Source organism: Leptospira licerasiae serovar Varillal str. VAR 010 (assembly GCF_000244755.1).
GTDB lineage: Bacteria > Spirochaetota > Leptospiria > Leptospirales > Leptospiraceae > Leptospira_B > Leptospira_B licerasiae.
Map to the genome: position 1 here is coordinate 113,995 of NZ_AHOO02000009.1, position 115,343 is coordinate 229,337.

At 41.2% G+C, this 115,343-nt stretch carries 103 protein-coding genes and 1 pseudogene (2 of these 104 only partly in view); 33 read left to right on the forward strand and 71 right to left on the reverse strand.

The window, feature by feature from the left end:
* A protein-coding gene (locus tag LEP1GSC185_RS11520) for a TraB/GumN family protein (RefSeq protein ID WP_008588903.1) crosses the window boundary here: on the reverse strand, nucleotides 1-867 show its 5' portion. It extends 330 nt beyond the left edge of the window; only the first 867 of its 1,197 coding nucleotides appear in the window; the start codon lies at nucleotides 865-867; the stop codon falls past the left edge of the window.
* Nucleotides 868-1,078: 211 nt separating this feature from the next.
* Between LEP1GSC185_RS11520 and LEP1GSC185_RS11525 the strand changes: the two genes are divergently transcribed.
* The 4 genes from LEP1GSC185_RS11525 (at nucleotide 1,079) to LEP1GSC185_RS11540 (ending at nucleotide 4,165) form a co-directional block, all read left to right on the forward strand.
* Nucleotides 1,079-1,585, forward strand: a complete 507-nt coding sequence (locus tag LEP1GSC185_RS11525) for a chemotaxis protein CheD (protein WP_008588852.1) — start codon at nucleotides 1,079-1,081, stop codon at nucleotides 1,583-1,585.
* A gap of 4 nt (nucleotides 1,586-1,589) precedes the next feature.
* Nucleotides 1,590-2,441, forward strand: a complete 852-nt coding sequence (locus tag LEP1GSC185_RS11530; RefSeq protein ID WP_008588758.1) for an HDOD domain-containing protein — start codon at nucleotides 1,590-1,592, stop codon at nucleotides 2,439-2,441.
* A complete protein-coding gene (locus tag LEP1GSC185_RS11535; RefSeq protein WP_008589224.1) occupies nucleotides 2,438-2,977 on the forward strand; it encodes a shikimate kinase in 540 nt (179 codons plus the stop codon). Before LEP1GSC185_RS11530 ends, LEP1GSC185_RS11535 begins: the two co-directional genes overlap by 4 nt.
* 294 nt (nucleotides 2,978-3,271) lie before the next feature.
* On the forward strand, nucleotides 3,272-4,165 hold the full coding sequence (locus LEP1GSC185_RS11540) for a tyrosine-type recombinase/integrase (protein WP_008588811.1): 894 nt from the start codon (nucleotides 3,272-3,274) through the stop codon (nucleotides 4,163-4,165).
* A 4-nt stretch (nucleotides 4,166-4,169) separates the two neighbouring features.
* On the opposite strand, the gene LEP1GSC185_RS11545 is transcribed toward LEP1GSC185_RS11540, so the two are convergent.
* The 7 genes from LEP1GSC185_RS11545 to LEP1GSC185_RS11575 form a co-directional block, all read right to left on the reverse strand.
* A complete protein-coding gene (locus tag LEP1GSC185_RS11545; protein ID WP_008596782.1) occupies nucleotides 4,170-5,582 on the reverse strand; it encodes an MFS transporter in 1,413 nt (470 codons plus the stop codon).
* 32 nt (nucleotides 5,583-5,614) lie between these two features.
* Nucleotides 5,615-6,904, reverse strand: a complete 1,290-nt coding sequence (locus LEP1GSC185_RS11550; RefSeq protein WP_008588762.1) for an alanine racemase — start codon at nucleotides 6,902-6,904, stop codon at nucleotides 5,615-5,617.
* A 47-nt stretch (nucleotides 6,905-6,951) separates the two neighbouring features.
* A complete protein-coding gene (locus tag LEP1GSC185_RS11555; protein ID WP_008588900.1) occupies nucleotides 6,952-7,572 on the reverse strand; it encodes a trimeric intracellular cation channel family protein in 621 nt (206 codons plus the stop codon).
* Nucleotide 7,573: 1 nt separating this feature from the next.
* A complete protein-coding gene (locus LEP1GSC185_RS11560) occupies nucleotides 7,574-8,380 on the reverse strand; it encodes an SDR family oxidoreductase (protein WP_008588887.1) in 807 nt (268 codons plus the stop codon).
* Between the two features lie 9 nt (nucleotides 8,381-8,389).
* Nucleotides 8,390-9,496, reverse strand: coding sequence for an MBL fold metallo-hydrolase (locus LEP1GSC185_RS11565; RefSeq protein ID WP_008589052.1), 1,107 nt, complete (start codon nucleotides 9,494-9,496; stop codon nucleotides 8,390-8,392).
* Nucleotides 9,497-9,580: 84 nt separating this feature from the next.
* Nucleotides 9,581-9,949 carry a hypothetical protein gene (locus LEP1GSC185_RS11570; RefSeq protein ID WP_008588797.1) on the reverse strand — a complete coding sequence of 123 codons (369 nt, stop codon included), beginning with the start codon at nucleotides 9,947-9,949 and terminating at the stop codon, nucleotides 9,581-9,583.
* A gap of 52 nt (nucleotides 9,950-10,001) precedes the next feature.
* Entirely contained in the window at nucleotides 10,002-12,266 is a 2,265-nt protein-coding gene (locus tag LEP1GSC185_RS11575; RefSeq protein WP_008588922.1) for an adenylate/guanylate cyclase domain-containing protein, read from the reverse strand.
* 128 nt (nucleotides 12,267-12,394) lie between these two features.
* Between LEP1GSC185_RS11575 and LEP1GSC185_RS11580 the strand changes: the two genes are divergently transcribed.
* Nucleotides 12,395-12,874: a peroxiredoxin gene (locus LEP1GSC185_RS11580; protein ID WP_008588936.1), complete on the forward strand. Its 480-nt coding sequence runs from the start codon at nucleotides 12,395-12,397 to the stop codon at nucleotides 12,872-12,874.
* 3 nt (nucleotides 12,875-12,877) lie between these two features.
* Nucleotides 12,878-14,644 (forward strand): M61 family metallopeptidase, encoded by a 1,767-nt coding sequence (locus LEP1GSC185_RS11585; protein WP_008596772.1) that lies wholly within the window; start codon nucleotides 12,878-12,880, stop codon nucleotides 14,642-14,644.
* On the opposite strand, the gene LEP1GSC185_RS11590 is transcribed toward LEP1GSC185_RS11585, so the two are convergent.
* Nucleotides 14,631-15,347 (reverse strand): SDR family NAD(P)-dependent oxidoreductase, encoded by a 717-nt coding sequence (locus LEP1GSC185_RS11590; protein WP_008596803.1) that lies wholly within the window; start codon nucleotides 15,345-15,347, stop codon nucleotides 14,631-14,633. The two genes, LEP1GSC185_RS11585 and LEP1GSC185_RS11590, sit on opposite strands and share 14 nt — an antisense overlap.
* Before the next feature lie 43 nt (nucleotides 15,348-15,390).
* On the opposite strand from LEP1GSC185_RS11590, the gene argB reads away from it, so the two are divergent.
* Nucleotides 15,391-16,263, forward strand: a complete 873-nt coding sequence (gene argB / locus LEP1GSC185_RS11595) for an acetylglutamate kinase (RefSeq protein WP_010514502.1) — start codon at nucleotides 15,391-15,393, stop codon at nucleotides 16,261-16,263.
* Between the two features lie 99 nt (nucleotides 16,264-16,362).
* On the forward strand, nucleotides 16,363-18,111 hold the full coding sequence (locus LEP1GSC185_RS11600) for a GAF domain-containing SpoIIE family protein phosphatase (protein WP_024864040.1): 1,749 nt from the start codon (nucleotides 16,363-16,365) through the stop codon (nucleotides 18,109-18,111).
* Nucleotides 18,112-18,146: 35 nt separating this feature from the next.
* On the opposite strand, the gene LEP1GSC185_RS11605 is transcribed toward LEP1GSC185_RS11600, so the two are convergent.
* Nucleotides 18,147-19,442, reverse strand: coding sequence for an ATP-dependent 6-phosphofructokinase (locus tag LEP1GSC185_RS11605; RefSeq protein WP_008588741.1), 1,296 nt, complete (start codon nucleotides 19,440-19,442; stop codon nucleotides 18,147-18,149).
* A 119-nt stretch (nucleotides 19,443-19,561) separates the two neighbouring features.
* Between LEP1GSC185_RS11605 and LEP1GSC185_RS11610 the strand changes: the two genes are divergently transcribed.
* Entirely contained in the window at nucleotides 19,562-20,593 is a 1,032-nt protein-coding gene (locus LEP1GSC185_RS11610) for an LIC_20087 family outer membrane protein (protein WP_008589267.1), read from the forward strand.
* Nucleotides 20,594-20,660: 67 nt separating this feature from the next.
* Complete coding sequence (locus LEP1GSC185_RS11615; protein ID WP_008589021.1) at nucleotides 20,661-21,284, forward strand: DUF3157 family protein; 624 nt, start codon at nucleotides 20,661-20,663, stop codon at nucleotides 21,282-21,284.
* Between the two features lie 54 nt (nucleotides 21,285-21,338).
* Here LEP1GSC185_RS11615 and LEP1GSC185_RS11620 read toward each other — a convergent pair whose 3' ends face one another.
* The 11 genes from LEP1GSC185_RS11620 to LEP1GSC185_RS11670 all read right to left on the reverse strand — a co-directional run bounded on the left by LEP1GSC185_RS11620 (nucleotide 21,339) and on the right by LEP1GSC185_RS11670 (nucleotide 32,992).
* The gene (locus tag LEP1GSC185_RS11620) at nucleotides 21,339-21,653 is read right to left on the reverse strand and encodes a hypothetical protein (RefSeq protein WP_010514506.1); all 315 of its coding nucleotides are present in this window, start codon (nucleotides 21,651-21,653) and stop codon (nucleotides 21,339-21,341) included.
* Between the two features lie 6 nt (nucleotides 21,654-21,659).
* Nucleotides 21,660-25,397 (reverse strand): methionine synthase, encoded by a 3,738-nt coding sequence (gene metH / locus LEP1GSC185_RS11625; protein WP_008596744.1) that lies wholly within the window; start codon nucleotides 25,395-25,397, stop codon nucleotides 21,660-21,662.
* Nucleotides 25,394-25,693: a DUF362 domain-containing protein gene (locus tag LEP1GSC185_RS11630; RefSeq protein WP_010514507.1), complete on the reverse strand. Its 300-nt coding sequence runs from the start codon at nucleotides 25,691-25,693 to the stop codon at nucleotides 25,394-25,396. The genes metH and LEP1GSC185_RS11630 overlap by 4 nt, the downstream gene beginning before the upstream one ends.
* 17 nt (nucleotides 25,694-25,710) lie before the next feature.
* Nucleotides 25,711-27,024, reverse strand: coding sequence for an adenosylhomocysteinase (ahcY, locus tag LEP1GSC185_RS11635; RefSeq protein WP_008588821.1), 1,314 nt, complete (start codon nucleotides 27,022-27,024; stop codon nucleotides 25,711-25,713).
* A complete protein-coding gene (locus LEP1GSC185_RS11640) occupies nucleotides 27,024-28,064 on the reverse strand; it encodes an ArsR/SmtB family transcription factor (protein WP_008589259.1) in 1,041 nt (346 codons plus the stop codon). Before LEP1GSC185_RS11640 ends, ahcY begins: the two co-directional genes overlap by 1 nt.
* Nucleotides 28,065-28,174: 110 nt before the next feature.
* A complete protein-coding gene (locus LEP1GSC185_RS11645; RefSeq protein ID WP_008589003.1) occupies nucleotides 28,175-28,705 on the reverse strand; it encodes a DUF1564 family protein in 531 nt (176 codons plus the stop codon).
* 76 nt (nucleotides 28,706-28,781) lie between these two features.
* Complete coding sequence (locus LEP1GSC185_RS11650; RefSeq protein ID WP_008588874.1) at nucleotides 28,782-29,516, reverse strand: FecR family protein; 735 nt, start codon at nucleotides 29,514-29,516, stop codon at nucleotides 28,782-28,784.
* Between the two features lie 84 nt (nucleotides 29,517-29,600).
* Entirely contained in the window at nucleotides 29,601-30,683 is a 1,083-nt protein-coding gene (locus LEP1GSC185_RS11655; protein WP_008589138.1) for a DNA-methyltransferase, read from the reverse strand.
* 102 nt (nucleotides 30,684-30,785) lie between these two features.
* Nucleotides 30,786-31,349, reverse strand: coding sequence for a hypothetical protein (locus LEP1GSC185_RS11660; protein WP_008589239.1), 564 nt, complete (start codon nucleotides 31,347-31,349; stop codon nucleotides 30,786-30,788).
* 63 nt (nucleotides 31,350-31,412) lie between these two features.
* Nucleotides 31,413-32,441 (reverse strand): FecR domain-containing protein, encoded by a 1,029-nt coding sequence (locus LEP1GSC185_RS11665; protein ID WP_024864039.1) that lies wholly within the window; start codon nucleotides 32,439-32,441, stop codon nucleotides 31,413-31,415.
* Nucleotides 32,442-32,467: 26 nt separating this feature from the next.
* The gene (locus LEP1GSC185_RS11670; protein ID WP_008588970.1) at nucleotides 32,468-32,992 is read right to left on the reverse strand and encodes an RNA polymerase sigma factor; all 525 of its coding nucleotides are present in this window, start codon (nucleotides 32,990-32,992) and stop codon (nucleotides 32,468-32,470) included.
* Nucleotides 32,993-33,428: 436 nt separating this feature from the next.
* Here LEP1GSC185_RS11670 and LEP1GSC185_RS11675 point away from each other — a divergent pair, with 436 nt between their 5' ends.
* On the forward strand, nucleotides 33,429-33,737 hold the full coding sequence (locus LEP1GSC185_RS11675) for a hypothetical protein (protein WP_008596822.1): 309 nt from the start codon (nucleotides 33,429-33,431) through the stop codon (nucleotides 33,735-33,737).
* 46 nt (nucleotides 33,738-33,783) lie between these two features.
* Here LEP1GSC185_RS11675 and LEP1GSC185_RS11680 read toward each other — a convergent pair whose 3' ends face one another.
* The 4 genes from LEP1GSC185_RS11680 to LEP1GSC185_RS11695 form a co-directional block, all read right to left on the reverse strand.
* The gene (locus LEP1GSC185_RS11680) at nucleotides 33,784-34,062 is read right to left on the reverse strand and encodes a TIGR04454 family lipoprotein (protein ID WP_008588707.1); all 279 of its coding nucleotides are present in this window, start codon (nucleotides 34,060-34,062) and stop codon (nucleotides 33,784-33,786) included.
* Between the two features lie 153 nt (nucleotides 34,063-34,215).
* Nucleotides 34,216-36,117, reverse strand: coding sequence for a glycoside hydrolase family 5 protein (locus LEP1GSC185_RS11685; RefSeq protein WP_008588846.1), 1,902 nt, complete (start codon nucleotides 36,115-36,117; stop codon nucleotides 34,216-34,218).
* 6 nt (nucleotides 36,118-36,123) lie between these two features.
* Entirely contained in the window at nucleotides 36,124-37,008 is an 885-nt protein-coding gene (locus LEP1GSC185_RS11690) for a patatin-like phospholipase family protein (protein ID WP_008589263.1), read from the reverse strand.
* Nucleotides 37,009-37,526: 518 nt separating this feature from the next.
* On the reverse strand, nucleotides 37,527-38,747 hold the full coding sequence (locus LEP1GSC185_RS11695; protein WP_008589145.1) for an MFS transporter: 1,221 nt from the start codon (nucleotides 38,745-38,747) through the stop codon (nucleotides 37,527-37,529).
* 312 nt (nucleotides 38,748-39,059) lie between these two features.
* On the opposite strand from LEP1GSC185_RS11695, the gene LEP1GSC185_RS11700 reads away from it, so the two are divergent.
* The gene (locus LEP1GSC185_RS11700; RefSeq protein ID WP_008588720.1) at nucleotides 39,060-40,175 is read left to right on the forward strand and encodes a GGDEF domain-containing protein; all 1,116 of its coding nucleotides are present in this window, start codon (nucleotides 39,060-39,062) and stop codon (nucleotides 40,173-40,175) included.
* Here LEP1GSC185_RS11700 and LEP1GSC185_RS11705 read toward each other — a convergent pair.
* The 4 genes from LEP1GSC185_RS11705 to LEP1GSC185_RS11720 form a co-directional block, all read right to left on the reverse strand.
* Nucleotides 40,140-41,564 carry a high affinity choline transporter 1 gene (locus LEP1GSC185_RS11705; RefSeq protein ID WP_008588908.1) on the reverse strand — a complete coding sequence of 475 codons (1,425 nt, stop codon included), beginning with the start codon at nucleotides 41,562-41,564 and terminating at the stop codon, nucleotides 40,140-40,142. The genes LEP1GSC185_RS11700 and LEP1GSC185_RS11705 overlap by 36 nt on opposite strands.
* An 83-nt stretch (nucleotides 41,565-41,647) precedes the next feature.
* Entirely contained in the window at nucleotides 41,648-46,906 is a 5,259-nt protein-coding gene (locus tag LEP1GSC185_RS11710) for a trifunctional serine/threonine-protein kinase/ATP-binding protein/SpoIIE family protein phosphatase (RefSeq protein ID WP_008596824.1), read from the reverse strand.
* A 77-nt stretch (nucleotides 46,907-46,983) separates the two neighbouring features.
* Nucleotides 46,984-47,664: a transmembrane-type terpene cyclase gene (locus tag LEP1GSC185_RS11715; RefSeq protein WP_008589009.1), complete on the reverse strand. Its 681-nt coding sequence runs from the start codon at nucleotides 47,662-47,664 to the stop codon at nucleotides 46,984-46,986.
* Between the two features lie 3 nt (nucleotides 47,665-47,667).
* Complete coding sequence (locus tag LEP1GSC185_RS11720; RefSeq protein ID WP_008589182.1) at nucleotides 47,668-48,792, reverse strand: oxygenase MpaB family protein; 1,125 nt, start codon at nucleotides 48,790-48,792, stop codon at nucleotides 47,668-47,670.
* A gap of 98 nt (nucleotides 48,793-48,890) precedes the next feature.
* Here LEP1GSC185_RS11720 and LEP1GSC185_RS11725 point away from each other — a divergent pair, with 98 nt between their 5' ends.
* A complete protein-coding gene (locus tag LEP1GSC185_RS11725; protein ID WP_008589149.1) occupies nucleotides 48,891-50,279 on the forward strand; it encodes an OmpP1/FadL family transporter in 1,389 nt (462 codons plus the stop codon).
* Nucleotides 50,280-50,300: 21 nt separating this feature from the next.
* Here LEP1GSC185_RS11725 and LEP1GSC185_RS11730 read toward each other — a convergent pair whose 3' ends face one another.
* From LEP1GSC185_RS11730 to LEP1GSC185_RS11740, 3 genes are all read right to left on the reverse strand, one after another.
* Entirely contained in the window at nucleotides 50,301-50,708 is a 408-nt protein-coding gene (locus tag LEP1GSC185_RS11730) for a hypothetical protein (RefSeq protein ID WP_008589202.1), read from the reverse strand.
* A gap of 304 nt (nucleotides 50,709-51,012) precedes the next feature.
* On the reverse strand, nucleotides 51,013-51,480 hold the full coding sequence (locus LEP1GSC185_RS11735) for a hypothetical protein (protein ID WP_008588837.1): 468 nt from the start codon (nucleotides 51,478-51,480) through the stop codon (nucleotides 51,013-51,015).
* Between the two features lie 56 nt (nucleotides 51,481-51,536).
* Complete coding sequence (locus LEP1GSC185_RS11740; RefSeq protein ID WP_008588870.1) at nucleotides 51,537-52,436, reverse strand: haloalkane dehalogenase; 900 nt, start codon at nucleotides 52,434-52,436, stop codon at nucleotides 51,537-51,539.
* 162 nt (nucleotides 52,437-52,598) lie between these two features.
* Between LEP1GSC185_RS11740 and LEP1GSC185_RS11745 the strand changes: the two genes are divergently transcribed.
* Nucleotides 52,599-53,726, forward strand: coding sequence for an MBL fold metallo-hydrolase (locus tag LEP1GSC185_RS11745; protein ID WP_008589279.1), 1,128 nt, complete (start codon nucleotides 52,599-52,601; stop codon nucleotides 53,724-53,726).
* Nucleotide 53,727: 1 nt separating this feature from the next.
* On the opposite strand, the gene LEP1GSC185_RS11750 is transcribed toward LEP1GSC185_RS11745, so the two are convergent.
* Nucleotides 53,728-54,339, reverse strand: coding sequence for a LuxR C-terminal-related transcriptional regulator (locus LEP1GSC185_RS11750; protein WP_008588799.1), 612 nt, complete (start codon nucleotides 54,337-54,339; stop codon nucleotides 53,728-53,730).
* A gap of 3 nt (nucleotides 54,340-54,342) precedes the next feature.
* The gene (locus tag LEP1GSC185_RS11755) at nucleotides 54,343-55,536 is read right to left on the reverse strand and encodes a sensor histidine kinase (protein ID WP_008588926.1); all 1,194 of its coding nucleotides are present in this window, start codon (nucleotides 55,534-55,536) and stop codon (nucleotides 54,343-54,345) included.
* Nucleotides 55,537-55,843: 307 nt separating this feature from the next.
* On the opposite strand from LEP1GSC185_RS11755, the gene LEP1GSC185_RS11760 reads away from it, so the two are divergent.
* Complete coding sequence (locus tag LEP1GSC185_RS11760; protein ID WP_008588999.1) at nucleotides 55,844-58,639, forward strand: FG-GAP repeat protein; 2,796 nt, start codon at nucleotides 55,844-55,846, stop codon at nucleotides 58,637-58,639.
* A gap of 4 nt (nucleotides 58,640-58,643) precedes the next feature.
* Here LEP1GSC185_RS11760 and LEP1GSC185_RS11765 read toward each other — a convergent pair whose 3' ends face one another.
* Nucleotides 58,644-59,324: a class I SAM-dependent methyltransferase gene (locus tag LEP1GSC185_RS11765; RefSeq protein ID WP_008588848.1), complete on the reverse strand. Its 681-nt coding sequence runs from the start codon at nucleotides 59,322-59,324 to the stop codon at nucleotides 58,644-58,646.
* On the reverse strand, nucleotides 59,321-60,652 hold the full coding sequence (locus LEP1GSC185_RS11770; protein WP_008588676.1) for a hypothetical protein: 1,332 nt from the start codon (nucleotides 60,650-60,652) through the stop codon (nucleotides 59,321-59,323). Before LEP1GSC185_RS11770 ends, LEP1GSC185_RS11765 begins: the two co-directional genes overlap by 4 nt.
* Before the next feature lie 108 nt (nucleotides 60,653-60,760).
* Here LEP1GSC185_RS11770 and LEP1GSC185_RS11775 point away from each other — a divergent pair, with 108 nt between their 5' ends.
* From LEP1GSC185_RS11775 to LEP1GSC185_RS11800, 6 genes are all read left to right on the forward strand, one after another.
* Nucleotides 60,761-62,776: a protein meaA gene (locus tag LEP1GSC185_RS11775; RefSeq protein WP_008588850.1), complete on the forward strand. Its 2,016-nt coding sequence runs from the start codon at nucleotides 60,761-60,763 to the stop codon at nucleotides 62,774-62,776.
* Between the two features lie 3 nt (nucleotides 62,777-62,779).
* Nucleotides 62,780-63,733 (forward strand): P-loop NTPase family protein, encoded by a 954-nt coding sequence (locus LEP1GSC185_RS11780; protein WP_008589269.1) that lies wholly within the window; start codon nucleotides 62,780-62,782, stop codon nucleotides 63,731-63,733.
* A gap of 16 nt (nucleotides 63,734-63,749) precedes the next feature.
* Complete coding sequence (locus tag LEP1GSC185_RS11785; RefSeq protein WP_008588868.1) at nucleotides 63,750-65,921, forward strand: hypothetical protein; 2,172 nt, start codon at nucleotides 63,750-63,752, stop codon at nucleotides 65,919-65,921.
* Nucleotides 65,922-65,960: 39 nt separating this feature from the next.
* A complete protein-coding gene (locus tag LEP1GSC185_RS11790; RefSeq protein ID WP_008588944.1) occupies nucleotides 65,961-67,547 on the forward strand; it encodes an LA_3751/LA_3752 family putative glycosyltransferase in 1,587 nt (528 codons plus the stop codon).
* 45 nt (nucleotides 67,548-67,592) lie between these two features.
* Complete coding sequence (locus LEP1GSC185_RS11795; protein ID WP_008589115.1) at nucleotides 67,593-68,822, forward strand: ankyrin repeat domain-containing protein; 1,230 nt, start codon at nucleotides 67,593-67,595, stop codon at nucleotides 68,820-68,822.
* Nucleotides 68,823-69,057: 235 nt separating this feature from the next.
* Nucleotides 69,058-69,864, forward strand: coding sequence for an acyl-CoA desaturase (locus LEP1GSC185_RS11800; protein WP_008589258.1), 807 nt, complete (start codon nucleotides 69,058-69,060; stop codon nucleotides 69,862-69,864).
* Nucleotides 69,865-69,918: 54 nt separating this feature from the next.
* Here the strand turns inward: LEP1GSC185_RS11800 and LEP1GSC185_RS11805 are convergent, their stop codons facing one another.
* On the reverse strand, nucleotides 69,919-70,398 hold the full coding sequence (locus LEP1GSC185_RS11805; RefSeq protein ID WP_008588807.1) for a hypothetical protein: 480 nt from the start codon (nucleotides 70,396-70,398) through the stop codon (nucleotides 69,919-69,921).
* Nucleotides 70,399-70,774: 376 nt separating this feature from the next.
* Between LEP1GSC185_RS11805 and LEP1GSC185_RS11815 the strand changes: the two genes are divergently transcribed.
* Genes LEP1GSC185_RS11815 through LEP1GSC185_RS11825 form a run of 3 tightly spaced genes read left to right on the forward strand, consistent with a single transcriptional unit; the run spans nucleotide 70,775 to nucleotide 74,446 of the window.
* Nucleotides 70,775-73,156: a SpoIIE family protein phosphatase gene (locus tag LEP1GSC185_RS11815; RefSeq protein ID WP_008588800.1), complete on the forward strand. Its 2,382-nt coding sequence runs from the start codon at nucleotides 70,775-70,777 to the stop codon at nucleotides 73,154-73,156.
* 47 nt (nucleotides 73,157-73,203) lie between these two features.
* On the forward strand, nucleotides 73,204-74,106 hold the full coding sequence (locus LEP1GSC185_RS11820) for a diacylglycerol kinase catalytic domain-containing protein (protein ID WP_008589111.1): 903 nt from the start codon (nucleotides 73,204-73,206) through the stop codon (nucleotides 74,104-74,106).
* Nucleotides 74,099-74,446 (forward strand): STAS domain-containing protein, encoded by a 348-nt coding sequence (locus LEP1GSC185_RS11825; RefSeq protein ID WP_008588781.1) that lies wholly within the window; start codon nucleotides 74,099-74,101, stop codon nucleotides 74,444-74,446. Before LEP1GSC185_RS11820 ends, LEP1GSC185_RS11825 begins: the two co-directional genes overlap by 8 nt.
* Here the strand turns inward: LEP1GSC185_RS11825 and LEP1GSC185_RS11830 are convergent.
* Entirely contained in the window at nucleotides 74,443-76,113 is a 1,671-nt protein-coding gene (locus LEP1GSC185_RS11830) for a PhoX family protein (RefSeq protein ID WP_008596831.1), read from the reverse strand. The genes LEP1GSC185_RS11825 and LEP1GSC185_RS11830 overlap by 4 nt on opposite strands.
* 109 nt (nucleotides 76,114-76,222) lie before the next feature.
* Here LEP1GSC185_RS11830 and LEP1GSC185_RS11835 point away from each other — a divergent pair, with 109 nt between their 5' ends.
* On the forward strand, nucleotides 76,223-76,717 hold the full coding sequence (locus LEP1GSC185_RS11835) for a hypothetical protein (RefSeq protein ID WP_008589038.1): 495 nt from the start codon (nucleotides 76,223-76,225) through the stop codon (nucleotides 76,715-76,717).
* Here LEP1GSC185_RS11835 and LEP1GSC185_RS11840 read toward each other — a convergent pair.
* The 18 genes and pseudogenes from LEP1GSC185_RS11840 to LEP1GSC185_RS11920 all read right to left on the reverse strand — a co-directional run bounded on the left by LEP1GSC185_RS11840 (nucleotide 76,698) and on the right by LEP1GSC185_RS11920 (nucleotide 93,873).
* Complete coding sequence (locus LEP1GSC185_RS11840) at nucleotides 76,698-77,222, reverse strand: hypothetical protein (RefSeq protein ID WP_008588915.1); 525 nt, start codon at nucleotides 77,220-77,222, stop codon at nucleotides 76,698-76,700. The genes LEP1GSC185_RS11835 and LEP1GSC185_RS11840 overlap by 20 nt on opposite strands.
* A gap of 57 nt (nucleotides 77,223-77,279) precedes the next feature.
* Nucleotides 77,280-79,109 carry a molecular chaperone HtpG gene (gene htpG, locus LEP1GSC185_RS11845; RefSeq protein WP_008588998.1) on the reverse strand — a complete coding sequence of 610 codons (1,830 nt, stop codon included), beginning with the start codon at nucleotides 79,107-79,109 and terminating at the stop codon, nucleotides 77,280-77,282.
* Nucleotides 79,106-80,701 carry a BatD family protein gene (locus LEP1GSC185_RS11850; protein ID WP_008588847.1) on the reverse strand — a complete coding sequence of 532 codons (1,596 nt, stop codon included), beginning with the start codon at nucleotides 80,699-80,701 and terminating at the stop codon, nucleotides 79,106-79,108. Before LEP1GSC185_RS11850 ends, htpG begins: the two co-directional genes overlap by 4 nt.
* Nucleotides 80,698-81,363, reverse strand: a complete 666-nt coding sequence (batC, locus tag LEP1GSC185_RS20275; RefSeq protein ID WP_420864563.1) for a TPR repeat-containing protein BatC — start codon at nucleotides 81,361-81,363, stop codon at nucleotides 80,698-80,700. Before batC ends, LEP1GSC185_RS11850 begins: the two co-directional genes overlap by 4 nt.
* 45 nt (nucleotides 81,364-81,408) lie before the next feature.
* Nucleotides 81,409-82,407: pseudogene (gene batB, locus LEP1GSC185_RS20280) on the reverse strand (VWA domain-containing protein BatB); the annotation flags it as partial.
* A complete protein-coding gene (gene batA, locus LEP1GSC185_RS11860) occupies nucleotides 82,404-83,348 on the reverse strand; it encodes a VWA domain-containing protein BatA (protein ID WP_008588813.1) in 945 nt (314 codons plus the stop codon). The gene batA and the pseudogene batB, both read right to left, overlap by 4 nt.
* Nucleotides 83,345-84,247 (reverse strand): LB_053 family protein, encoded by a 903-nt coding sequence (locus tag LEP1GSC185_RS11865; RefSeq protein ID WP_008589094.1) that lies wholly within the window; start codon nucleotides 84,245-84,247, stop codon nucleotides 83,345-83,347. Before LEP1GSC185_RS11865 ends, batA begins: the two co-directional genes overlap by 4 nt.
* Complete coding sequence (locus tag LEP1GSC185_RS11870) at nucleotides 84,244-85,068, reverse strand: DUF58 domain-containing protein (RefSeq protein WP_008588725.1); 825 nt, start codon at nucleotides 85,066-85,068, stop codon at nucleotides 84,244-84,246. Before LEP1GSC185_RS11870 ends, LEP1GSC185_RS11865 begins: the two co-directional genes overlap by 4 nt.
* A gap of 14 nt (nucleotides 85,069-85,082) precedes the next feature.
* Entirely contained in the window at nucleotides 85,083-86,093 is a 1,011-nt protein-coding gene (locus tag LEP1GSC185_RS11875; protein WP_008588770.1) for an AAA family ATPase, read from the reverse strand.
* Between the two features lie 11 nt (nucleotides 86,094-86,104).
* Complete coding sequence (locus tag LEP1GSC185_RS11880; RefSeq protein ID WP_008589231.1) at nucleotides 86,105-86,752, reverse strand: LIC20036 family protein; 648 nt, start codon at nucleotides 86,750-86,752, stop codon at nucleotides 86,105-86,107.
* 132 nt (nucleotides 86,753-86,884) lie between these two features.
* A complete protein-coding gene (locus LEP1GSC185_RS11885; RefSeq protein WP_008589084.1) occupies nucleotides 86,885-88,252 on the reverse strand; it encodes an LIC20035 family adhesin in 1,368 nt (455 codons plus the stop codon).
* 100 nt (nucleotides 88,253-88,352) lie between these two features.
* Nucleotides 88,353-89,441, reverse strand: a complete 1,089-nt coding sequence (locus tag LEP1GSC185_RS11890) for a DUF1574 domain-containing protein (protein WP_008588951.1) — start codon at nucleotides 89,439-89,441, stop codon at nucleotides 88,353-88,355.
* Nucleotides 89,442-89,485: 44 nt separating this feature from the next.
* Nucleotides 89,486-89,851 (reverse strand): hypothetical protein, encoded by a 366-nt coding sequence (locus LEP1GSC185_RS11895; RefSeq protein WP_008589019.1) that lies wholly within the window; start codon nucleotides 89,849-89,851, stop codon nucleotides 89,486-89,488.
* A 152-nt stretch (nucleotides 89,852-90,003) separates the two neighbouring features.
* The gene (locus LEP1GSC185_RS11900; RefSeq protein WP_008589210.1) at nucleotides 90,004-90,423 is read right to left on the reverse strand and encodes an SRPBCC family protein; all 420 of its coding nucleotides are present in this window, start codon (nucleotides 90,421-90,423) and stop codon (nucleotides 90,004-90,006) included.
* A gap of 15 nt (nucleotides 90,424-90,438) precedes the next feature.
* Nucleotides 90,439-91,251: an SDR family oxidoreductase gene (locus LEP1GSC185_RS11905; protein WP_008588746.1), complete on the reverse strand. Its 813-nt coding sequence runs from the start codon at nucleotides 91,249-91,251 to the stop codon at nucleotides 90,439-90,441.
* Between the two features lie 50 nt (nucleotides 91,252-91,301).
* Nucleotides 91,302-92,588 carry an NAD(P)/FAD-dependent oxidoreductase gene (locus tag LEP1GSC185_RS11910; RefSeq protein WP_008589077.1) on the reverse strand — a complete coding sequence of 429 codons (1,287 nt, stop codon included), beginning with the start codon at nucleotides 92,586-92,588 and terminating at the stop codon, nucleotides 91,302-91,304.
* Nucleotides 92,581-93,096: a low molecular weight protein-tyrosine-phosphatase gene (locus tag LEP1GSC185_RS11915; protein ID WP_008588996.1), complete on the reverse strand. Its 516-nt coding sequence runs from the start codon at nucleotides 93,094-93,096 to the stop codon at nucleotides 92,581-92,583. The genes LEP1GSC185_RS11910 and LEP1GSC185_RS11915 overlap by 8 nt, the downstream gene beginning before the upstream one ends.
* A 12-nt stretch (nucleotides 93,097-93,108) precedes the next feature.
* Nucleotides 93,109-93,873 carry an SDR family NAD(P)-dependent oxidoreductase gene (locus LEP1GSC185_RS11920; protein WP_008589275.1) on the reverse strand — a complete coding sequence of 255 codons (765 nt, stop codon included), beginning with the start codon at nucleotides 93,871-93,873 and terminating at the stop codon, nucleotides 93,109-93,111.
* Between the two features lie 135 nt (nucleotides 93,874-94,008).
* Here LEP1GSC185_RS11920 and LEP1GSC185_RS11925 point away from each other — a divergent pair, with 135 nt between their 5' ends.
* Nucleotides 94,009-95,031, forward strand: a complete 1,023-nt coding sequence (locus tag LEP1GSC185_RS11925; protein ID WP_008588943.1) for a GGDEF domain-containing protein — start codon at nucleotides 94,009-94,011, stop codon at nucleotides 95,029-95,031.
* On the opposite strand, the gene LEP1GSC185_RS11930 is transcribed toward LEP1GSC185_RS11925, so the two are convergent.
* The 4 genes from LEP1GSC185_RS11930 to LEP1GSC185_RS11945 all read right to left on the reverse strand — a co-directional run bounded on the left by LEP1GSC185_RS11930 (nucleotide 95,032) and on the right by LEP1GSC185_RS11945 (nucleotide 98,205).
* Nucleotides 95,032-95,430, reverse strand: a complete 399-nt coding sequence (locus LEP1GSC185_RS11930; protein ID WP_008589074.1) for a cyclic nucleotide-binding domain-containing protein — start codon at nucleotides 95,428-95,430, stop codon at nucleotides 95,032-95,034.
* A 453-nt stretch (nucleotides 95,431-95,883) separates the two neighbouring features.
* On the reverse strand, nucleotides 95,884-96,489 hold the full coding sequence (locus LEP1GSC185_RS11935; RefSeq protein ID WP_008589272.1) for an NADPH-dependent FMN reductase: 606 nt from the start codon (nucleotides 96,487-96,489) through the stop codon (nucleotides 95,884-95,886).
* A gap of 104 nt (nucleotides 96,490-96,593) precedes the next feature.
* Nucleotides 96,594-97,295 carry a ParB/RepB/Spo0J family partition protein gene (locus tag LEP1GSC185_RS11940; RefSeq protein ID WP_008588776.1) on the reverse strand — a complete coding sequence of 234 codons (702 nt, stop codon included), beginning with the start codon at nucleotides 97,293-97,295 and terminating at the stop codon, nucleotides 96,594-96,596.
* On the reverse strand, nucleotides 97,279-98,205 hold the full coding sequence (locus tag LEP1GSC185_RS11945; protein WP_008596765.1) for a ParA family protein: 927 nt from the start codon (nucleotides 98,203-98,205) through the stop codon (nucleotides 97,279-97,281). The genes LEP1GSC185_RS11940 and LEP1GSC185_RS11945 overlap by 17 nt, the downstream gene beginning before the upstream one ends.
* Before the next feature lie 187 nt (nucleotides 98,206-98,392).
* Here LEP1GSC185_RS11945 and LEP1GSC185_RS11950 point away from each other — a divergent pair, with 187 nt between their 5' ends.
* The 5 genes from LEP1GSC185_RS11950 (at nucleotide 98,393) to LEP1GSC185_RS11970 (ending at nucleotide 102,694) form a co-directional block, all read left to right on the forward strand.
* Nucleotides 98,393-99,487: a putative porin gene (locus tag LEP1GSC185_RS11950; protein ID WP_008589106.1), complete on the forward strand. Its 1,095-nt coding sequence runs from the start codon at nucleotides 98,393-98,395 to the stop codon at nucleotides 99,485-99,487.
* Nucleotides 99,484-100,590, forward strand: a complete 1,107-nt coding sequence (gene hemH, locus LEP1GSC185_RS11955; protein ID WP_008589001.1) for a ferrochelatase — start codon at nucleotides 99,484-99,486, stop codon at nucleotides 100,588-100,590. Before LEP1GSC185_RS11950 ends, hemH begins: the two co-directional genes overlap by 4 nt.
* Before the next feature lie 66 nt (nucleotides 100,591-100,656).
* Nucleotides 100,657-101,013, forward strand: a complete 357-nt coding sequence (locus tag LEP1GSC185_RS11960; RefSeq protein ID WP_008588818.1) for a YciI family protein — start codon at nucleotides 100,657-100,659, stop codon at nucleotides 101,011-101,013.
* Between the two features lie 27 nt (nucleotides 101,014-101,040).
* On the forward strand, nucleotides 101,041-102,273 hold the full coding sequence (locus LEP1GSC185_RS11965) for an RNA polymerase sigma factor (RefSeq protein WP_008588856.1): 1,233 nt from the start codon (nucleotides 101,041-101,043) through the stop codon (nucleotides 102,271-102,273).
* 4 nt (nucleotides 102,274-102,277) lie between these two features.
* Nucleotides 102,278-102,694: a hypothetical protein gene (locus LEP1GSC185_RS11970; RefSeq protein ID WP_008588872.1), complete on the forward strand. Its 417-nt coding sequence runs from the start codon at nucleotides 102,278-102,280 to the stop codon at nucleotides 102,692-102,694.
* Here LEP1GSC185_RS11970 and hemG read toward each other — a convergent pair whose 3' ends face one another.
* The 10 genes from hemG to LEP1GSC185_RS12020 form a co-directional block, all read right to left on the reverse strand.
* Complete coding sequence (gene hemG / locus LEP1GSC185_RS11975) at nucleotides 102,695-103,999, reverse strand: protoporphyrinogen oxidase (RefSeq protein WP_008588858.1); 1,305 nt, start codon at nucleotides 103,997-103,999, stop codon at nucleotides 102,695-102,697. It lies immediately after the preceding gene.
* Nucleotides 104,000-104,080: 81 nt separating this feature from the next.
* Nucleotides 104,081-105,046 (reverse strand): LA_0442/LA_0875 N-terminal domain-containing protein, encoded by a 966-nt coding sequence (locus LEP1GSC185_RS11980; protein WP_008596757.1) that lies wholly within the window; start codon nucleotides 105,044-105,046, stop codon nucleotides 104,081-104,083.
* Nucleotides 105,047-105,171: 125 nt separating this feature from the next.
* Nucleotides 105,172-106,521, reverse strand: a complete 1,350-nt coding sequence (gene hemN, locus LEP1GSC185_RS11985; protein WP_008589166.1) for an oxygen-independent coproporphyrinogen III oxidase — start codon at nucleotides 106,519-106,521, stop codon at nucleotides 105,172-105,174.
* Entirely contained in the window at nucleotides 106,518-107,540 is a 1,023-nt protein-coding gene (locus LEP1GSC185_RS11990) for a uroporphyrinogen decarboxylase family protein (protein WP_008589028.1), read from the reverse strand. The genes hemN and LEP1GSC185_RS11990 overlap by 4 nt, the downstream gene beginning before the upstream one ends.
* Nucleotides 107,533-108,225, reverse strand: a complete 693-nt coding sequence (locus tag LEP1GSC185_RS11995) for a response regulator transcription factor (protein ID WP_008588802.1) — start codon at nucleotides 108,223-108,225, stop codon at nucleotides 107,533-107,535. Before LEP1GSC185_RS11995 ends, LEP1GSC185_RS11990 begins: the two co-directional genes overlap by 8 nt.
* On the reverse strand, nucleotides 108,222-109,151 hold the full coding sequence (locus LEP1GSC185_RS12000) for a sensor histidine kinase (protein WP_008589071.1): 930 nt from the start codon (nucleotides 109,149-109,151) through the stop codon (nucleotides 108,222-108,224). The genes LEP1GSC185_RS11995 and LEP1GSC185_RS12000 overlap by 4 nt, the downstream gene beginning before the upstream one ends.
* Nucleotides 109,148-110,443: a glutamate-1-semialdehyde 2,1-aminomutase gene (gene hemL, locus LEP1GSC185_RS12005; RefSeq protein ID WP_008589142.1), complete on the reverse strand. Its 1,296-nt coding sequence runs from the start codon at nucleotides 110,441-110,443 to the stop codon at nucleotides 109,148-109,150. The genes LEP1GSC185_RS12000 and hemL overlap by 4 nt, the downstream gene beginning before the upstream one ends.
* Nucleotides 110,443-111,408 carry a porphobilinogen synthase gene (hemB, locus tag LEP1GSC185_RS12010; RefSeq protein ID WP_008588724.1) on the reverse strand — a complete coding sequence of 322 codons (966 nt, stop codon included), beginning with the start codon at nucleotides 111,406-111,408 and terminating at the stop codon, nucleotides 110,443-110,445. The genes hemL and hemB overlap by 1 nt, the downstream gene beginning before the upstream one ends.
* Nucleotides 111,405-112,967 carry a hydroxymethylbilane synthase gene (locus tag LEP1GSC185_RS12015; protein ID WP_008588827.1) on the reverse strand — a complete coding sequence of 521 codons (1,563 nt, stop codon included), beginning with the start codon at nucleotides 112,965-112,967 and terminating at the stop codon, nucleotides 111,405-111,407. The genes hemB and LEP1GSC185_RS12015 overlap by 4 nt, the downstream gene beginning before the upstream one ends.
* On the reverse strand, nucleotides 112,952-113,839 hold the full coding sequence (locus LEP1GSC185_RS12020) for a hypothetical protein (protein WP_008589222.1): 888 nt from the start codon (nucleotides 113,837-113,839) through the stop codon (nucleotides 112,952-112,954). Before LEP1GSC185_RS12020 ends, LEP1GSC185_RS12015 begins: the two co-directional genes overlap by 16 nt.
* A 33-nt stretch (nucleotides 113,840-113,872) precedes the next feature.
* On the opposite strand from LEP1GSC185_RS12020, the gene LEP1GSC185_RS12025 reads away from it, so the two are divergent.
* Nucleotides 113,873-114,166: a hypothetical protein gene (locus tag LEP1GSC185_RS12025; protein WP_008596753.1), complete on the forward strand. Its 294-nt coding sequence runs from the start codon at nucleotides 113,873-113,875 to the stop codon at nucleotides 114,164-114,166.
* Here the strand turns inward: LEP1GSC185_RS12025 and LEP1GSC185_RS12030 are convergent.
* Nucleotides 114,143-114,970 carry a Cof-type HAD-IIB family hydrolase gene (locus tag LEP1GSC185_RS12030; RefSeq protein ID WP_175284890.1) on the reverse strand — a complete coding sequence of 276 codons (828 nt, stop codon included), beginning with the start codon at nucleotides 114,968-114,970 and terminating at the stop codon, nucleotides 114,143-114,145. The genes LEP1GSC185_RS12025 and LEP1GSC185_RS12030 overlap by 24 nt on opposite strands.
* 170 nt (nucleotides 114,971-115,140) lie before the next feature.
* On the opposite strand from LEP1GSC185_RS12030, the gene LEP1GSC185_RS12035 reads away from it, so the two are divergent.
* Nucleotides 115,141-115,343, forward strand: the 5' portion of a protein-coding gene (locus LEP1GSC185_RS12035; RefSeq protein WP_010514528.1) for a 1,4-dihydroxy-6-naphtoate synthase. 625 nt of this gene lie beyond the right edge of the window; the window shows 203 of its 828 coding nt (coding positions 1-203); the start codon lies at nucleotides 115,141-115,143; its stop codon lies off the right edge, out of view.

The following is a 115,343-nucleotide window of genomic DNA, read 5'->3' on the forward strand; positions in this document are numbered from 1 at the left end:
TCCTTTTACCAAGATCCACCTGATCAAAAATTCCTGACCTTCTTCTTTTCCTCCAAACCAATACAAAGCGGTAAAAGCGGAGATAATGATGGCGGGAAATAATAAAGGACGTATTCTGTCCCAGAATCCTTTTGTAGGTTGGATATCCAAATGATCGATATCCTTGTCCTCTATTATATGTTTTACGATACCTTCTAAATGCCCTGCGCCGACTACTGCGAAAATTTTCTTACCTACTGCGGCTTGTTGTCTGATCCTTTGCGCTAAGTATGCATCCCTTTCGTCTATGATCACATTTTTGACCGACTGGTATCTGGAAGGAAGTTGAGAGAATAGATCTTTGAGTACATCGTCGGATTTCATCTCTTCTATTTTTTCGGGAGAGATCTCTTCCTTAACGATAAGAGAACTTACCAAAGTGGAGAATAACATCATTCTACTCCAGAAGCCGACGTTCCACCATGCCCTTTTGAGAGTGGTGGAGATCTCACGGTCAACCGGCACGATCTTAGCGTGGATCTTATTTCCTTCTTCGATCGCTTTTCTCATCTCGTCCCCGGGACGAATGTTTCCGTAGCCTAGTTTTTTCTGGAAAGAAGAAAGGATCAGGCTGGAAAGAAGGAGCCACATCTTTCTTTCCTTAAACACTTTGAAAATATCCAATTTTTTCCAATGATCCGGGTCCTGAACGGATCTCATTCTGGAAGCACAAAGTTCCACACAGACCGTGTCCGGTTTTTCTTCTTGGATAATTCTGGAAACTTCATCTATACTTTTTTGGCTAATATGAGCCGTTCCCAAAATGGTGATCTGGGAACCGTTTAATTCCAAGGTGCGGATCGGTTCTGAGGAGGCGATTGTTTGCAAGAGGGTCGATTTCCTTTCTTTACATACAGTTTCCTTTACGCTGGATGATATGAAACTCTATTTTTCCAAAAAGAGTGGGAATTCCTACTGGAATTTTAGAAGGTTAAATCGTCACATAATTCGATCCCGGCCCGGTCAAATTTTCGGGAAAAAAGATTTGAAGGAACTTGGATGATCCTAAAATACTACCCGGTTATTACTGACAGAAAGTATGCTCAATAAAGACGTAAAAATTATAAACGTCGGGATCGCGGATATCCAAGGAGGCCAGTCTCCTTCTATGATCCGCACCACATTAGGTTCCTGTATCGGAGTCGTTTTTTATTCTCCGGAAAAAAAGGTAGGAGCTATGGCCCATATCATGCTGGCCAAAGATCCTTCCGGAAAAGATTCCTCCAAAAATCCCCATAAATACGCAGAAACTGCTCTTCCGGAATTGGTAAAAAGAATGGCGGAGTTAGGCTGTAATAAGGGAGAATATTTCGCTCGTCTATTCGGAGGAGCTTCCATGTTCAAGGGAATGAACTCCAGTTTCCTTCAGAACATCGGGGACTTGAATGTAAGTGTCGCAAAAGAATTTTTAGATAAAGAAAAAATAACGTTACTCGTAGAAGATGTCGGCGGCCATGAAGGCAGAACGATCAGTCTCTATTTGGATGATGGCAGGATCCTTTTAAAGAAGGGCGGATTCGAAAAGTACCTTTACAAGGTCAGGTAACGGAATGAAAGAAAAGATAGATCAACTTTTTGAAAACGAGGCCCAGCTTCCTAAAATCTCCTCCGTAGTTAGTAAAGTAATGGAGATGGTAGGAAAACCGGATGTAGTCATAGCAGACCTTGCTAAGGAAATTTCCAAAGACCCTGGACTTACCGCTGCGGTTATAAAACTTTCCAATTCTGCATACTTTCGTCCTGCCAAACCGGTAAAAACCGTACAAGAGTCATTGATGACTCTCGGAATTAAGACCGTAAAAGAGATCATTCTACTGAACGAGACCAAAGGTATCCTAAAAAAAGAACTCAAAGGTTATCAAGTAGATGGAGAAGCTAATTGGCTTCATTCTTTGATCGTGGCAGAACTTGCTAAAAGAATCGCGGTCCAGAAAAAATTAAAAGTAGATAAGGACGTAGTGTTTACTGCCGGCCTACTTCATAATATAGGAAAAGTGATCCTTGCCGATTTTTTCCCAACCGTACTCATGCAATTCAGAACCGAATTACAAACCTATGAAGGACCTTATACTGATCTAGAGGCAAAGTTTTTCGGATACACTCACCAGGAAGCTGGAGCAAAACTTTTAGCTAAATGGAATTTTCCAGAGGAATTGATAGAAGTTGCCAGATATTATGCCGAGCCGGAAAAGGCCACTCAATTCCCCGAATTGGTTTCCGTCGTACATATCGCGAATTGTATCGTACTATTAGGCGGAATGGGAATTGACATAGGCGGTTTGAAAATTCCACTCTCTTCTAAAGCATTACAAAACGTAGGTGTGACAGAGGGAGATCTGCAAATGTACTACACTCTTTTACCGGAGATGGCTAAACATATCGAAGAGTTGATCTCGGTTTGAAAAACATAGCCTTGATCGGCCCTAGAGGTGTCGGAAAATCCAAAATCTCCCGTAAACTTTCCAAACTCACAGGCAAACCTGTAATCTCTACTGACATGATAGCTGTCTACCTGACAGGCGGAGTCTCCATCCCCGACTTCGTAAAATCGAATTCAGGAAATTGGAAACCTTTCCGCGACTTAGAATTCCAAATCCTAAAACAAATCTCAGGTTCTCAAAATCTGATCTTGGATTGTGGTGGCGGGATCTTATTCGATCAAGACGGATCGGGCAAGGAGATTGTAAGTGAAAGAAAGACAAATATACTAAAAGAAATCGCCTTTGTGATCTCTTTATCCAGAAAATCCGAATACTTGGTAGAGAAGATACAGAACGATCCGACTCGCCCTCCCTTAAGCTCCGTTCTCTCTTATAAAACGATTTTAGAATCCAGACTACCTCAATACAGGGCCCATTCGGATATCCAGATTGCCTTAGATGAACGCAGTACGGAAGAGGTTTGCGAGGAAATCCTACGCAGATCCGGCTGGGTCTAATACAAATAGGGCGTTCTGCCCTTTCCTTAAACGTCCAAATTTATAAGATATTACAAAAATCATAAATATCTTTACGACTTTCTAATGGAATTAGAATCTTCGTTATAACCGGATGAGAAAAAAATCATTCTAAAAAGTCCAACCCCGTTGTTGGAGCTCCAACAAATCGGGAAATTTACTAGAGATCGCGCACGTTGGAACTCCTACATCGCTGATCCATAGGATAAAGAGACCTTTTAGAACGTCCGGATACACAAAATATAAAAATGATACAGTTAGTACTAGAGGTCCGAGATGATAGATACGGAGGTCCCGAAGAAGAATAAGTCTTCCTTCGAGAAACTAGTAAAGGTAATTCGGCAAAGGAATTATAAAAAGGCAACCGAATACACTTACCTAAGATATAATTTGGACTTTCTTTTGTTCGCGGACAAACCCGCGGAAAAAGTAGTTACAAAGGATATCGAGAAGTACATAGAATATCTGAGGAAGAAGAAGGTTTCCTCTTCCACGATCCAGATAAACATTAGCTCTTTAAAAATGTTTTTTGAAGAAGTTCTGGATATGAACGTATTCGAAGACTTCAGAAGACCTGCAAGGGAATATAAAACCCCAAAGGTTCTCAGCCAAAAAGAGATTTCACTCCTTTTGGAGACCGCATCCGAGTCTCCTAGATCGCATCTTCTCTGCGCATTAGCCTATTATGGCGGTTTAAGAGTAGGAGAGATCATTCGTTTGAAATGGGGACAATTCGATCTTTCTAAAAAGACGATCAAAGTGGACTCCCCCATCCCAACCCAAAATAGAACCGTTTTGATGGATGGGGAATTACAAAAGATCTTGAAAAAGTTCGAAAAGGAAGTCGGCACCGAAAAGTCCTCTTATTTGTTCCCGGGCAAATACCAAGGCACTCATTTGACTTCCAGGAATGTAGAACGTTTGGTCGGAGATCTAGCAAAGTATGCAGGGATCAAAGCGCAAGTAACCCTATTCACTCTCAGACATAGCAGAGCGATCCATCAGTTGGCGGAAGGGAAAAGTTTGGAAGACATAAGGGAATTTTTAGGTCATAAAAGCCTTGCGACCACGGAAAGTTATCTTCCGATCCGCAAGAACCTAAGACCTCAGGTCAGACAAAAACATATCCAAGACGCTTTAAAGGAAATTAAGAGGAAATACAAGTATTAAAGACTTATCCGGCCGGTGTGCCGGAACTTCTTCTTTTTTGAATATTCTGTTTTCTTGATAGAAGTTCTCGGATCTTTGCGTGAACCTCGGAAGTGAGCCCCATTTTAGTAAAGATCAAAGAAGCAAAGACGAATAGACTTCCTACTACCGGTCCAAATAGTAGAGTTAATCTCCAGCCTAGTTCGGGGTCTTGAGTCTCGGCACCTGCTTGGTATCCTATCGCTTCCAATAAAAACCCTAAAAATGCAAACCCGATTGCCCTTATGATCTTGGTCGCCATTTTCCAAAATCCGAAATAGGCCCCTTCTCTTTTCTCTCCCGTAAGAAGTTCGTCGTAGTCCACAACATCGGCCACCAACGAATCGAAAAGTAGGATCGACCCTGCAAATATTCCGCCTAAAAATGCCGCAATCAAAGGAGCCTCGTAAGATCCTTGGGGCAGTATCGGATAAACAACGATAGTCAAAACTCCAAGTAAAAAACTTCCCCAAAACGCAGGACGCTTTTTCCCAAATTTTTTTGCTAAGTATATCCAAAGCGGAATGGAAATCGTAAGAAAGAATACGAAAGGAAGAAGAATACGTATCACCACTTGTGAATCCTCAAGCAATAATCTTTCTTTATAATACAAAAGTCCTAAAGAGGAATTCAAGGTCCTTGCGGCAGTCGCGACAACGAACGCCAGAAGTAAGGGCAGAAAATAACGATTTTTTAATATAAATGCTGCGGATTTTAAAAAAGACCGAACATTACCTTCCGCAGATCTATGCGTTGTTTCGGATCCTTTATAAGGGAAATCTTTACCTTTCGTAAAAGCATAAGAAAAATATGATACAAGACACAATACGACCCAAATACTTGCCGAAGAAAAGCTCCTTGAGCTAAATCCATCTTTGCCAAAAGAGATCCAAATAGCAGGAAGAAGTAAGCCCGACAAAAGGCCTAAATTGGCAAAAAATAATCTCCAACCGAAAATCCGATTTCTTTCACCTTCCGTAAAACTGATCTCCCCGCCCAGACTAATATGAGGAACTGCGATCATGGTCATAAACGTATTCGTGAAAAAGTAAGCAATTACCAGATACAAAAACTTTGATGTTTGGGATCCCAATTCCGGAGGAGTGAAAAGAAAAGTGGCGCCTAATCCAAGCAAAAATCCTCCGAATAAAATATAAGGCCTTCTTCTTCCGTTCGTAAAACTAGTTCGATCGGAAATATATCCCATAATAGGATCACTGATCGCGTCCCATAAGATCGCAATCAACATTGCCAAACCGAATAAAGACGGTTTTAATCCGACTGTAGAAACGTAGAAATCCAGAAGATAGATCTGGGCCATGGTTTCCACCGCAGTGATGCCTACTTCCGCGGAAGCGTAACCTGCCATGGTACTATTCGAAAGTGTCTTTTCTTTCATAGAACGGGGAGTATGTTTCCTGATTTTTTGCCTTAATTGATAAAAGTTTTCCAGACACCTATCAATTTGCCGGAACGGACCAAATGGATCTCCCCCATCTCTGCCATTACCTTTTCACTTTGAGTGGGTCTGAAAAATACATGATCGTCAGGCTCTAAAGACGTAGCTCTAGAGCCGTTTAATATACTTTGGTTGGTGCTTATACCGAATAAAGAATTGTCTTCGAGTCCTTTAGGAGATTCCTTTTTAGCGGAAAAAGCTCCTCCATAAATAAAATAAGTTAGCTCTTGGTTTGGATTCCAGATAGGGAATAGAAAGGATAAAGATTCCAAAAATGGGATTTGGGTCCCTTCTAATTGTTTTAAGACAGGTGTTGCGATATATACTGCAGGACTATGTTCTTCCAGACTTTCCACATCAAAGTCGGTTGGTTTCACCAAGGCAGAACCCAAGGACACATCGTTGACTACGCCCGGATTCTTTTGATAGAAACTGTATGTTTTACTTCCCCCTCCATTAAATACCAATTCCTTTCGGAATAAATTCGGGAATTTTTCTTTTCCTAGTTTTATGAAATCTGAATATTTCTCTAAGGAATTTTGAAGAGAACTTTCCATAGCGGAAATCTTATCTCCAAAGATCACCGGCACGGAAGCGACATGAGGTTCGTATCCCATATATCCGGAAAGTTCTAGATTTTTAGGATTTGTATGTAGGAGTTCCAACACGGCAAGAGAGCCCTCCGGTTTAGAAAATCCACCTCTATGCAATCCTATATCGATCTCTAAATTCAGTCTTAATTTTAGCTCCTTCTGCTTTGCAAATTCTAAGTATTGTTTGGCACGATCGGAAGTATCCACTAACCATTGTACATTTTGAAAATTCTCTTTTTTGGTCTTGGAGTATATATTCTCCAAAGCGGCGATAGGCATCGGCTTTCCCAAAAGAATATCGAATTTTTGGAATTCCGGGTCGTTCAATAACATAACGATGTCTCCGGAATGAAATACCATCAGCCTTTTAGAACCGGTAGCATCTACGATATACTTGAGTAGATCTATGGAAGGGAGAGACTTTACTACCACTCTATATGATAAAGGAGGTTTGATCTTTTGTTTCAAAAGTTTTAGATTAGAATCCAAACGATCTAAGTCTATAAGCACGATCGGTTTTCCGGGACCATGTTGTTTCAACTCTGCATTCAAACTTTTAAAATAAGAAGTATAAGCAGCTCCGTTATCTTTCGGTTTTATAAAAACGATGAGTAAAAGTGCGACCGCAAAAATCCAAAGTAATCCGTGATTAGACCCTTTTCTATACATCCTAGATGTTCCTCCGAAAAAACCAGATCGGACTTTGAGATATTAGACTATTCCGGCAAACGGAATTTAGGAAGAGAAAGATTAAATCGCACTGCGATCATTCGGACCAGTATCACGAGCAGAGCCGAAACTGTCGTATTTAAACTTCCGTTCACTTCATATCGGTCCAATACGATATACAAGATCGCACCTGCCAAACATGCAGTGGCATAAATTTCTCTTCGGAAAATCATCGGAACTTCGTTGATTAGAGTATCTCGGATCACTCCTCCGAATACCGCGGATACCATTCCTAAGATGGCGGCCGCAAACGGATTTACTCCGCTGAGTAAAGAGATCCTGGTTCCGATAACCGTATAGATCCCGATCCCGACCGTGTCGAAAAAAAAGATCCCGGTTTTCATTCGGATCAAGAATCTGGGAAATATAAATGTGATCGCAAAACCTAGAAAGATCGCCCAGAGAACGTTCGAATCGGAAACCCAAGAGACCGGATAGTTTCCAAGAGTGATATCTCTTAACGTTCCACCGCCTATTGCAGTGATAAATCCTGTAAAAAATACGCTAAATGCGTCTGCATGGTAGGTCTTTTTTTCCGCAGCGGCCAAGGCTCCGGACACCGCGAACACGGTAACCCCGGCCAAATTGAAAAAATAAGATAGATCCACCTTAATTCTTTTTGTAAATCATTTGTTTTTTCTTTCCCTTACCCATGAGAGAAGGACTGAGTAACGCATTCAAACCAGGAAGGAAACTTCCTACCTTAGCCAAAAATCCTCTGGAACCGGGGATCAGAACTTCCATAGGTTTATTCGGAATAACTTTGTTGAATATAATATCAGTCACTTCTTCGGTTTTAAGATACCTATTTCCGGAGAATGTCATGGATGCTTCTTCATAATCCTTTTGCAGATCAAGCATCGGAGTCTGGATCGCATCGGGACATACAACGCTTACGAATACTTTTTTAGGCCTTAACTCTTGTGCAACCGCAAGTGAGAATCCTCTGACTGCAAACTTTGATGTAGAATAAAGAGATATTCCGGGAATAGGGGCCACGCCGGCCAAAGATGCAATATTTATAATATGACCTCCTCCTTGTTTGATCATTCGGATAGAAGCTTCTCTGGTTCCGTACATCAGACCCTTAGCATTGATATCCATATGCCTGTCGATATCCTTAGGACTTACGTTTTCAATGTATCCGGGAAGAAGATACCCTGCAACATTCATTAGAATGTCTAGTTTGCCCCATTTTTTATAAGCGAGATCCATTACCTTCTTCCATTCGGAAGCCGAAGTCACATCTAACTTCGAAGTTAAAACTCTGTTCTTATCGAATTTTTGTTTAGTAACGTAATCTTTTAGAGCTTTTTCATTCAGATTGGTGAGAAGTATATTATGACCTAATGAATAGGCTTTCTCCACCAGATTTTTACCTAAACCGCCGCTTGCACCGGTGATGAGTATATTCATGTATATTTCCTAATGGGTAACTATATTACCGAATTCTAATTGTCCAAACGAGAAGGTAGGGCTTGTACCTGGAAAAAGCCAGAACCCGCTCATTTCAGAAGAAGGCATTACATTATAAAATTCAGGGTTCCGCAAAGAAGGACCTGCTATCTCTTTTTCTAATACCATAGAGATATACTGATCAAGACCTAACTCTAAAGTATTTCCATTTAAGATCACTTCCATTCCGGTGTTTTTAGCATATTTACGCACTCCAGGAATACTAGATTTGAGTGGATTATAATTATCTGCACTCACACCATTTTCACTAGTCACAAAAATCCCTTCCGGAGTATTCGCGACCAAGCTGTGATTTCCATATGTATGTCCTGGAGTTCTGATCAAAGCGACTCCTCCACCCAATTCCATATCCGAATCCAAAAGAACGACACGATCCATGGAGATCCCGCCGGAGCCGTTTGGACAATACCAATCGGATTGAGGAGGGAGAAGTCCTTGTATAGAATTCCATTCTTCTTTCATTACCAATAATTTAGCATTTGGAAAATATCCTGGCTGGCCATTCGCGCCCAACCATTTACGCAGATCCTGAGTATGCAAATGATCGAAAGAAATATAATCCACCTTCTCCGGAGGGAGTCCTACTTTCTTAAGACATTCCTCTACTGTATTCAAAGTAGGAGCCATGATCTTTCTTCCGATATTTTGAAAAGGTCCGAAACTTTGGGAAAGCCTTTTAAAAAACGGTGTTTCTGCGTTTGCATCCACATCGGACGGGGAGAATAACAAAGTTTTGATCCCTTCCGATGTTTTATACTGGATGATGAATAGTCGATTGATGATGTGTAGAAATGGTGTAGGAAGACTAAACGCATTTAACAAAGCATACTTTGTAGGATAAGGCACACGGACCAGATCAAAGGATTTATAATATACTATCTGCGGCCCAGATAAAAATTTATCTCTGAACCTCCTTGCTCTTTTACGAACATCTTCCAAACGATCTACCGGAGCAGGAAGACTGCGAGAGCCTAAAAAATCTTTGATCGGCTTGAGACTAGTATCTTTTTTAGAAGACGGTTTTTTGACTGACTTGGAAACGTTTGCCTTTGCCATAAGTTCATCCCTTCACTATATTTATGCTCCCATTCTCAAAAACGAAAATGGGAATTTTATTTGATAAAACTTTTTTATAAAAATTTAAAACGGTTTGTACAAAGCCAAATAAGCGGAGAATGTACCAAGCACCGGAAGGCCGAACCAAAGTATTTTTGCAAACTCTGGCTTTTTGTAATAAGCAGTCAATAATCCGCCAAAGATCAACCAGATCACGATCTTAGCGATCACCCAACCCGGAAAACTGGTCAACAGCCCTATCCTTGCAAGCATCCCGAAACCGCCCAAAAGTATGAGGGTCATACCTATTCCATGAGCCGAAGCGATCAGTTTTTTGGGAGCGTTCTCTTTTGTTCCCCCGCCTAAAACGTGAAGCGCTAGACCACCGTACGCGGAGAATAAGAATAAAATACCAAGGATATGAATGAGTTTGTACACCGGATAAGAAATCATAGGTGATCATTCTTAAGATCCTTCGGTCTTATGGGAAGCGAAAAACGATTATCTACTTTTCCAAAAGATGTTGTACTCCGACCCAATTTCCAACCGGTGGAGCTTCTATATATTCTTGGCAACGTTTTCTGTACAAAATCGCCACTATATCTTCCGGATAAACTTTTAAGGCCTGTTCGAAATTTTGGAGAGCTTCCTTAAAATTTCCCACCTTATAAAGAATGATCCCTCTGGAGATCAAAGGTAAGGTAGCGTCTTTCAGCTTGCGGATATGAGGATCGTCAGATTCGTAAATTTCGTAAATGATGATCGGCTGACTTTTTCCTTTGACCACAACGGAGTCCACCTCTCTGATCGCGAGTTCATCAGTAATGGTGAGACTAGACAAGGTATTTTGGGTAATCAATATATCAGCTTTATATAAATTTGTAAGGCTCTCCAATCGAGATGCAACGTTTACCGTGTCCCCTATCACAGTTGTGTCCAATCTATGAGAAGATCCTACAGTTCCGAGCATCAGATTCCCTGTGTTAATACCTATACCGATCCGAACACCTTTCACATGTCCGTGGGCGCTTTTAACTTCTTCTTCCAATTCACGGACTCTTCTCCTCATATCGATTGCGGCAAGAACCGCCCTATCTGCGGCAGACTTACCTTCCCAATTGTTTTCGGAATGGATCACTCTTTCTGCGGAAAATAACGCAAGGATCGCATCTCCCATAAACTTATCCACGAAACCTTCGTACTTTTGGATCAAAGGTTCCATCTTCGCAAGATATCCGTTGATAAATCTAAAATTTTCCTCGGGAGTCATCTTTTCCGAGATGGTGGTAAAAGAGCGAATGTCCGTGAAAAGAACGCTCATTTCGCGTAATGCGGAATCGCCAAGATTCACATCCACCGCGGAATCTTTTCCAAGCACGCTTAGGAACTGCATCGGAACGAAGCGGAAGAACGCATTCTTCTGTCTTGCCAATTCCAGTTTTTGATGACTGAGTTCTATGTTCAATTCTTCCGATTGTTTATATAGATCTATAAACCTATTCGCAAGTATGGTGGTTAATGAAATTACGAATAGAAGATATGCAAACTGAGTGAATCGGATCCCGGATTGAAAGAACATAGAATCTAACACATCGTAACCGGAAATGAATACGATGATAAACATACTGATTGCCATGAGAGAAGCGTCTTTTTTGCGCAGATAGACCGCTTTCCCCATAAAGTACAATAGATAAATAAGAGAAGGTAGAATGGAGATCTGCCAAGCTCTCAAACTGATCATCAAGTATTGGAATGGAGCAAAGAAGGAAAACAGGAAGATAGAAAAACTCCATCCTGTAATCGTAAGTATCGCCTTATTCGGCAAAGTAGATCCGTAAAAATAATCGTGTAGAAAAAGTAAGAATAATGGCGCAAGCAAAGATACGGAGGCGTATTCAATTCTTGTAATCCATGTGCTGTCTTGTATAAAATCGAAAATGATCGTGGACCTACTCAACGAGTAAACCGCCATGGAAATGGAAAAGATCCCGAAGTATAAATTGTATTTGTCCGTTCTTCTTTTGGAAAAAATGAGAAGATGATAGAGTCCGAAAAATATATAGATCGTATTTAAGCTTAGATTGATCAAGATCCCAATCTTTTTGGAAAAATCGTATTCAACACCTAAAGTATAGTCTCCGTCCAAATAAAATCCAAGATCCACATTCGTAGGTGTGAATATCGGAGAAAGTACGGGATATTCTTCTTCTGAAAGATGGAGTGCAGGTGCATCTCCCAATAGATGGAATACCAATTTGTTTTCTCCAGCCTGTAAGATGCTGGAATCAACCTGGATTTCCATATCGCGAAGAGTTTTTCGGATCTGCATTTTTCCATTCGGATCCAAATGTACCTCTTTTTGGAGAAGATGGCCGTTCAGATAGATCTCCCAGTTCTCTCCAATAAAATTTAAATAAAGTCGGATCGGGTTCAGAAAGACTCGGGACTTTGGATCGAAGTTTAAATTAAATTTTGTCTGAATGGTAAACTCTTGCACCTTGTCGGATACCGGAGTTTTATAGAGTTGGTTCAGAACGATCGGGAATTTTTCTATTTTTAAATATCCAGGTTCGACGGACTCGAAGCCGTTTTTGAATTCAGGTTTAAATCCTTGTACGGATTCCCACTCCAATCTTTTTAGATCCAAGTCTTTCCAACCTGAAATGGGCCCTTCTTCCTGAGAGCCCAAAGAATAAAAAGAGAATAATAAAAAAGAAATGAAGAGTAAAGATCTGAAAGGTAAAGCCGGAATTTTTTGTTTTTGCACCATGCGTTATTCGACAGCAGTAATTGGATGAGAAAAACTGCGAGATTTCAACTTTTTTAAAGGATTTTTTCCTTTTCCCGAGAATGTTTTCAGTGGAAACTATCCGGAAGGGAAAATAGGAGGAAAACTTTATGTCCGACTTATGGGAAGGCAAAAAATTACCGGAAGTAAGTTTATCTAGTTCTGCTGGAAACACCGTAAATCTACCCAAAGACTCGGCGGGTTCTTGGACCTTGTTGTATTTTTATCCAAAAGACGATACCCCGGGTTGTACAAAACAAGCCTGTTCTTATCGGGACAACTTGGAAAAGTTCACCAAAGCAGGAGCGAAAGTATATGGGATCAGCTCGGATTCTTTGGACAGTCATAAACAATTTATTGATAAGTTCAATCTGAGTTTTCCTCTTCTATCCGATCCGAAACAAACATTGAGCGGACCTTTAGGAGTTTACGGAGACCAAGAATGGCAAGGCAGAGTATTTAAGGGACTTTCTAGAGACAGCTTTTTGGTGGGACCTGATGGGACCATACGCAAAGTATGGAGAAAAGTGGATCCTACTAAAACAGTCGCAGAGACATTAGAGGAGATCTTAAAAGAGGCCGGTGCCTAAGGCGTGATCGTAAAATATACCCTAGATACATACCAACCGCACAGACATTTATTAAAGGTGGAAATGGAAGTCCACCCGGACAAGCAGGAAACATTTCTTTGTATTCCGAATTGGTCCCCAGGCTCTTATAAGATCCGAGATTATTCTAAATCCATCCATCAAGTCCAATTTACGCAGTCCAAACCTGGCTGGAACCTAGAGCAGACGGATCTTGATACTTGGAAAGTTTCTTCCAAAGGAGAAATATTCAAAATTTCTTATCTAGTTTACGGTTTTGAACATACAGTCCGGACAAACTATTTCATAAGCGATTTCATTTTAGTCCATCCCCCTGCTACATTCTTATATCCTAAAGATAGGATCGATATAGAACCTGAACTTAGTTGGAAGAGCTTGGCACCTTTCCGTTTTTGTTATACAGGTTTAAAGAAAAAGGAAGGTCCCAAGCAGACTTGGAAGGCTAAAAACTTCGACGAATTTTTCGACTGCCCTATCCTCCTTACAAACGAAAAACAGATCACATTTAGCGTCGAAAACTGCGAGTTTGATCTAGTCATTCTGGGAGACATCGAAACAAAAGATAAGAAGAAGATCTCCAAAGATCTGGCAACAATAGTAGAGACCCAGATCAAATTAATGGGCGGAACGGAAAACCAATATTACCTTTTTGTCTTAGATATGAGTGATAATCTATATGGAGGATTGGAACATCTCAATTCTAGTATCAACCAATTCGATCCAAACGGATGGTCTAATCCAGATAATTACAGGACACTATTAGAACTTTTATCTCATGAATATTTCCATCATTGGAATGTGAAAAGAATTCGTCCGATCGCGCTTGGACCTTTCGATTATCAAAAGCCTAACTTAACAAAAGAGTTATGGATCGCAGAAGGGATTACAAGTTTTTTCGATGCATATTTCCTTCTTCTTTGCGGGTCTTATTCTCCACAACAATACTTAAACAAACTCTGGAAGGACGTACAGGAACTGGAAGAATCTCTAGGAGAGTCCTGGATGAGCCTGGAAGATTCTAGTTTTACAGCTTGGACTAAATATTATAATCGTCCATTCGATCCGAATTTTTCGAATACCGGGATCTCTTATTATACAAAAGGCGCAATTCTATCTTTAAGTATGCACCTTTATATCCTGAAAGAAACTAAGGGGAAAAAATCCTTGGTGGATATTATGACTGCATTAAACAAACAGTATCATCAGGAGAAAAAAAGAGGCTTCACTAAAGCTGAATTTTTTCAAACCGCGAAGAAGGCCACAGGCCTTGATCTAAAACTGGAATTCGAACCTTATATCACAGAACCTAAACGGATCCCTGTCGAAACATATCTGCATTTGATCGGAATAGAAAGAACCGCTTCCAAACCTAAAATTGAATTAGGATTTAGGGTAAAGGAAGAAAAAGGAAGAATGATCGTAAGTAAGATCCTTCTCTCCAAATCAGTAAAAGAAACTGATATCAATTTAGGCGATGAATGGATCGCTTTGGACGACAAAAGAATTCTTCCAGGGAACTTTAAAGAATTATTAAATCAGTACCAACCCGGCAAAAAAGCGGACCTTCTTCTTTCCAGAAGAGGAAAGATCTTAAAAAGAAAGATCAAATTCGATTCTTCTCCTTCTGCAAACGAACTCTGGATAGACGAAAAGGCGGAAGGTGAAACTAAAGAATTGAGAGAGATTTTTTTACATCTTGGGAAAGAACCTAGAATTTCGAAACCTTCCACTAAAAAGACTATATCGAAGTAATTCCTCCGTCGACAGTCCAGTTCGCACCGTTTATATAACCGGATTCGGGAGAGATTAAAAAGGACACCACTCTAGCAATCTCATCCGGAGAGGCGATCTTCTTAACAGGTGTCATCTCTATTATCTTTTTGCGATGATCATCCACTTGGTCCTCTTGGATCCCCATTTTAGTTTCCATATAGCCGGGACTTACTGCGTTAGATGTGATCCCCTTCTCTCCCCATTCTGCGGCAATAGATTTCATAAAACCTATGATCCCATGTTTGGAAGAAGAATAAGCCACTGACAATGCGCTGCCTTGCACGGATAAGGAAGAAGCTATATAAACGAATCTTCCGGATCCTTGAGTGCTAAAAAGCGGAAGTAACGATTTTGTAATTTGAAATGCGGAACGAAGGTTGATCGAAAAGATCCTATCCCATTCTTCCAAAGAAACTTCGGTGATCTTATGATAAGGACCGCCATAACCCGCGCAATGTATAAATCCACGAATGTTCGGAGATGCCTCGGACTCTAAATTCTTGCAGGCAATTTCCAATTCATCTGAAGATGTGAGATCTATTTTTTGGAATGTTTCATTCGGATGAAGTTTGTCAGGAGAAACCAGGTCCCAATTTAGGATTTTATAACCTGAATTTCCTAATTCGGAAACAAGAGCTCTACCAAGCCCTCCACTTCCTCCAGTGATTAAAATTGTAAACATTTCCGAATCGACGTACAAGCGGGGAACGATTTCCCTGTTTGGTATGGAACATTCCTTTGAGAGGGTCAACAATATTCTGGAGGCCCTTCCCTATATTACAAAATACTCCGGGAAAACTGTGGTCATCAAATATGGCGGAGCCGCGATGGCAAAAGCAGACTTAAAGGAATCTTTTGCAAAAGATATCGTTCTTCTAAAATATGTAGGCATCCATCCGATCATCGTTCACGGAGGCGGACCGGAGATCAATAGACTCTTAGATAGTTTGAATATTCCGACAGAGTTCGTTCATGGACATCGAGTCACAAACGAAGAGACCATGGATGTTGTGGAGATGGTTCTCACAGGAAAAGTAAACAAGCAGATCGTCTCCATGATCAATAAAGAAGGCGGGAATGCTGTAGGACTTTCCGGAAAAGACGGAAATCTTGCAGTCGCTTCCAAGACCAAGATCCAAGTAGATGTGGAAGGAAAAAAATCGGAATTAGTAGATGTGGGTCTTGTGGGCAAGATCGACAAAATAGACCCGACTGTAATTTTATCTCTCCAAGAAAAAGGTTTTATCCCGGTCATTTCTCCTGTCGCCGAATCCGAATCCGGAGAGTCTTTAAATATTAACGCGGATACTTTCGCGGGAGAATTGGCAGGAGCCCTCAAAGCGGAAAAGCTGATCCTTCTTACCGACACAAGCGGCATCCTGATCGACGGAAAACTTGTAACCGGTTTGAACCGGGCCTTAGTAAAAGATTATATTCGGAAAGGAGATATCACCGGAGGAATGATCCCTAAAGTAGAATGTTGTCTTTCTGCGATCGACCAAGGAGTCAGAAGGACTCATATTATTGACGGAAGAGTCCCTCATTCTATCCTGATCGAAATCTTTACCGATCAAGGGATCGGCTCCTTGATCGAATGAGAGGGAAACTCCGAATCTCCTTGACAGGAGTTGGATTTGGGCTGGAATAAGCCCTCCCGATTTGAAAATCTCTCAAAAAAAGAAGTAATCCCGGACCAAATGAGTTTCAAACAGCTCTCCTTAGCTCTTATTTCAGACATTACCGCCAGGATCAACTCCACGGACGATCTGGAAGAACTTTTGGGAATTATCATAGAGACCACAAAAGATGTACTCAATACGGAAGGATGTTCCCTTCTACTCTATGATCCGGACGAAGATTGTCTAGTATTCCAAGTTGCAAAAGGTGATAAGGGAGAATCCCTCACCGAATTAAAAGTCCCTAGAGGAAAAGGGATCGCCGGAATGGTTCTAGAAAGTCTCGAACCGGTCATAGTAAATGACGCGGCAAACGATTCTAGAATTTACAGAAACATAGACGACGCAGTCGGTTTCACCACAAAAAATCTGATCTGTGTTCCGATGAAAGCGCAAGGGGAGATCCAAGGAGTTCTGGAAGCGGTTAACTCTCTAGAAAGACCCGAATTCACAAATAAAGACATTAAAATATTAGAATATCTTTCCGATCTTGCTGCGATCGCGATCAGGAACAGAAGATTGATCCGCGACTTAAAAGATCGTGCGAGAGAGCTGGATTGCCTCTATCAGATCAGCCAGGCGATCTCCAATATAAGCGAGTTGGATCAGTTCTTAAACCTTACGGTAAACGCGATCTCGGACGTATTGGGTGCGGAAAGAGTTTCTTTGATCTTCCAAAATCCTAGGACAAAAGCGTTCGAACTTTCCAAGTCCATCGGTTTCAGTTTAGAAGAAGAATCCCACTTAGTGGACGAATCCCGAGGGATCTTGAATGAAATTTTGTCACAAGGAAGTGCGATCCTAGTTCAAGGACAAACGGATATCAATCCTGACCTTCTCACACCGAACCGTTATAAGACTAGGTCTTTTGTTTCTGTTCCGATCCGTCAGGATGGGACCATCATAGGCGTTCTAAATGCCGCAGATAAGATGAGCGGAGATAGTTTTTCCCACCAAGATCTTTCTATCTTAAGCACGATCTCTAACCAGATCGCAGAGGCATATAATAGCCTTTTGGCAAAAAACCAAAAAGAGAAGTTAACTTCCATCCGAAGAGATATGCAGATCGCTTCTCAGATCCAGCTCAACTCGTTGCCTAATATTCCGAAAAAGATGCATCTATTGGAGATCGAAACTTCTTACACAGCATCCAAGGAGATCGGCGGAGACTTCTATGATCTGATCTATCATAATCCTGACGAAGTAAGTATCCTGATCGCTGACGTTTCCGGAAAAGGGATCGCTGCCGCGCTCTTCATGGAATTTTCCAAAACGATTATCGCGGGGGAAGTAGCTCGTAACTCTTCCACAAGCATCAGCCTTATGGGAGCGAATCGGATCATCCAGGAAAAGTCCGGTTATTTTATGTTTGTAACCGTTATGCTCACCCGCATCAATATGCTCAAAAAAAGAATACGTTATTCTAGCGCGGGTCATAACGAGCAGCTATTATATAAAGCTAAGGAGAAGAAGGTTCTACTTCTCTCCGGAAAAGGAATGCCTCTAGGGATTAAAGAGTCGGAGATAGAAGAACATGAAGTGGAATACCAACCCGGAGACCTTCTTGTTCTATACACCGACGGAGTAAGCGAGACTACAAATGAAACCGGAGAAATGTATTCTCTGGAGAATCTTGCGAAACTGATCGAAAGAAACGGGGACATGCCCGTGGAAAATCTAAAAGAACTGATCCTGGATACCACAGACGCATTCAGAGGGGATGCAGATCCTCATGACGATTACACTTTAGTAATGGTCCGACTCAATTAGAATTATATAATCCGTTTCGGAAAAAATTCTTATACTTATTCAGATACCATACGAGCGGGTTGTCCAGTTGAGGCCAATAATGTTCTCCACAAAGTACTCTTAGTAGGCTGTAGTACCTTTCTTTCCTGAATAGCGATATCGATAGGAAGATGAGTAAACACGTTATTCCACATTCCGATCACTAGATCCGTCTTGCCTGACATAGCTGCGTGTACTGCATTCTGGGCCAGAAATCCGCAGAAAATGGAATCCTCAGGGTTTGCGGGAATGGAACGAATGATATAGCTCGGGTCTATATATTTTACGTTCACTTCTATCTTCTCCGCTTTGAAGAAATCCTGGATGGAATTTTTGAGATAAACGCCTATATCGCCTAACTTTAGATTTCCGGAAGCGTCCCTTTCTTCAGATTTTCCGAAAAACTTTTGTCCTGCTCCTTCCGCTACGATGATCACCGCGTGCTTTCTGGTTAAGATCCTATTTCTTAATACATCTAAAAAGGAACCTTTTCCATGTAGATCGAAGTCCACTTCAGGGATCAGGCAATAATTTACGTTTTGAGAAGCGAGGGCTGCATTGACCGCGATAAATCCGGAATGCCTTCCCATTAATTTTACAACACCGATACCATTCGGTGCACCTTTTGCTTCTACGTGCGCGCATTCTACCGCTTCCATCGCTTTAGAGAAGGCTGTGGAAAATCCGAAAGTTTTTTGCACATAATTGATATCGTTATCTATCGTTTTAGGAACTCCTATGACAGAGATCTCTTCTCCTCGTCTATCTATCTCTTTTACGATCTCTTTAGCTCCTCTTAAAGTACCGTCTCCTCCGATACAAAACAACATTTTGACCCCGTACAATGAGAGTCGATCCACCATATCCGAGGGGCTTTGATTTCCTCTGGAAGAAGCAAGAATAGTTCCTCCGTCCCTTCCTATATGAGCCACATTTTCAGGGTTCAACTCTATAGGTTTATGATCGAATTTTTTGACAAGGCCTTGGTAGCCGTACGGAAATCCAAGGATACGTTTGACCCCGTATCTATAATTTAATTCCATTACGATGCCTCGGATCACATCGTTGATCCCAGGGCAAAGCCCTCCACAGGTAACGATCCCGGCAGTCACCTCTTTAGGATCGAAGTAGATCTTATTTCTGGGACCCGCTTGCTCGAAAAATTCGGCTCCTTCTCCTATATAATCCTTCCAGCTCTCTTCGGTTTCGAATACTGTCTTAAACACCACCTTAGATTCGTCTGCGGTGTAATATTCATAAGCAGCTGGGCTTTCAATTTTGCATGGTCCGAAATTTCTGATCTTTGTGTTCATTTATAGCGATTCCGTGTAAATTTAGAAGGTCCTATTTTTTGATAAATATGAAGGAATTTTCATTGGCAAAGTAGAATATTCCGTCATATATCAATAAATATAGGATGAGAACCGAGAAGATGACATATGATTCCAAATCTCTTCCTAAACGTAAGCGCTCGTTCTTTAGAAAGACCTTCCCTTCTCTCTTGCAGGTGATTTTTCCTTTTGTCGCGAGCCTATCCGTAATCTACGGAGAGAACAGTTCTACTTTTTTCTGGGATTCTTTCGACAACTTTTCCAAAAATAAGGCCTTATTTTCCCAAAAGGAAACTTCCGGCCAAACGGAAGAGAAGGAAGAGCACAAGGTCCAGTTTTTTTCCTCCCTTACATTCAAATATCCTTATGAAATGAAAGTATTTCGGGAATATATTCCGACCGAGTCCGCATCTTTTGATTCCATTCCTGGGTTGCCTAACAAATTACCAAACCAACCTAGGATACTTTTACAGAAAAGAGAGTTTTTCGCTTTGTATCCGGCGCTTGGAAGAGAAGAAGTTTTTGTAATGGCTATGAGTATGGGCCAGAACAAGGAAAATAAATCCGAAGCTTATGTAGGAGCGAATACGGAAAGAAGGGCATTCGATTCTCTGACAGATGTGAGAGCCACTTCTTCCGTTTTACCTGGTTTAGGCTCTAACCTTTCCAGAGGTTTAGACAACCAAGCCGGGAATTTACTCTTCGGATACTTACTCGGAAGAGCAGGCATCCAAATGGACCTGGGCTGGAGAATGGCCGGAAATAACGTCGGTTTGGCGATACCTGAGTCTGCCAAATCCTCTATCGGGATAAGTTATTCATTGATCTCGAATTCCAGCAGTTTGAATAAGATGGATTTTTTCTTACAAGTTTCCGGCATCAAAAGATTTAACGATAAAAGTCTTTTACAAATTGAAACACCTCAGGCTTTCAGAGGCTGGCAACAAGGTTACGAATATTACGTGAACCCAGGGTTTTCGATCTCCACAAAAAACCTGAGCTTCGAAGGTTTAGTACGTTTACCTCTCCATCAACCGTTCCCAAATACGGACGGACTACTCACTCCTGAGATCCAAGGTATGCTGGGAGTAAAATACAAATTTTCGGATAGTTCCCCTAATTTACAAAAATAAAAATCAAGTTTTTCTAATATAATTTCGTCAGCCCTCATAAAATCTTTCAAGACCAGGAGAAAGGCCTGTGAAAAAAATCAAGTTTCTACTCTTATTCTGCGCTGCTACTGCCACATTAGCCGATGAAGTGGTTTATACCAAAACAGGCCAAAAGGTGATCCTCAAAGAAAATTTCACCTGGCAATACGCGCCAGAGCCGAAAGTAGATCCTTCTAAAAAATCGAATTCGACCAGAGCCATTTTGAAAGCTGCGGACCAAACGAGTCTTATCAAAAGTAAATCGGGAGTATATTCTGTTTTCTATAATTCCGCTCTATGGACAAGTGTGACCGAAAACCATGAGTTTGCAGAATTCCATTTTGTAAACCAAGCAAGAACCGGAAACGCGATGGTGATCTATGAAGGTTTAGAAATACCTCTGGAATCATTTCCTGAATTAGTTTTATTGAATGTAGTAAAAACGGACCCGGATGCTAGGATCATAAACATAGAGGATTGTTCTGTAAACGGAGTACCGGGAAAGATCGTAACATATACGGCCCAAATCAAAGGCCTTAGATTTATTTTTTATTCTTTTTTAGCCAGTGGTAATTTCGGTTCCGTTCAGTTCTCTACTTTTACTCTGGAAAGCCAATTTGAGAAAGAGAAGGCGAATTTTGAGAAGGTAATTTCCGGATTTGTTTTGAATTGAGGTTTGTAGTAACTTCGACGGAATTTGAATTCGCGTCTGAGTTTGTCGAAGTTACTACAGAATTTGCATTTTCTGAAGGGAAAGTTGCAAATCCAGCTTATTGATCTGCTCTTTCTTTCTACCAAATCTAAGAAGAGAAGTAATTTTACCCGATGTAGTATCTATGACCTCTATCCTAGTCTCCATCACGGGGCAGGCAACTTCCTCACAACTGATCTCGCTCAATTTCAACCGTAAATCTTCCTTTCCTAGCTTCTCCCTAATCTTAGATGCCAGCCAGGGATGGAACGGAAACTCTGTTCCAGGCTCCGATTCATCCTGGTATTCAGAATGAACCGAATTTGTAGTAACTTCGACAAATCTCTTCATTAAAGATTAGACTCTGGAAACCGCCTCCTGGGGGTCATAGGCCAAATTCGGTGAAAGCCATTTTTCGACATCGGAAACGGTCATTCCCTTCCTGTTTGCATAATCCTGGATCTGGTCCTTATTGATCTTTGCTACCGCAAAATATTTAGCGGCTGGATGAGCAAAGTATAGACCACTCACAGAACTTGCAGGCATCATCGCAAAATGTTCCGTGAGGGTGATGCCCGTATTCTTCTCTACTTCCAATAGATCGAATAAGGTTCTTTTTTCGGTATGATCCGGACTTGCAGGATATCCCGCCGCGGGGCGAATTCCTTGATAACGTTCCCGGATCAATTCTTCAGTAGAAAGATTTTCATCCGCAGCGTAACCCCAGATCTCTTTCCTGATCTTTAAGTGCATGTATTCCGCAAAAGCCTCTGCAAAACGATCTCCCAAAGCTTTCGCCATGATGGAATTGTAATCGTCTAGGCGAGAATCAAATATGGATGCAAACGCTTCCACTCCATGACCTGCAGTAACCGCAAAACCACCGATATAATCAGCAATCCCGCTTTCCTTAGGAGCTATGTAATCCGCCAAACAATAGTTAGGTTCGTCTTTTTCTTCTTTGCTGATCTGTTGGCGAAGAGTATGGAAAACGGTCTTAATTTTTGTTCTGGTTTCGTCTTCGTAAACTTCGATATCGTCACCCACACTATTTGCGGGGAAGACTCCAATCACTCCTCGAGTTGTATATCTTTTATTAGAAACGATATCTTCTAACAATTTCTGAGCGTCTTTGAATAATTCTTTGGCCTGTTTACCGTAAGTTTCACTTTCGAGAATGGAAGGATAACGTCCTTTCAATTCCCAGGCTTGGAAGAATGGAGACCAATCTATAAAAGGGACCAATTCTTCCAAAGAGATCTCGTTATCAAAAACTCGAACTCCTACAAAGTTCGGTTTCGTTACCTTACTCACATTCCAATCGGTAACATATCTATTCTCTCGAGCATCTTCGATAGAAACAAGTTTACGATCGCTTCTGGTATTGAAATAAATTTCCCTTTGGATCTTTTGTTCTTCTTTGATCTGCTTTATGTAATCCGGTTTTAAAGAAGGATTCAAAAGTTTTCCTACAACGTTTACGACTCGCGAAGCATCCAACACATGAACCACAGGTTGGTCATATTTTTCAGAAATTTTTACGGAAGTATGGGCGGAACTTGTAGTAGCGCCTCCGATTAATAGGGGAATATCGAAACCCGTTCTTTTCATTTCGGAAGCAACATGGACCATCTCGTCAAGAGAAGGAGTGATTAACCCAGACAAACCTATGATGTCCACATTCTCCTTTCTTGCTTCTTCCAAAATTTTCTCGCAAGGGACCATCACACCTAGATCTATCACTTCGTAATTATTACATGCAAGAACTACCGCTACAATGTTCTTACCTATATCGTGAACATCCCCTTTTACCGTAGCGATCAGGAATTTCTGTTTTTTAGAAATCTGAGCCTGTTTACGATTTTCTTCCTCCATAAAAGGTAGAAGATACGCCACGGATTTTTTCATAACCCTTGCACTTTTTACCACCTGAGGAAGGAACATTTTCCCGGACCCGAACAGATCTCCAACCACTCTCATTCCATCCATTAAAGGACCTTCGATCACTTGTAATGGTTGGTCGTATTTAAGTCTTGCTTCTTCAGTGTCTTGGTCTATATATTCTACAATTCCTTTTACTAAAGAATATTCCAACCTTTGCTCGACTGTTCCTTCTCTCCAGGCTTCTTCTTTTTTCTCAGCCTTTTCGCCGGACTTAAAGGACTCAGCGAATTCGATCAATCTCTCTGTTGCGTCGGATCTTCTATTTAAAAGAACGTCTTCTACTCTTTCCAAAAGATCCTTAGGAATTTCTTCATAAACGGCAAGCATTCCGGCATTTACGATCGCCATATCCATCCCAGCTTTGATCGCATGGAATAGGAATGCTGAGTGCATTGCTTCTCTTACTGGATTGTTTCCGCGGAAGGAGAAGGAAATATTACTTAGGCCTCCGCTGATTTTTGCTCCTGGACAAACAGCTTTGATCTCTTTGATCGCTTCTATAAAATCGACCGCATAGTTATTATGCTCTTCTATACCTGTTCCTACAGTTAGAATATTCGGATCGAAAATGATATCAAATGGAGAAAAGTTCGCCTTCTCCACTAATAGATCGTAAGCTCTCTTGCAAATACGGACCTTATCGTCTTTAGTCGCAGCCTGGCCTTGTTCATCGAAAGCCATTACTATGACGGAAGCGCCGTACATCTTGATCGTTTTTGCCTGTTGTAAAAACTTTTCTTCTCCTTCTTTCAAGGAGATGGAGTTTACGATCGGTTTTCCTTGGATACATTTTAATCCAGTTTCCAAAACGGACCATTTGGAGCTGTCCACCATGAAAGGAACCTTAGCAATGTCCGGTTCCACCGCGATCAAGTTCAAAAATTCTCTCATGGAGGCTTCTCCATCCAAAAGAGCCTCGTCAAAATTGATATCGATGATATTAGCTCCTGCTTCTACCTGTTGTAGTGCGACCGATACCGCTTCTTCAAAGTTACCCTCTAAGATAAGCTTTTTGAATTTTGGAGAACCGGTTACGTTAGTTCTTTCTCCTATTAAAACGAAGCCGGTTGCCTCATCTATATTCAAAGGTTCTAATCCAGATAATCTGGTTTTCCCTTCTATCTCAGGAATGACCCTAGGCTTTTTGCCTTGGACAGCCTTAGCACCTTCTTTAATGTGAGCAGGCGTAGTTCCACAACATCCTCCCGCGATGTTCAACCAACCTTGATTGGAAAAATCATCTAAGAAGCTACCGAATTCTTCAGGAGTTTGGTCATATCCTCCGAATGCGTTAGGCAATCCTGCATTCGGGTAACAACTGATGTAACAACCGGAGATCCTAGACAATTCTTCTATGTAAGGTCTCATCTCCCCTGCGCCTAAGGCACAATTGATCCCAACAGAAAGAGGATTTGCATGATAGATTGAATTGTAGAATGCTTCAATTGTCTGTCCCGACAAAGTTCTTCCGGAAGCGTCTGTGATCGTAACAGAAAGGGAAACAGGGATTCGTACATTCAAATCTTTGAATACGTTCTCAATCGCTACTATAATCGCCTTTAAATTTAAAGTGTCGATATTAGTCTCGGAAAGAAGAATATCGACTCCTTCTTCCACTAGCGCCCTGACCTGCTCGTAGAATGTTTCTACCAGTTCATCGAATGTCACTGCACGAAATGCAGGATTATTCACATCAGGAGAGAGAGATGCAGTTCTAGTAGTCGGCCCTATGGATCCAGCGAGAAATAATGGTTGATCCGGATGGGTTTTAGAAAACTTCTCCATTGCGGCGCGAGCGACTTTTACCGCCTTTCTATTCAGTTCATCCACATAGGCTTCTGCATTATAATCTGCTTGAGAAATTCTATTGGAGCTGAACGTATTCGTCTCCAAGATATTCGCCCCTGCTTCCAAAAACTTATAATGTATTTCTTCGATCACTTCCGGCTTTGTAATCACTAGTAGATCGTTATTCCCTTTTAATGCAGAAGGATGATCCTTGAGTCTCTCATCTCGGAAGTCTTCTTCTCCCAGACCATATCTTTGGATCATGGTCCCCATTGCACCGTCAAGGACCAGTATCCTTTCTTCCAACAATTTTAAGAGTTCTTGCGCTTTGGGATTTGTATATGTGGGAAATTTATGTTTCATAGTTCTTTAATATTGCAGTGTTTATCTAAAAGAGGTTTTTTAAGATCGTTGATCATCGGCAACGTTTTCGATTCTTTTGCGTTCAAAGCGATCCAATCTTTCCATATCACCGGCACCTCATCCTCCGGGAAAATGGCATTCACCGGACATTCTCTCAAACAATCGTTACAATTGATGCATATGTCCGGATCTATGACTAAATAATCCTTTCCTTCTCGGAAAGCTTCAACAGGACAGGCAGCGGCACAGTAAGTAATTTTACACCCTACACAGGGTTCGGTTACTACGTATGCCACAACCTCTCCTTTATCGATTAGTAACGGTAGTGTTCCGGTTTGAACGGACCTTCTACCGGCACTCCGATATATTCAGCTTGTTTAGCGTTTAATGTGGTTAGGCGAACTCCTAATTGCTCCAAATGCAACGCTGCAACTTTCTCATCTAATTTTTTAGGCAATCTATAGACGCCGATCTCGTATTTATTGTTCCAAAGTTCGATCTGAGCCAATACTTGGTTCGTGAAAGAACAGGACATTACGAAAGACGGGTGACCGGTAGCACAACCCAAGTTCACCAAACGACCTTCTGCGAGAACGATAATGGATCTGCCGTTCGGGAAAGTATATTTGTCCACCTGTGGTTTGATTTCCTTTTTCACGACACCTTTCTCTGCGTTCAATCTGGACATTTGGATCTCAGTATCAAAATGTCCGATATTACAGAGAATCGCGCCGTCTTTCATTGCTTTCATGTGTTCAAGGGAAATAATATCGTCGTTTCCGGTCGCAGTTACTACAAGATCCACAAATTCGATAGCGTCTTCCACTCTTAGAACTTGGTATCCTTCCATTACTGCCTGAAGAGCGCAGATAGGATCGATCTCAGTAACGATTACCCTCGCTCCGAAATTGCGTAAAGAAGCAGCGGAACCCTTTCCAACGTCTCCGTAACCGCAAACAAGAGCTACTTTTCCAGCAAGCATGACGTCGGTCGCACGTTTGATACCGTCAGCCAAAGATTCTCTACAACCGTATAAGTTGTCGAATTTGGACTTAGTAACGGAATCGTTCACGTTAATTGCAGGAAGTTTCAACTCGCCTTTTTTGAGGAGTTTTTCCAGACCTTTTACTCCTGTAGTAGTTTCTTCAGAAACTCCTTTAATCTCTGCCAGAAGTTGAGGATATTTCTCGTGAACGTACATGGTTAAATCGCCGCCGTCGTCCAGGATCATATTCGGACCTTTGCCGTCCTCAAAGAACAGGGTTTGCTCTACACACCACCAGTATTCTTCTTCCGTCTCACCTTTCCAAGCGAACACGGGAACTCCGGTCTTTGCGATAGCAGCTGCCGCATGGTCTTGAGTGGAGAAGATATTGCAAGATGACCAACGAACTTCTGCTCCAAGCTCGGTCAGAGTCTCGATCAGAACCGCAGTTTGAATGGTCATGTGAAGGGAACCAGCTATACGCGCACCTTTCAGAGGCTGTTTACCCTTATATTCTTTGCGTAAGGACATCAGACCTGGCATTTCTTTCTCTGCCAGAATGATTTCTTCGCGACCCCAGTCCGCGAGTGAAATGTCTTTAACCTTATATTTTAAACCTTTTTCTTGTATTGTAGCGGACATTAAAGTCCTCCTCTTTTCTTAGCTTTAATTATTAATACTTTGAAGTATTTCTGGGATTCCACTTCTTCGATAGATTCAAGGCTGAAGCCGGTGTGGCTTAGCCAATCAGTGAGAAGTTCCGACTCGAATCCGAGCCATAAGTCCGCGAAATTATCGCGCATGATTTCTTGGTTATGTTTTTTAAGATCTACGATGATAAAAGTGCCGTTGTCCTTGAGAACTTTATGTACTTCTTTCATAGCCTGAGGTGGATTGGAAAGGTGGTGTAAGACCATCGAAGCTACGACAGAATCGGCAGACTTGACTAGGTTCTGTGGCAAAGTTTCAATTTCGGACGTAAGCAATTGGACTTGGGAATTATTTAAAAAGGAACTCTTTGCCTCTTTAATCATTTTTTCAGAGGAATCGATCCCGATCACTTCTTGGCCCTTCATTAATAGGTAAGGAATTAAACCGCCAGGACCGCATCCAAGGTCTAAGATCCGACGAGAATGTTCCGGAAGTAAATCCAGAATCTTATTCCGATATAAAACCGGATCCAGAACATCGCTTTGAATGCTTTCCCAATTCTGGGCGACATCATCAAAGTATTTAGATCTTTTCAGATCTCTTTGCCTGAGGATATCTTTGGTCTTAGCTAAATCTTGTTCTGAATAAGGAAGGCTCTTCTCAAAATCTAGAAGGAGCGTATGAAATCTTGCAGAAAAATCCAATGAATCATCGTTCGAAACTTTAGGACTATAATATACCCAAGAACCTTCTCGTTGAAATGTCAGAAATCCTGCATCTGCCAATATCTTTAAATGTCTAGAGATCCGAGATTGGCCCATGTCCAAAACTTCCGTTATCTCCTGAACATTGAGAGGCGCTATAGAGAGTATTCGAAGAACCCGAATACGGGTTTCATCAGATAATGCCTTTATTGCTAGCAGAATATCCCGGTCCTGAAAAATAGCTTTTGCAGGAAGAGGCCCCGCAAGGGCGGAATCTGAGTAAGTTCCGACAGATTCTCTTTCTAGAGATATATCCTTCAGCGACATTCTTAAGCCTTTCTCACAAGATATCAAGATATCTTGATTTCTTCAAGCAAAAATTACCTTTTTTTCGGCATCTAATTATGTCTTATAAATTCCTTATCATGGGGCGAATATTAACTCCAATTTGGAGATCCCCTTTCAAGAGTAAATCTCCGAGGCCATCCTATTAAAATGATCTCTACCTCCTGGGTTTCTAAATTCAAAATACGGCGAATATCCAAGATGATTGAAGTCGCCGGTTTTCGATTTTTCCAAAAGTGAGAAAGAATTCTTTTATCTACTTCAAGTAATTCCCAATAGATCATTAACACGATTATATAGTTCATTGAAACACCGTGCGCTAGAGCTACATTCCTCAGCTCTTGGTAATTTTCTTCTTTTGGGCGATAGCTGTGGCGAACCAAATTTTGGCCTTTTGCCTGAAAGGAAGTTCGAAGCGGATTTTTTCCCAAATATCTCTGCGACTGGAGCAACAGACTATACTTCTCTTGCAAACGCTTCAAATATCTTGGAAAGTTTCGTTTGCAATCGACTGGAACTTTTCTCCAAAGCCTTTCAGGAACCAACGCCGTAGAAGGATATGGATTCTTAACAATCTTTGCCTTTTGCTTAAGCTTCTCATTTTGGAAAACGGTAGAGTTCATGCCCTTCTCGTTTCCCAAGTTTAAGTTAGCGAGTGAGAATTTTTTGAGTTTATCGAAGTTACGACAATAGGATCAATTATATATCCTGCTTGGTCTGATTTAATAACTCCTGGTTCTGAAGTTTTTGGTCTCGGAGCATTTTATAGTTTTCTTCCATTATCTTCTTGAAACCATCTAAAATCTTCATTTTTTCACGCATAAACTCTTCTAATGGCTGTTTCAGAAGGCCTTGTGGATATACCACAGCTTCTTCATCTCGTTTCAACGGAAAGCTATTTCCATTTTCTGTAGTAACTCCGACTTCTCCTTCTTTCACAAATATTCCATTCGGTACATCGGAATCTTCGTTATCGGGATTTTCTTTACGCTGAGCTTCACTTTCTTCACAAACTACAAATTGTGTTCCACGAACGCCTGCATTGTAAGAGGGCGCAGTGATCGTAAAATCTTCTTTCTTCGATCCTTTATCGACCCGGGCAAATACTTTGCCAGAAACAAGTTCTAATTTTGATTTATTTGACTTTTTGTCGGAACTCAGCTCAGCAATCTTAACTTTAGTAAAGGCCGCAATCCGAACGACTACGGAAGGACCAATCTGAAGATCAACTTTTCCTTCTTTTGTTTCGAGTTCGTCCTGCTTTTTCAATATCGAATTTTTTTTCAGGCTGACCCTTTTCCCATCCTGAGTGCCCGAAACGTCGCCCACAACGAACAGCACGATCGCAATTTCTTCTTCTGCAAATAAAGAACATGGTAAAGCTACTAAAGTAGAGAAAATGAGGAAGACAGATATGAGTGCTCGGTATTTCATGCGAGGGTTTCCTATAAAACTAATTTATTCAATAAAGCTGTAGTAGGATCTACTAGATCTATTAGAATAGCAACAATTTGAATCTTACTTTTTATAAGAATTTTGCAGATTAAATTGGGAATAACAAGCTTTCAAGGAGAAATGTTCGTTCTCAAGTGAAGAATCTACTGACTCAAAGGTCAATTCTGTCTCCTGAGAAGTAATTACTGGAAATCCATAGTATTTATTCTTGTGCACAATCTCTTTCTTTTTTTTCCTCCGATCCGAAATGAAATCAAGATGACTTTGCAATCTATTTTGTAGTATCTTCGACGAAACACCTACCGCACTGAGAAGCTTCTTCTTAGCTATTTCGAGAATTCCTAGATCTACATCATATCCGATACTATTTCTGGAAGAAAGGAGGGCGGCTAATGATGTAGTTCCAGTTCCCAGGAACGGGTCCAAGACAGTATCCCCCTTTATGGAAAACATGTTTACCAATCGGTAGGCGAAATCTAGAGGAAATGCCGCAGTCCTTTCACGCGAAGCTCCGACATCCTTAAAAATTTGCCTTTCTCCCTTTAGGTCCCAGACATCCGAGAACCAGATATTCCTTTCTTCCCAGAAAAAGGCGCTATTTCGTCGGATCTCCGTCTCAAATTTAGAATACTTTCTCAACCCCCCTTTCCGAAGGATCAGAATATACTCATGTTCGTAGGTAACATATGCGCCAACTGGGTACATTCCTGAACCCATAAATTTGGTAGGGGAATTAGTCTGTTTTCTCCAAAGAATGTCGGGCAGAGAAACAAAGCCGAAGTTACGACAAGCCTGTAAAATTCTCGAGTGATTCGAAAATAAACTGAACTCCCCCCCAATACTCCGAGTAGCATCTCCAATGTTTATGAGAAGGATCCCACCTTCTTTCAAAACTCGGAAGCATTCGGCCCAGACCTTATCCAGTTGCAAATGCATTGCCTCGAAGGCCTCATTCCCCAAGTTTTTGGCAAGAGCTTTCTTGGTCTTTTTATCCCAACTTTTAAATAGATCATCCCACATTTCCACCATGGGATAAGGAGGAGAAGTTAATACGAGGTTAACACTTTCATCCGAAAGCTTATCCATTTTTCTCGAATCGGAATTATATAATAAATGAAAAGTTTCCGGAACGAGTATTTCCTTCATACACGTTCCGCATGATTCGAGAGCACCATAAATTGGCTATTCAAATTTAGAAAACGACGATAAGAAGAAGGATAAGTCGAAGATACTACAAAATCCCGACTATTAATTCTTCTTGCCGTGGATCTTTTTATCAATCAACTCGTTCAGTAGATCGGCAAGATCCTGAAACTCGTCCCCACTCCGGATCCGGATCTTATCTACGTCTTTACCTTCCAGTAGTAATTTTAGATTCTTCTTAATATTATAGATCGGCCCGGCCATTTTGTGAGAATAGACTAAGACAAAGATCGCCGAAAGTAGAAGATACAACATAGAGAATAAGAGAATTCCTTTAAATTGGATCGTGAATAGATCCAATCCATGATCGTAATCCGGAAGGGCCAGTTCCTTTTCTACAAACTTGTCCTTCTCTTCTCCGTTAACGATCTCAAATCCCTTTTGATAGACTTTAACAGTATCTTGGCGGAGTCTGAAAACCACTCCTTTGTCATACTTGGTAGAATGTATCCAAAATAAAAATCCGAGAGTAAGCAGTAACCCAAAGATAAACAATAAAGAAAAGTTTAAGAAGAACCTTAATTGAAAGTCCTTATCTATCAGATAATTGGCAAGATGTCTTTTATAACGAGGAGTCTTTGCGGAGGAGTTTGCTGTTTCTTCAGACATGGGATTTAGCCTTCTTTGGTAGAATTTCTTGAAAATTCTCCACATGTCAAAAATATTTCAATTTTAACGAAGTTGAATCACCTCCATAACTGAATCTCTTTGGATTTTTATTTCCTTCTCAAGAGTTTGCAAATACATAAAATTTTCGTCCATGTCGACAATCACACCTTCTAACGTTTCACCATTGGCGAGTATGACCCTTTCCAACCTCTGGTACTCGTTAAATAAATCGTCCTTATTGGAGAAAGATTTTTCGGAATTTCTAGGGATCTCGTCCACGTGAAGCTCTGAAAACTTGAACCCTAAATCCTTTTGCTCTGCAGTAGATAGAAAGGTTCTCTGGAACCCCTTTGCCTCTAAACGGATCTTTTGGCCTGGTTCCAAAACTTGCTCTCCGCGATTCGGCTCACTGATACTCTTTGCAGCTACCCTTCCCTCTAAAACGGAGACTATAGTTCCTTCTTTTGAAATTTCTCTGACCTCGAACTTTGTTCCTCTGACTTCCACCAGACCTGTTTCAGTTATGATCTTAAATTCATCCTTTTTCAGGTTTTTGTGCAAATGAACTAAGATACTTCCGCTGCGAAGTCGGAAGGATTGTTTTCCTTCTTTCATAATCTCGAGTTCCGTAGATTCTTCCAAAATCATACCTTCTCCCTTTGCAACGCTTAGAAAAAGTTTAGAGCCCGGCTCGGTCTTTAAGATCTGCCCGTAACCTACGGATTCGCCTTCATTTAAGGCCAAAAGTTTCTCCGAATCAGAGGAGAATAAGTATCCTTTCCCTACAATTTTAGTTACGGAGATTCCGAGTTCGTTCTTTAAAGGAGGAACTTTAGGATTTTGTAAAATAAGAAAGCTGAATGCTCCAATCAAGATCGCAGCAGCGGAGGCAATAGTATATAATAGCGGCTTTTTGAAGCTGATAACCTTAGAAGCTTGGGTCTTTTCGTAAAGTTCTTCGAAAGATATATGTGAAGGGGGAAAAGCCCAAGATTTGGAAAGCATATCGGACAATTTATCGATAGAAGAACTGTATTCATTCTTCTCGCCTTCGATCGCCTTCCTAATTTTATGTTCGAAATTTTCGTCCATTCTTCCCTTCAAAGCTCTTCTCTGTATTATTCCATCGGCAAAATCTGTTTATTTTTTGCGATCTCCACGAGCTTTCCGGTCGCCTTGACAACCAATCTTGATGCAGTCGCAATCGAGATCCCCATAATATCCGCAATATCAGCCAACGTGTATTTTTCTATATTCTTTAATACTAAAGCGTATCTTTCTCCTTCTTCTAAGTCGTCCAAACAATCCATCAGTCTGGATTCCAAGTCGGAAAGTTCCGTTTTTCTTTCGAAACTCTGTCCTTCCTCTCGGTAGGTTCCCATATCGTCCGTTCCGGATTCCTTCACGGTGGAAAACTTCTTGGCGTAGTTAATCGAACGATTTCTTGCAATCGTGTATAACAGCTTTAGGGCTTGTTCTTTGTTTAAGTCGGAATTGGAATACTTCTTAAAAAAATTAAGAAAAGTATCCTGCATTAGGTCAGAGGCGGTTTCTGGATTTCCGGTATATTTGTACAAGAAATCAAAAATTCTCCCGTTGGATTCCCTATACAGGGTTTCCATAAAATCTTTTCGGGATGCCATTACACAAAGATTCCAACTTGAAACGCTAATTCAAGTAATTTCCGACGGCTGTTCTAAACTATACCCTTTTCTCCTCTTCGCGAACGGGCTTTGATAGAAATAACATATCTGGTCGGACTTTTTTACATGGAGGAGAAAAATTTGTAGGAAGGTTTACATTTTTTCTTCTAGCCGATTCTAGGAAAGAAGAAGCGAAATTTTGAAAGTGAATCAGTTCGAATTCGGGGAGAATGGTTTTTGGTAATGAGATCGAGATGGGAGTTTAGTAGTAACTTCGACGAGAGATTCGCAGGTCCCAAGCAATCGGTCGAAGTTACTACATTCAGTCTGATTTGAGTTCTTTCTATGAGACATAATTTAGATTCTTCAAATACTCCAGGTCCTTCTCAATCGGACCGATAGAATTCATATCTGGACCCGAGAATCCAGTTAGAATATGAGTCGAACCCTTCCTATCTTAGCCCTTTTTGTAGTAACTTCGACCATCCTCTACACCCCACTTCTCCATCCCTCTCCAGAGGCTTTCTTCCCAAACGAAACTCCTGAATCAAAACCACTTTTACGTGTCCTTCCCGCTTTCAGAAAGGAAGAATGCGACTGGGCGATCCGCTGGGACATATGCCTTAGATGTGTTTCGAGTAGATACAGGTATGTACAGAGGATACATTTTTATCCTTCCGGATTGTATAGGGAACATGGATGTTATTCCGAGGAGAAAGGTTTCTTTTTGATAAAAGAAGATTAAGTAGGAGATAAAGGGCCAGAGAATCCCGGCCCTTTATTGTGCAAAATTACTTCTTACAAGTAGCGAGAGCTGCGAGTGTTTTAGAAGATTTTAAACAAGTAAGATCGTATTTACCAGTCATACACTCTTTGAGTAGATGAGCGGAAATTTGACCTTGCATAGCTTTCAGTTTTTCTGCCTGCTCAGGAGTTTGACCAACGGCAAGATTGGAAATCAATTCGTTTACAACTGGATCACATTCTGCTTGGCTCACTTTCGCTCCGCCGCAAGAAATCAGACCTGCAAAAATTAGAATCGTAAGGATCGAAAAAAACGTGTTTTTCATGCAAAGACCTCTGCGAATTTTTAATTCTATGTCGCTAATATTAGCCCGAGTCGAAATCTCTAACTATATAAGATCGAAAATTTCCAAAACCTTGGAGAATTCCGACAGTTTAACGACGAAGGCCATTCTAACGATTCCCATTCTATAGAAAAGTTATTTTTTAGTTGGGAAAATAGTAATGCCGTAATAGGACACCGACTTTTCTCCCTTGAAGGTCAGCATTCTTTTTTTGGAGTCGAACTTCCAACTTCCTGCATTTACCAGTACTTCGAATCCTTTTCCATAATGCATTTCCGGAAGAAAGATCTCTGTTACCGGAATTTCATCTCCTTCCTTTCGGAAAGAATATTTGAACATTGACTTTTCCATATCAAAGCTGATCGCTTCCGGGCTCCCTTTTGTTCGGATCGGATACGGTCTGGAAAATGCCCTAACGGCTCTTCCCCCATCCTCATCTATACTTTTAGGTGTGTCCAAAGAATAGAGTGAAAGATCTTCTTCGTTCCACCTATCCCCCAAACTATGAGTATTATCAGGAGTATAATTCCAAAGAGTATAATGTACGAAATTTTTCTCGATAGAAGTAATGATACGATCCAGAGAAGCTTCCAAATGAGAATAATTTTTTGTTCGAAACGCCAAACGCCCATTCATGTCCATAGGGATCCCTGTTTCTCCGATCACAGTAGGACAGTTGTTCATCTTTTTGATAGAAACTTCTTTGATCATTCTGATCGTATCTTCGTAAGCTTTCTCTACATTCTTCTTTCCGAATATAGGAACCTGCTTAAAGATATGAACTCCGAACCAAGGAATAAAACGTTTGAACATTAATATGGAAACGTCGTACCAATGAGTCGCGTTGATTACCGTTCCTTCTCCTTTTTTCGGTTTTTCATTCCAATCTAATTCTAAACTTCCTGGATCCGATTCTACGAAGATGGAGAACTTTTTCTGAACGGATTGAATTCTTGTTTTGAATCTTTTGATAAATGGAAGCATGAATTCAGGGTAGAATTCTATCTTTCTTCCTCTATATTTATTAAAATAATCGGGACGAAGTAGCATCGGAGCGCCGTTCGGATCGTAATCCCAAACTCCATGTTGTCTCCAGATACAATGTTTCCCATCTTGCCAAAGTGGAACTGACTTAGTATTTAACTTGGTTCTTCCTAAATGGAATCCTGCGAATCCGAGCATATACGCATTATTCGCTCTTACAGTCCTTCCTTCGGATAAAAACATTTCTTGAAAAGGAGAAGTAGTCAGAACTTTACCGAAACCTAGTCCGGAAAATTCTCCTATATTCTTTTTCCCAATCCATCCGGGAGAAGGTTCGTTCAAAGAATCGAATCCCAATACGTTTTTGTATTTAGAAACCTTCTTTGCTATTTTACACATCGCTTCTATATAATGATCTTGTAAAAAAGTTTCGACGTTCTTTCCACGAATGGAAAGTTTAGGCGCAAAAGTTTTTCCACCGAAGAATAAAGTGAACATTGTAGCGCAGGCATACTTTTGGTAATTAAGAGGCCAGGACATTCTTTTGTAATTCCTGCCTTGAAAGTGATGAACGATCGCAGTATCGGAATCTTTAATATTCTCTATATTCATTCCGACTTCTTCCAAAGTCCAACCGGGAGCTCCGTCCCCTCCTGTGAATCTGGACCAAACATCTTGGTGAGGGTCTATAAAAACGTAAAATCCCTTCTTGTCGGCAAGAGCCACCATTCTTTCAATATAATCTAAATAAGCTTGGTCATACTTGCCAGGGCCTAAATGTTCCACTGCTTCCCAAGTCACGAGGAAGCGGAGAAAGTTAAATCCCCACTTCTTCAAACGATCTAAATGTTCAGCAGCTTCCTTCTCCTCTAAAGGTCTTCCTACGAAGGAAACTTTTCTATGATCGTGGAACGTTAGTGACTGATCGAAATGTGTGGTCCCATCCGGCTTGAATGGAAGTTTGGAACTTCCGGACAGATTTACTCCTCTTAACTGGAGAATATATCCTTCCGAATCTATAAAATTCCCGTCTTCTACCTTGATTTCAAGCATTGGATCTTAATCTTCCCCGAATTGGATTTTAGCGTCTTCATATCCGCGGCTGATCAGATAATCCGCTTGCACTTGAGAGAAATTTAATATACTTCCGAAACCGAGAGAAGTTCTCGGTCCGATCACTCTGATCTTATAATCCGTCTTTTCAGGTTCAGAAAAGGATAATAAGGATTTTGTGAATCCCTTCTTCTTATTATCCTTTTGCTTTTTTTGATATTGCAAGTTCGCCATAATAGTTTGGAAAGATCCTATCAAGGAAAGTTCGAACACTCTCTCAAGACCGTCCCTTCTGTTCCTTGGAAGCCCCATGTTCACTCCCCCCACAGGAGACAACAATACTACTACTATCTCTTTTGCGCCTCTTTCTACTGCGGGAAGGATCGGAACATTCGCCATCACTCCCCCGTCCCAATGAGGTTTTCCATCCACATATTGCCAAGGGAAGATCAAAGGTATGGCAGAAGAAGCCATCACATGTTCTATATCTATATCCTTATTCCCGAAAAAGACCAGCTCTGCGGTCAGTATATTCACCGCAGTGATGATGATCTCCATCGGGTTTTTCCGCATATTACGAAAATCTAATTGAGAATAGAGCAGATATTTTAAAGGAGTTGTATCCGCGAGCGGGGAAAATCTGCGGAAGATCAGGTCCAGAAAATCGTTCCAGATGGAATATTTCATCACCTTCTGGATCTCGATGGATTTCCAAAGGTCAATGATCCTAGCTGCGTCCATTCCGCAACCTAAAGCGGAGGCAGTGATCGCGCCCACGGAAGTTCCGCAGACTACATCCGGCTTGAATCCGATTTCCTCTAAATATTTTAGGACCCCGGCATGATATGCGCCTCGAGCGCCTCCACCGGATAATACCAAAGCCCGCTTCATTCCAAATAAGTTCCCGCCGGAGTCAGTCTTCGGTTTCGCAGGTAAATTTCAAGACGGAATATTGATTTGGAAGTTTGTAGTATCTTCGACGATTTCACAAGAGTTCGTCTTAGCCCGAATATCAGCATCTAATATGAACTTGAGGATAGAAAGCTAAGGGGAAGATCTCGAAATTCGCGTCGAAGTTACTACACTAGCCTAAGTAACATCTAAAAAGGAAGAAATTAAAACCTTCTGAGTGTCTGCGTCTAGCTATGCTAAATGCCCGAAAGTGACCAATTCTCGGAACTCAGAAAGGCCAGTGGTCTGATGGTATTGCAATAGGTCCAAGAGGGCCTTTTTGCAGGGGCCTGGGCTATTGCTCAGCCACCTCACAGGTCATTTTCTTGCTGCAACTGTCGCTACTCAACTAAACCACCTCCTTTAACGTGTGGCCAGACCATATTCTGTCGCTTTAAAAAGTCAAGAAATGTGCGTATTTTTTTACGGATTTCAGAAACAAGTTTCCAAAGTGTAACTTAGGAAACTATTTTCACCTTCCTGGATAGATAGAGAGCGAGAAGATTAAAACCGACCGCGAAATAACCTACTATATCAAATCTTTCGAAAGTTCCATTCGGCAACTGGATCAAGATCGCTCCTGCAAGAAGTGCTCCGATACCTGTGGCAACACTCTGTAGACTTGAATTCACTGACATGAAACTTCCTCTGACCTCAGGTCGAATGGCAGAGGTTAGCATTGCCATAGAAGGAATGACCCGACCGGATACTAGGACCATAAAAACTGTCGTAACTCCGAGGGCCATGTAAACAGGCAGGTCCTTAGGCAAATGAGTAATCGCCAGAATAGGCAATAAGGCAAGAAGAACTAAGATCAGAAAAATCTTATGTTTTCCGAACTTATCCGATAAAAGACCGACGATCCAAGAGGAAACGAAAGTGAAAATCCCGCCGATTTCATAGATATGAGAAACCTGAGTCTTGGAAAAGCCCATATTCCTTTCCATATAAACAGCTATCGAAGTTACGACAGTAAACCCGCCCAAGATCACACTCATAAAAAACGCCAGAGCCACCAAGTGATCTTTTTTCGAAAGTAAACTAATTAGCTGGCTGAAATCCGCCACCTTCTGCTTTTCCATTTTAGAAGGGATACTAGGTAAATACAGAATCGCTAAAACCAGGATCGGAAGGCCAATGACCACAATAAATGCAAAAGTATAATTCCAACCTGAACTCATTGCGATTCTGATACCGGTAGGAACTCCTAAAACGGAAGCAGCGGAGAATGCACCCATCACTCCTCCCATCGCCTTCCCCCTCTTTTCGATCGGAAAAACATCGCCTATGATGGAAAGGATCACTCCGCTGATCATTCCCCCGAAAATCCCTGCAGTAACCCTGGCAAAAAGAAGAAAAGAATATGTATTTGCGACCGCACAAAGCGCAGTTCCTACTAAAAATCCTATGTATAGGAAAATAGCGGCGGACTTACGATTGAAACGATCTATAAAGTTTGCTCCGATCAAGGCCGCAATCGCTGCGGCAAAAGAATAAGAAGAAAGTACCAAGGAAAACATTGCGGTATCGATCTGGAACTGCTTCAAAAAATAATCCTGAAGCGGAAACATGATCATAAAGTCCATGATATTGGTGAACTGAATACTCGCTAGAAGCAAGATCAGAAACAATTCCCGACGAACTATTTTTGTTTTAGGAAGTGAAGCTACTGATTCCATATACTTACCAAGTTTTTTTAGATAAGTTATAAGGAGATAAATTTTTAGAAGTTCTGCATTTTACTCGTATAAATTTATTTTTACAAAGTTTGGAGACTAAATAGATCCGGACTGATCGTCTAGAACTTAGTCCAAGAAATTTCCAAAATTCTATAAATACGATTTTAATGCGTGATTCGGATGACGAATCGGCACCCGAGTTTCTTTCTTAATCAGGTAAATAATTTTCCGATTTTTGTTATGCGGATTTTTCACTTCCTTTTGTAGAAGCGTATAAACCTAAATCTTCATCCGTCTATCTGAATATCCGCTATGAAACTCAAAAGATATCTTTCGGAAGACTTTTCTTATTCGAGATCGGGAGAAATCCGTAAACTTCGAACCTTAGATAATGACAAGTCCGTCAGAATTCTCAGCGTTTTTACGCTTTTGATCTCATGCATTCTTTTGGCCCAAACTATACTTTCACCTGGGACTGCGATAGGAGGTCAGCTTCAATTCTTATATGGCCTTAGCTTCGGAAGTGCCGCGTTATTCTCGGGATTGATGTTGGTGATTCTCGCCTTAAAGGACTTAAAAGGAAAGAGACTCTCTTATTTCTCCACGATAGGTTATGTCGGAGTTCTTACCTTAGTAACTACATTTGCAACTTTGGTAGATCAATATCATACCGCGGACTTTTCCGCATTCTGTTTCGGGCTGCTTATGCTCCCTCTTTTCATCCGAGCAAGCTTCCTTACTTACCTTATCATCGTTTCGGTCAATCTATTATTCTTTTCGTTCGGTTATACTTTTATGACCGAACGGGAACTAAACTTTTCCGTAATAACCCCTATTATCGCATTTTCCATCGCTAGCATGGGAGCTGCGATCAACGTAGAAGGCACTAGATTAAAAAGTAACCTTCTGCAATTGCAATTAGAAGAATCCAACAAAAACCTAAAAGAAATATCTCATAAAGATTCGTTAACTGGCCTTTTCAACAGAAGACACTTAATGGAATCTTTAAATACCCTTTTAGCGGCATCTAAAAGATACGATTTCCCTTTATCTGTTCTTCTACTCGATTTGGACCATTTCAAAAAGGCAAACGATTCGTTAGGACACCAAGTGGGGGATAAATTGCTGGCAACAATCGGAAGATTATTGTCCGGGCTTGTGAGAGATTGCGACGTAGCGGCTCGTTACGGCGGCGAAGAATTCTGCGTCGTACTTTCCAATACGAATATAGAAGGAGCAAAATTCGTAGCGGAAAGGATCCGGGCAAGAATAGAGACCGAAACCTTCGAAGAGATTCCTTGGACGATTACTGTGAGTATAGGTGTCGCTTCGAGAGATAACGACGAGACTCCGGAAGATTTCCTTAAAGCGGCAGATAAGAAATTATACGAATCAAAGGCCGCCGGAAGGAACAGAGTCTCTGCTTAATTCCGGCTTCGGTTCGAATAAAGAAACCTTAATATACTTTCCTATATATTGTCCAAAGAAGCTGATACCTAAGGCAGGGATCGTAGGAGGTAACCATTCCGGCCCGAATAATTTCAAACATAACCACACGATCATCCCTGAAAACATTGCATAAACTGCTCCACTCGCATTCGCATCTTTCCAGAATAAAGCGGCAACCAAAGGTACAAAAAGAGAAACTAAACTAATGGAAGAAGAATCCGCAACCAACTGATAAATGTTCGTCTCGCTCAATGCCATTCCAGTGGATACAATCGTAACGATCAAAACGGAAAAACGCATTACTCTAAGTAATAATTTTTCGGAAGGATTTTTCAAAGTAGGACGGATCAAATTCTCCCCTAAAACCGACGCTGGAGCCAAAATCGCTCCGGAAGCGGTACTTAAGATCGCAGAAAGTAACGCACCGAAAAACAGGATCTGTATAAATAAAGTAGAATGTACTAATACCACGTGTGGAAGTATCATCTGATTGTCGCCTGCTGCGATCTCTGGGTAAACTCTTCTTGCAAAATATCCTGCAAGCAAAGGAAGAAACGCAACAGTGAGATACATTCCTCCTCCCAAAAACGAAGAATACACTGCCACTTTTTCCGATTTGGAAGACATCACTCTTTGGAAAATATCCTGTTGTGGAATAGAGCCCAACCCTATCGTCATCCATGCTGCAATGTATGCAAGAACGGCTTCAATCTCCAAAGGAGGAAAGAAGGAAAAAAATCCAGGTTTAGCGGTCGCAATTACTGTCTGAAATCCGCCGGCTTTATCTTGCAAATCCCAAACCAAAACCAAAAGTCCTACTATGATCAACATTGTCTGTAAGAAATCCGTAATGGAGATTGCCCACATACCTCCGATATAAGTATAGATCAAAACCACGAAGGATGCCAAAAGGATCCCCACATATATATCAAATCCGAATAAGGAATGGATGACGATCCCCATAGCAACTAACTGAGCGGCAATCCAACCGAAATAAGAAGGGATCATAAATAATGCGGAAAGAAATTCCACCTTGCGGCCGAAACGATTTTTGTACAAGTCGCCGAAGGTGAGAATATTCATCCGATACAATGGCCGAGCAAAGAATATCCCTACTAAAAAAAGACAAAGCGCCGCTCCGAAAGGATCTTCGATCACAGCCAAGACCCCACCATCCACAAACTTAGAAGAAGCGCCCATCAAAGTTTCCGAACCGAACCAAGTAGCAAATAAAGCCGAAGACGCAAGTACAAGCGGGAGCCTTCTTCCTGCTAATACATAGTCTTTAGAACTATTGACGAATCTAGAGGCGAACGCCCCGATCAGAATGGTGACAACGATATACAGAATAACGAAAAGACCGAGCAATTCAGAATGTCCTATCAGAAAACTTCTTAATTGTGATCCTGAAATTCAGAGAACCAAAACGCAAGCGATAATAAGAAAGCGGATCAATCTATATCTAAGATCAATAGAGTAATGTCGTCCTGGATGGAACTTTTAGAAATAAAATTCTGAAGGTCGGTGAGTATCCTTTCTGCCTGGATCTGAGGTTCAAACTGAGCGCTTGCAAGGATAGAATGTAAAAATCGTTCCTCTCCGTATTCTGATTTATCCTCGTCGAACTGTTCATAGATCCCGTCCGAAAAAAGAAATATCCTATCCCCTGATTCTATTTTGTATTCTTCCGTTCTATACGGATAATCTTTTACGAACCCTAAGATTGCCCCGGTCTTAGGCATCTCTTCCGTTCGATAAGAACGCATTAAAAATTGTGAGATATGACCTGCCGACGCAAAATACACTTTTTTTTCAGAGAGATCCACGTCGCAAATCGCTCCGGTAAAATAGAGTGTTTTATATTTAGTTAAAATAGAATTATTCAAGCCGAAGAGTATTTCTCCCGGTTTTTCTAAAGAAGACTTTACGCTCTCGTATTCCCCCTTGATCGCCATTGTGACTAACGCCGCCTGTACTCCGTGGCCTGTTGCATCCGCCAAAAAGAACCGATACCTTCCATTACTTAATTTGCATATATCGTAGAAGTCGCCGCCTACTTCGTCCATTGGAAGATAATTTACCGAATATCGGAGCCCTGGGATATTTTTTAACTCAGGAAGTATACTCCTCTGGATCTTTTGAGAATACAACATGTCCTTACGGATAATTGAAAGAGATCTAGCTAATTCTTCCGTTCTTTCGTTTACTTTTCTTTCCAATTCGGAATTCATCCGAGTAATATCTTCGTATAATTTCGCATTCTCTAACGAAATTGCGGCCTGAGCGGAAAGTATCTCCAAAATTTCCAATCTATGTTCGTCGAAGATGCCTGCAGTGAGTCGATTTTCTAAATAAAGAACGCATAATGTTCTCCCCTGCTTTGTGATCGGCATGCATAACAAAGACTTGGGTTTACTTCTTTTGATATAAGGATTTACGGAATAGAAAGAATCCTTAGCAGCGTCCGAGATCAAAACTTTCTGTCCGGAACGAAAACAGAAATATACCACTTCTAAGGGTAAAAGATGTCCGGCCTCATCCAATGAGATCGGTTTGGGTAAAAACCCGGGCTCTTCTATATCCGAACCCGCCATTAAAAACAATTCTTTGTTTTGAGGAAGTATCAAAAACCCTCTTGTAGCTGCGGCATTCTCCATGATAGTACGAATAAGTTGTCGGAGTAATTCGCCCAATTCTATCACTCCCGAAATACTTTGAGAAGCCTTAAGTACGGTTCGTAAATCCAGATTGAAAGATGTAGAAAGCATAGAATCCGCTAATATCTTTTCCACAGAACGTTTTGGAGTACCTTGAGGACGAAGCAATTCTCCATATTCGTCCCTAAGCATATTTACGATGGATTTGGCTCCCCAAGATCCATAGAGTCGGACTGCATTTTGTATCAAGAATTTTCCGTAGGAGGTCCTACCTTGCTGAACATTCCACTCTGCAATATGATGATAAACCACGGCTTTCCTGAAATCGTTAGGCTCGGATTCAACTTGCTGCATTGCCATATCAAAGTATTTGGAAGTATTTTCCTTTCTTCCTGCATAATCTTCGTAAAGACCTGCCAGCACAAAATAGAATAACTGGAAACTAGGCGGATAGATCCTTGACCAGAGTTTGAACAAATATAATGAATATCTAAAGAAGAGCTTTTCAGTAAGTTTTAGTTTTTTCTTACGCAACTTCAAAAGCCCCAAGGATCTATAAAATCTATATTCGGAATAGATAAACATGATTCTGGATTTTTCGAGATCCGATTGGTAATTTTCGAAAATTCTCTCCGCTTCCAAATAATAGCCGGAAAGATAGGCAAGAGAACCAAATAAGGTTGCATACCAAGAATTAGCGGTTCCATTTCCCGCAGACTCCAGAACCTTCGACTCGAACTCCCGATCAGTATATAAATTCTCTTTATATCGGACTGTTTCGGTAGATTTTCCTTCCAAACGATCCAGATACGAATCGGAAGAATGCAAGAGGATCATCAAAATATCGTAATTTAGTTTGGAGCCTCTTTCCAAATTTTCTCTGATCTTCTCCCTATAAGAAACTGAATTTTCTGCGGAATATAATTGGTTCGTATTCTGGGAGAAAAGCGCAAATGCCGCCCATAGATAATCCCCATACTGCATACATTTATGAAATGCCTCTTCCGTATAATCCACTATGGAACGGAAAGGATACATAAAATAATCAAGAAGAATCGTCCGGCCGAAAACGAACCTCCCGTAGAGTTCATCCGATTTAAACTTTTTTAATATTTTTTCCGCCAGGGTCCAATATCTCATGGACTGCTGGAAATTTCCGTTGATGGAAAGTAGAATGGAACCGAATCCAGCGTAACCGAAAAAGCTAAATGGAGCGTTTCCTTCCTTCAAAGTAAGGTTGATAAGCTTTAAATAGATATAAGCCATCACCTTCATATCCATATGTTTTCCGTAGTTCAGAAGATTCACTAAAATGTTCAAGGCTTCCGTTTTGTAAGGATCCTTACTATCTTTTGCGTGTATTAGTTTTTCGGGAGATCTTCCTCTACTATAAAAGACCATCTTTAGTACTTCGCCTAACACAGCTAAAAACCCGGGCTTTTCCTTGAAACCTATTCCAAGAGACTGTAAAGCTTTGATCCCAATCTTAGATGCAGAATCCAAATCGTTATAAACGTTCATCACTTCTAATTGCATTAGATAAATGTCCGCTTTTTCGGATGGACTATGGAGTTTGGAAAGTAGATCGGATACTATCTTCTCCGCTTCTTCTCTTCTAGATAAATAATACGCCGATTCAGCAAGGGACTTTAGGATATGTATCGCGTTCTTTCTATCCTTCTGCCAATAAGAGTCCTTTAACTGAGAAGCGAGCAAACTGAAAAAAGAATAAGAAGACTCGTAGGCTGCACCTGCTTTTGCGGAATTTCCTGCAAGTATTGTGTAATGGAAGAAGTCCTCGTTCTCCCTTCCGTTTGTATATAATTCTCTGGAGCGCAGGAGATGATTTGCAATATCTAAGATCTGTTCGGAACCACCCGAAATTTTTTCACGCTCGATAAGTAACTTAGCAAGCGTATTATGGATCCTCGCCTTTTCCTCAGAATCTGTTGCATCCAAAATACTTTGGATCATTCTATCATGCGAAAAATGGAACTGAACATTCGAAAGAGATGAATACATGCCTGATTCTTCTATCTTTCTTTGGGAAATATATTGCAAAGATGGAAATAACATATTCCCGTCTTCTCTATAAAACACGATCCCTTCTCTGATCGCTTCTCGAATTCCTCTTGACAAGACCCCGGGCCTACTCTTGAAAAAATCGTACATATCTTTCAGATCGAATTTAGCTCCGATACAAGCCCCGACCCTTAGAACTTCGAGTGTTTCGTCAGGAAGTTTTCCTACCTTGTCCAAGAAGAGATCGAGAACGTTATCCGTAACTGCTCTTTGCGAAAGCCTATCCCAGTCCACCCTATGATAAGCAGTTTTCTGATCGAAACTTAGGCATCCTTCTTCATACAAGGATCTCAAGAACTGATGCAGGAATAGAGGATTCCCCCCAGTTTTGGAAACTAGAATTTCCGCGAGTTTATTCGCATCCTCTGGTGAAACATGAATACTATCCGATACGTATTTAAAAACGCTATGTTCATTCAGAGGAGTAAGTCGTATTTCTCTCAGATCCAGACCCGGGAACCCTTGCTTTACGTTCACATTCGGGAAAAAGTCCGAATCTTCGGAGCGACTGGTCAGGACAAAAAGTAATCCCTCCCAGTCCTCGCTATTCAAAATAAATTCAAGCAATGCAAGCGAAGCAGAGTCTGCCCATTGCAAATCGTCCAATAAAATGATCGCCGGATTTTTTCGGTCGAAACAAAGAGTTAAAAATCTAAGAGCGACTGCAAATAGGACCTTTTCGTCCTTCTGCCTCTTAGTCGTTTTTGTCGGTATCTCGATCCCTAATGTTTTTCCTAGATCAGGTAAGAACTGTGTCAGGATCTCTATATTATCCCCTAAAGATTCTTTTATAAAATTCTTAAGTAGATTGATCTCTTCGTCTTTTTTCTGAAGTATCCTTCTTAAAAGATCCTCCATGATCTGACGAAACGCGTAATATGGGATCTCCTTCTTATCTTCTTCGAATTTCCCTCGTAAAAGGACTACGGAATAAATATCCAGATATGTGATCGCGTCTTCTACTAGAGCCGTTTTTCCAGTACCTGATTTGCCTCCGATAAATATAGCGGACCTTCTTCCGTTAGTTACGTTTACTATACCGGACTCGATCTCCTTTCTCTCCCTATCCCTATCGTAGATCCGAGGAGAATCCCTGAACCCTACCTTTCTTTCGTAAACCCCGGGAACGAATTCCGACAATTTACGTTTGGACTTTAAAGAATCTTTAATACTCTTTAGATCATGTATCAGATTTTCCAGAGAGAAGTATCTTTCTTCCGGCATCTTGGAGAGTAATTTGTCCACCAAAGTAGAGATTGCTGCTGGAACATCCTCTCTTTTCTTTAGTAAGGAAACAGGAGATCTCGCAATATGATAATGGACCATCTCCAAGGGATCTTCCGTTTCAAACGGAGGCGTACCGGAGATCATCTTATAGAATAACGCACCTAAAGAATAAGCATCGGACCTAAAATCAACCGGACGGTTTAGCCTGCCCGTATTTTCAGGCGAACAATAAGGTAGAATATCGAACGTATATCTAAGAGGCGCATAACTTCCTTTTTCGGAAAGAAGAAGAGAGGCTCCTCCCAACCAAGCCAGTTTTGTTTCGCCAGTATCAGGATTATAAAAAAATGCACGCGGTGAAATTTGGTTATGAACGATCCCGAAAGAATGTAACTTTGCTAAATTTTCAGTAATGGCTAACGCTATTTCTAAAAAAGTTTCTAGAGAAATTAATCCTGCCAAACTTTGATGGAGAAGTTTAGAAGGGATATTTTCATAAACCAAACAGATACCGTCCGAATTTTCGAACATATCTTCCGGTTTGAGAATACCAGGATCACTAACTAGTTTTCCCAATTCGAATTCATTTAGAAAATACACCGAAGAAGTTTCCTTCCCCTCCGGTCTTTGTATTCGAATGATCTTAGGTTCTCTGGTCCTACCGAATTTTCCCCTGTAAGTTTGGGAAAAACTGTCCTCGTACAACAATTCCCCCAATTCATAAGGAACTCTGTCTGAGGACAAATCCTGTGTAGTTTCCAATTTTATCTTTTTCGGAACCTACGCGGTCCCGAAACCCCACCCGAACTAAATTTTAAAGTTTACACTTTAGAGAGCGAATACTTTTGGCGGGTAAAGATCCAAACATAATAAATGTCGGCTATCGTTCCGAGCCCGCTCAATGTCTGAACAAAATACTGCTCCGGAAAGTATAGAAAGATGAAGATCGTAAAGAACCCATTCCCCAAAAACTTTGCCCAAGAAACAGAATAGGAGAACATGTTCGGATCTCCAGTTTTTAGGAAAAGGATAGGATACATTACCGAAATGATCAAACTTAAGATATAAGCCGAATTTGATCCGGTAAAAAGATCATAACCTCCCTTATAGAAAGTAAAGATCAATAATCCCCAAGAAACCACCAAAACGCCCAAAAGGAATTTATATCCCTTGTCCGACATTGGCAAGGAAATTTGTTTTTTACCGAATCGGATTACTTGATAGAAAATCACTATATCCAATACGAATCCAAGTCTATAGCCCCAGAGTAATATCGCACCCATAGGCTCCTTGAAGAAGAACCCCCATAATAATTCCCAAATAATGTTCCCACAGGCGATAAAAACGGGCATCTCGACAAATTTTTTCTTGAACGGTTCTATTAGAAGAACTGCATACATGTAGGCCCAAAAGGCCACTCCTAAGAGTAAACAAATATTCTCAAACAGCGTATAACGTCCGAAATACTCCGGATCCGTTGCTAATGTCTGCCAAAAACTCATCCTTTATAGTCTCCAATTCTCTCTTAATGAAGGCGGGATCCAAAATCTTGCTTTTTTTCCGCCGTAATAAAAATGATCCATAGAAAAAAGTAGTTTGGAAGCAAAATAAGCGACTAACTTTCCGAACCCCTCATCATCGTCCACATGAGAGTCGAAGTCCTTGAAGATCCTTTCCATAAAATAACCTAAAGGATTTTTAGGAGGCCATCCTAACCCAAGCACCTCGCTTGTTTTTTGTCCCATATACGTTTGCAGAAAAAATAATGGAAGATTGTCGAATAAATTTCCGGGAAGCATATATTCCATAAAGTCCAACAAGGATTTTGCAAGTATCTTGCCCGCTTCCGAAGGTTTTTGCTGATCGTTAAATATGGATTCGCCCAAAGAATGTGCAGTATCGTATCCTTCCGGACAAAGTTCCGGTTTTACTCCGATAAAATGTCCCACAACTCTCCATAGATGAATGTATGCGTCTTTTTCATCCTGGCTGAGTTTTAAGGAAGATTGACCAAGACCCTCTATCACCAAACTTGAAAAAGATTGCAGAGTACCAGCCATATCTTCTTGGTTGATCGGTTGTCCCCAAGCAGGGTCCCAATCTTTTCCCTTTCCAAGGAAATATCGAATGGATGCATGCATTAGTCTTACTTTCTGAGCGGTCCGGATCCCTTTACCCTGTGGACCTAGTCCGTTCTCCTGAGCGACAGAGATTACGAACTGAGTAGTCTCCATTAGTCTTCGATTGACTCCGTCTATTACACCATTCTGTTCTATTAATCTTCCGGTTTTGTAAAGTACCTGCGCTCCATCTCCGCAAGAGTAAGCCATGGGAAGAGACTTAACGCAAAGCATCATTAAGATCTGAGGACCGTAAGTGGAGAATAATTGCTCACCTTTTGCGATCTTGTTCTTATCCGCCCAAACAGGAAGGTCTTCCGTCTCATAAAAATATTTTTCAAGATAATCCGGTAAACCGGCAGGGATCGGGTCCGAATTCTTAGAAAGGGCGTCGAAAAAGAGCATCGTTTTTTCTCTGTCAAAAGCGGATTCGGTAAAATATTTTGTGACTATCTCGTCCGCTAATGGATCAGTTTCTTTTCGTAATGCACGTAACTCGTTCGAATTCATTCTAAAACAAAACCTCGTCTCCGGAATGCGCCAGTTTTATATTTTGAATTTTAAAAAGAAAGCACTTGTAAAAAAAACCGTAACGAATTCCTTGAAGCATGCTTTTTGGATTTAGAGCTCTCAAAAAAATTTACCTGTTTTTCTTAGCTATAATTTCTTTCCTTGCTCCCAAGTTAGAAGCCGTTGGACTTTTTCAGCCTTCTCATAACGCTAGATACGGCGGCATGGGAGGAGTAAATTTAGCCATAGGGGGATCTCCCATGGATATAGGGACTAATCCGGCTAACTTAAGTCTCAAAAACCGAAAAGAGTTGGAGTTCGGAATTTCTTTACCGTACATCCGTACAGTATACAGAGACAAGTTTACGGACCCGGATCCGAATCTTTCTTATGAAAATTCCGAATCCTATAACGTTCTCGCCCCACTCCCGTATTTTGCGATCAGAATTGCAATTAGCGAAAAATGGACTTATGGCGGAGGAATTTATATACCTGGCGGAGGAAATGGAGAAGTTTCCGGGATCACAAGGATCACACCGAACGGTCAAAGCCTGAACGATTGGTCAGGGATGAAACTTCCAAGTCCAATAGGAGATTCCAGAAGGATACAGGAAAGTTACTCCTCTACTTTTTATCTAGTAAAATCGACTCATGCACTCTCTTATAAGATCGGCGGACTTTCCATTGCGCTCGGAGTGGAGGGAATTTATTCCAGACAGATCGCTTACCAAAAATTTTACGATATTACGGGAAATATTGAAGTCCCCGGCCAAGGTTTTGATTATAGAAGTAAAAACGCGTACGCACTCGGCGGTATCTTCGGAACTACTTATCAGATCACAGAAACATTAAAGATTGCTTATTCTTATCAAACTTCCGCAAAAGTCCCTTTGGACGGAAGTATGCAAGTCGGTTCATATCCGAGTCGCACCGGAGTCTCCGCTACATTTGCAGTCCCGGAAAGACATGGTTTAGGTTTTTCTTATGGAACAGATACTTTCAAGATCGGAATAGACGCTCTATATTACAATTACGCCTCATACACTTCTACTTATAAACAAACATTGGCTGCTCCTGTATTTCCAACTGCATTCGGACAAACGAATGTAATCCCCCAGAATTTAAGTTACCATGATTCTTGGGCTTTAGGAATAGGAGGAGAATGGATCGTAAACGATTGGACTTGGAGACTGGGAGCAAGGCATAACTCAGGAGTTTTAAGATCGGAAGGAACGAATGCACTCCAGGCAGGCATCATGGTCCAAGATCTAGTCTCCGGCGGATTCGGATATTCAACCGGAAAATGGAAATTCGATTTTACCCTATTATATTATCTTCCTGTGAGAGTTTATAATGGAGGTTCTGCGGATTGGAACTTCAACCATGCTGTATTCTCCAAAAACGATATCCGAGTAGAAGAATTCAAACATTCCTTAAAGTCGGACATCCCCGCTATATTGTTGGGAGCAAGTTATTCATTCGATTAAAATCTCATTACGATTTTATAATCATTCAAACGTGCTGGAAGTAGGAAGAGGATAAAAGGGGATCAAAGGCAGATCGCGGATAATCTCGGATTGAAAGGTCCATTCTTCAAGGGTTTGAACGGATTCCTCCCAAGCTTCCACCAATAAGGAAGAATGAATTTTATGATAACAATCATTTAGAGCTTTTTGACGTAAATATAATGTGGCAATTCTCGCGGAATGAAGATTAAACATTATGTCCGTGAATTCCGATTCTTCCTCCCAAAATTTGTCACCAAGGCCGGAATTGATGAATACGACCGCCTTTGCCCCAATCGGAACGGATAAAAATGCATCGGCTACTTCACCAAATAAAGGAGAAGCAACGGACAAAAAAGCGGTAAACATCCCTGTCTTTTCATTCGAGATAAATTGTTCAGAAATTTTCATACTCTATCCTAATCACTTTATATTAGAGTAATATTTGTGTCCGGATCCGAATACTTGTTCAAAAGCAGACTCATATATTTTTATAAAATGGATAGTATGTCATTTCAGAAAGACTGTCCAGGCCCGAAAAGAGATTCGGCGATTCGACAAGTTTAACTACGGATATGAAAGGTTTAAATTTCCCAAACCTTAAATGAAATTTATCGAATATAATAATTCTATTTTATTCGGAAATGTTCTGTTAAATTGGCAGTATAGTTCGGACTCCCATTGCCAATTGAGACATATATTTATCCGATAAACTTTAAGACTTATCATCCATTCTTGATACAACGGAACTTGCCAAAAGGCAAAATGCGATAAAATCAAAACTGAATGCACCCACTTGTCCGAATTGCCATGCAGATCTTATACTATTCCAATGTTCCGGAATGGTATGAGTAACAGTCCATTCTTTGATTTGAGAAGCGGCGGGCGCAACGAACAAGAACCAAACTCCTAAAGAAAAAATAAAGGAGAAGGCGCTCAAAATCGTGTAACGGAATGACTTTGTTCCCTTAGAAAGATAAGCAATCGTGAAAATAAGAAGAATGGAACCTATCTGTACGACAGGACCTAAAATTGCAAAATATTTATACAAACTGGTTTGGACTTGAAAATACAGCTCCGCTTCCCAATGCAATTTGGGTGCGGCTTCCATAACATGCGCAAATCTCATCCCAAGAGTTAATGCGGCCAGAATTAAAGCAAAAAATCGGATCTTAGATAACATGACAGTTTCCCTTTGTATCCTTTAGTTTCTACTTCGAACCAAGAAGGTTACTGGATTTACTGATTATTTTGAATAAACTCGGAAAGCAGTTCGGCGAGCAGTTCCCCCTTATCCTCTTGCAGAAAATGTCCTGCTCCTTGGATTACAGTGTGTTTTTGTCCTTTCGCACCCGGAATAACTCTTCTGAAAAATATATCTCCTCCTCTAGTGATCGGATCCGAATCGCTGAACATAGTAATAAAAGGTTTTTTAAAATTCTTATAAAATATCCAAGCCTGGCGATTTCTTTCCGTCTCCGGATTATCAGGCGAGATGGGAACTAAAGTTGGGAATTTTCTAGCTCCCGCTTTATAAGATTCATCCGGATAAGGAGAATCATATGCACGAATAACATCCGGACTTAATTTAGTTACACATCCGTTTTGGATGATCTTTCCTACAGGAAGTTTACTGACTTCTTGGGAGAAACGAAGCCATTTCAAAAAATCTTCCTTGGGAGGAATATCTCCCGTTGGCAGAAAAGTATTCGCGGCACAAACCCTTGCAAAACGAGAATCCAATTCTGAGACCGCTCTTAAACCTAAGAGCCCTCCCCAATCTTGGCAAAATAGGGTAATATTCTTTAAGTCTAAACCTGAAATTAGATTTTTCAGCCAATCCACATGATTTTTATATGTATAAACTTTTAGATCCGTGGGTTTGTCCGATTTTCCAAAACCGATCAGATCGGGGGCAATCACTCTATAACCTTTTTCTGATAAAGGGAAGATCATCTTTCTGTAAAGATAAGACCAACTCGGTTCTCCATGTAATAGTAAAACGGTCTCCTTTGCATCTTTAGGCCCCTCGTCCACGTAATGCATTTTAAATTCACCTACGGAAATATAATGAGGAGAAAAAGGATAATCCTTTAAATTGGAAAAACATTCGGAAGGAGTTTCTAAATAAGTTTGCATATCAAATCTACCAGAACGGACGTACTTTATACAAGGGCTCAGATCCTAGATCCTCCGGGAATCTTGTCAAACTTCTTCCTAAAAAAGTGAATTAACTCTTATTTTCTGATTTTAAAAAATCGAAAAATGAGATCCTGTAGGACTTCCTACAAAGAGAGATTTATGTTCGGAAAAAAGGCCCAAAAAATCACTATTTACACTTCTTTCGTTCTATTCGGTTTATTCTTATCGATTTTATGCCAAACAGCTTGTTTGAGTTCCTTCGGAAGTAATCCAAGCGGAACTCGATTGGAAAAAATGAAAACCTCCAAGATGTTTCACGAAGGGAAGTTTGAAAATGATCCTTTTGTTCCGATGCTAAGTCCCGGAACTTACCTTGCAGTTTTAAAAAGACAACTTTTCGGTTCGGAGATTAGAACTCCTCCTTCTCCGATACCGGTCCAAAAGCCGGACTTAAAAACTTTTTCAGACCCGATAACGCCAGGATTAAGAGCAATTTGGTTCGGACATTCTTCCGTTCTGGTAGAAATAGACGGGATACGTATTTTCACCGATCCTGTGTTCTCTCAAAAAGTTTCTCCTTTCGAAAGTGTCGGTCCCGGAAGATTTTTTCCCTTACCATTAGAACTATCAGAACTTCCTAATATAGACGCTGTTGTGATCTCTCATGATCACTACGATCATCTTGATATGGCTACTGCCCGATTTTTAGCGAAGAAGGGAACAAGATATTTTGTACCTTTGGGTATTGGCGCTCATTTGGAGTCCTGGGGAATTCCGGAAAACCAAATAGTAGAATTAGATTGGTGGGAGAAAGGGAACATTAAGAATATTGAAATTATATGCACACCTGCGGTTCATTATTCAGGGCGTGGTCTTTTTAACGGTAAGACTACTCTTTGGTCTTCTTGGAGTCTGATCGGACCAAAACATAGATTTTTTCATAGCGGAGATACTGGTTATTCTACTCATTTTACAGAGATAGGCAAAAAACTGGGCCCTTTCGATCTTACCTCTATCAAAGTGGGAGCTTACGATTGGACCTGGGAGGGAATTCATATGAGTCCTGAAAGTGCCATCCAAGCTCATTTAGATCTTAAAGGTAAAACAATGCTTCCTGTACATTGGGCTACTTTCAATCTCGCCATCCATTCTTGGGATGAACCTATTTTAAGAACAAAACAAGGAGCGGATCAAAACGGAGTTCGTCTGGCTACTCCTAAACCGGGAGAATGGTTAGATCTACAAAAAGACCCTGTTTCCGAAGCCTGGTGGGAAAGAGTAAAATAATTTAAGAAAATTTCCTGACTAATTCCAATCTGGAATTTACATGTAATTTTCTGAATATACTTTTGATCTGGACTCTCACCGTTCCTTCTTTGGTGCCTAAGGAAGCTGCGATTTCCTTGGTTCTTTTGCCGTCTACGATCATATCCAGCACCTTTTTCTCTCGATTCGATAATACCTCTACTTCCTTTTGGGAAGGTTTACGGAAAGAATGAATGACTCTGGCGGCAAGTCCCGGAGAAAGTATCCCTCCCCCTTCCAAAAGCATTTCCGCTTTTTCCTGGATATCCCCGACATCCTTTTTTAATATATAGCCGATCGCCCCCGCTTTTAGGGCCTTGAATAATGCCTCTTCGGATTCGAATGCGGATAATATCGCGTAACTTGTTTTAGAATCGGCCGAGTATCTTTCTAAGATAAAATCCAATCCACTTTTGCCGGGAAGATCTATATCTACGAATACCAAATCGTATTGGGTATTCTTGTCCTTAGGAAATTCCTCAGCCGAATTATATACTTCTACCTTGGTAACTCTATTCAATTTTTTTAATTTTTCTTTGCATTGACTCGCGAATACTGGATCGTCTTCTAAAATCGCTATTTTGTATAATTTCACGTATCAAATTCTCCGTAATTGACGGATTGGGATCTCGAGAAATCCTTTGAAGTCCCGATTTTCCAAATTTTCTTTCCATTCTCCATTTATCGCGGAGGTCCTAAATTGAATGGTTTTATTTCCTTTGGAACCTATTCTCATTTCCTGAAAATTTGTACGGGTTCGGATAGATATCTCTATAGAATCTTTTTTAGGAAAGAAAGTCCAATGAGAAGTTCCGGACCCGTATTTTAGATCGTTGGAACAGATCTCAGTCACAATCCCTAAAATTTGTTCCGCCTTTTCGATATCTATATGAAAGTCTTCTTCTCCTTCTCTCGTAAATCTTACTTTTCTACCCGCGTTACCGTACCTTCTCAGTAATAATACTCTAATCCCACTCCAAATATCTTCCGATATCAATTTAACATCCACCATACTTGCAGTGATCTCTCTGATACCTTTGAAAATATCTTCGGATAATTTTTCCAATTTCAAGAGCGCATCCGTATCCCCGCTTTTATATCCCTGAATAGAACGAACCAATAGGTTTAGATCAGTTACTTTAGCCCCTAAATAATCGTGAAGATCTCTAGTTATAGCTTCTCTTTCGTTATATAGTCTATCTTGCAAATTTTTAGTCTTCTTAAGATATTCTATTCTATATCCGTACCACCAAGCATTACATAAACAGATAAATAATTGGAGCGCACTCATATTGCTGATCTGTACCCATACAGTCCTGTCTGAAAAGTATCCGCTCCCTTCCGGAAAGATCCTAAGAATATAGAATGCGAGTATGGAAAATGAATAGGCAGTGTAGAAGATAGGCCTTCCGTTAAAAAATAAGCTCACTAAAAAGAGGATCACTTGGTTGGTGATCCACATATTATTATCGTAAAAAAAATATTCGTTGTCGTGGAATTGTGTCTCTACTTCCAAAACTAATAAGATAAAAAGCCCGCCGAATACGATCAGGTTCTTTTTGGAATAGTTTTCAGAGTAGAATCGGATCACTCCAAGGTTGAATAAACAAATACAGGCGGAGATCAGATCCAAATATAATAATAGAAAATTAGATCGAAAGTATTCTAAAATCGCTCCCCAGATTGTGATCGCGCACACGATCCAGAAAAAATAAAAAGCTATTCTGTAATTTTGAGAATAGAATTCCTCCCTTGCAAATCTATCTATTTCCTTTTCTTTTACTATTTCCATATTCGCTTCTGGTTAACGTATAGATCATCGTTTGGCACATGGTATCTATCGGAGAATAAAACTCTATTCGAATATTTGTACTTCATACAGTTTTAGCGACATAGAACGCAATTTTTGTTTTCTACAGGACTTATCCGATTTTTTCCTTCTTCCCTACCTCAAGGGGGGTATTGCCCATTTTATCGTTAGCACTTAAGTTATACGGGAATGTTTCTGCCCTTCGGACTGCCAAAGGGGACAAACGCACTTCTCCAATAAGAGAAGTATATAATCGAAACTTAATATTTAAAAAGATTAGGAAATTAAAATGAAAACCAAACTGATGCTGATCTTATTGATCTGCTTGAATTCTTTTTGTTCCGGAACGAATTCCGGACTTTCTGCCTTGGCCGCGTTCTTAGGTCTGCCCCAAACACCTTCTTATGGGAATGTTCAATTCGCAGTGAATGTTTCTAGTGCGTTAACAAAGGTAACGGTCACAGTAACCGGTCCCGGGATCTCCACTCCTATCGTCCAAGACTTAGTTAAAGTGGGAAATACTTGGCAAGGGATCATAGGACAAATCCCGGCAGGCTCAGACAGAACATTTTCGGGAGAAGGTTTTAACGCTTCGAATGTTCTGATACAACAGGGACAAGTAACAGGAGTAAGCATAACCGCAAACTCGATAACAAATATTCTTTTAGTTCTATCCGAGACAAATCCCGCGCCTCCTTTTTCAAATGCAGCGCCGATCATAGATTCTTTGGTGGCTTCCACAAATCGAGTGGCCCCTTCTTCTTCCATTAATTTGAGCTCTTCCGCCCATGATCCGAATCCTTCGGATACATTAACGTATCTTTGGTCAGCGACCGGAGGAAGTTTCAGTAATTCGAATATTCTAAATCCTGTATGGACTTCTCCTTCTACGCCTGGTCAATATACGATCACATTAACTGTAAGTGATCAGTTAGGCGCAAGTTCTACCTTAAGTTTTACTGCGGACGTGCAACTAGGATACGGAACAGGTTACGGGAGCATAAATGTAGGTTCTAATTCTTCTCCTTTTGTATCGAACGTTATATCGGACCCGACCAGCATCCCTCCGGGCGCTTCTACAAATATTTCCCTTACTGCGTTTGATCCGGATGGAGATACGATCTCTTATTCTTGGGGCTCAAGTTGTGCAGGTAGTTTTGATAATGCAAATGCACAGGACCCTGTATTCACGGCATCTCCTTCTGCAAGCTTAGGGCCTTGCACGTTAAGTGTTTCTTTATCCGATGGAAACGGAGGATCGAATCTTGGAAATTTCACAATACAGATCTCCCAAACCCAAACAGTAAATCTTGCTCCTCAGATCTTATCCAGCTTCCAAACTGCTTTGGCCCTGGACCCTTCTGGAAATATGTTGTTTAGAGTAACTGCGACTGATCCGGAAAATACTCCACTCTCCTTCTCCTGGAATTCTAGCTCAGGCGTTGTTGGAACTCCAACAAATACGATCAATGGAAATTTAACTACGAGCGAAATGGTATGGACTGCTCCAACCTGCGGCTCTAATCTTCAAGTTTCCGTAACCGTTACAGACGGGGACGGAAATTCGGCGAATCTAAACTATTTGCCTGTGAATATCAACGGAGCTCCTACTTGTGTTTTAGGTCTCTGGTCCCAACAATCTTATATCAAGGCGTCCAACTCCGAAGCGAATGATAATTTTGGAAGGTCTTGGGCTCTTTCAGGAGACACTATGGTTGTCGGTGCACCTTTAGAAGATAGTAGCCAAACTACGATCATAAACGGAAGCAATCCTGGTCCTTCCGATAATAGCGCTCCTGCTTCCGGTGCAGTGTATGTTTACGTTAGGAACGGGAATACTTGGACCCAACAGGCTATATTAAAACCTTCTAATTCGGAAGAAAGCGACTTGTTCGGTTTCGCAATAAGTATTTCGGGAGACACTATAGTAGCCAGTGCGATCCAAGAAGATAGTAATCAAAACTATATTACGAACGGAAGTTCTGCATCCTCGGATAATAGTATGACTTACTCTGGAGCGGTTTACGTATTTGTGAGAAACGGAAACACTTGGAGCCAGCAAGCTTACATCAAACCTTCTAACCCTACTGCAAACGATGCATTCGGCACTGCGATCGCAATCGAAGGAGATACATTAGTCGTAGGTTCTCATAATGAAAGTGGCTCCCAAAATACGATCACTAACGGACAACCTGCTCCTGACGATGATAGCCTATATCATAGCGGAGCAGTTTACGTTTACAAAAGAACAGGAACCACTTGGGTAGAAGAAGCATATATAAAGGCTCCGAACCCGGATCAAGGCGATTACTTTGGTTATAGTGTTGCAATTAGCGGAGACACGATTGCAGTAGGCGCTCAGTACGAAGCTAGTAATCAAAACTATATTACGAACGGAAGCGGAGCAAGTTCCGACAATAACATGCCTGGTGCCGGAGCAGTGTACATCTTTAGCAGAAGCGGAAATAGTTGGATGCCGGAAGCGTATATCAAACCTTCCAATCCGGATGTGTACGATAATTTCGGGACCGCTGTTTCGATTTACGGAGATACGATAGTGGTAGGAACCCCATCGGAAGACAGTAACCAAAATACCATCTCCTCTGGCACAAACGCTTCTTCAGATAACTCCTCCGAAAGTGCAGGTGCAGTCTATGTGTTTGCCAGAAGCGGAGGCATCTGGTCCCAGCAAGCTTATCTGAAAGCTTCGAATTCAGATCCATTTGATTATTTCGGGGCGGCAATCAGTATTTATGGAAATACGATCGCTGTAGGAGCTTTGGAGTCAAGTTCTCAGACTACCATATCTTACGGAAATACCGCAAGTTCCGATAATAGCGCTCAGTATGCAGGTGCTGTTTATATTTTCGAAAGAAACGGCACAAGCTGGGCCCAGACCGCTTACATCAAAGCCCCGAATGCAAATGCTTACGACTTCTTTGGAGGAGTATGTTTAGACGGGAATAACCTTTTGGTAAGCGCCTATTTGGAATCAAGTTCCGAAAATACGATCACGAATGGTGTTTATGGAAGTGCGGATAATAGTGCCAGCGGCGCAGGAGCAGCTTACATATTCACAAGATAAATACTTATTCGTCTACGAACAGCTCGTCACAAAACGGGCTGTCTTTCGTGATCCTACTTTCCAGGAGATTGAACGCAACTCTCCTGAAATAAGGACGAATTAGTTTTTCATAATACTTTTTGGATCTTTGGTGGGCATAAGGATCCGTAAAGTAGATCTCCTTTTTCATTCTTGTGTAATCGTTCTTGGTAGGAACGGTAAAATAGAGATAGTTTACTATCTTATGCAGTTTTTCAAAAACTTTGGGAAGATGTTTATCTTCTATATACTGCACCACTGAATTACAGATCCCAAGAGTGAAAGGAGGGAGATGAATATGTTTCAGATCCAAATCCTGGATGGTAGAATGCAGAAAAGATAGATTATAAGAACGGATCCATTTCTGTTTTGCGATCGCATCTATCATTTCTTCCGACGGATCCACCGCAAACACACGATTCGGTTGGAATATTTTTACGAACTCCTTCAAAAGTAAAGCTTTTCCAAAACCGAAGTCAGCGATACTTCTAGGATGGACCTGCATCAGATCAAAAAGAGACTTTATATATTTTGCATGTTCTTTCGCGTTGAAGGAAGCATCCACGTCCTTCCCGCTTCCGTAAATCTCGCTCCAATAAGAAGTCTCGAATGGTAGACCGTTGGCTCCGTAAGCGATATAATCGGAGTCTTGCGGTTTTTTACTCATACATCGGGCGCCTTGCTAGCAGAAAGCCAAGAAATGAAAAATGCTTTTAGATCATCATACCCTTTTTGGTCGGAAAGTTCCGCTTTGGCCTCGACAGATCTGGTCTTTAGGGTTTTTAAACTAGGATCCGTTTGTATTCTTTTCCATAAGAATCCGTTAATCAATACTCTCTCTCCGGATAAAAACAGATATGGAGTATTCTTAGCTTTTACTTCTCTCTGCAAAAGTTTTCTGTCAACCGCCCAAACTTCGGACAAAAGAATATAATCCTTTTCTCTCATTTCAGGATAAGAAGTAAAATGGGTCTTTTGTTTAGAAGTGAAATACAAATAAGCGGAAGTTTCAGGAGAAACATAAATCCTTTCGTCCTGGTCTATGATCAATCTCCCTTTTAGAGATGCCACATCCTTTGCCAAAGAACTTAACTTAACCTTATCAACTCCCAAAATAGGACGGATCGTAAAATATCCGGAGACAGCGATCAACGCAAAGATCCCGATAGAAGCAGGGATCGTATTCAATTCTTTCTCGGAACGAAGTAAAAAATTACCCACGAATAAAATTGCAATAAAGGAACCGAAACCTAATAGATACTTCCAAACCGCTCGGCCCATAAATCCGAAAGAATGATCCCCATAAAAATTAAGATTTCCTAATAGAATAATCCCCAACACAAAAACGGAAAGATATCCGAATAAGAAAAGTTTAGGAAGGTTTCTCCTTTTAAAAAATACGGATTGCTGCTTCTTTTTTTCTCTGATCCCGACCGTTCCGGCCTTGATTACAAAAATAGTAAATCCGATCAGGAAGAAAGTGAAATGAGAGAAAAATCCAAGCACCGTGCAGGAAACTAAGATCAAAAGATCGACTACTGTTTCCATTCGAAAGGAAAGAAATAGGACTAACAAAAACGAAAAGCTGACCAATTCTCCTAACATATTCAAGGGTACTAAATAAGAGAACGGATTGATCGCTGCCAAGTAGCAGAACAGATAATGGTTCAGTTTCCAACTCTCTCTTTCCATGATATAAGCGCAAAGATGGATGCCCAAACTCAGGAAAAACGCTCCGAAAGAGAGATAGGCGGGTATATAATTCAAACCGAAGGACGATTTCCAAAAGGATAAAAGTAAAAATGGAAGCGGCTCCTGAAGTGCGAAAAATTTTCCGTCTTCCGAAAGAGAACGTAATTGCGCCAATGCCCGAAAACTTTCTCCGTTGGACGGGTCTCCGTGCCAGGAATAGAGAAGGGTCAGAAGACCGGTGAGAAACAGCGTCGAGAGTAAAATGAGCGCGGGGTTTGCTTTTCTGTTTCTTTCCAAGTCCATGCGGCGGAATTCTTCTCCTTCGGATTTCGGAGCTACGTTAAAAATTTAGGTGAAATTATACCAACACATTTTGAACTAAACTAAGAGGCATATTCCGAGGGCAAGAAGATGGAAAAAAAAGACCATATCCTTTACGATAAGACCGGAAATCCTAGCAAAGAGCCGGCTTGGATTTTCAGAACTTACGCGGGTCATACAAACGCAAAGGAGTCCAACGAACTCTTTAGAAAAAACCTGGCAAAGGGTCAAACAGGCCTTTCCATCGCCTTTGATCTTCCTACACAATGCGGTTATAGCTCGGATCACGCGATCGCTAAGCCGGAAATCGGAAAAGTAGGAGTTCCAATCAACACGTTGGAAGACTTCCGAATCCTATTCGATCAGATCCCGATCGAAGAAATGAACACTTCTATGACCATCAATGGCACTTCCATGTGGTTACTTTCGCTATACGTGGCGTTAGCCGAAGAAAGAGGAGAAGATGTTTCTAAACTCCAGGGGACCACTCAAAACGACATAATCAAAGAATATCTGGCTCGAGGGACTTACATTTTCCCGCCGGAACATTCCATCCGAATCATCGTAGATATGTACGAATATTGTTTGAAAAGAATTCCGAAATGGAACCCATCCAATATTTGTTCCTACCATTTGCAAGAAGCGGGAGCAACTCCAGTCCAAGAGCTGGCATTCGCACTCGCAACAGGAATGGCCATCCTTGACGCAGTGAAAGAAAGAAACTGTTTCACTCACGAAGAATTCGAGCAGTGTGTTGGTAGGATCTCCTTCTTCGTAAACGCAGGGATTCGATTCATCGAAGAAATGTGCAAAATGCGAGCCTTCTCCGATATGTGGGAAGAGATCACAAAAGGAATTTATCAGGTAAAAAGCGAGAAATACCGCCGCTTCCGTTACGGAGTCCAAGTAAACTCACTCGGATTAACCGAAGAACAACCTGAAAACAACGCATGGAGAATTTTGATCGAAGCTTTGGGAGTTACCTTAAGCAGAGATGCAAGATGCCGCGCCCTCCAACTTCCAGCTTGGAACGAAGCACTTTCACTTCCTCGTCCTTGGGACCAACAATGGTCACTTCGTTTACAACAAGTACTCGCTTACGAAACAGACTTACTTGAATATCCTGACCTATTCGAAGGTTCTAGAGTCGTAGAAAGTAAAGTAAAAGACCTGATCGAGAACGCAAACAAAGAGATCCAAAAGATCAAAGAAATGGGCGGAGCGATCAAGGCGATCGAGAACGGTTACATGAAAGCCCAACTCGTAAAATCCCAGGCAGAAAGACTCGCTAAGATAAATAACGACGAACTCATCATCGTAGGAAAGAATAAATGGAAGGAAGGAATTCCCTCCCCTCTTACTAACGATCCTGACGGAGGGATTTTCAAAGTAGATCCTAAATCCGCAGAACAAACCTTAAAAGTACTCTCCGATGTAAAAGCAAGAAGAGATGCGAAGAAGGTAGCGGAAACTCTAACAAGATTAGAAGACGATGCTAGAAACGGAAAGAACCTCATGTTCGCTTCCGTAGAATGTGCAAAGGCTCTTGTAACTACGGGAGAATGGGCTGACACTCTTAGAAAAGTATTCGGCGAATATCGTCCATCCACCGGGGTAGAAGGACAAAAACTCAATCTAGAATCCGACAAAGTATCTAATGTCAGAGCCAAAGTAGAGAAATTCCAAAAAGCAACGGGAGCAAGACCTAAGATCGTAGTAGGAAAACCTGGGTTAGACGGTCATTCCAACGGAGCGGAAATGATCGCGGTCTCCGCAAAACATGCGGGATTCGATGTGATTTACTCAGGCATCAGACTCACTCCGGAAGAAATCGTACAATCCGCTGTGGAAGAAAACGCAAATGTGATCGGAGTATCCATACTTTCCGGATCTCATGTGGAGCTTGCAGAGCAGATATTCGCAGAATTAAAACATTATAAGGCGGATATACCAGTGGTCTTCGGAGGAATCATCCCTCAGCCTGATTTCGAAAAGTTACATTCCATCGGAGTGAAAGCGATCTTTACGCCTAAAGATTACGATCTAATGGATGTGATGGATCGTATCATAGACATCGTATCGGATAAGATCCCAGCGTCCGTCTAAGGCATGACCGTACGGTTTGCAGAAAAGGAACTTAAAGAACTGATCCAAGAAGCTTCTCAAGGGGAAAAATATCCTCTTGCGAAGCTGATCAGTGAACTCGAAAAACCGGATTCATTCGAATTTCGTAAAGTTCTATTCAAAGAATTAGAAAGTTCGGGCTTTAACGGGGACAAATCAGTCACCATCGGGTTTACAGGAACTCCAGGCGCGGGAAAATCCTCTCTATTAGGCGAGATCTCCACCAATTTTTTACAAACAGAATCCGATAAAAAAATGGCGGTAGTCGCCATAGATCCCTCCAGTCATATCAGCGGAGGTTCCCTACTCGGAGATAGAACTAGATTATCCTTACCGGTCAGAGAAAAAAGGATCTTTTTCAGATCCCAACCTAGCCAACTAGAACTAGGAGGTCTGAATCCGTACACCTACCATGTGATCCGACTCCTCCGTTGTTTTTTCGATTTTATATTCGTGGAAACGGTTGGAATCGGCCAAAACGAGATAGAAGTATCGAAACTCGCAGATCTTTCCTTTTTAGTAATGGTGCCGCTCGGCGGAGATCAGATCCAATTCATGAAAAGCGGGATTATGGAAGTCCCAGATGCATTCATATTAAACAAATGTGATGAAGAAAATCTTGCGAGCGCAAGTTATCATACACTCTCCACTACTTTGGAGTTTTTGAGAGATATCGTTCCGGGAGGGAGTATCCCCCCTATTTTCCTGACCAGTGTAAAAACTAAAAAAGGGATCCCAGAACTTTTGGATTATGTTTTAAAAAGTAAACCTCATACTAAAAGATTTTCGGAAACGAAAGTACAGATCGAAAAATGGATCAAGACAGAATATGGGAATTTTGGGCTTAAGATTTTAGCCCAAACTCAAATTGATCCAAAAAGTTCTTTCGAAGAAGTAGAAACTTCTGCTAAAACCGAAATCGAAAAAAGATACAAATAAGGTGTTTATCTAGGTTATGCTAGCAATTTTTAATTCTCTGTTCATTGGTATCGTATTCATTTCTTCCTCCCTCACAAACCAAATCCTTTCCGGTTTTTCAAGGCATTTAGCCTGGACAGGATTTGGTTTAGGAATCGGATTTATAGCTTACTTTTTCTATAAAAACAAGGAGCAAGCGCAATCTATCAAAAATTTGATAACTCAAATTTCAATTTCGGCATTAACCGGAATATATATTGCCCTTTATTTTTTCTCTCCGACAGCATACGGGTCCTTATTCACAAACTTTAAATCACTATACATTTTCGTATTACTTTCCGTTTCTATTGGGACCTCTTACTGCAAAACAAAAAAGATATCTGATATCTGGAAAAACTTTTCCAAGTTGGGACTTTTAACCTTATTCTTATTACTATTTACTATACCAACTTCAGTAACTAGACTTTTTTCAAGCGACGATTCCAATGGAGCCAAGTTGACTCCTTTCAGCTTAGAAAAAGACGGAAATCTAGATCTTTCCGAATTCTATATAAATCCTCCGATTATCACTGCATCAGAATTAGCCAAAGACAAAAAAACTCTATTGGTACCTTCTCAGATGCCCTCAGGTGATTATATAAAACACCCTTTCTTTCTAACTGCCTACGAAGGGAAATTACTGAATGCCTTCCCTTTGTTGCCAGGGCTTTACAATTCTGTTGTTTATTTTTCCTTAAAATTGATCGGAGTAGAGATCGCTATTCCTGATACAATCAATCTTTCCGGTCCAGCTCCCAAAATACATACTATCGAAGATTTTATCTATTTGGAAAAATTCTCGTCCTCTCTTCTTTTTGCTATCACCTCGATCCTACTGTTCAAAGCAATTTCTAAGATAGCCTCTGCCAGAACTTCACTTCTGATCACTTTGCTTTATTCTTTCGGAACAACACATTTTTCGAACACTTCTCAAACTTTATGGCAACACGGATTTGTAGAATTCCTGATCGTAGCAAGTATCTTTCTCTTTCTTTCTAAAGACATTTTAACTCCTGCAAAAACATTACTCCTCGGCGTAATATTAGGCTCTTTCTTCTTTGTAAGACCTCCTTCCATCTTAGTCGCCGGATCACTCGGCCTAGTATTTTTATGGAGACTTCGTTATGTTTCAACAAAGGACAAGATCAATCTTCTTCTCTTATCAGCAGCCGGTGCGCTCATACCATTTTGTTCACTAGGACTTCTGAATTATTTAGAATATGGACATATAATGGGCGGATATTATCTCATGGAGAAATCCTTTGCCCTAACAGGAATGCCTGATAGATTTATCGGAGATCTATGGGAGGGAGTCGGCGGATTATTAATTAGCCCCGGGTTCGGCTTATTTATATTCTCCCCTATCGTATTATTATCCTTTTTAGGATTTTTCCGAAGCAGAAGGAAAATCGGATTTTTGGTCTTTCCAACAATCCTTTCGACTCTTGTTTACTTATACATCTATGGAAAACATTTTGTATGGTGGGGAGGAGTATCTTATGCGACCAGATTTTTAAGCGATCTTATGCCTTTCTTCGCAATATTACTTTTACCCGCATTAACGATTTCTTATAAACGGACCGTCTTAAAATTCTTACTAATATTTTTCTCAATAATTTCCGTTTGGGCTCATACATCCGCAATGTATTCGGATGCTCCTTTTAAAGAATGGGCAGCGTGCAAGAGACTGCCGATCAGAGAAAAAGCTTGGAGATGGGAAAGGATCCCTTATACAATGCCGTTCAGATCATATTATCCCTATATAACAGGAAAACTTGATATAGAACCGATCTATGAATGCCAATTAGGAGAAGTTGCTGGATCCTTAGAGGACAGAAAAGCTTTCAAGTTTGATAATAATTCGGTTTTATTAGGTTCCGAAAAGATCTTTCCGGATGTAACTGTATATTTCAGATCGGGCCATTATTGCGCTAAGGTCTTTTCAAAAGTCGAAAAAGAAGGAATTTCATCGGAGACAAACTTACAGATCTTGGTCTTTCAAAAAGACATGATATTCTTGGATCGAAGCTTGAATTCCGAGCGCTCCGAAAAAAATAAATTCGAATTCGATATCACAAAATCCGGAAAAACTAAAGTCTCCATTCTCAAAAAAGGAAAAGATCCCGTTATATTCGCGGGTGTCACCCTTACAAAAGAGAACTGCGAATAATATTCTGGTTTTTTAAAGAACTAAAAAGAGGCGAAATATATGAGCTCTATCTTCAAAAAAAGAAATCTTCTAGGATTCTTATCCCTACTTCTTTTCTGCATCGTTCTCATAAAATCATCGAAACCGGAAGTTTCTCTCGCCTACGATTCCAGAACAAAATCTCTCCAAACACATGCGTTAGTTCACTCAGGTTTTGCATCGGAAGAACTCCCCTACCCCGCAAAATCCATCGATCCAAAAGAAGAATTCCTTCCGATGCCTGCGAATAATTATACGAAATTAGGAGCATCTACCATCTCCGTTTTTCCAATTTTATTGGCAGCACTCGCAACCCCATTTTATTATATTGCAGGCAACCAAGGCTTACCTTATTTCAATTTACTCGGGGTATTTGTATATCTATGGATCTTAAGAAAATTTTGGAGGGCTTCTAACTCTTTTATATCCCTCGCATTTTTCGGATCGTATCTCCCAATCTTAATGATGGAGTTTGCAGAACACACTTTGTTCGTAGCTCTCCTTCTTGCAAGTCTCACCTTTTTATATAAAAGATCCGGAATATATGCCGGAATTTTTGCGGGATTGTCCATTTGGCTTAGACATGAAGGGATCGTATTTGCCGGTTGCATCTTATTTGCTTCGTGGATTAGCGAAGGATTTCCTCCATTTAATAAAAAGATAAAGTTGGACAAGTCTCAAACATTACTCTTCGGAATTGGATTTGTATCCATATTTGCAGTTTTTATCCTATTTAATTATCTTCGCTATTCTTCCCTTTTGGGGCCTAGGTTTCATGCAAATTATGGGGAATCCGGAATCGGCATCTCGGATAAAATCCAATGGGCGATTGGTTTCTTATTCCTGAACAAGATAGACGAGACCTTACGGATCGGTTTTTTCACTTATATGCCGTTTGCTCTGATTGGTCTTGGGATACTTCTTTTTAATATTCGCAAAATTTCTGTGAGAAGAAAAACAATCGTTCTCGGAGCGTTCTTCTTTCTTTTTACGATCCCTTTCTTAGCCCCGAATTACGGATTCTGGGAATGGGGACCTAGATATTTAAGTGCCGGAATTCCTTCTGTGACCTTGGTCCTATTTTGGTTTTGGAATTATTTTGCAAGAAAGAAGAAGATACTCTTCCAAAAGTTCGTCTTTGGAATCTTGATCGCAATACCTATGATCATGACTTTTATTGGTTTAAATTTTTTAAACCAATCCAGAAAACAACTTCTAAAAACCTATACTTTATTCCATGAATTAAAAGCGGATACATTCATATTCCATGATTTTTCCGTAATGTATTTTATGGGAAACGATTACTTATCCAAGAATGTACTATGTGCTCCTAAAGAAGATTCCCTCGCGGGACTTATGAGAACAATTGCTCAAAAAGAAAAAGGTAAAAGGATTGCACTCATCCAAATCAAAGAAGAATTGATCACTCCGGAAAAATTAGAAAAAACCAGAAAAAGTCCCGTTTTCGATATTATGCTTAAAACGGAACCATGGAAAAGTAAAAACCTCTCTTCTAAAATTTTAGAGTATTATCCGAATGTGCAAAGGATAGATTCTCCTTTTTTCGATATTTGGGTGGGAGATTTTGAAGCTTCTTCAAAATTGTAATAAATTATTGATTGATTAAAGAGAATTTTTTCATCCAATCATTGGATGAAATTCTCGTCCGGTTTATTCTTCTCCACGCTTCTACTTTTATTTTCTTTTAGTTCTTCTTTTTCAGAAGAAATTAAATTTGTTCACCCTACTAATGCCGTCGGCGGTACGTTCTCCGGGATCAAAAAAAGAGCGGAACTTCCCTCGCCTACCGTTTCCGGCGATGGTTTAAAAGCGGTGGCAATCGTTGGCGAAGTCGACGGAAACGAAGGTCCCAAGACCAGAGAATATGTGAACAATATCAAAGGACTTGTAAAAGTCTTAAAAGACAGAGGAGTTTCCGTCAGCGAATTTTATCCTCCGAATAATCCTTGGTCAGGAATCAAAGAAGCTTCACAAAATGCGAATATAGTTCTGTATGCGGGACATGGGGTCGGTACCAATTTGGACCAACCACCTTATGATCAGAGAACCGTAGGTGGATTCTATTTGGGAAAAGAATTCGTTTCTAACGAGCAAATTTCTTCCGGTTTAAAACCTGCACCGGGGGCGATCATTCTATTCTTAGGAGCTTGTTTTACTGCGGGCAATATGGCATACGATATGGGAGTGATCCGGGACGAAGAAACTAAAAAGAGGATCTCCATGTATTCTTCTCCTTTTCTGGAGACCGGATTCAAAGGTTATTATGCTACTTGGGCGCCTTGGACAGCTCAGACAATTATAGCATTATTATTTACTAATAAAAACTATGGGGACGTTTATTTCAGCCAAACAAATCCTCAGGAAGTGACTAAAATTTCTCATCCGAATTTTTCGAAATCATATTTGTATTATCATACGAAACCTCCTGCATCAAAACCTATTTATGATTATGCATTTGCGGGAGATCCTTCCAGTGTGATCCGATCCGATAATTCAAACACCAATTCCGAAACCAAAATTTCGGAAGAAGAAATACTGAATCAAAATCGTATCTTGATTTCCAGCTTATACGATAAGAATGAGAATAAATCCCTGGAGTCGCTTGAAAAGGGCGCAGATCCGAATGCGGATTATTTAGGTTGGAAACCGATCCATCTTGCGATCGTATTCGATCTTCCGAATGTAGTTAAGGAGCTTGTCCGTAAAAAAGCTTCCATCAATGCTCAGGCAGAAGGTTATACCCCTTTGTCCATGGCGCTTGCTTATGAACGCAAAGAGATCGCTGAGTTTTTGGAAAAAGAAGGCGGGACCAGAAGTAGGGCCGCATTTAAAAAACCGAATATTCCGAATTTAAAGAAGTAGAAGGATCTATTCTTATTCAAGGCATCTTTCTACCGCTCCGCGACAGGGGTATGTAGGGCTTTTAGTCCGGCTTGCCGGACGAGCACGAATGCGCAAGCCCGAAACCTGCCTTTTTTTCGGGGAAAATCCTTGTAAAGAGACCATAATCGCCTAAATTTCCCAATTTCCCCTCACATTTTTTGCAACCTACCCTCCCAAATTGACTCCTATTTTTTAGAAAAAAAGGGAGCCCTCCATGGCAATCATTCTAAGTTTTTTTGCGGCACATTGGATTTTAGCCGCTTTCGTTCAATCGTTCTATTTACATCGTTATTCCGCTCACCAGATGTTCAAACTGAACCGTTTCTGGGAAAAGTTCTTTTACTTCTTTACCTTTGTTGTACAAGGTTCTTCCTTTCTTAATCCGAGAGCGTACGCAATTCTTCACAGAAGACACCACGCTTACAGCGACACCGCAAAAGATCCCCATTCTCCTGTAGCTTCTAAAGGATTTTTCGATATGATGTGGACTACCGCAGTCGTATACGAAAACATTTTAGATCGTAAAGAAGAAGTGGAGAAAGAGTTCAAAGGAAACTATCCTGAGATCCCTTGGTTCGATCGTTTTGCGGACTCTTGGTTCGTTCGTTTGTTCTTCGGAACTTCTTACACTCTTTTCTATATGGCATTCGTTCCTGCGGACGCAGTTTGGTTGTATGCTTTATTACCGATCCATTATCTAATGGGACCAACTCACGGTGCGATCGTGAACTGGTGCGGTCATATGTATGGATATCGCAACCACGCAAAAAATCCCGACAATTCCAAAAACACTTTGCCGGTGGATTTTTTGATCATGGGAGAATTGTACCAAAACAATCATCATGCTCATCCGAACTCTCCGAATTTTGCGTTCCGTTGGTTCGAGCTGGATATCACTTATCAAGTGATGAAGGTACTACATTTTATGGGCATCATCACCATCCAAAGAGCTGTTTGGACCGAAAAAGGAAGAAAAGAACTTTCCGGGACTGCGCCTTCTCCTTTAGCTGATGTAGCTTAAGATCTATTTAATTTAGTGAGTTTCTGGAAGCCGCTTGGGAACAAGCGGCTTTTTTTATTCTTCTCGGATCCTATCCAAGTCACCTCTCATCTCTTTATCGTATTCTTCCATTAAAAGAGGATAGAATTCGGAACTTAATTCTATTTTCCCGTTCAATACCACTTGGAATATGGAACGGACCAATTCTTCTTTTTCGAATCCGGTGCAAATCCATTCGAGGAGTTCCAGTGCAAGGTCCAATCTACCTTCTTCCGAGATAGTTTTGCGAAAGATGTTCAAAACTTCTTTTTCTTTACCTGCTTCCAGGAAACTTCTGAGTTCCACAGGCATACTTTGTAGCAGAAGTTGCTTTTTTGCATTCGGGGTAAAAAGGAACTCGGGCTGGCCTTCAGGTAGATGAGAGTGAATTGCCTTTGTTACTTCTTCTTTAGAATGTCCTAATTTGATTAGGGTCCGACCAAGGACCTCTCCTAATACGAAGTCTTCCAGAGGGTGAAACGGAAATCCCTGCTTTTTAGGTTCTTGATCTTCCATCTTGTTAGAGTTCCTAACACTTGGTCTGCGGTCAAGTTTAAGGAGGCGCAGCGTTCAAAAGAGACGCAGGAAAGTGGCACGCAAGAGGCGCCAAGACGCAGAGGAGATTTTAAGTCAGTAGCCCTAAAACTTTGCGGCTCCGCGGCTCTGCGTGAGAATAAACACTGCGCCTCATTCTAACTCCGCGCCTCCGCCTCCAACACCGACTAACCATGTATTAGGCGGAATATTTTTGTAACCTGAATTTCACGAAACCTTAGTACGAATGGGATCTTCCCAGTGTAAGTTTTGGGTCTCTTTTTTATAGAAGAGAAAAAGGCTAAAAATACAAAGTGCGCCTTCCCGATCTAGGGAGATTCCATTTCCGGAACAATATATGAGTTTTAGACAAAAAATTTTTCTCATTCTGGGAGCAAGTCAGCTTCTATTAGTACTTATTCTGGCGATTACATTCATTCAAATGATCGACCAAGTTAAAAACGAACCTCAGGACAAAAGAGCATTAGACCGTTCTCTGGAGTTCAGGAAGGAACTAAAACATAAGGAAGAAGTCATCCGCCTTCTTCTTAAAGAAATAGAAAGAAACCAAAAGACCCTTTCCATTTTAGAGAATGGTTTGGGGAATAGAGGTATCCTACAAGGCAACCTGGAATATATCAAAGGGATCATGACTCAGTATGGTCTTTCTATCTTTGAGATCCATGATAAGACGGGTCATGTCTATTTTAGATTCCATAGACCGGCCGATTATGGGGACGATAAGTCGGGGCAGAAGATAGTGCAAGAGGCTTTACAAGGTAGGATCGCTTCGACACTGGAGATCGGCCATAGCGGTCTTGGACTTAGGGTCACTGCCCCTCTTAGGAACGGCGGGATCATGATGGTGGGCCAGGTGGTGGATGATAAGTTTATCCAAACAATCACCGGTTCGGAAGACGTTCACCTAGCCATTTATGAAAAAGACAAACTGATCTCTTTTTCGGACGCTACCATCTCAAAATATTTAGGAGATAGAAAACCGAAAGACCTTGCTGGAATTTCCAGATTCACCTTAGAAGGAAGACATTATTATCTCACTCAGGTCCCTTACGAAAACCAAGGATTAAGTAATCTTAAATTAGATTTCGTTCTCTTGATAGATGAGACAGAACTTTACGAATCTACTCGAAATCTTTGGTTGTATTGCGGACTGATTGCTCTTGCGGTGTTCGGCGGTATCTTATTCGCATCTTATAGATTTTCTAGGGATATTATAGACGCGGTAAAGGCACTCAACTTTGCGATGCAGAACCCTAATGAAGACGAATCCAAAATTGTGGACTTAAATCGTTCTGACGAATTAGGGGAAATGGCGGAAGTATTCATCGAAATGAAAAAGGATCTTTTGGATCACCAAATGTTCCTGGAGAAAAAGGTGGAGGAGAAGACGAAAGAATTGCAGGAAACCCTGGATGATCTCCGCGCTTTGAAAGAAAAGCAAGACGGAGATTACTATCTGACTTCCTTACTACTTCGTCCGCTTGCTACCACTAAATACCAAAGTCCGAATACTAAGATCAGCGGTATATTAAGACAAAAGAAAACTTTCGTATTCAGAAAGAAAGAGGCGGATATCGGTGGAGACCTAGTTTCCATCAGTGAGATCACATTATACGGTAAAAAATATTTGGCCATCATGAACTCGGACGCAATGGGTAAATCCATCCAAGGCGCAGGTGGTGCCCTCGTAATGGGGACAGTATTCAAGGCAATCGTTACAAGGACCCAACTTTCCAGAAGTAACCAAAAGAAAACTCCTGAAAAATGGCTAAAAGATTGTTACACCGAATTACAAAACGTGTTCGTTACATTCGACGGTACGATGCTGGTTTCCGCTTTGCTATGCCTTTTGGATGAAGAGACAGGAGCATTATATTCTATTAATGCAGAACATCCCAATATGGTGTTATATAGGGACGCAAAAGCGAGTTTCTTAGATTCGGACTTCCCTATTCGTAAATTAGGTTTCTCAGAAAATACTACCGAACCCTTGGTGAGAGTGGATAAATTGGAAGCCGGCGACAGGATTTTCCTAGGTTCCGACGGAAGAGACGATATTTTACTCTATGACCCGAATTTTCCGGAACCTGTGATGAACGAGGATGAGTATTTATTCTTAAGATTTGTGGAACTTTCCGGCGGAAATTTAGAGGATTTAGAAAGATTGATCAACGCAGCAGGAGAAGTTTCAGACGATTTAAGTCTTTTGAGCATTAGCTATAAGGAAGTAGAAGTTCCTTCTTCCCGCGCAAAAGTTGTCTCGGATGATTACAACAGACTTCTGCAGATCGGGATCAAAGAATATAAAAAGGGAAATACCGAAAAGACTAAAGAAGTTTTTGCACAAGCATTAGCGATAGACGATTCGGACCCGGCGCTTTACAAACAAATGGCCAGGATCTGCATCAATGCGAAAGAATTCGATGAAGGTGCTAAATATACGGAGGCTTATCTTTCCAAGATACCATTCGACAACGAGTATATCTTCTATCTTTCCTATTGTCTTAGAAAAACCAAGGATTACTGGAAGTCTTTGGAATTCGCTGAAAAACTCAGATCCAGAGAACCTGAAAATATTAGGAATCTAAAACATTTGGTGGCCCTGTACAGACTTACAGGAAATCGAATGAAGTTTAGGACCACTATGTCCGTTCTGAAATCGATCCTGGCAGACTCGGACCCTAAGACAAATAATTCTTCAGAACCCGCATTGGTCTGATTTTTTTCGTTTTCTAGGAGACCTAGATCCGTCCAAATTGGTAATCCATGTCGGCGGAAATGCGAAAAAAGATCGAATCTGTTCTGGTAGTCATTAAAAGAACAAAGTATGAATTAGATCTGGAGAGTTACGGCTCTCTAGAAGAATTCAAAAGAGTAGCACAGATCCAAAATGATTCATTCTCTAGGATCTACCAATCTCACCTAAGACAGATCCAAAGCAGAGAAGAATTAAAACGTACTTTCCCCAATGGAAAGTTCATCTTTAGGGAAGAATTAGAAAATATAGATATTGCGCGCTATGATCTGGTGATCGCGTTAGGTGGAGACAATCATTTTACTTACGTTGCCCATCATGCCTTGGACAATTTAGTTCTGGGATGTAATTCGGATCCTGAAACTTCTGTCGGAGCCCTTTTATCCTTTCATACCTCCGATATTTCAAAGGCAGTTGCCCAAAATTGGGAGAACATAATTATAGAAGAATGGCCCAGGATCAATGTTCGGATAGAATATCCGAACGGGCAAGCGATAGAGACATTCCAAGGGATCAGCGAAATTTCTATCCGTAATAATAGTCCCGACTTAACGAGCCGATTTCTGATCTCTCACGAACAAGTCTCCGAAGAACAGAAATGTTCGGGCCTTTTAGTATATACCGGAGCAGGTTCTACTGGTTGGGTTATGTCTTGCGAAAATAAAGACGTAAGCTTTGACAAGCAAGAGCCCTATTTCAAAGTGTACTGTAGAGAGTTGCGTAAGAAGGAAAGTTTCCAATACAAATTGGATCACTTTACGGTTCACAATTCTTTCCGTCTAATATCCGAAATGCGCGGGGGGATCTCAATCGATTCCTTGGCGGAACGTATTTACGATTTCCCTCCCGGGGCAAAAGCGGACTTTTCCGTTTCTCCGGAAAGATTGCGGGTGGTGGTGCAAAAACATGGATAGTTTGAAAATTCTAGAACAGGATGCAGGCAAAGAGATCAGAGTATATTTGGTTTCCGGCCGACTAGACGAGTCCACCTTCCCTCTATTTAAGGAAAAAGTATTGGATGTGAGTCATGCAAACAATACCGTTCTGAATTTATCGGATCTTAAGTATGTTTCCAGTTCCGGAATTCGTGCAATCTTCGAATTAAAGAACAGACTCACTGGAGAAGGTAAAAAACTTTTACTCACGGAAGCTGGAGAAAAGGTAATTCAGATCTTTAATTTATTAGGTCTTTGGAAACCTTTCGCTCATTTCGAAAAAGAAGAAGACGCAATCGCCGCCTGTCTTAAAAACTAAGCTCTTCTGATCGCGACCACTCCCGGTCTAGGCATATCTCCCTTTGTTCTGGCAGGCCAACGGCTTGTAGGAAGATCATAATCCTTGGTATCTTCTCCCGGATGTTGGACCGATAAGAATAAAAACTCTTCATCAGGCGTAAACCAAGGACCTGTAAGTTCCGCACCTATCGGCGCGGAGGCGAATTGAAATGCTTTGCCAGAATCATCTCCGCTTGTGGGAATAAAGAACATACCGTTGTTCCCGAATTTTTTGAAGATGGATTTTCCTAACAAACGAGTGGTCATGTCGGTCACCATCCAAAGATTTCCGGAAGAATCAAAAGCCAAATTATCGGGAGAAGAAAATCCGCTTTTCCCTCCTCCAGCAACGAACACTTCGAACTCAAAACGGACCGACTCCGCATCCGAATTCTCTTCCTTGATACGAACGATCTGTCCGTAAAAATTTCCGTGTGAATCATTGTTGGTAAAAGAAACAAAAACAGATTTATCTAATGGATGGACTTCCAGATCTTCCGGTCTGTCCATCGGGGTTCCGCCTGCAGTCTTTGCAGCGTCCCTACAGTATACCAAAATGTCCGCTTGGGTCTTAAATTTAAGATTTCCTTCTTTATCTTTTGCGTTCTTTAGATTCGGATTTTTTTCCAGATCCAGTGGAACCCAAACACATTTTTCAAAATTACCTACGTATAAAGTCCCTTGTTCTAAAAGTTCTGAGTTTAATTTTCCTTTTTTAGGATCGTAATTCTTTTCGGAGACAAACTTATAAACACATTGGTCCTTAGAATCATCTCCCATATACACAACCAATTTTCCGGAAGGGGAAACAGTTAAAGCAGCATTCTCATGAGAGAATCTTCCGAGTGCAGTATGTTTTACCGGAATGGAAGAAGGATCAAAAGGATCCACTTCTATGATCCAACCGTATTCTTTAGAGTCTTCCAGCTTACAATCTTCTACTACCATTTCGTAGTTCTCTTCGCAAGAAAGAACGGTATTCCAAAATGTTTGTCCTCCGGAACAATTGGCAAACGTACCCCGCACTTTTGTTTTGTTTGAGATCGTATCAGAGCCGGCAACGGGACCTTTCAGTTGGAATTCCGACATTCCGTTTATCCTCCTGCCGTATTTAGATTCAGGATCTAATACCCAAGAGCCATTGGATTTGCGTAGCCCTATCACCGAACCCCCTAAAGAATAAAGATACTTTTCTATCTGTTCAGGCGTTCTATTGTTGGGACCTTTTTGGTTGTAATCGTAACCGGTTACATAATATTCCAATTCGTTTAAGTATTCGTGATTGGTCCAAAGAAGCGCGGAATTTGGATCGTTCGGGAATTGGAAGAAGCAGTTAAAATCCGCAGCATAACCGAAAGTATCTCCCTTAGAGTTGATCTTATCTCCGTACACTGCGATCAGATCATAAGTAAAACCTGCCGCTAAGATAAGATCGTCTTGAATACTAGGGCGTAGAGGTTTAAAATTACTTCCCGGAATTTTAGGAGAGATCCCTTTTTTTGTTTTTGTAACGGAAGAATGCGAAGAATGTACTTTTTTAGAAGGCTCTTTTGCGGGTTCGGAAAACAGATCCAAGGTCCGGGCCGCAGTCAAAGCAAGCATCCCCTTTCCCATATATTTCAAAAAGTCGGACCTAGATACCTTCATATCCTAAGAATATTGCACCGGACTCTCTGGACCATTCGTTTTTTCTTCCTACAGAAAAAGGAAACTTGGTTGTAATAATCCCTATCAAAAAAGATGATAAAGCCTGAGAATGAAAACGAGCTCTACCCCATTCTATAAGATCCTTTTTATCATGGGCTGGGTTTCTCTTGCGTTCTTTCTTCCTCTTTCCATTGCAGTCTATTGGGAAAATAAAAGTTTAGAATCGATATACAAAAACTTATCTCTTCCTGGGAACAAAGAATTCGGGGTCCTGGTTGAGAATACAAAACTCAATAAGTTAGGCAGAACCGTAAACGTGTATACTTACTTGGTGCCTGACGAACAGGGGAAAAAACACGAGGTCACAGAAGAAGTGGACCAAACCACGAATCGAAGAATGAGAGTGGGAGATACTGTCCAGGTTCGTACCCTTGTCTGGAATAGTTTCGGAAAAACAAAGATCCTAGGTAGGATCGTAGGAAACACTGCCCCGCCTCCCGGTTTCGGTTTTATGCAGGACTTTTTATTATTCGGGATCCTGTTCTCTTTCGGACTGGTCTTGGTCAGCCTTTATTTCAGAACGTTTAAGGCTGAGGTAGAGTAGTATTAAAGGCGCTATCTTTTTTAAAGATCAACTGCACCTGATAAGGCTCTTGTATATATCTAGCAGGATTCATCTCGTACGAAATAAAGCAGTAATACTTCTCGTAAACGATCACAAACATAAAATCCTTAAATTTTAAATACTGCATTTGTTTTCTGATCCCGCGCATCCAAATGGAATCTTCAAAAACACGCTCGTATCTTACCGAGTTCGCGTTTATTTTTTTAAGTTCTTCCGAAGTCATCTTCTCCGGATCTCTCTTTCTCAACTCAAGTTTTAAAGAACGGATAAGGTTATACTCCAACTTCTCCTTTTCCAAAACATCTAAGTTGGGAAGTGTTTTAAAATAATATTCGTAATATTCTTTATCTAAGGACCTGCCATCCTTATGCACCTCGCCTTCCTCCTCGGAAGACGGTTTGCCCTTGCTCGGTTCTTGAGAATATAAACCGGCAGAAGTCAGTAAAATCAGTGATATTAAAATCGGGAAAATCGGTGTCCGCATACCGGTACCAATAAAAATATCGGTACGATCTCCGATTTCCCCCCTTTTTTTTCGGAATTATTCCGAGGAAAGATCTTCCAACAAGCTCCTTTGTCGGCGGATCAAATCGCTTAATTCGTCCTCTCCGATCAGCTTGGCGCCTAACAGAGCCAAATCGTATACGGAACGAGCCAATTTTTCCGCCTTCTCCGGATGGAGACCTTTGGAAAGATTCAGGATGTTTTTAACCAGTTTTGATTGGCGGTTAAGAAGAAGGGTATGATTCTTCAGGAAGTCCCCAGGCTTTTGGCCATACATCTGTCCCATCTCGGCCAAACGTCTTAAGTGTTCGGGAAGAAGGATCACCGCAGGAATATCTTCCGACTTCAACGCCTCCGTCTTGATCTCCACCCCTTCTTTCGAAATAGATTTTGTGAAAATTTCTTTCAATCTATCTTCCGAAGTCTTGTTATCTTGGTCCGCAAGATCAGGACTTGCATCCTTATCCAAAACTTGGTCCGCAAGCTCCGAATCAACTCTCTGGAATTTCCAATCCGGGTTTTTACTTTCTAAAAATTGAAGGAAATGATTGTCTATGCGCGAATCCACAAGAAGAGCTTCCAACCCCTGAGACTTGAGAAGGTCCATATATACCGAAGAAAGTTCCGCTTCTCCTGCATAATATACTTTGCCAGAGTTCTTTTCCTTATTTCTTTCTACATATTCTTCCAGCTTCGTTAAATCACCGTTAGACGATCGGAAGAATATAAGATCCTTTGCGGACTCATAAAATTTTTCGTCGGTCATCAATCCGTACTTAACGAATAGGGAGATCTCATCCCAATTTTTACGGAATTCCTCCGGACTTTTGTTCCACTCTTCCTGTAGTTTGTCGGAAACTTTTTTAACGATATGAGAAGAGATCTTTTTTACTAAAGGGTCATTTTGTAGATACGATCTGGAAACATTCAATGGAAGATCCGGAATATCCAGAGTTCCTTGTAGAACGGTCAGAAATTGAGGCACCAACTCTTTTGCTTCGTCGGAGACAAACACATGATTGCAATAAAGTTTGATCCCCATTCGATTCGCATCTAATTCATGTTTTAGCCTTGGAAAATACAAGATCCCTTGCAACCTAAAAGGATAATCCACGTTTAAATGAACATGGAACAAAGGCTCTCCTGCAAATGGGAACAAATACTGATAAAACTCATCGTATTGTTCTTTCTTAACGGAAGAAGGTTGCTCGCTCCATAACGGGGTTTGTTTGTTCGCCTTCTCCCCTTTTACATAAATAGGAACAGGAAGAAAATCGCAATATTTACGAACTAACTCTTTCAGTTTCCAAGAATCCAAATACTCTCCGGAATCTCCGTCCAGATATAAGCTGATCTTGGTCCCTCTTTCGGATCTATCTCCCGGTTTTAAGGAAAATTCAGTACCTGACTCACTTTCCCAAACAACCGGACTACTCCCTTTCTTATAAGACTTGGTTTCTATTTTTACCTTAGAAGAAACCATAAAGCTGGAATAGAATCCCAAACCGAAATGTCCTATGATCTCAGGTTTGTCCCCTTCCGACTGGTATTTTTTTACGAATTCTTCCGCGCCGGAAAATGCGATCTGGTTGATATAACGATTCACCTCTTCGTCGGTCATCCCGATCCCGTTATCTTGGACAGTCAGTATCCGAGTTTCTTGGTCAAAGTCCAGATCGATCCTATAATCGGTCCCTCCCTCGAATTCCTCGTTCAAGGAGATTTTTTTGAGTTTAGCTATCGCATCGCATGCGTTCGAAACCAACTCTCTCAAGAATATATCTTTTTCCGAATATAACCATTTCTTAATAATCGGAAAAATATTCTCCGTTTCTACGGAGATCCTACCTTTTACTTCTTCGCTCATTCGGATTCCTCCTCTTTTAATTTATCAGATAACCAGTGTGAGATCCTAATCAGAGCTTCTTTGGAAGAAGGTCCCAATCCTTTGTAAGTTTCGGTCAATGGAACCGTGTCGGACTTCCAACTTGCAAGAAGACTAGCTTCTTCTTCCGGTAATCCCTTGGTCATCACAGAATGTTTCAAAACAAAACCTCTTTTGGAACCTATCCAGAGGTCAAGTCGTTTCAATAGTACTTCTGCTTGGCGCTTTTTACGCAATGTCAAGACGGTCAACGCACTGGCTCCTACAGATACGATGGAAAGAAGAATGGAAATTACTAAAAAAGATCCCCCCTTACTTCCTGTATCTTCGGGAATAATTGCCTGTTTTGGCATAGGAGGCCCTATCTCCAAATCGGGAAAACGAATAGAGGAAGACTCATATCTGCCTGAACTAGGATTGAAAAAAGTGAATTTCAGATCCTCCGGTTTCCAAACTCCCTTTTTTTTAGGAAGGACCGAATAGTGATAAGAGTGATTTAGATAGAACCCGAACTCTCCCGGACCAAGTTCCCTAAAATCTCTCTGCTGTCTTGTTTGCAAAAAAGTGATCTCAGGATAACAAGATGTATCACATACACTCAATAAAGGATCTCTAATAGAAGAAAGGTTTCCATTCCCTGAAATAGTCAGCTTAAACTGAAAAGGTTCTCCTAAAAAGGCAGCCTTAGGATATTCTTCTAATCCTATCTTAAAATTGCCTACTGCTCCTTTAAATTCCGGAGGAGAAGGAGAAGGCAGATCCTTTACGAATATTTTACTCGGGATCGTCTTGATACTTCTCATATGAAAAAAGGACTGTTGTCTTCCTTCCAAGTGAAATACCGTAGAACCTAAAGAATATTCACCCTTTCTCAAAGGTGTAAGAATGAAAGTTTCCTTATTATAAACTGCAGTTTCAAACTCTAACCCTTCGTAAATTACCTGCTCTGGGATCAGAAGATTGATCCCAGAAAGTGCCTCGCTCCTGAAATAAGGGAATTCTATAGAACTGGAGAAATCCCTATCTATATAAGGGTGCATTGCATTTCTGTAATATAGAGTGAAAAATCCAAGAATAGGCTCCCCTACCCAGACTTGATCCTTATTCGTCCTGAATAATACTTTTAGATCTCCGTCTTCCGGACCTTCCGTTTCTTCGCTAAAAAAGTACCGATTCGAAAAAAATCCCGAAGACTTGTTAGTAGAGGAACTTCTGGGAGAAATTTCCAAAGTCATCATTCCCGATCCCACTTTTTGTCCGTCTACTTCCACTTCTATTTCAGGCACGGAAAATCGTCCGGGTGCGGACGCCGTTAGTCTGTATTTAATTAGCTTTTTACGATATACTTTGAAGTTTACTATAGTGGTGTTTTCTTCCGTACCCCAATAAACCGCCTTGATCCCTTGTCCGGTCCATTCTTTTTCGATCAAACGAACTTGGGCCCCACCCTCTGTTTCTAATATAATAAATACCGCATCTCCAAGGTCTGCTCTAGTTTGGCTAAGATAAAATTTTGGACCTTGTGCGAATAAAGGAAAAACTCCAAATAATAAAAGAAAAAGAAAACGTTTCACCAGAATACCTCTTTGTTCCGGGAACCTGGACTTCTTCTTTTTATTGAATCCAAATCCATAGACTCCATGATGCGATCCAATTCGTCTTCCATTTTGGATTTGTTTTTATCTTTCCGGTCCTTTCCGTCACCCGACTTGGATTGTTTTTCCGCCTTCTCCTTTCCTTTAGAGCTTTGTTTAGATGCGGAAGATTTTTCTTCTTTTTCCTCCGACATACTTTCTTTATTTTCAGAGCCCTGTTTACCTTCGGGAGGAGGGAGTTTACGCAACCATTCTAGATTCTTTTTGGCAGATTCTAAATTAGGATCCTCTTTTAGAGAACGAAGATAGTGTTCCGCCGCTTTTTTTCTATCCCCTAACTTTAGATAAGAATTTCCTAAATTAAAATGAGATTGTGCTCTCAATGCAGAATCTTTTGAATCCGCGGATTTTTCAAAATGACGGATCGCCTTATCTAAATTTCCGGACTTGTATTCGCAGTCTCCTCGATTGAATTCCAATCTCGGATCTTCGGGAAAATAAGGATCTGCTTCCTTATATCTTTCCAATGAGCTTTTATAATCACCTTGTTCGTAAGAATTTTTACCTTCTTTGATCCGATTCCCTCCCGGATCCAACTCGAAAGAATAAATATCTCTTCCCCAAAATGAGAAAAGAAGCAACAGAACCGGAGCGGTTTTTTTTGAATGTTTTACTAAAAATTTTCCCCAGAACTCTATTACGAAAAAGTCGAACAACAAAAGTATAAGTGCGGGTATTAAAAACTTTTTAGCTCCTTCTGCCCTTCTTCCATTACGAATTCTTTGTCCTGTGTTTTTTTCCATGGAACCGATCCAGGACTTTATATCTCCGATCTCAGGACTTTCCGAATCCAAAGATAAAAATCTTCCCTCGTTTGCAGCCGCCAGTTCTTTTAAAAAACCTGGGTTCGATTTAGAAATGATAACCCCCGGAGAATTTTCATAGGGAGCCAAGGATCCGTCTTTTGTTAAAAAACCGTACACACGGGAGCCGTCTTCCGAGTATCCGATAGGTCCACCTGTTGGAGTTCCTACAGACCAAACCCAAACCTCGGCAGGAAATTTTACGGTACCTGGGGAATCCATATCTTCTCCGTCGGAAATCAAAACTAAAATTCGATTTCGTAATACCTGATTTGAATTCAAAATGTCTTCCGCTTTTTTAAACGCGGATTTTAGATCCGTTCCTCTATCTCCTACTATATCCACATCCAGACCTCGTACGTACTCAGAAAATGCACGAGTATCCGAAGTCATAGGACAATATACGAATGGTGAAGCGGCAAAAACGATCATGCCAAATCTGTTCCCGTTCAATTGAGGAAGAAGTCTCAAGATGGTTTCTTTCGCTCTAGCAATCCGAGAAGGACGAGTATCCACGGACTGCATAGAAAGACTTACATCCATCAAGAATAGAAAGTCCACACCTTGAGAGATTTCCTCTTCTTTAGACTTGGTCGATTCGGTTCTTTGATACGCAAAATAAGAAAGATAGAATACGAAAGCAAGCACCAAGATCCTCGTTAGAACTATATAAAAAGGCGGGACTTTGGATTCTCTCGGCAATCCTGGATACGTTTTTTTCCAACGTCTCCAATATAAATAGAATACAAGCTTAAATAAAGCGTAAGCGAAAAAGATCAGCCCAAGGGAGATCCAAAAAGATTCCAAAAAAGTTTCGCTCATAGGTAATACCGAAACACCCAAGATCGGATAAGCAGATCCAATCCCAACAATGCAAGTGCATAGGTCAGAAAAATTAAAGACTCAGATTCTCTTACTTCTTCCGGGGGGAGGACCAGAAGATCTTTTTCCAAAGAATCAATGGAAGCTAAAACTTCTCTCAACTCGCTTATATCTTCCGCCCTGTAAAATACTCCTCCTGTTTTCTTAGAAAGTATATCCAAAATTTCGAAATTTACTTCGTAAGACTGGTCCTCTTTTCCGATACCTATCGAATAAATTTTAACTCCCACACCCTTAGCGATCTCAGTTGCAGTAACCGGATCTATACGACCGGTATTAGAAGCTCCATCCGTTATAAGCACTATCACCTTCGATTTTGCGGGAGACCTACGTAATCTATAGCAGGAAAGAATAAGTGCATCTCCAATAGCGGTCCCTTGTTCAGGCACCGTTTCTTCCTCTGCTTGGCTTAATATTTCCTCTAAAACTTCCCTATCGTTTGTCAGTGGAGATTGCAGATAGGCTCCTCCTGCAAATACGACCAGCCCCAAACGATCATTTTCTCTTTTTCTAATAAACTCTTTGAGTAATTTTTTGGAGACTCCTAAACGTGTTTCAGGTAAGAAATCCCTGCTCTTAGACATGGAACCGGATACGTCTAACGCCAAAATGATGTCTACTCCCTTAGTTTCATCCGGAAGGAACCTATATCTTTTTCCGGGACCTGCCGCTGCGATCACAAACAATGTCAATGCAATCGGGCGCACTAAAGGAGCCGCCGAAGATAAAAATCGTTTCAGTGAAAACGTTTCGTATCGGACGTTCCCAGGTATACGAAGTTCAACTCCCAAGGCAGGCTCGTTTTTCCAATAAGAATAGAACGTCCAAATCCAGATCGGAATAATTAGGAAAAGATAATATGGAGCCTCCCATTCCGTCATTTGGAAAGCGCCTCCTTCCAATAATCCCAGGCTTTCAGCGCTTCGGAAGGAGAGATCTCCACTTCCTCTCCGGAATACTGTGCCCTACGAAAAGTATTCTCCCATGCTTTAACTTCCTCTTCTTCCAATCCGAAAGAATCATAGATTCGTTGGAATAGTTCCGCCTCCGTCAAATGCGCGAATGGAGCGTTCATTTTTTTGGACATATTCTCTCGAATATAACCCGACAGAACCCTATAAAATGCCCTTGCGAAAACAGGAGGGGAATTGACTATCTCGTCCAACTTACTTTCATATATTAGAATTTTCTGAACCCAGGGATCGGCTTCCACAAGTGCATCCACTGTTCTTTTGGATGCGGTTTGGTTTAGATACCATGCGTAGAAGATCCCTAAACCTAAAGCGGCCAAACCTGCAAGGATTGCTGCCAACTTCAAGCCGTACTTTCCTGAAAATTCCAGAGGCGGTAAAATCTCTTCAGGAATTTTATCTTTCTCTCCTATAGAAGAACGAACAATTAAAGCCGCTTCGGAGCGAAATTCTTTTCCGTCTTTATCCTTCCAAACGAGGGGCAAATAGAAAGTTCCGGAAGTATAATAGGCTACGTTCAATTTGATCTTCGTGTCTGAAATTTCGGATGAGATAACTTCGAATAAAGGAAGGTCCGGAGATCCGGGATCAGGATACATTCCTTTTGAAGGAACCTCTGGATTTTGGACTTCTCCATGTTGGAATTCCAACAAATACTCTGCCCTGTCTCCGATCCCTACTTCCTTAGGTTCCCAGTCCTCTTTCCAAGCAAACGCAGGCGCTGAAAAGAACACCAAACTCAAATAAAAAGTATAACATAAAAATCGAATACGATCCAAGGATCCGAGACGGCTAATCCCCGCCTTCATGACATACGTCTCCAATATTCCAGAAGTTTATTCGGATCAGTATCTTTACCTTCTAATTCCAAACATCTGGACTTAAACAAAAATTCCAGATTCTTTTTGATACTTCCGCCCACTGGAGAGGGAGTAGCCCCTGTCTCAGGATCTTTTAATAAGAAGAATTGGAAAAAACCTCCAGGAGCATTTTCTTCTAAACGATCCTTAAATCGGATGGCATGTAGAGTATGAAATCTTCTGAGGCCTGTAAGTTTTTTTAATGAAGGAAGTCCGTGAAAATCAGAAAGTATATAAGAATCGGTGTACCTTCTGATCTTATTTTTCAAGAGCACGAACGGAAGTTTAGGATCGGTTTTTAGTTTCCGATGCGGATAACAACGGACCTTCTCCAATGAAGAAAGTGCTTCTTCCGTGTTCCGGATATAACCGGTTTCCCATTCCAATCGATCCGAATAGAGCAGGATTTTGACCAGATTACCTTTTCGTATATAAAGTAAAACTAATAGAGCCAAAACCTGAAAAGCATTCTCAGCCTTAGTCCATTCCGAGCTACTCCAGTCCATAGACTCGGAAACATCCAGAAAAAAGACTCCCAGCCTTTCCTTCTCTTCGTAGAATTCTCTAACATGTAATTCTCCGAATCGAGAAGTAACATTCCAATCGATAAGTCTAGTATCATCGCCGACTGCATAAGGTCGAACATCCTTAAAGTCTACTCCCCTACCCTTTCTGGAACTTGCGGCCGTACCTTGCCTATTCCGAAGAGAAAATCCTCTCTCCTTAAAATCCAAAAGTTGGATCAGGTTTTGGTATTCTTTGCGGAACATTTTAGTCGATTAGATCAAAGCACCTGAGTCGCTTCCGAAACGATCCGAACCACGGATTCTATCCCTACATCCTCCGAGATCGCCTCGAATGTAAGTAAAATTCTATGACGAAGTATCTCAGGAAGGACCGCCTTCACATCCTCCGGAGCCACATAATCTCTTCCTTCCCATAAAGCCTTTGCTTTAGAGGCCTTGAGCAGACTTAAACTAGCCCTAGGAGAGGCCCCATGTTTTACATAAGGAAGAAGATCCGGAACTGTCTTTTCTTCAGGACGAGTGTTCCTTACCAAACGAACGATATAACTTTTTAATTTAGGCTCCACATGTACTCTATCCACAAGAGAAGAGACCTTGAGAACATCCTTAGCAGTTGCAGTTTTTTTAATACGCTTCGGACCGGCTGCAAGTTTACCGTGCTGTTCCAAGATTGCCAACTCTTCATTTATATCAGGATAATCCACCAGCACTTTCATAAAAAAACGGTCCATTTGCGCTTCCGGCAAAGGATAGGTTCCGTCTTGATCGATCGGGTTCTCTGTAGCTAATACCAAGAAAGGTCTTTCCAAGGGAAAAGTATTCTCACCTATAGTGACCGTTCTTTCTTCCATACATTCCAAAAGTGCCGATTGCACTTTTGCAGGAGCCCTATTAATCTCGTCGGCGAGTAAAACTCCTGTGAAGATCGGACCTTTGCGTGTGGTGAATTCCCCGTTTTTAGGATTAAATACGACTGTTCCGATCAAGTCTGCAGGGAGAAGGTCAGGAGTGAACTGCACTCTTTTAAAATCCAGATCCAATGCGGAAGATAAAGACTTTGCCAGAAGTGTTTTTGCAAGTCCAGGCATTCCTTCTAAAAGAACGTGGCCCTGGCAGGCTAAAGAAATGAGTAGGTTTTTAACGACTGATTCTTGGCCGGTGATCTCACCGGTAAGCTCTTGGCGGATCCGATCTAAAGTATCTTTTGCAAAATGAATATCGGATTCGGATAAGGGAATATTCTCACGGTCTTTTGCGATGGATTCCATAGTATTTCCTATTAACGTTCTGCAAGCCAACGGCCGGAACTATTCGTTCCTTGATAAGCTCCTTGGATCTTTTTACCGTCCAAGTCTCCGGTATAAGTTTGGGTAAAAGGAACATTACTACCTATCTCGGAACATCTTGCTCCCGCGCACGATCTCACAAAACGAATCGATTTGCCTGTGACTCGAATGCCCGTCAGAATCTCATTTGACCCTTTGCCCCAATTCGTAAAACGCAAGGTCGCTCCTATTCCTCCAGTCTTGCGAGGAAAAATACTCAACACACCTTTATGAATTCCAATCTGTAGTTTATACGTTCCTACAAACGATTTTTCCGCGTCACTCAAAGGTACCTGGTTAGGGTTTAAACTTTGGGCGTCCTCTAAAAATTCTATCTTTTCGACCGTTTCGAGAGGAATAGAGAAATCAGGGTCCTGCAATATTACATTTTTAGAATTTAAGGAAACCAAAGTCCCCTCTGTAAAGGAACCGCTATAGGTCACTTTTGCCTGCCGATCTATCGAACTACATCCTCGGACAAAATATCCAAGCAGGAAGAACAAAGGAGCGGCGACCAATATTCCTAGACTGATTTTTTTAAGATCGTTATTTGTAATAATTTTTTCCAAGGCAAGGATTCCCTTTTCATCTCGTGTATCCATGTTGGAATTCCAACATTAAATAGAGAAGAATTTTACAGATTGAGAAAAGCCTTTCTAAAAGCTGGAAGCCCGGAGTTGTTTTTCTCCGAGCTTTTTATACTTAAGAAATTGAAATGAACGTAAGGCTAAAGATCACTTACAGCCCTGTAGCTCTCCCATTTTAGGATTTTCTCTACCGTTCACGTAATATTTTTTACCCTGAGGCGTGGTCCAACAATCGTTTTTTTGGTTTGTCCCAGGCATAATTGGCCCTTGTCCGATCTTTGCACCGGACTCGTCATATTCGACCGCAGTACCGTTTGCTGCAATTTCAAAGGACTTCTTGCCGTTTTTATAATATGCAAACGGAAAATCAGGCTTATATTTTGCCTTCAATTCGTCCGTTTTTTCATCCATGAGTAAGAGATCGAAAAGAAGTTTTCCTTTTCCAAGGATTGTTCCGTCCTTATCATATACTTCCGCGGAACTCATCATCATTTCATTCATCATGGTCCCTTTATAAGCAGGATTTCCTGTACTCCAATAGAAGGTCCATTCTCCCTTACGAGTATGATCCCTTTGCCCTTCCGCAAAAACCTTTCCGTTTTTGTAATATTCCTTCCAAGCGCCTATTCTGAGTGATTTTCTATCCGCGCCAGAACCTTTGGGAGCATAGTTACCTTCGGATTGTGGAGATCCATTATCGTAATAGTTTTTCCAATAACCGGTTTTTAGGTCGTCGGAATTGTTTCCTTCGGAGGAGACAGTAGTTCCGTCTTTATGATAATTCGTTTCTTTACCGCTTTTTTTGCCGTCTTTGAATTCGATTACTGATTTTTTAGCGCCGTCTTCGTTATAATAATCTTTCCAGGTGCCTACTTTCTTATCGTCTGCGTAAGTACCTTCGTCGCTTAAGATACCTTTGTCCGTTTTAGACCAATATGGACCGTTCTTCTTGTCAGCCTTGTAGATTGTGCTTTCAAGTTGAGTGCCGTCTTTTGCCAGCTTTTTCTCTTCGCCTTCTTTCAATCCGGCAACATAAGGAGTTTCTCTTAAAGTTTCTCCAGTTTCGTATAATGTTTTCCAGATCCCTTCTCTTTTATCGTCTTTGTAATCGCCTACGCGGACTAGAACGGAAAATTTATTTTTTTGAAGATCTTCCTTCTCCACGTATTCTTTCCAAGAACCGTTACGTTTTAGTTTTTTGATCTGATCGGGAGTTAATGCGCTAACTTGATCCGGAGTACAAGGTTTTCCGGAGCAGTCTAAGTTAACCGGACCTTCTGCCTTTAAATTGAATGTCTCTTTGAATTTTTCTATTCTGATATTCGGCTCTAAAATTTGGAACTCGGCATTCTTGCCCTTGTTCTCAACGACGCTCGTCGAAGAACATCCGATCAAAAGAGAAATTGAAACCGCTGTGGATATAAGAGCTTGCCCCCACGGAGCCAAGCTCTTGAAGCCTGAAATTTTATCGTTATCGATAGCCGAAGATTTAGGACAGACTATAATTTTTTTCATGGGTTCGCCTTTTGGGGAAAATCTAACGAAGCAAAATTAAGGCAGACAATTCCTCTCGTCAACCTCCTTTCCCCGGCGAAATATATAGAAAGAAGGCGAATTACTCTACAGGATATCTCATTCTTAAAAAGCGTAAGAATGGGCGATAACAGTCCACGGCCATATGACCACTGTCCGCAAAAGTATTACATTCGTAGTCGGACGCTTCTGCCATATCAATGATCGGAATACCGAACTTTTGGTTGATCGGGCGAACTCTTTCCCACCATGGCGCCGGTATATTCAGTTCTTTCAGAAGATTTTCCAAAGGTAGAGAAACTTCAGGACGGACGACTAGGGTAGGAACACCTTCTTCCTTCACTTTATTTAAGATCTTTTCATAAAAGGAAAATTGCATTTCGGAAGGAGAATACTTAGGATAGATCCAGCCGATAGTGCGAATGGAACTTGCCTCTAATTTTCCGTAATCCTTCTCCATAAAACCGCCAGCAGGAGAGATTGCGTTCCCCTTATCTCTATGCAGAGAATCTATGGTCAATTTTTTGATCAGGTCGGCCTGTTCGAATTTTTTATTGGTAAGATGAGAATAGACGTTAGTGAGATAAGGTTTGTTTTTACTTACTCCGAAAAAATAATTTGCCAGATAATAGTTCACATTCTCCTTACCCAGATCCCAGGCATTGGAAAGAATGAATCTAAGGTCGAAACTATTCGCTAAATTCGATTTTTTGAATGTAGTACTATTTGCATTGAACTGAAACGGGTCCGCTTCCAAAACCAGAAAGTCGGGCTTGACGCCTGCTTCGAATAATCTTTCTAAAAAATAAAGATAGTATGCTGGAGTTGTCACGGCGGAAGAAAGATTATAAACTTCCCAATCGGGATAGAAATCCAGGATCTCTTCGTTTTTGAAGTATAACATCCTGGAAGAACCCATTAGAAGTACCAACTTTTTGTCGGACTTCTTTTCCGCATTCTTTCCGAACTTGGAGATCATCTCTTTTAGGAGATCTTGCTTAACGTCGTAATAAATATAGGTCAATTCTACTTTTACGTAGTCTCTGACCTTATCCAAAAAGAAAATTTTATCTAAAGCGAATATGAATATAAAAAGAATTACCGGATAGAATAGAAAGGGATGGGTGAAAAAATTAATTTTTTCTTTTGATTGGAGCTCGTTCTCGGACACGAACTCAAGACTCCCCGGCTGACCGGGGATGTCAATAGATTATATCAAGCAGTTGCGAGAGTTTCGGTTGCTCTACGACGTTTTTGAAGATCTGCCAACCATTCTTCGGTTGTTTTGCAGTATCCTACCAAACGTTTTACATGCATACGACGCTCAGGATGCAGGATCTCCCTCGCCTCGCGAACGATCTCTTCGACTATTTTGATATGAAAGGAAAAGTGGCTGGTGAATAAGTTAAAGTATTCTTTGTCTGTGGCGAGCCAATCTATGGATTGGATCTCATTTAAGAAGTCTTCCATCTTAGAAATATCTGAATCGAATTCGGACTCGTAAGGTGAGTTTAAGATCGAAATCGTATCTGTGATATCCGTAAGACTTTGAAAATAAGAGTCTAGTTCTGGAAAGTTCACTGTATACCGCCTTGAAAAGCCGCTCGCGATCTTGACCTCCGTTGGGAGAAGGACCGCAAGCACCCTATAATCGGGGCTCTAATGTCATCTTTTTTTAGGGACCCGAGAGTTCAAGCGGAAAACAAAAACACAATCCGACACTAAAGAGATATTCAGTTCTTCCTAAGATATTGTAATAAGTGCATACTTTCTTCGTCCCAGCCTTCCGACGCGGCCTCGATCCAATGATCGAATTTTTCTCCGGTTGGATAGCCTGAGTTCGTGAGTTTAAGAAGAGTGGAATCCCCGTCTTTTTCGAACTCTAGCTTGAGCTCTATATCGCCTGCAGGATGATCTTGCCATTGAAGTATCAACTCTTGGAAGGGAACGATCTTTTTATAAATACCTGTAGAAGTAAGTTCCCCTTCCGGACCCAAGTTCCAAGTCCAGGAAAAAGTACCGCCTAGTTTAGGACGTCCGGTTACCTTATCCGCCAACCAATGGATCAACTCTTCGTTGACAGTAACCGCGCTCCAAACTTTTTCCAAAGGAAAATCATATTTAAATTCTTTAATAATGCTTCTAGTTTCCATATAGATTTAAGTCCTTTAATGAAAGTCCTTATAAAGTTTTTTATATAATACTTTTTCCAAAAACGAAGGGGAAATATTCCTCATCCATTTTAAGAACCATCCGCTTTTATCCATTACTACAAGTCTTGAATTCGGATCTTCGATAGAGAGAATCATCTTCTCAGCAACTTCTCCCGGAGTTTTACTTTTACCCGAATAATGGGATTCCCCCAGCTTCTGACCGTCCCCGTCTATACCGTTTGCTCTTAGTTTTGTTTTAGTATAAGGAGGACAGAATATGATAAATCTAAGACCTTCTTCCGAAAGTTCGATCCGTGCTGCTTCCATAACTGCATGTAGTGCGGATTTAGAAGAAGAATAAGCGCTCCTCGCAGGGATTCCATACAACCCGCTGACTGTAGAAGTGACCATGACCGCTCCCTTATTCTTTTTCAAAAAAGGTAGAAGTCTCATTGTAAGGAAGACCGGACCGAAAAAGTTCACATCGAACGCTTTACGGAACGCTTCTATCTGAGTTTGATCGAATCTAGAATGAGCGGTTATACCTGCGTTATTAAAAAGAACATCTATGCCGTCCGTAAGTTTTGCCAACTTAGATACGGCTTTATTGATCTCTTTTTCAGAAGAAAGATCCGCCTGAATATGGAAGATTTGCGCTGGTCGTTTTTCTTTCTTCTTAGAAATCTTATGGACTAACTCCGGTTCTGACCTGGAAAGATTGATAATCTTGCAAGGGATCTGGGATAAACTTTCTAACAAAGCTTCTCCTATCCCGGAAGAGCCTCCGGTAATTACGATTGTCTTGCCTTTCCAAAGATCGGTTCGCATCGGGCTTATTCTTTTATTATGTACGACCTATTCAAGGATTATTTTCGGCTCTAATTCGGCGCGGAAGAACCGTTGGAATTAGCTTCGATCTCATCCTGGATCAATCTTGCTTCTGCACGGAATGTAATATAAGACCAAACCCAAGTGATGAAGATAGAGATCTTATTTTTAAATCCTACCTGATAGAATATATGGATAAAAAGCCAAACTACCCAGCCGAAAAATCCTCTTAGTCTGAAATTACCTACCTGAGCAACCGCATCTTGTCTACCGATAGTCGCCATACTTCCCTTGTCCAGATAGCGAAATGGTTTTCTTTTTTTGGATTTCAGATCTCCGCGGATGAGAGAAGCAACATATCTTCCTTGCTGCATTGCAACCGGAGAAACACCGGGCAACGGTTTTTCCATACCTTTGGAATAATTCGCGATATCACCTATGACAAAAACTTCAGGATGGCCCTCCACATTGCAGAACTCATCCACCATCACTCTTCCTGCTCTATCGGTAGGGACTCCTAAAGATGCTCCGATAGAATTTGCCTGTACTCCCGCAGCCCAGATTACCGTGGAAGAAGGGATTGTTCTACCTTCTATCTTGACTCCGTTTTGATCTATTTCGAGGACCTTAGTGCCGGTCAGAACTTCCACTCCCCTTTTTTCCAAACGAACCTTTGCGAATTCGCTTAACTTAGGAGCGAACGCTGCAAGAAGTCTAGGAGAAGCTTCGATCAAAGTAATCTTTGCCAAAGCAGGATCGATAGTGTGGAATTCATTTCGAACGATCTCATGAGAAAGTTCCGCGATGGAACCGGCAAGCTCCACACCTGTAGGACCTCCGCCAATGATCACATAATTCAAATGTTTTTTGGCAAGTTCAGGATCTCCCGCAAGTTCCGCTTGTTCGAAAGAAGTTAAAATTTTAGTCCGGATCGATAGAGCATCTTTTAACGATTTCAAACCGATAGAATATTTTTTCCAATGATCGTTCCCGAAATAACTTGATTTGGCCCCGGCAGCTAATATTAAATAATCATAATCTTCGGAATGCCCTTGGAAATAGACCTTTTTTGCCTGAATATCTATCTTTTCTACTTCGCCCAAATAAACTGTAACGTTCTTTTTATCCCCGATAAGAGATCTTGTTGGAATTGCAATGTCTGCAGGGCTCAAAACCGCGGTGGCTACTTGGTATAATAAAGGTTGGAACAAATGATGATTTTTTTTATCGATTGCTACGATCTCCAAATCTTCTTCTTTGGATAATTTTTTGATTGCTTGCAATCCCCCGAAACCTACGCCGATCACTACTACTTTCTTTCTTTCACCCTTAGGCATTCTTTACTCCATTTTTACTCAAGACATATTCCAGAAAACCTTCCGAAGCCTCGAAAACGATCTGGTGAACTTCTTCGAAGTCCTTTAAAGTTCCATAATATGGATCAGGTACATCGGAATCTTTTCCTTGTCCCTTTTGGAACTTTCTGAACAAATGAATTTTTTTTCTTTCTTCCTCATTCGAAGCAAGCGTTCCCAGATCCTTATGGTTGGATCTGTCCATCGCCAGAATAAAGTCGTAATATTCAAAATCGGCTCTTTTAAATTGCCTAGCCTTATGAGTGAGTTCTATTCCCTTTTTACGGGCAGTCTGTCTAGTCCTAGGGTCGGCCAATTCCCCGATATGATAACGAGAAGTGCCGCAGGAATCCACTTCGAAAAGAGAAGAAAGTCCCCTCTTCTCCAATAGATCCAAAAATGCACCTTCAGCCGCTGGAGATCTGCAGATATTTCCCAAACATACGAAGAGGACTTTGTAGATATTCGATGAGTCTGGAGTTCCTACCATGTCCAAAAACCTTTATCTAGGCCCGATCTTCTCCCATAAAAATTCCGGAAGAGATTTCATCAGAACCCCGATCAATGCCCAAGGAAACCAAGGAACTGTCGCAGATCGAACTCCGGATTCTATCCTATTGTAAATTTTTTTAGCGCCTTTTTCTGCGGAAACAAGAAAAGGACGGGATTTCAACTTTTGATTAATCGGAGTATCGATAAAGCCCGGATGGATGACTGTAACCTTCACACCGAATTGTCTGACTTCTCCCCTTAACGCTTCTAAATAAGTGGAAACCGCAGCCTTGGAGGTGGAATAACTTGCCGAACCGGGAAGACCTCTAAAAGAAGCGACGGAAGAAATTCCTACGATTTGCCCTTTTTTCTGATCTCTAAAGATAGGTTGCAAAGCTGAGATGCCTGCCATAAGCCCGATCAAATTCGTATCGATTACCTTCTTATCCGCTTCGAAACTTTTTTGGCCGAAAGAGGAGTTAGTGGAAATTCCGGCATTTGCAATGAACAGATCCACTCCGCCAAGTTCCTTAGCAAGTTTAGGAAGAACTTTAAAATTATCGGCGGATTCAGAAACATCCAAGGAAGCCAAGATTACCTTTCCTCCTGCGTTAAAGGATCGGATCTCTTTTGCGATGTCCTCCAGAACATTTTTTCTTCTGGAAGTGATAGCCAGATCATGACCTTCCTTTCCATATAAAAGAGCAAGCTCTCTGCCGATACCGGAACTAGCTCCAGTGATAATAACTTTTTTCTTATTCGGACCTTTGGACATAGATGAAACCGCCAAGTAATTCATTAAATTGGTTTACCCATAAGGTGGAAAAGAATTATTTTACCAGTATTCCATAACAAACCCTAAAGTTAGGAGTTCCTACCAGGACTCAAGCCCCACACTACTCGAAGCAAAATGCGAAGCCTACAAGAAGAACTAAAAGAAAAAGAAGCGGAAATCCAAAAACTCAAGGAATTATTGGAACTCTACGAAAGAGTTTCCAAGCTGGGAGAAGTAGAATTACTCACAGCTGAACAGACCCTTAACGCCCACGAAACCACAGCAAATCTAGCCAGAAACGAACTTATAGAAATGAGGGATAGGTTCAAAGGACTGGGCCAAGTCAATTCCGAGCGAAAAACCGCAATCTTAGAGATCGTGAATGATAAAGAAGCTCCTCTACCTAGCCTTGCCAATAAATTCGAAGAGATGGGAAAGAAGGACGATTACTTTTATTCGGACTTTTTTAGGATTATCGCAAACCTAGATCTACCGGAATCCGAAGCCAGATCTCTTTGGAAAGAGATCTACGCGCATGCAGAAAGTTTAAGCAAACAATTGGGCAGAAGTATGAACTTCGTAGTCGCACTTTTAGATTATATTTATCTAAAGAACAGACTAATAGAAAACCCTAAGATCGTGGATATCTACTCTTTCGAAGAGATCATCCTAAACGCAGTCATAGACGAAGGAACGGGCATCTACAATAGGAGATATTTCAATCTAGTACTGAATAAAGAGATCACTAGAAGCAAAAGATATAAAAGAAGTTTCTGCCTATTTTTGTTCGATCTGGACAATTTCAAAAAGATCAATGATACAAAGGGGCATTCTTTCGGAGACGATATCCTAAAACTGGTAGCCGGAACCCTTATGTATGCCTTTAGGACGGAGGACATCAGTTGTCGGGTCGGAGGAGAAGAATTTGCGGTTATTCTTCCGGAAACCACTAAAGAGAACGCAAGAGTGGCAATCGAAAGATTCAGGACTTATCTAAGAAATTCCTCTAAAAACGATTTTGGAATAGAAGTCACAGTCTCAGGAGGAGTCGCAGAATATCCTGCAGACGCAGACGAAAGTAATAGATTATATTCGCTCACAGACGCAAAACTATACGAGGCAAAAGCTGCGGGCAAAGACCGCATTACGTATACCTGATCACTTATCGTCTATCTGATATTCAATCTCTTTCGTAGTAATTTCGTTCAGCTTAGAGATCAAAAGTTCGTTCGTATTCGCCAAACGATCCGCCAAAATCCTCACCATCTTAGCGGCAAACTCAGGATTCGCGAGTAGATACCTTTCCAATTGTTGTTTGGATTCCACCGCAACCATTTCGGTATCCATTACCGCTCTCGCAGTGGCAGTTCTAGGCTTGGCTCTGAATAAAGCCATTTCTCCGAAAAAATCTCCCTTCTTCATTAAAGCCAAACGAGTAGCGGAGTTTTTATGAGTAAAAAATATTTCAACAGTCCCAGAGGTGATGATATACATCGAGTTGTTCAACTCGCCTTCTCTGAAAATAATTTGGCCGGCCTGGATATTAATTTTATTCATGAATTCCTAACTTTCAATTTAGACCGAAACATCTAAAAATCCGGTCCGTCTTATCTGACTTGGAAACTTTTCGTTTCCTAACTGACGGATCAAAATCCGACAGCCCTCAGAATATATCATCGGGTCAGAAAAGCCAATCTTTGAGCCAATTACGGGGGAAGGAACTCCCCTCCCCTATTCGATTTTCCAAGAGAGACTTGTTAGATTCGTCACAAATTGACGTTGGATCACTGCAGAATTATGTCTCATTAAAATGAGGTAATTTAGGGAATGGGGGGCGGCCCCACTCGCAGCGACCCATAGGGAATCGGTGGCCGAAGGCCATTTAAATCGCCGCTCGGGTCGCGCTGCTTCGATTTCGCGTTCCGCTCATCCGGGCTTCGCCCGGACTAAAGATCTACGCATCGCTGCCGCTTACTATTTCTGTGAACTCAGAGATCTTCGTACGAACTCTTAAGACATCCCATTTTTGAATCTTGGATCCTGGACCACACCTGACTCACGTATCTCAGATAAAGCATCCGCATAGGCGACCAGGATTTTCAGAGCAAATACACTTCTTTCTCTAATAAAACTATCTTCTGGAGACACTGGATCTCCCCCATTAATCAAATGTTCCACATCCCTAAAGATCAATTGTTCAGGAATATAACAGATCTTGGTATTCTTATAACTGCTAGCTCTCATCTCATTGATCGGAAAAGCACCACCTCTACCGGAAGAAACGGAGACAAGAAGTCCAGGCTTATGGCCCAATTGAGCCAGGCCCGCATGAAGAAAGAAATTTTTAATTGCAGGACTTGCCATTCCACCATACTCGGGAGTGATAACTACAAAACCTTCCGAACTTTTTAAATTTTCATCGATCGGTTTCCAAAAATCCGTCCAGGCGTTATCGTCGCTTGTCTGAGTAGAATCGTAGATCGGTAGAGGATTTTTCCCTAGGTCCAATGTCCAAGTTTCGACGGACATTTCTTTTAATTTAGAATTTAGAAATTCGCCTACTTTAGACGATTGAGATACTTTTTGTTGGGAGCCAACGATGATTCCAATTTTCATTCTATTCCTTTATTAGAAACCTGAGAGCGGAAAAAGTCCGCTGATCGGTCGTATGAGAACAGGATCAAAAGACCGGAGATTTCTCCAACGAGAAAAAAATCGACTTAGCTCAATCCGTACTTTTTCTTTAGGTTAGAAAGTTCTCTGAGAAAAGATTCTCTATTCTTAACCGTAAGAGGTTTAAGATCCAAGGTAACTCTTTCCCCAGGCTTGCGGGGTGAAATCGTTTCACCCCCCCGTCCTTCTTTCTTTTTCAGGAGAGTTTCCAGGTTTTTAACGGAAAGATCGCTCCCACTTTTGAGCAATTCCGAGACAGACTTTTGATCTAATCTTGCAATCGAGCTTAACTGTTTTACATATCTTTCAGTATAACCGAGTATCTTACCGACTTCTTCTGCGGTTTTTTTTCTTTCTTTTCTTAGGAACTGGATAGCCCGCCCGACTTCCCAAGGATTTAGGCTTTTACGTTTTTCGTTCTCCGCCAAGGCGATCTCATAACATCTATCTTCGGAGGCTTCCGTCTCAACGACAGGTATGGATTTCCAGCCGATCAGTTTTGCAGCCTGGAACCTTCTTTCTCCGGCTACTATCTGGAACTTTTTACCTAACTTGCGGACAACGATCGGCTCAATTAAGCCTAACCGTTTCATTGATTCCACAAGATCGCTCACATCTTCCTTTCCGAAAACCCTAGGCTGCTCCGGATTAGTAATAATATCGGAAAGAAGAATTTCCTTTTTAAGGGATTCATCCCCGCCGAAAGCTGTTAATAAATCCAGCCCTGCAAAATCAGATCTTTTTGCCATTCGCTCTCCTCATAACTTCTTCCGCCAAGGTAGAAAACATTTGCATCGCTTTAGGATCGTATTCGGATAAAAGTTTACGTTTTGCTTGAGACTGAGGAATTGCCTCTCTTCTATACACGACAGAATCGAACACAGGAAAATATTTTCGGACCGTTTCAGCAAGTCCGGAAAGCGCCCTCGAATCTTCGTACTGATTTAAAACGGCACCCAAAAGCCCAAGGCCTGGATTCGCTTTTTTACGGATCTTCTCAATTGTACCATGGAGATCCTTCAGTCCTTGCACACTAAATGCCCTTGTCTGTATAGGAACTAAAACAAGGTCTGCAGCGATTAAAGCATTCTCCAAGATCAAACCGAGAGAAGGAGGACAATCTATAATAATATATTCGTAAGAAGAACGGATCGGCAACAGAGCCTCTTTCAAAAGATCGAAATCGTCTCTCTCATAAGGTGTCGTAAAATTCGCCAAATGAATGGAAGAAGGAACCAAATCCAAACCTGGAGCCAGGTTCACAATAATTTCCGAAATATCTACTTTAGATTCTTCTTTATAACCTAAACTATGAAAAACGGATTTATCCGCTTGGCCGACATACAACTGAGTAATGTTTGCCTGAGCATCCCAATCCAATAACAAAACTTTTTTGCCGGCCTTTGCCAATGCTTCCGCAAGGCAGATGGAAACTGTAGTTTTACCTTCTCCACCTTTTTGATTCGAAACCGCAATGATCACGGACTCAAAAGAATGTTTTGTCTTTTTGGAAAAATACTTATCCAATACTTCGGTTTTGTATTTGCCCTTATTGTCTTTGGGCAGGGACCATTTTTCCGCCTTCTCCAGAAACTCATCTTCCGAACTTAAAACATATTCGGAGAGGACTTCTTCCACACTTAAAACCTTGGCTTTCACTTCAGACCTTGACCCTGATAATAGATCAGCTTTCATGACCGGATTTGTCAAGAAAACCTATGTCTCATATTGCTTTAAGAGCGAAAAAACCGAATTGAAACGATAGGGGAGGGGAGAATGCTAAGGTTTCTTCTCGGAAAAGGAATTCAAAGGGGATGAGATCATTTCACCCCAGCTCTAGGATGAAATGAAAATTCAGATTCGAATCATAAGCTCAATATTCTGCCTATTTGCCACAGCCGACTTGATCGCACAGGAGCCGGAATCTCCCCGAGAAATAAGATCAGAAACAAAACTATCCGGAACCGCGACAACCCAAAGTAAATTCCAGGCGATTTTATCCGAACTAATGACCAGAAGCTCCATCACAGGACTCGCAGGAGAAAATGGAGGCCAACATATTTTCGAATCCGGCACAAAGTTCCCAAATCTTTCCGGATTAAAAGCAGGATCCAGGATCACCTATAATAGAGAATTTGAATATGGAGGGATCGGATTAAAACATTGGTGGGAAACTTGGGAGATCAACCTGGAATACAGGACCACTTTCAAGAACCAAAGGACCGGAGAGGGAAGGGACGAGGACTTCTTTTTAGGAAGTGTAAGCAGAGAAAAAGGAACAAAGATCGATTTCGCCAACGCAAGCTTTTACGATACACCTTACACATTCACAGGGACCCAAAACTTTGCGGACGGAAGAGGAAAATTGAAAATGAAGGATGACAGGATTGGCTTTCTGGTCAGAAAATATTTCGGCGGAGCAAATCCCGATCCCAGAAAACCCGGGTCAGGTCTTTATCTTACAGGCGGAGCCTATTATACATTCTATAAATATTATCTATACGACGTAATGCAATGGATCGCTACCGTACCAGTCACCTATGGCCCGATAGGTATTGGGCTCAGTTATTCCATTTCCACCTGGGAAGTTCCATTCGGATTCGGTTATAGATATTCCGACGGAACTTGGATGTTTGAGGCAAACCTTTCTGGAAATGTATGGTACTCACATTTCAGGGATTATCATTACCAAAGAAATCTAAACTTTATAGGAGATTCTTCCGGCTTCGGACTGGAAACCAGTGTAGGAGCAGGATACATTCTTCCCTCTTGGCTATTCTTCCTAAAATTGACCGAGCATAGATTGTATGGGGAAGGAAGTTTTCAGACCCAAGGCGGCCTAAACAGAGAGGACATTATTTCCAATTATTCAGGAAGATACAGAAACTACCTGAGCACAAAACAATATTCAATTGAATTCCAAGTGAGCCATTTTTTATGAAAAACAAACTTTTACTGATCAACTTAGGCGGTCCTAGAAACGCAAAAGAAATCCCGAAATTTTTGAAAGATCTATTCGAAGATCCTTTAGTATTCGATCTTCCTCTCCCTGAATTTCTTAGGATCAGACTTGCAAGAAGGATCGCAGAAACAAGAGCTAAAAAAGTGGAAGAGACTTATGCTTCTATGGGCTTCGGAGGAGGTTCACCACTTGTTTCCGAAACGGAAAAACAAGCCGAGGGATTGAAAAAACTTTTAGAAGAGTCCGGAGAAAAATGGGAAGTCAAGACCGCGATGTGCTGCGGATATCCGGATATTAGAGAGCTCCCCTCCGATTGGACTGATCCTAAAGAAGGGGTGGTAATTCTTCCGCTCTTTCCTCATTTTTCCAGATCCACAGTCCTTTCCACTGCGATGCTAATGGAAAAGCAGTTAGGATACTGTCCTGCTTCAGACCCGCTTTGGGTAAGACCGTTCTCCGAAAGAAAAGAATATTTAGAATCCATCCGAGATTTGATCCTGGATTTTTTCCAGGGCAAACTTTCCGAAAAAGATTTTTTGCATATCAAACAGGAAAAGATTTCCGACTGGCAAAACTTAGACATAGTATTCAGCGCACATGGGATTCCTCTTCGGTTAATCAAAAAAGGCGATGTGTATACGAAAGAGATCGAAGAGAATGTAAAAGCTATCACATCTCTTTTGAGAGATAAAGGTTACAAAGGACAGATACATTTATCTTACCAGAGTAGGGTAGGACCTAGCAAATGGACAACGCCTAATACTTTGGACAAGATCCAGGAATTAGGACAAAAAGGGACAAAAAGAATAGCAGTTTATCCCATCAGTTTTATCAGCGATCATTTGGAAACATTGGAAGAGATCGGAGTTCAGATAAGAGACCATGCTCTCCAGAACGGGATTTCGGAATATTATAGAATTCCAGCGCCGGGAACTTATCCTGCATTCTTAGAGGCGTTAGCAAAATTTGTGTTTGAGGCAAAACACTCCGCTCAAAAAGGCGGACAGTTAAGTTGTATCTGCAAAACTTCGGGCGGATGGGATCCTAAAAAAGAGAAGGTAGCTTGCAATTGTTTCTCTTAATCATGTCCAATTTTCATAAACCGGATTGATCTATAGATAGAAATCGACTTCTATAGGAGAGAAAATATGGACGAATATTTGATTTTAATGCGATTGGATCTGATCACAAAAGATGCTCAACCTTCTCCGGAACAAATGCAAGTGTATATGAAAATGTACCAGGATTGGGTGGGTGGGATCGCCGCTCAAAATAAATTCGTAGGTGGAACAGGACTATCTACGGAAGGAAAAGTCATCAAATCCGGGCAGATCATCACTGACGGGCCATTCGCCGAAACGAAAGAATCAATAGCAGGTTTTATCACAATCAAAGCCGAAAATTTTGAAGAAGCAGCCAATATCGCTAAAGAATGCCCGATCCTAAATGGCCCTGGCAATAGTGTGGAAGTGAGAAAGATAGTAGGCCTAGACGGTACACGTTAACCGAAACATATATATAGCGTCAATCTTATGCAAAGTACGGAGATATTACCTCATCTATTCAGAAATGAATACACAAAGATAGTCTCCGTTCTTTGCAAACATATAGGATTCGAAAGACTCGAAATCGCCGAAGAGATCGCAAGCGAGACATTTTTAACCGCGACAGAAACTTGGGGAATAAAAGGAAATCCGGAAAACCCGATCGCCTGGCTTTATGCCGTAGCAAAGAACAAAGCCAAAAATTACCTGCAAAGAAATTCAGTCTTTCAAAATAAGATCCTTCCCGAACTTACCAAAACACATACGGAGAATATTGAATCTGAGATAGACCTCTCCCCTGAAAATATATACGACAGCCAGCTCAGAATGATGTTCGCGGTCTGCCATCCTTCTATTTCTCCGGAAGCGCAGGTCGGACTTTCTCTTAGAATATTATGCGGTTTCGGGATAGAAGAAATAGCGGATGCATTCTTAACCAATAAAGAAACGATCAACAAAAGGCTGTTTAGGGCTAAAGAAAAATTAAGAGAAAAGAAGATAGCCATTCAACTTCCCGAACCGGAAGCCATAGAAGATAGATTAGATTCCGTCCTCTACACGATCTATCTGTTATTTAACGAAGGATATTATTCCATCAGTCAAAACAAAACTTTACGTAAAGATCTTTGTTTAGAGGCAATCCGTCTCTGCAGCATGCTTGTGGAGAATCGGATCACGGACAAACCTCAAGTATACGCACTTCTCGCGCTGATGTGTTTTCATACTTCAAGATTCGAAGCGAGACAAGATGAGAATGGAGAACAAATCTTATACCAAGATCAGAACATAAATTTATGGAATTACGATCTGATTGCTAAGGGAGAAATTTTCTTAAACAAAGCAGCCATCGGAACCAAGCTCACAAAGTATCATTTGGAAGCTGGGATCGCTTACTGGCACACTCGAAAGGAAGATACGAAAGAAAAATGGGAAAATATTTTGCAGTTATACAATCGTCTACTGCAGTTAGAATATTCGCCGATTGCAGCTTTAAACAGGACGTACGCTCTTTCAAAAGCAAATAGCAAAGAGGAAGCGATCGTGGAAGCGGAAAAATTAAACATAAAAGAAAATCATTTTTATTTTGCTCTTTTAGGAGAATTATATTTAGATATAGATAGATCCAAGTCCGAGCAACATTTTCGCAAAGCTCTTTCGCTTGCAAAAACTTCTCATGACAAGATCAGCCTCCTGAAAAAGATCGATCAATTTTCAAAGTAATCAAATGTTGAAAACTAAGAATACAAAACATATTAGCATCACTATTCCTATTGCCCAAAAGATAGCTTATGAATATCTTTCGGAACCGAAAAATTTCCCGGAATGGGCCTCCGGTTTATGTAAATCAATTTCACCACTAGAAAATGGAGAATGGTCCATCGACTCTCCCATGGGCAAATTGACCGCCAAATTTACGGATAAAAACCAGTACGGGATCTTAGACCATTATGTGATATTCAGTCCTGAAAATATTTCCTATAATCCGCTCAGGATCATAGAGAATGGAGAGGGAAGTGAACTGATCTTTACATTATTCCAGACGGAGGGAATGAGTTCCGAAAAATTCGAAGAGGATTCGAACTGGATCAAAAAAGATCTAGAAGAACTTAAAGAAATCCTAATAAATAAATTTTATCGCTGATCAGGTCAAAGTATCTTGGTCATAAAGAGAGAAGGCTCTCTCTAAAATGGATTTTAAACCGATACCGTTCCGGAAATTGCCTTCGACCCTGATATCGGGCGGAAGAATTCTATTCAAATCCCGGTTAAAAGCATGGAGCTGAGGTCCATAAACCGGAAGTGCGTCTTTCCACACGGTCACATAGTGATTCAAAGGAATCCCACTTTCGGAGAATAATTTTTTACGATCTTCTTCCACGACTGAGATGATCTCTTCTTCCGTTTTGGAGGAAATTTCCCGATCCCCTGCGCCACCCATGATAAAAGTTTCGGAGTGTATTCCGTCGGAGGTCCTACCGGAGAATATAAAGTCGTTGAACAGGATCCCTCTGGACCTGATCCCCAATTCGGAAGAAAAACTTTTATGATCTTTAGGGAACAATATTCCGAAGCCTTTCTTTCCGTTTAAGATGGAATCCTTTCCGAAACGAGTCACGCTTACTATAGGCAAAGTATCCAACATTCCTTGGTAAGATTTGAATTCTTTATATTCCGATTTCAATAGTTTTAATGCAGTTCCAAGATTCGTAGCAATTGTGATCTTAGACTTAGGATAAGTCGCTCTTAGTTCTTTTATACTGGAAATATCCTGGTTATATTTGATCTTTCCTTGTGATGATACTCTTGCCTCCAGAGCGCCTAACAAGCTACCAATACCGCCTCTAAAACTTACAGTTCCTCTTCTTCCTGGAAGGAGTTTCGGTTTTCCTTTTCTAGAATTTTTTAGATTTAGGATATTTTTCCAAAGAGGCGCCTGTTCCGGGAGAAATTTCCCTAACACAAGTTCTGCCGACATCGCATCCAGATCGCCAGCGTATATTCCGCCTAACGCAGGTTCCAGAATTTTGCTAAGTGCTTTTTCCCCCAGCACTCTTTTGCCCCATTGATAAACTGATTCGCCAGGCAAAGGTTGAGAAGGAACGGTTAACACCGAGAATGCAAGAGAGATTATTTCGAAAACGGAAAGAGGCATTCTTTTCATCTTTCCGTCGGAAAATATATAACGTTTTTTAGATGCTGGATTGGAAAATAGAATATCCAGCCCTAAACGGGAAGCAAGGTTCTCCAATTCCCAACAATTTATGATCCCGTTGGCCGCCCTCTCGACGATCCCGTACTCCGTTCGTACGGAACGGATGAGACCACCCGAACTTTCCCTTTTTTCCAGTACTAATACGGACTCACCCTTCTCTAGAGAAAGGAATGCATGCAGAAGGCCGGTAAAGCCTGCACCGATTACTATATGATCCGGAACCCATTTCGCCACGGATACAAAGTAATGGAATGGAAACTATTGGCAATTAAATCCTAGATTTTCTTTCAAAAGGAGGAAAAGTTTTTATCAAGTTCAGAATTCGAATCTGTAACCCATGGTATATTTGGTCTCCATTCCGGAGAAACTTCCACCGTTGGAAACCCCGCTCCCTACACCGACGCTAGAAGGCGCCGCGGAGATAACCATTCCTCTACTCTGACCGTCCGAAAACTGGACCACCGATTTGACTGAATTCGCAAATATATATGAATCGATCAGATTTAAAAGATAGATCCCGCCTAACACGTATAAAGCGCCTTGGTATTCCCTAAAGTTTTTATCCGCTTCTTCTCTTTTTAACTGAACCTGACTTGATTGATTCGCTAAATAAGCATCAATAGGAGATAAAGAAGGAGTAGCGGCAGCCTGAGCTTGGCCAAGTGCAGCAAGTGTAAGACTTTCTCTCGTATATGGATTTCCTAAATCTCCATATTCTTTTACGGAAGTTCTATAAACTCTGAATTTGTCGTAAGCAACGAATGCAGCAGCCGCGAATAGGGTAGGGTAGAGTAAAGATTGGAACTTTCTATCCGTATAATATTGGCCCCAGCCAGGCACGGCCGCGGATCTCATGAGCGCATTTAAAGGACGTTTTGCTTCCTGTTTGCGAAGTTCTTCTTGGCGACGAGCTTCTTCATCCGCTGCAGCTTGTTTTTTTAGGTCTTCTTCTTTTTGTTTCTCTTCTTCCAGATGCCTCTGAGCGGCTTCCTTATCTTCTTGCTCTTTTTTATCCGCTGCGAGTTTGTCTTCTTCCTCTTTACGGATCTTCTCCTCTTCGTCGTCGTCCACGTCTTGGAAAAGGATCTTCAAAATGAGGTCTTTATCTACTTTACGTTTTCCTGATTCTGTTTGGAGAAGAACGGAATGCTGATTTTGAGTTATGATATCCCCTTTTACTTTTCCACCTTCTCTCAACAGGATGGTAACGGGAAAGATCCCGATAGGAGCAAAAACGATCAATAAGATCGGTATAATTTTTTTTAAATGCAAAGATAACATTTCAAAAACGAAAAAGTGTTACACCACTAAAGTCCCCAAAGTATTGGACGAAAAGAAATTAATTTCCAAATGAGCCCTTTCTAAGGGAAGAACAGCTATTGGACCCGAATATTTCAGAAAGAGAGTCAAATAGACTGAGAAAATACCTTGGTTTCAGGGCTTTTTCTTCTCAAACGCATGTCCAGACCTGTGCATGCATTCCTTAAGAAAGGTTTTCCCAGGTCGGTTAAAACGAGGGTTTTTCCTTTCCATTCTATTAAATTATCGTCTTCCATACTGGTCAAATAGAGGCGAACCTCTTCAAAAATCGGATCCGGAACTTCCACTTTTCCCAAAGTAGAAAGTTTTAGAATGAGTTCTCTTTGTACCAAATCTTCGGAATTTAATTTATGTCCCCTGAGTATTGCCTGCCCGTTTTCAGAAATTCTCCTCTGGTATTTTTTCAGGATCTTTTCGTTCTGATAAAAACAATCCCAACTGTCCGAAATTGCAGACACACCCAAGCCTAAAAGCAGGTCGGTGGACTTGGTCGTATAACCCATAAAATTTCGATGAAGATTTCCGTTCTGATAAGCCGTGTATAGAGAATCGGATTCTAAAGCAAAATGGTCCATTCCAATTTCTTTATATCCCGCGTTTAGAAAAAGTTCTCTTCCGATCTCATAGAGCTCCCTTTTCTCTTCGCCCTTAGGAAGATCGTCTTCGGTAAATAATCTCTGCGCCGCTTTGATCCAAGGAACGTGAGCGTAACTGTAGAATGCAATTCGATCCGGCATAAGTCCCAAGGTCTTTCGGATCGTTTCTTTCATACTTTCTTTGGTTTGTTTGGGAAGTCCATAGATCAAATCGAAATTTACGGAATGATATCCTAACTTACGCGCTCCCTCTGTGACCGCCGCAGTTAGTTCGTAAGGTTGAATACGATTCACTAATCTTTGCACTTCCGGATCGAAGTCTTGGACACCCAAGCTGATCCTTGTAAATCCGTATTTAGCTAAAACTTCTAATTGAGATAGTCTCGTCCTTCTTGGATCCACCTCTAACGAAAATTCCGGAGAATCGGATACCTTCCAAGAATCTAAAATTGGCTTTAATAAACTTTCCAAATTGGACTCGGAAAGATAAGTGGGAGATCCTCCTCCCAAATGCAGCTCTCTCAACTCACGCTTGGTCAGCTCGGGAAGTTCTTCCTGATATTTTCTGAATTCTTGCAGAACCGTTTCTATGTAAGGATCTTCTACTGAGTGGTTTTTAGTGATAGAAGTATTACATCCGCAAAACGAACAGAGAGTCTCACAAAAAGGAATATGAAGATATAATGCTACGGAAGAATCATCCGGAAGCAATCTTCTATGAAGCGCGTCTATCCATTCCTCTCGGGTAGGATTATCTTCCCAATAGGGCACAGTAGGATAACTAGTATACCTAGGAGCCGGAACATCGTATTTTCGAATTAGATCGGATTTGGAACTCATACGAAAGCCTCACGTATTGTATTTACGAAAGTTCTAATATTCGCTTCCGGGGTTTTTGGTAAAACTCCATGCCCTAAACCGCAGACCCATCCTGCCCTTTTTTCAGGGGAAAGATCTAAGAATGGTTTAATCCATCGATTTAGATATTTCTTAAATTCTTCAGGCTCCATGAACAATAGCGCCTGATCAAAATTTCCCTGCACGAAATGGGAACCGTTCCCTAAGAAGCCAACGATATCGGTTCTGTGATCCATTCCAAATCCGGTCAAACCGGGGACTTCCCTAAGAGACTGCAGGGATCCTTGGGCCAAATTTTTGGCGTAATAACCTATCTTACCTGGAAACGCCTCTACCAAAACTTTAATGGTAGGCAAGATAGCCTCTTGGAAGAACCCAGGAGAAGCATCTCCTGCCGCCGTATCAAAGATCATCACGATCTCTGCGCCACCTTCTAATTGTAGACGTATGTTTTCCTTTAGTAAAGCAAGGATCTTCTCATAAAAACCTTCTCTTAGCTTCGTGGAAATTTTAGGAAGTATTAGATTTCCGTCATGTTTTCCCTGGGTGGCATAACAGAACAAGGTCCAAGGTCCTCCGATAAATCCGATCAAGGATTTATCTTTGGCGATCCTTTTTCTGGTCTTGATTACTGCGTCCTTTTGAAATCCCATAAATTCCACCGCTTGCCCCAAAGGGTAAAACTTATTCAGGTCTTCTACAGTGGAAAGATGCCAACCGAGCTTCGGACCTTCATCTCCGAAACGTAAGCCCATTCCGAACGCCTCTAAAGGAAAAAGAATGTCGGAAAATAAAATTGCAGTATCGAAGTCGAAATCATCCACAGGACCAAAAGCGACTTCTGCCGCAAGGTCCGGAACCTTGCACAATTCTTCGAAAGAATGTTTTTTTCTCAAATTTTGATAATGCCAATGATAACGGCCCGCCTGGCGCATCATCCAGACCGGAGGAGTAGCCTGAGGCTCCAACTTTAGCGCAGCTTGAAATCTAATATTAGACATTTTTTAAGTCTCCGATCCATTGATAGCCGACTCCTCTCACGGAACGGATCGCATCTTCGCCCCTATCTCCGAAGGCTTGGCGCAATCTAACAATGGAATTATCTATAGTTCTATTTGTGGGGAATTTTTCCTCTCCCCAAAGGCGGTCCAGGATCTCATCTCGGCTGACCGTTCTTCCTCTTTCTTCCACTAAAAAGTTTAAAAGAGCACAGTCTCTTTTAGAAAGATGGATCTCTTCTTTGGTGGGAGTCAGAATAGAATATCCGTAAAAATCCAGAAGGTATCCTTCATAGGAATATTTAGCCTGTTTTATGGAATGTTTATGAGATTCTAATACGTGTTTTACCCTGATTAGCAATTCCTTTAAATGAAACGGCTTGGGTATAAATTCTTCCGCACCTAGTTCGAATCCTCTCAAACGTTCCGGCGCTCCCGAATGTGCGGTTAAAAATAAAAACGGAGGACAATCTTTTCTGGATTTTAATTCTTCCGCTAACTCAAATCCGTCTCCGTCAGGCAAACGAACATCTAAAAGGATAAGATCCGGTTTGGATTCAGCGGCTAAAACTTTCGCAGACTGAGCAGAAACGGTCCAAACCATTTCATATCCTTCTTTTTCCAATCGTTCCTTTAGAGTTTCTCCTAAAGAGCGATCGTCTTCGACTAATAATAATTTCGCTTTCACTCGCCGTTTCTCCTTCGGGAGGTATATGAGGGCAAAATTAACTCCGCCAAAAATCCACCCGACTCTGAATTTCGAACGGAAAAATTTCCACCCATTCTTCCGGCTAATTTTTCGGCTATATACAATCCGACTCCTGTACCGCTAGTGCTTGTGTGTCTTAAAAATAATCTTCCTAATAGTTTAAAATCGCCGGAGAAACCTTTTCCGTTGTCCTCGAATTTGAATTTGATCTTATCTCCAGGAATCGGCTCAGAAAGAATTTTTACCTGAGTGGCTCCTCCATGTTGCACTGAATTTTCCAAAAGATTCCTAAAAATACTTTCTAAGGCTCTTCTGTCCGCAAACACTTTGGTTTCTTTCCATTCAGTTTGGATGTCCAACTCGGACCATTCCTCTCTCAGACTTTCTTCCCAGTGTTGGAGGTCCAACTCTTCTAAATATAATCCTTCGGATCTCATTAGGCTCGCAAGATACAAGGCCTTGTTCATCTGAGACTCGATCCGGTCCGAATCTTTTAACAATCTATGAAGAAGTTTGTCTTTGCCTGCTTCCACACCTTCTTCCAGTAGGCTCTCTGCTTGTAGCCTAAGACTTGCCAAAGGTGTTTTCATTTCATGAGTGACTGTGGAGAAAAAATCGTGAATTAGCTTATTTCTTTTTTCCTCCCGGAAAGTTAACCAAATTAAGGTTACTCCGCCGCTCACTAACAAAAGTAGAAAGAAGGCGCCTTCCATTTTGATCATGGAACTTTGTCTTTCTAATTTTTCTAAAAAATCGACATCAATCTGAGATCCCAAACGAGCGGCAAGTTCAGTCGCCATTCTATTTTGCCTTAATCCCAAAAAAAGCCACCACACTCCGAGCGAAACCGTAGTCACAACCCAGATTACCGGCAAAACGATCTTTTTGGAATCGAAGACCTTCATACTTTCAGTTTTTTTAATGCGAAATCCGCTTTCTCTAATGTTTCAAAAAGTATCTTATCCGAATGAGCATAACTTAAGAAACCGACCTCATAACCGGAAGGAGCTAGATATATTCCTTCTGCAAGAAGCGCATGGAATACTTTTGCAAAACCTTCCTTATGTCCTGCAGGGATCCGATCCACCGTGCGAATAGGGGAGGGTGACTTTTTATGAAACCAAAATAAAGAAGAATGCAGGCTGGAATCCCAATCTCCTTCGGGATCTCTTTCCTTTAGAATAGAGACCATCCCGGAAACAAAAGACTTAGTGCGGCTCTCCAGAACGTTCCACACATTTTCTTTTTCGCATTTTTGCAATGTGGCAAGGCCCGCTCTCATTCCGAAAGGGCTAGCGCTTAACGTTCCCGCTTGGTATACAGGCCCTTGAGGCGCGACTAAGTCCAATAGATCCGCTCTGCCTGCATAAGCTCCAACCGGGAATCCTCCGCCGATGATCTTTCCGTAAGTCACTAAATCAGGTGCGATCCCTAATTCTCCGCTCATTCCGGTTAGGCCAACTCTGAAACCGCTGATCACCTCGTCAAAAAGTACGAGACTTCCGTGTTTTCTTGCGATCTCAACGATCTTGGACAGGAATTCTTTTCTTTGTATTAATAAACCGTAATTTGCTGGCAAAGGTTCTATCACTAACGCCGCGATATTTTTGCCTTCTTTTACGAAAAGTTCCTCTACCGCTTTTTCATCGTCCAATGGTAGGACCAAAGTATTTTTGATCAGCTCGGAGCCGATCCCCGCGCTATCGGAAGAAGATTCTCCGGCGAGCCCCGAACCTGCTTTTACCAGCAAAGCGTCCAAATGTCCGTGATAACATCCGTCGAATTTCAAGATTTTATCCCTACCCGTAGCGGCGCGGGCGACACGTAATGCGCTCATTACCGCTTCGGTCCCGCTATTCACGAATCGGATCTTTTCGACCCATGGAATTTTAGAGACGATCCACTCAGCGAGTTCCAATGAATAAGGCTCTGCGGCTCCGAAACTCCAGGCAAGTCCTACGGTTTCAGACACGATCTTTTGGACATCTTCGTCCCTATGCCCCAAGATTAACGGCCCGAAGCTTAAACAATAATCGATATATTCTTTTCCGGAAACATCTGTAAGTTTTGCGCCCTTCCCGGATTGGAAGAATACAGGATCTCCGCCTACGGAACGAAAAGATCTAACGGGAGAATGTACCCCGCCCGGCGCTACTTTTTTTGCTCTTTCAAAAAGTTCCTTAGAACTTGGAAACATTAGCCTAAAATCTCCTTTCCTCTTCTCGCGGCATAAGTGATCAAATAAGATGCACCTGCTCTAGAAAACACCTGCCAGGTTTCCTTAAGAGCATCTTCAAATTTACAAAATCCGTTCTCGGCAAGCAATGCGATTGATGCATATTCACCGCTCACTTGGTACGCGCCTACAGGTAATCCTGTTTGTTCTTTGATCGGTAATATTAGATCTATGGAAGTAATACCAGGCTTGACCATCAAAAGATCCGCACCTTCTTCCGTGTCTCTTATGGAAGAAAGAATAGAATCTTCTCTGTTTCTAACATCTATCTGATAAGAAGAGCGATCTCCATGCCCAGGAGCGGACTCTGCCGCCTCTCTGAATGGACCATAAAAATGGCTCTTGAATTTTGTGGAATAACTCATGATCGGAACATGCTGAAAACCGTTAGAGTCCAGAATATTTCTGTGGCTTTTGATCCGTCCGTCCATCATGTCGGAAGGAGAGATACCATCCGCACCCGATTCTGCGTAACAAAGCGCAAGTTCGGAAAGCCTTTTGACGGAGCTTACGTTTTCTATTCTACCTTTCGGATCTAAAAGCCCGCAATGTCCGTGAGTGGTTAGAGAGCAAAGACAGGTGTCCACCCATAGAAAGGCCTCTGGGAATTTGGATTTAATACTACCAATTACGTTTTTATAAAATGATTTCGGAATGGAATCATCCGACTTTTTTTCAGGAACCAGAAATAAAAGGAAATGTTCCACACCATTCTTTAGATCCGATTCGATTTGAGACAGAATGGATCCTTGGCTATCACGGAAAACTCCCGGTAAGGAGGACATTTTTTCCGGAGATTTAAGACTTTCCGCCACAAATATCGGCTGGACCAGCTTTTTAGGGTTCAAACTCTCTGAAGATACCAAATTTCTGAGCGGGGCATTGATACGATTTCTTCGCAAACCCAACAAACTCTCGGAACTCATACAGCACCTCTTTTTGCAAAAAAATCCTGGACCTCGCCCCTACAGGCCCTTTCCCAAGATTCAAAATTAGGGAATGCGAAAATTTTCGCAGAATCACCTAATATTTTTCTAATATATTTATACGTGGCTCCGGTCCCGCAAGAATGAATGCGCGACCCTATTTCAGGATTCTTTTTATAAGCCCTATCAAATTGAGAAGCGCTCATCCAGAAAAAGTGGGAATATCCGGAAAGATCCGGCTGCTCCGAATCGAAATCAACTTTGTAAGTTACAAATCTTTTCCAGACGCCTTCGATGATATCGCTTTCCTCATGGGTGAGTTTGATGAAATCAGGATTGGATTCGTAAAAACTAACGATAGTTTTTGCATCTTCTTCGCCTAAACCATCTGTGGAACCGTTCACCCAAACGTCTCTGGAGGCCAATTTTTCCCAGGTTTTTGCACCTGCTACGATAAAGATCGTCTCTGGCCCCGGCAATTCCCAGTCTTTAGGCAAAGAATCCGCGCGGGAAACAAACCAAAATTTTTCTTTTGGAAGGGAAGTCTGTAAAGGAGAACGCTTCATTCTAAAACCCTGTTTTGGTTTCGGAAAAATAAGATCCAAAGAAGAGGGCAAAGGTAACTCTTCTCCGTTCCAGCGATCAAAAGCGTCTAACTCGGAACCGGAATCGGTTTTACCTCGGACGAATAAAAAATCAGCAGGACCCCCTAAGATCACAGAAACTCCGATCTTTTGGTGGCAACCTCCGCCAAAATAAGAAAGAATTTTTCTCTCTTCTAAAACTGCCGCTTCTTCCTTTCCGTTCAAAAGTGGAAGTAGGAGCCTTTTAGTCTTTTCATCGCCTTTTCTGATCTCTGCCGCAAGCGCACCTTGCGCAGGTGCATTCGGATTTTTTGATAAAGGCAGAACCATAAAAAGTTCGTTAGCGATCGCGGATCTGATCTCTTTCCTAACTTCTGAATATTCTTCCGTAGAAGAGAAAGAAAAATTTTCGGAAAGAAGGCGATCCAAAGCGGCTTTTGCCACTACAATACCCGAAACCTCAGGATCGGATTTCCATTTGTGGAGTCTAGTCTGTACATTCCCCCGCACCGGATGAAAACTGATCGGCAAATTTTGGAGCCGAGAGGGGAGTGCACTCGGAAGAAACGCAGAAAGATTATATTCTCTTCTTGGACTCGAAGAATGGATCTTAATTTCTTTAGGAGGATTCTCGTAAGAAGATCTCTTAAAGAGCAAAACATCTCTCTGGTCTGCACGAGGAAGCACCATTAAAATTTCGGTGCCGTCATGACCTTCCAGATCCAAGTCTTTAAAGGAGTGAACGACTATATCTACATTCCCTTTGACAAGTTCTTTAGTTAAGTCTTGGGTAAAAACACCTCTACTTCCCATTTTCCAAAGTGGAGTAGTTAGATCTTGATCCCCGCTTGATTCTTTGAAAAAAAGTTGGAGCTCCAACTCGGGATACAATTTACGCAATTGATCTTGTACGAGGCAGGTCTGTAATTTAGCGAGGGAACTTTTTCGGGAACCGATTCTTAAAACGTCGGACAAGGTAGGTCATCCCAACCGAATACAAATTGATGAGCTTCTAGTTCTCTTTCTTCCAAAAGCTCGTCTAAAACGGATTTTAATTCTTCCTTTACTTTTCTAGTTCTTTCTTCCGTTTCTTTCAAGGAAGAAAGCATCTCTGCAAAGGAAATATATACGATATCTGTGGGCCAAGATTCTTCCAAAGGCTCTTCTCTAAAATCTAAGACCAAGGCTCCAGGAGTCAATTTATCCATCCAGGCGGATAAGTCCATAGGAGCTGCGATCACCCAAGCTTCGCCATTAGGAGACCAGTCCTCCATAAAATGAGACTCGGAACCTGAAACGGAAGATAAAAATTCCAAACGATGGCGGTTACGTCCGACAATCTTAGTTTTTCTATTAGAATGAGAAAGCCAAGGTAGAATCTTTTCCGCAAGTTGACCTGTCCCGAAAAGTACAATCTCCTTAGGAGGATTTGAAGCTTGGGATAGATATTTATCCGCTAAACCGCCGTAAGATTGTTCTCCTAAATTTTGCAAGTAGCCGGAACGAAGAGTTCTGCAGTCTTCGATCAGATTGTCTCTGAGTTTTGCAAGATAATCTCCGAAAGCAAGATCAGGTAATTCTTGGAATCTTTGTTTGAATTGAGAGAGAACTTCTGTCTCTCCGAACAATTTAGATTTTAAACCGGAGATAATTTCGAGAAGAAGCCTGTACGCTTCGTAACCGGATTTACTTTCCCAATGAGGAGGAAGATTTTCCGGATGAGGATGGATCCTGGAATCGGAAACAAGAACGGTGCGCATACAAGTCTTCCAAGAAAACGCATCTGGAAGAGATAACAAATCCCTGTCGGAAGATTCAGAGTGAAAAACTTGTAATGTGGACCACATCTATCTTCGATCATACCTAATTTAGGGCCTGATTTGTCAAAATACTGTCAGAGAGATCCGAAAAATATTCCTCTTGCAAGCGTTGAGAACGAATTTCAAAATGACTTTATGGTTTGGGACATAGGCCTCCAAGATAAAATCGTTTATCTAATCGTTGGCTCTGCAGCGGTGTATTTGAGCTTTCCGCTCGTTTCTTCCATTAAAAGTTTATTCAGCAAAACCCAAACTAAGGAGACAAGTTTCGGTTGTTACGAGCTAGCCTGCTCCTCTTGTGAAGTAAAGATTGATAAAAATCAAAAAGTATCATCTAAACGAAAGCACGGATAACTCCAAAAGAGTCATCGCAATCCCATCTTCATTATTTGAATATTTGGTAATATAAGAAGCGCCTTCTTTCAAAATAGGTACCGCATTCTTCATCGCAAATCCGTATCCGGAAGAAAAAAGCATTTCTCTATCGTTCAATTCATCCCCAAAAGAGATTACTCCTGTCTTGTCCAAATTGGAGGAATTTAAATACGATTGGATAGCTGTCCACTTGGAGACTCCTTTTTCCAATACTTCCAAACAATACGAAACTCCAGGGATTTTGGTAATTACTGTCCTATATTCCGCAGCTTCCGGTAAGGATAGAAGTTCCGCTTCCAGTTCGACCAATTCTTCCTTTATTAAGGAAAGATAACATACTACAAGGGCTCGATCGGAAGAATGTTCCAGAAGATCGCCGACCGTCTTGGTTCTTGCGATATCTCCACCTGAATAATTATGATATTTTTCATCCGTGATTGGGGACTCTACCAGGATATCGATCCCTTCTTCAAAGCGGTCCACATGGAGAAGGGGAGAATAACCCTTCTTCTTTGCTAAAGATAAAACCGCTAATGTCGCTTTTTCGGAAATATATGTTTCCGAAATTCTTTCCCCATTCGGAGAACTTCGGAGCACCTGCCCATTATTGGCCACCACGGTCACATTCCCCCGAAACTCTTGCGCGTAGGGAAGAGCGGAAGAAAACCTTCTACCCGTAGCGATGATCAATCCGACTCCTTGGTCCAATGCGGATTGCAAAACATAATGATTCAAACTGGAAATAGAAGCTCTGGAATCCAGAAGTGTTCCGTCCAGATCCATAGCAATCGTATGAAAGGGAAGAAGTTCCTCCAGTTTGGGGAATTTATGAGAGTGAGAATTCGGAGAAATTTTCAAAGGGACCTGCGTCTTTTCCAATAGACCCGAGGGCAGGAGTTCCTTCCACCTCCTTTTTTCGTTTCCAAAAGAATCAAAACTGATTGCCTGGAAGAATGGAACTCAGTCTGGCATATTCTCCCTGTCCGAACGACACATTCATCTTCTATCATCTAATCTCCGGAAAAACCAAAGCGCCATTTTCTATCAAAGAAGAACTATACGATGTGGAACAACTGAACCAATTCGCAGATAAAGGAAAATTCCAGGCCACAAAAATTTCATTCGCAGCACTATTCCATGTGGCAGACAAATACTC

Bases quoted from the DNA above. Each gene is read 5' to 3' on its own strand.
- hemN (WP_008589166.1), bottom strand. From the start codon at position 106,521: ATGAGTTCCAAATCCGATCTAATTCGAAAATACGATGTTCCGGCTCCT.
- LEP1GSC185_RS11835 (WP_008589038.1), top strand. From the start codon at position 76,223: ATGAAAACGAGCTCTACCCCATTCTATAAGATCCTTTTTATCATGGGC.
- LEP1GSC185_RS11960 (WP_008588818.1), top strand. From the start codon at position 100,657: ATGGACGAATATTTGATTTTAATGCGATTGGATCTGATCACAAAAGAT.
- LEP1GSC185_RS12020 (WP_008589222.1), bottom strand. From the start codon at position 113,839: ATGTGGTCCACATTACAAGTTTTTCACTCTGAATCTTCCGACAGGGAT.
- LEP1GSC185_RS11685 (WP_008588846.1), bottom strand. From the start codon at position 36,117: ATGCTTGAAATCAAGGTAGAAGACGGGAATTTTATAGATTCGGAAGGA.
- LEP1GSC185_RS11730 (WP_008589202.1), bottom strand. From the start codon at position 50,708: ATGAAAATTTCTGAACAATTTATCTCGAATGAAAAGACAGGGATGTTT.
- LEP1GSC185_RS11655 (WP_008589138.1), bottom strand. From the start codon at position 30,683: ATGAAGGAAATACTCGTTCCGGAAACTTTTCATTTATTATATAATTCC.
- LEP1GSC185_RS11525 (WP_008588852.1), top strand. From the start codon at position 1,079: ATGCTCAATAAAGACGTAAAAATTATAAACGTCGGGATCGCGGATATC.
- LEP1GSC185_RS11760 (WP_008588999.1), top strand. From the start codon at position 55,844: ATGAAAACCAAACTGATGCTGATCTTATTGATCTGCTTGAATTCTTTT.
- LEP1GSC185_RS11560 (WP_008588887.1), bottom strand. From the start codon at position 8,380: ATGAATATACTCATCACCGGTGCAAGCGGCGGTTTAGGTAAAAATCTG.
- LEP1GSC185_RS12000 (WP_008589071.1), bottom strand. From the start codon at position 109,151: ATGAAGGTCTTCGATTCCAAAAAGATCGTTTTGCCGGTAATCTGGGTT.
- LEP1GSC185_RS11920 (WP_008589275.1), bottom strand. From the start codon at position 93,873: ATGTCCAAAGGTCCGAATAAGAAAAAAGTTATTATCACTGGAGCTAGT.
- LEP1GSC185_RS11875 (WP_008588770.1), bottom strand. From the start codon at position 86,093: ATGGAATCCATCGCAAAAGACCGTGAGAATATTCCCTTATCCGAATCC.
- LEP1GSC185_RS11970 (WP_008588872.1), top strand. From the start codon at position 102,278: ATGTTGAAAACTAAGAATACAAAACATATTAGCATCACTATTCCTATT.
- LEP1GSC185_RS11880 (WP_008589231.1), bottom strand. From the start codon at position 86,752: ATGGATACACGAGATGAAAAGGGAATCCTTGCCTTGGAAAAAATTATT.
- LEP1GSC185_RS11700 (WP_008588720.1), top strand. From the start codon at position 39,060: ATGAAACTCAAAAGATATCTTTCGGAAGACTTTTCTTATTCGAGATCG.
- LEP1GSC185_RS11715 (WP_008589009.1), bottom strand. From the start codon at position 47,664: ATGAGTTTTTGGCAGACATTAGCAACGGATCCGGAGTATTTCGGACGT.
- LEP1GSC185_RS11755 (WP_008588926.1), bottom strand. From the start codon at position 55,536: ATGGAAATAGTAAAAGAAAAGGAAATAGATAGATTTGCAAGGGAGGAA.
- LEP1GSC185_RS11815 (WP_008588800.1), top strand. From the start codon at position 70,775: ATGAGTTTTAGACAAAAAATTTTTCTCATTCTGGGAGCAAGTCAGCTT.
- LEP1GSC185_RS11725 (WP_008589149.1), top strand. From the start codon at position 48,891: ATGCTTTTTGGATTTAGAGCTCTCAAAAAAATTTACCTGTTTTTCTTA.
- LEP1GSC185_RS11670 (WP_008588970.1), bottom strand. From the start codon at position 32,992: ATGGCATCCCGAAAAGATTTTATGGAAACCCTGTATAGGGAATCCAAC.
- LEP1GSC185_RS11690 (WP_008589263.1), bottom strand. From the start codon at position 37,008: ATGAAGCGGGCTTTGGTATTATCCGGTGGAGGCGCTCGAGGCGCATAT.
- LEP1GSC185_RS11645 (WP_008589003.1), bottom strand. From the start codon at position 28,705: ATGAACTCTACCGTTTTCCAAAATGAGAAGCTTAAGCAAAAGGCAAAG.
- LEP1GSC185_RS11870 (WP_008588725.1), bottom strand. From the start codon at position 85,068: ATGTTCCGCAAAGAATACCAAAACCTGATCCAACTTTTGGATTTTAAG.
- LEP1GSC185_RS11650 (WP_008588874.1), bottom strand. From the start codon at position 29,516: ATGAAATACCGAGCACTCATATCTGTCTTCCTCATTTTCTCTACTTTA.
- LEP1GSC185_RS11950 (WP_008589106.1), top strand. From the start codon at position 98,393: ATGAAAATTCAGATTCGAATCATAAGCTCAATATTCTGCCTATTTGCC.
- hemH (WP_008589001.1), top strand. From the start codon at position 99,484: ATGAAAAACAAACTTTTACTGATCAACTTAGGCGGTCCTAGAAACGCA.
- LEP1GSC185_RS11800 (WP_008589258.1), top strand. From the start codon at position 69,058: ATGGCAATCATTCTAAGTTTTTTTGCGGCACATTGGATTTTAGCCGCT.
- LEP1GSC185_RS11770 (WP_008588676.1), bottom strand. From the start codon at position 60,652: ATGGACTTGGAAAGAAACAGAAAAGCAAACCCCGCGCTCATTTTACTC.
- LEP1GSC185_RS11775 (WP_008588850.1), top strand. From the start codon at position 60,761: ATGGAAAAAAAAGACCATATCCTTTACGATAAGACCGGAAATCCTAGC.
- LEP1GSC185_RS11785 (WP_008588868.1), top strand. From the start codon at position 63,750: ATGCTAGCAATTTTTAATTCTCTGTTCATTGGTATCGTATTCATTTCT.
- LEP1GSC185_RS11905 (WP_008588746.1), bottom strand. From the start codon at position 91,251: ATGCGAACCGATCTTTGGAAAGGCAAGACAATCGTAATTACCGGAGGC.
- LEP1GSC185_RS11565 (WP_008589052.1), bottom strand. From the start codon at position 9,496: ATGGCAAAGGCAAACGTTTCCAAGTCAGTCAAAAAACCGTCTTCTAAA.
- LEP1GSC185_RS11795 (WP_008589115.1), top strand. From the start codon at position 67,593: ATGAAATTCTCGTCCGGTTTATTCTTCTCCACGCTTCTACTTTTATTT.
- LEP1GSC185_RS11575 (WP_008588922.1), bottom strand. From the start codon at position 12,266: ATGGTGCAAAAACAAAAAATTCCGGCTTTACCTTTCAGATCTTTACTC.
- LEP1GSC185_RS11580 (WP_008588936.1), top strand. From the start codon at position 12,395: ATGTCCGACTTATGGGAAGGCAAAAAATTACCGGAAGTAAGTTTATCT.
- LEP1GSC185_RS11680 (WP_008588707.1), bottom strand. From the start codon at position 34,062: ATGAAAAACACGTTTTTTTCGATCCTTACGATTCTAATTTTTGCAGGT.
- LEP1GSC185_RS11885 (WP_008589084.1), bottom strand. From the start codon at position 88,252: ATGAAAAAAATTATAGTCTGTCCTAAATCTTCGGCTATCGATAACGAT.
- LEP1GSC185_RS11825 (WP_008588781.1), top strand. From the start codon at position 74,099: ATGGATAGTTTGAAAATTCTAGAACAGGATGCAGGCAAAGAGATCAGA.
- LEP1GSC185_RS11735 (WP_008588837.1), bottom strand. From the start codon at position 51,480: ATGTTATCTAAGATCCGATTTTTTGCTTTAATTCTGGCCGCATTAACT.
- LEP1GSC185_RS11840 (WP_008588915.1), bottom strand. From the start codon at position 77,222: ATGCGGACACCGATTTTCCCGATTTTAATATCACTGATTTTACTGACT.
- LEP1GSC185_RS11965 (WP_008588856.1), top strand. From the start codon at position 101,041: ATGCAAAGTACGGAGATATTACCTCATCTATTCAGAAATGAATACACA.
- LEP1GSC185_RS11940 (WP_008588776.1), bottom strand. From the start codon at position 97,295: ATGGCAAAAAGATCTGATTTTGCAGGGCTGGATTTATTAACAGCTTTC.
- LEP1GSC185_RS11935 (WP_008589272.1), bottom strand. From the start codon at position 96,489: ATGAAAATTGGAATCATCGTTGGCTCCCAACAAAAAGTATCTCAATCG.
- LEP1GSC185_RS11915 (WP_008588996.1), bottom strand. From the start codon at position 93,096: ATGGTAGGAACTCCAGACTCATCGAATATCTACAAAGTCCTCTTCGTA.
- LEP1GSC185_RS11605 (WP_008588741.1), bottom strand. From the start codon at position 19,442: ATGAACACAAAGATCAGAAATTTCGGACCATGCAAAATTGAAAGCCCA.
- hemL (WP_008589142.1), bottom strand. From the start codon at position 110,443: ATGTTTCCAAGTTCTAAGGAACTTTTTGAAAGAGCAAAAAAAGTAGCG.
- LEP1GSC185_RS11550 (WP_008588762.1), bottom strand. From the start codon at position 6,904: ATGTATAGAAAAGGGTCTAATCACGGATTACTTTGGATTTTTGCGGTC.
- LEP1GSC185_RS11990 (WP_008589028.1), bottom strand. From the start codon at position 107,540: ATGTCTAATATTAGATTTCAAGCTGCGCTAAAGTTGGAGCCTCAGGCT.
- LEP1GSC185_RS11900 (WP_008589210.1), bottom strand. From the start codon at position 90,423: ATGGAAACTAGAAGCATTATTAAAGAATTTAAATATGATTTTCCTTTG.
- LEP1GSC185_RS11830 (WP_008596831.1), bottom strand. From the start codon at position 76,113: ATGAAGGTATCTAGGTCCGACTTTTTGAAATATATGGGAAAGGGGATG.
- LEP1GSC185_RS11530 (WP_008588758.1), top strand. From the start codon at position 1,590: ATGAAAGAAAAGATAGATCAACTTTTTGAAAACGAGGCCCAGCTTCCT.
- LEP1GSC185_RS11675 (WP_008596822.1), top strand. From the start codon at position 33,429: ATGAGTCGAACCCTTCCTATCTTAGCCCTTTTTGTAGTAACTTCGACC.
- LEP1GSC185_RS11640 (WP_008589259.1), bottom strand. From the start codon at position 28,064: ATGTCGCTGAAGGATATATCTCTAGAAAGAGAATCTGTCGGAACTTAC.
- ahcY (WP_008588821.1), bottom strand. From the start codon at position 27,024: ATGTCCGCTACAATACAAGAAAAAGGTTTAAAATATAAGGTTAAAGAC.
- LEP1GSC185_RS11820 (WP_008589111.1), top strand. From the start codon at position 73,204: ATGTCGGCGGAAATGCGAAAAAAGATCGAATCTGTTCTGGTAGTCATT.
- LEP1GSC185_RS11720 (WP_008589182.1), bottom strand. From the start codon at position 48,792: ATGAATTCGAACGAGTTACGTGCATTACGAAAAGAAACTGATCCATTA.
- LEP1GSC185_RS11780 (WP_008589269.1), top strand. From the start codon at position 62,780: ATGACCGTACGGTTTGCAGAAAAGGAACTTAAAGAACTGATCCAAGAA.
- LEP1GSC185_RS11925 (WP_008588943.1), top strand. From the start codon at position 94,009: ATGCGAAGCCTACAAGAAGAACTAAAAGAAAAAGAAGCGGAAATCCAA.
- LEP1GSC185_RS11545 (WP_008596782.1), bottom strand. From the start codon at position 5,582: ATGAAAGAAAAGACACTTTCGAATAGTACCATGGCAGGTTACGCTTCC.
- LEP1GSC185_RS11865 (WP_008589094.1), bottom strand. From the start codon at position 84,247: ATGAAGGCGGGGATTAGCCGTCTCGGATCCTTGGATCGTATTCGATTT.
- batA (WP_008588813.1), bottom strand. From the start codon at position 83,348: ATGACGGAATGGGAGGCTCCATATTATCTTTTCCTAATTATTCCGATC.
- metH (WP_008596744.1), bottom strand. From the start codon at position 25,397: ATGAAACATAAATTTCCCACATATACAAATCCCAAAGCGCAAGAACTC.
- LEP1GSC185_RS11910 (WP_008589077.1), bottom strand. From the start codon at position 92,588: ATGCCTAAGGGTGAAAGAAAGAAAGTAGTAGTGATCGGCGTAGGTTTC.
- LEP1GSC185_RS11805 (WP_008588807.1), bottom strand. From the start codon at position 70,398: ATGGAAGATCAAGAACCTAAAAAGCAGGGATTTCCGTTTCACCCTCTG.
- LEP1GSC185_RS11590 (WP_008596803.1), bottom strand. From the start codon at position 15,347: ATGTTTACAATTTTAATCACTGGAGGAAGTGGAGGGCTTGGTAGAGCT.
- hemB (WP_008588724.1), bottom strand. From the start codon at position 111,408: ATGAGTTCCGAGAGTTTGTTGGGTTTGCGAAGAAATCGTATCAATGCC.
- LEP1GSC185_RS11570 (WP_008588797.1), bottom strand. From the start codon at position 9,949: ATGATTTCTTATCCGGTGTACAAACTCATTCATATCCTTGGTATTTTA.
- LEP1GSC185_RS11765 (WP_008588848.1), bottom strand. From the start codon at position 59,324: ATGAGTAAAAAACCGCAAGACTCCGATTATATCGCTTACGGAGCCAAC.
- LEP1GSC185_RS11540 (WP_008588811.1), top strand. From the start codon at position 3,272: ATGATAGATACGGAGGTCCCGAAGAAGAATAAGTCTTCCTTCGAGAAA.
- LEP1GSC185_RS11740 (WP_008588870.1), bottom strand. From the start codon at position 52,436: ATGCAAACTTATTTAGAAACTCCTTCCGAATGTTTTTCCAATTTAAAG.
- LEP1GSC185_RS11695 (WP_008589145.1), bottom strand. From the start codon at position 38,747: ATGGAATCAGTAGCTTCACTTCCTAAAACAAAAATAGTTCGTCGGGAA.
- LEP1GSC185_RS11600 (WP_024864040.1), top strand. From the start codon at position 16,363: ATGAGTTTCAAACAGCTCTCCTTAGCTCTTATTTCAGACATTACCGCC.
- LEP1GSC185_RS11930 (WP_008589074.1), bottom strand. From the start codon at position 95,430: ATGAATAAAATTAATATCCAGGCCGGCCAAATTATTTTCAGAGAAGGC.
- LEP1GSC185_RS11665 (WP_024864039.1), bottom strand. From the start codon at position 32,441: ATGGACGAAAATTTCGAACATAAAATTAGGAAGGCGATCGAAGGCGAG.
- LEP1GSC185_RS11790 (WP_008588944.1), top strand. From the start codon at position 65,961: ATGAGCTCTATCTTCAAAAAAAGAAATCTTCTAGGATTCTTATCCCTA.
- LEP1GSC185_RS11620 (WP_010514506.1), bottom strand. From the start codon at position 21,653: ATGAAGAGATTTGTCGAAGTTACTACAAATTCGGTTCATTCTGAATAC.
- argB (WP_010514502.1), top strand. From the start codon at position 15,391: ATGGAACATTCCTTTGAGAGGGTCAACAATATTCTGGAGGCCCTTCCC.
- LEP1GSC185_RS11660 (WP_008589239.1), bottom strand. From the start codon at position 31,349: ATGTCTGAAGAAACAGCAAACTCCTCCGCAAAGACTCCTCGTTATAAA.
- LEP1GSC185_RS11610 (WP_008589267.1), top strand. From the start codon at position 19,562: ATGACATATGATTCCAAATCTCTTCCTAAACGTAAGCGCTCGTTCTTT.
- LEP1GSC185_RS12030 (WP_175284890.1), bottom strand. From the start codon at position 114,970: ATGGATCTGGACGGAACACTTCTGGATTCCAGAGCTTCTATTTCCAGT.
- LEP1GSC185_RS11980 (WP_008596757.1), bottom strand. From the start codon at position 105,046: ATGTTATCTTTGCATTTAAAAAAAATTATACCGATCTTATTGATCGTT.
- LEP1GSC185_RS11745 (WP_008589279.1), top strand. From the start codon at position 52,599: ATGTTCGGAAAAAAGGCCCAAAAAATCACTATTTACACTTCTTTCGTT.
- htpG (WP_008588998.1), bottom strand. From the start codon at position 79,109: ATGAGCGAAGAAGTAAAAGGTAGGATCTCCGTAGAAACGGAGAATATT.